Annotated in this window: 103 protein-coding genes and 1 pseudogene (1 of these 104 only partly in view); 70 read left to right on the forward strand and 34 right to left on the reverse strand. The window is 74.0% G+C overall.

Going from position 1 to position 114,441, the window contains the following annotated elements; translation table 11 throughout:
• On the forward strand, positions 1 to 491 hold the 3' end of the coding sequence (gene mgtE, locus JN535_RS01695; RefSeq protein WP_205201360.1) for a magnesium transporter. The gene continues 847 nt to the left of window position 1, outside the view; the window shows 491 of its 1,338 coding nt (coding positions 848-1,338); the start codon falls outside the window, past its left edge; it ends in the stop codon at positions 489 to 491.
• Positions 492 to 506: 15 nt separating this feature from the next.
• Here the strand turns inward: mgtE and JN535_RS01700 are convergent, their stop codons facing one another.
• Complete coding sequence (locus JN535_RS01700) at positions 507 to 1,415, reverse strand: AraC family transcriptional regulator (protein WP_205201361.1); 909 nt, start codon at positions 1,413 to 1,415, stop codon at positions 507 to 509.
• Between the two features lie 317 nt (positions 1,416 to 1,732).
• Between JN535_RS01700 and JN535_RS01705 the strand changes: the two genes are divergently transcribed.
• The 6 genes and pseudogenes from JN535_RS01705 to JN535_RS01725 all read left to right on the forward strand — a co-directional run bounded on the left by JN535_RS01705 (position 1,733) and on the right by JN535_RS01725 (position 6,783).
• Entirely contained in the window at positions 1,733 to 2,911 is a 1,179-nt protein-coding gene (locus JN535_RS01705) for a cupin domain-containing protein (RefSeq protein WP_205201363.1), read from the forward strand.
• A gap of 5 nt (positions 2,912 to 2,916) precedes the next feature.
• On the forward strand, positions 2,917 to 3,111 hold the full coding sequence (locus tag JN535_RS01710) for a hypothetical protein (RefSeq protein WP_205201364.1): 195 nt from the start codon (positions 2,917 to 2,919) through the stop codon (positions 3,109 to 3,111).
• Between the two features lie 3 nt (positions 3,112 to 3,114).
• On the forward strand, positions 3,115 to 3,924 hold the full coding sequence (locus JN535_RS01715; protein ID WP_205201365.1) for a YoaK family protein: 810 nt from the start codon (positions 3,115 to 3,117) through the stop codon (positions 3,922 to 3,924).
• A gap of 119 nt (positions 3,925 to 4,043) precedes the next feature.
• Positions 4,044 to 4,166 (forward strand): annotated as a pseudogene (locus JN535_RS21395) (flavin reductase family protein); the annotation flags it as partial.
• Between the two features lie 213 nt (positions 4,167 to 4,379).
• Positions 4,380 to 6,320, forward strand: coding sequence for an FUSC family protein (locus JN535_RS01720; RefSeq protein ID WP_307868232.1), 1,941 nt, complete (start codon positions 4,380 to 4,382; stop codon positions 6,318 to 6,320).
• Between the two features lie 10 nt (positions 6,321 to 6,330).
• Entirely contained in the window at positions 6,331 to 6,783 is a 453-nt protein-coding gene (locus JN535_RS01725; RefSeq protein WP_205201367.1) for a hypothetical protein, read from the forward strand.
• A gap of 24 nt (positions 6,784 to 6,807) precedes the next feature.
• Here JN535_RS01725 and JN535_RS01730 read toward each other — a convergent pair whose 3' ends face one another.
• A complete protein-coding gene (locus JN535_RS01730; RefSeq protein WP_205201368.1) occupies positions 6,808 to 8,196 on the reverse strand; it encodes a hypothetical protein in 1,389 nt (462 codons plus the stop codon).
• 358 nt (positions 8,197 to 8,554) lie between these two features.
• Here JN535_RS01730 and lysX point away from each other — a divergent pair, with 358 nt between their 5' ends.
• Positions 8,555 to 11,878 (forward strand): bifunctional lysylphosphatidylglycerol synthetase/lysine--tRNA ligase LysX, encoded by a 3,324-nt coding sequence (gene lysX, locus JN535_RS01735; protein WP_205201369.1) that lies wholly within the window; start codon positions 8,555 to 8,557, stop codon positions 11,876 to 11,878.
• 63 nt (positions 11,879 to 11,941) lie between these two features.
• Here the strand turns inward: lysX and JN535_RS01740 are convergent, their stop codons facing one another.
• The gene (locus JN535_RS01740) at positions 11,942 to 12,316 is read right to left on the reverse strand and encodes a hypothetical protein (protein WP_205201371.1); all 375 of its coding nucleotides are present in this window, start codon (positions 12,314 to 12,316) and stop codon (positions 11,942 to 11,944) included.
• 110 nt (positions 12,317 to 12,426) lie between these two features.
• Positions 12,427 to 13,710, reverse strand: coding sequence for an amidohydrolase (locus JN535_RS01745; RefSeq protein ID WP_205201373.1), 1,284 nt, complete (start codon positions 13,708 to 13,710; stop codon positions 12,427 to 12,429).
• Between the two features lie 554 nt (positions 13,711 to 14,264).
• On the opposite strand from JN535_RS01745, the gene JN535_RS01750 reads away from it, so the two are divergent.
• The 12 genes from JN535_RS01750 to JN535_RS01805 all read left to right on the forward strand — a co-directional run bounded on the left by JN535_RS01750 (position 14,265) and on the right by JN535_RS01805 (position 23,833).
• Positions 14,265 to 14,468 carry a cold-shock protein gene (locus JN535_RS01750; protein WP_205201375.1) on the forward strand — a complete coding sequence of 68 codons (204 nt, stop codon included), beginning with the start codon at positions 14,265 to 14,267 and terminating at the stop codon, positions 14,466 to 14,468.
• Positions 14,469 to 14,607: 139 nt separating this feature from the next.
• Positions 14,608 to 15,210, forward strand: coding sequence for a hypothetical protein (locus tag JN535_RS01755; RefSeq protein ID WP_205201377.1), 603 nt, complete (start codon positions 14,608 to 14,610; stop codon positions 15,208 to 15,210).
• Positions 15,211 to 15,251: 41 nt separating this feature from the next.
• The gene (locus JN535_RS01760; RefSeq protein WP_205201379.1) at positions 15,252 to 15,947 is read left to right on the forward strand and encodes a Pr6Pr family membrane protein; all 696 of its coding nucleotides are present in this window, start codon (positions 15,252 to 15,254) and stop codon (positions 15,945 to 15,947) included.
• Positions 15,948 to 15,957: 10 nt separating this feature from the next.
• Positions 15,958 to 16,650 carry a hypothetical protein gene (locus JN535_RS01765; RefSeq protein ID WP_205201381.1) on the forward strand — a complete coding sequence of 231 codons (693 nt, stop codon included), beginning with the start codon at positions 15,958 to 15,960 and terminating at the stop codon, positions 16,648 to 16,650.
• Between the two features lie 89 nt (positions 16,651 to 16,739).
• Entirely contained in the window at positions 16,740 to 17,426 is a 687-nt protein-coding gene (locus JN535_RS01770; RefSeq protein WP_205201383.1) for a copper resistance CopC family protein, read from the forward strand.
• 88 nt (positions 17,427 to 17,514) lie between these two features.
• On the forward strand, positions 17,515 to 18,051 hold the full coding sequence (locus tag JN535_RS01775) for a hypothetical protein (RefSeq protein WP_205201385.1): 537 nt from the start codon (positions 17,515 to 17,517) through the stop codon (positions 18,049 to 18,051).
• 166 nt (positions 18,052 to 18,217) lie between these two features.
• Positions 18,218 to 18,946, forward strand: a complete 729-nt coding sequence (locus JN535_RS01780) for a YcnI family copper-binding membrane protein (protein WP_205201387.1) — start codon at positions 18,218 to 18,220, stop codon at positions 18,944 to 18,946.
• Positions 18,947 to 18,949: 3 nt separating this feature from the next.
• A complete protein-coding gene (locus tag JN535_RS01785; protein WP_205201388.1) occupies positions 18,950 to 20,665 on the forward strand; it encodes a copper resistance CopC/CopD family protein in 1,716 nt (571 codons plus the stop codon).
• On the forward strand, positions 20,662 to 21,285 hold the full coding sequence (locus JN535_RS01790; protein ID WP_205201389.1) for a DUF1775 domain-containing protein: 624 nt from the start codon (positions 20,662 to 20,664) through the stop codon (positions 21,283 to 21,285). Before JN535_RS01785 ends, JN535_RS01790 begins: the two co-directional genes overlap by 4 nt.
• Positions 21,286 to 21,629: 344 nt before the next feature.
• On the forward strand, positions 21,630 to 22,022 hold the full coding sequence (locus tag JN535_RS01795; protein WP_205201390.1) for a hypothetical protein: 393 nt from the start codon (positions 21,630 to 21,632) through the stop codon (positions 22,020 to 22,022).
• Positions 22,023 to 22,079: 57 nt separating this feature from the next.
• Complete coding sequence (locus JN535_RS01800) at positions 22,080 to 22,688, forward strand: SigE family RNA polymerase sigma factor (RefSeq protein WP_307868077.1); 609 nt, start codon at positions 22,080 to 22,082, stop codon at positions 22,686 to 22,688.
• Complete coding sequence (locus JN535_RS01805) at positions 22,685 to 23,833, forward strand: hypothetical protein (RefSeq protein WP_205201392.1); 1,149 nt, start codon at positions 22,685 to 22,687, stop codon at positions 23,831 to 23,833. Before JN535_RS01800 ends, JN535_RS01805 begins: the two co-directional genes overlap by 4 nt.
• Positions 23,834 to 23,843: 10 nt before the next feature.
• Here JN535_RS01805 and JN535_RS01810 read toward each other — a convergent pair whose 3' ends face one another.
• On the reverse strand, positions 23,844 to 25,097 hold the full coding sequence (locus JN535_RS01810) for a CobW family GTP-binding protein (protein ID WP_205201394.1): 1,254 nt from the start codon (positions 25,095 to 25,097) through the stop codon (positions 23,844 to 23,846).
• Positions 25,098 to 25,272: 175 nt separating this feature from the next.
• Here JN535_RS01810 and rpmB point away from each other — a divergent pair, with 175 nt between their 5' ends.
• The 6 genes from rpmB to JN535_RS01840 all read left to right on the forward strand — a co-directional run bounded on the left by rpmB (position 25,273) and on the right by JN535_RS01840 (position 27,350).
• Positions 25,273 to 25,509, forward strand: a complete 237-nt coding sequence (gene rpmB, locus JN535_RS01815; protein WP_021483267.1) for a 50S ribosomal protein L28 — start codon at positions 25,273 to 25,275, stop codon at positions 25,507 to 25,509.
• Complete coding sequence (rpmG, locus tag JN535_RS01820) at positions 25,509 to 25,676, forward strand: 50S ribosomal protein L33 (protein ID WP_205201396.1); 168 nt, start codon at positions 25,509 to 25,511, stop codon at positions 25,674 to 25,676. Before rpmB ends, rpmG begins: the two co-directional genes overlap by 1 nt.
• Positions 25,676 to 25,981, forward strand: coding sequence for a 30S ribosomal protein S14 (gene rpsN / locus JN535_RS01825; RefSeq protein ID WP_205201398.1), 306 nt, complete (start codon positions 25,676 to 25,678; stop codon positions 25,979 to 25,981). Before rpmG ends, rpsN begins: the two co-directional genes overlap by 1 nt.
• A gap of 47 nt (positions 25,982 to 26,028) precedes the next feature.
• Entirely contained in the window at positions 26,029 to 26,325 is a 297-nt protein-coding gene (locus JN535_RS01830) for a type B 50S ribosomal protein L31 (RefSeq protein ID WP_205201400.1), read from the forward strand.
• Complete coding sequence (gene ykgO, locus JN535_RS01835; protein ID WP_047231790.1) at positions 26,322 to 26,444, forward strand: type B 50S ribosomal protein L36; 123 nt, start codon at positions 26,322 to 26,324, stop codon at positions 26,442 to 26,444. Before JN535_RS01830 ends, ykgO begins: the two co-directional genes overlap by 4 nt.
• Before the next feature lie 438 nt (positions 26,445 to 26,882).
• Positions 26,883 to 27,350, forward strand: coding sequence for a hypothetical protein (locus JN535_RS01840; RefSeq protein ID WP_205201402.1), 468 nt, complete (start codon positions 26,883 to 26,885; stop codon positions 27,348 to 27,350).
• A gap of 213 nt (positions 27,351 to 27,563) precedes the next feature.
• Here the strand turns inward: JN535_RS01840 and JN535_RS01845 are convergent, their stop codons facing one another.
• The 4 genes from JN535_RS01845 to JN535_RS01860 are packed head-to-tail and all read right to left on the reverse strand — an operon-like array spanning position 27,564 to position 31,647.
• Positions 27,564 to 27,968, reverse strand: a complete 405-nt coding sequence (locus tag JN535_RS01845; protein ID WP_205201403.1) for a RidA family protein — start codon at positions 27,966 to 27,968, stop codon at positions 27,564 to 27,566.
• A 56-nt stretch (positions 27,969 to 28,024) separates the two neighbouring features.
• Positions 28,025 to 29,311, reverse strand: a complete 1,287-nt coding sequence (locus JN535_RS01850) for an alanine racemase (protein ID WP_205201405.1) — start codon at positions 29,309 to 29,311, stop codon at positions 28,025 to 28,027.
• Positions 29,308 to 30,627 carry an MFS transporter gene (locus JN535_RS01855; RefSeq protein ID WP_205201407.1) on the reverse strand — a complete coding sequence of 440 codons (1,320 nt, stop codon included), beginning with the start codon at positions 30,625 to 30,627 and terminating at the stop codon, positions 29,308 to 29,310. The genes JN535_RS01850 and JN535_RS01855 overlap by 4 nt, the downstream gene beginning before the upstream one ends.
• A 27-nt stretch (positions 30,628 to 30,654) precedes the next feature.
• Positions 30,655 to 31,647, reverse strand: coding sequence for a M20/M25/M40 family metallo-hydrolase (locus JN535_RS01860; protein ID WP_205201409.1), 993 nt, complete (start codon positions 31,645 to 31,647; stop codon positions 30,655 to 30,657).
• 265 nt (positions 31,648 to 31,912) lie between these two features.
• Between JN535_RS01860 and JN535_RS01865 the strand changes: the two genes are divergently transcribed.
• Positions 31,913 to 32,629: a helix-turn-helix transcriptional regulator gene (locus JN535_RS01865; protein WP_205201411.1), complete on the forward strand. Its 717-nt coding sequence runs from the start codon at positions 31,913 to 31,915 to the stop codon at positions 32,627 to 32,629.
• Between the two features lie 565 nt (positions 32,630 to 33,194).
• The gene (locus JN535_RS01870; RefSeq protein ID WP_205201413.1) at positions 33,195 to 33,722 is read left to right on the forward strand and encodes a ClbS/DfsB family four-helix bundle protein; all 528 of its coding nucleotides are present in this window, start codon (positions 33,195 to 33,197) and stop codon (positions 33,720 to 33,722) included.
• Between the two features lie 164 nt (positions 33,723 to 33,886).
• Here JN535_RS01870 and JN535_RS01875 read toward each other — a convergent pair whose 3' ends face one another.
• Both JN535_RS01875 and JN535_RS01880 read right to left on the reverse strand, forming a co-directional pair.
• The gene (locus tag JN535_RS01875; protein WP_205201415.1) at positions 33,887 to 34,438 is read right to left on the reverse strand and encodes a hypothetical protein; all 552 of its coding nucleotides are present in this window, start codon (positions 34,436 to 34,438) and stop codon (positions 33,887 to 33,889) included.
• A 681-nt stretch (positions 34,439 to 35,119) separates the two neighbouring features.
• Positions 35,120 to 35,506, reverse strand: coding sequence for a hypothetical protein (locus JN535_RS01880; protein ID WP_205201417.1), 387 nt, complete (start codon positions 35,504 to 35,506; stop codon positions 35,120 to 35,122).
• 214 nt (positions 35,507 to 35,720) lie between these two features.
• Between JN535_RS01880 and JN535_RS01885 the strand changes: the two genes are divergently transcribed.
• The 4 genes from JN535_RS01885 to JN535_RS01900 all read left to right on the forward strand — a co-directional run bounded on the left by JN535_RS01885 (position 35,721) and on the right by JN535_RS01900 (position 38,244).
• Positions 35,721 to 35,876 carry a hypothetical protein gene (locus JN535_RS01885; protein ID WP_205201419.1) on the forward strand — a complete coding sequence of 52 codons (156 nt, stop codon included), beginning with the start codon at positions 35,721 to 35,723 and terminating at the stop codon, positions 35,874 to 35,876.
• A 335-nt stretch (positions 35,877 to 36,211) separates the two neighbouring features.
• Complete coding sequence (locus tag JN535_RS21400) at positions 36,212 to 36,412, forward strand: RNA polymerase sigma factor (protein WP_205201421.1); 201 nt, start codon at positions 36,212 to 36,214, stop codon at positions 36,410 to 36,412.
• A gap of 377 nt (positions 36,413 to 36,789) precedes the next feature.
• Positions 36,790 to 37,269, forward strand: coding sequence for a hypothetical protein (locus tag JN535_RS01895; protein WP_205201423.1), 480 nt, complete (start codon positions 36,790 to 36,792; stop codon positions 37,267 to 37,269).
• A 498-nt stretch (positions 37,270 to 37,767) separates the two neighbouring features.
• On the forward strand, positions 37,768 to 38,244 hold the full coding sequence (locus tag JN535_RS01900; RefSeq protein WP_205201425.1) for a GNAT family N-acetyltransferase: 477 nt from the start codon (positions 37,768 to 37,770) through the stop codon (positions 38,242 to 38,244).
• 644 nt (positions 38,245 to 38,888) lie between these two features.
• Here the strand turns inward: JN535_RS01900 and JN535_RS01905 are convergent.
• A complete protein-coding gene (locus JN535_RS01905; protein WP_205202947.1) occupies positions 38,889 to 39,431 on the reverse strand; it encodes a TetR/AcrR family transcriptional regulator in 543 nt (180 codons plus the stop codon).
• Between the two features lie 85 nt (positions 39,432 to 39,516).
• Here JN535_RS01905 and JN535_RS01910 point away from each other — a divergent pair, with 85 nt between their 5' ends.
• Complete coding sequence (locus JN535_RS01910) at positions 39,517 to 40,485, forward strand: SDR family NAD(P)-dependent oxidoreductase (RefSeq protein ID WP_205201427.1); 969 nt, start codon at positions 39,517 to 39,519, stop codon at positions 40,483 to 40,485.
• 136 nt (positions 40,486 to 40,621) lie between these two features.
• Here the strand turns inward: JN535_RS01910 and JN535_RS01915 are convergent, their stop codons facing one another.
• From JN535_RS01915 to JN535_RS01925, 3 genes are all read right to left on the reverse strand, one after another.
• Entirely contained in the window at positions 40,622 to 43,054 is a 2,433-nt protein-coding gene (locus JN535_RS01915) for an MMPL family transporter (RefSeq protein ID WP_205201429.1), read from the reverse strand.
• Between the two features lie 222 nt (positions 43,055 to 43,276).
• Positions 43,277 to 43,939, reverse strand: a complete 663-nt coding sequence (locus JN535_RS01920) for a response regulator transcription factor (RefSeq protein ID WP_307868079.1) — start codon at positions 43,937 to 43,939, stop codon at positions 43,277 to 43,279.
• Positions 43,933 to 45,174: a sensor histidine kinase gene (locus JN535_RS01925; RefSeq protein WP_205201431.1), complete on the reverse strand. Its 1,242-nt coding sequence runs from the start codon at positions 45,172 to 45,174 to the stop codon at positions 43,933 to 43,935. Before JN535_RS01925 ends, JN535_RS01920 begins: the two co-directional genes overlap by 7 nt.
• Before the next feature lie 628 nt (positions 45,175 to 45,802).
• Between JN535_RS01925 and aztD the strand changes: the two genes are divergently transcribed.
• From aztD to JN535_RS01940, 3 genes are all read left to right on the forward strand, one after another.
• Positions 45,803 to 47,173 (forward strand): zinc metallochaperone AztD, encoded by a 1,371-nt coding sequence (gene aztD, locus JN535_RS01930; RefSeq protein WP_205201433.1) that lies wholly within the window; start codon positions 45,803 to 45,805, stop codon positions 47,171 to 47,173.
• A 135-nt stretch (positions 47,174 to 47,308) separates the two neighbouring features.
• A complete protein-coding gene (locus JN535_RS01935; protein WP_275892148.1) occupies positions 47,309 to 47,689 on the forward strand; it encodes a Fur family transcriptional regulator in 381 nt (126 codons plus the stop codon).
• A 178-nt stretch (positions 47,690 to 47,867) separates the two neighbouring features.
• Entirely contained in the window at positions 47,868 to 48,149 is a 282-nt protein-coding gene (locus JN535_RS01940; RefSeq protein ID WP_087470693.1) for an HU family DNA-binding protein, read from the forward strand.
• Between the two features lie 98 nt (positions 48,150 to 48,247).
• Here the strand turns inward: JN535_RS01940 and JN535_RS01945 are convergent, their stop codons facing one another.
• Positions 48,248 to 48,619, reverse strand: a complete 372-nt coding sequence (locus JN535_RS01945) for a hypothetical protein (RefSeq protein ID WP_205201437.1) — start codon at positions 48,617 to 48,619, stop codon at positions 48,248 to 48,250.
• Positions 48,620 to 48,787: 168 nt separating this feature from the next.
• On the opposite strand from JN535_RS01945, the gene rpmF reads away from it, so the two are divergent.
• The 12 genes from rpmF (at position 48,788) to JN535_RS02005 (ending at position 68,625) form a co-directional block, all read left to right on the forward strand.
• Complete coding sequence (rpmF, locus tag JN535_RS01950) at positions 48,788 to 48,958, forward strand: 50S ribosomal protein L32 (RefSeq protein ID WP_205201439.1); 171 nt, start codon at positions 48,788 to 48,790, stop codon at positions 48,956 to 48,958.
• A gap of 61 nt (positions 48,959 to 49,019) precedes the next feature.
• Entirely contained in the window at positions 49,020 to 50,243 is a 1,224-nt protein-coding gene (locus JN535_RS01955; RefSeq protein ID WP_205201441.1) for a YibE/F family protein, read from the forward strand.
• 55 nt (positions 50,244 to 50,298) lie between these two features.
• Positions 50,299 to 51,198, forward strand: coding sequence for a ketopantoate reductase family protein (locus JN535_RS01960; protein WP_205201443.1), 900 nt, complete (start codon positions 50,299 to 50,301; stop codon positions 51,196 to 51,198).
• Positions 51,199 to 51,287: 89 nt separating this feature from the next.
• Complete coding sequence (locus JN535_RS01965; RefSeq protein WP_205201445.1) at positions 51,288 to 55,463, forward strand: SCO7613 C-terminal domain-containing membrane protein; 4,176 nt, start codon at positions 51,288 to 51,290, stop codon at positions 55,461 to 55,463.
• 179 nt (positions 55,464 to 55,642) lie between these two features.
• Complete coding sequence (locus tag JN535_RS01970) at positions 55,643 to 56,356, forward strand: LytR/AlgR family response regulator transcription factor (RefSeq protein ID WP_205201447.1); 714 nt, start codon at positions 55,643 to 55,645, stop codon at positions 56,354 to 56,356.
• Positions 56,353 to 57,735, forward strand: coding sequence for an ATP-binding protein (locus JN535_RS01975; RefSeq protein ID WP_205201449.1), 1,383 nt, complete (start codon positions 56,353 to 56,355; stop codon positions 57,733 to 57,735). Before JN535_RS01970 ends, JN535_RS01975 begins: the two co-directional genes overlap by 4 nt.
• Positions 57,736 to 58,003: 268 nt before the next feature.
• The gene (locus JN535_RS01980; RefSeq protein WP_205201451.1) at positions 58,004 to 60,403 is read left to right on the forward strand and encodes a glycoside hydrolase family 3 N-terminal domain-containing protein; all 2,400 of its coding nucleotides are present in this window, start codon (positions 58,004 to 58,006) and stop codon (positions 60,401 to 60,403) included.
• A gap of 127 nt (positions 60,404 to 60,530) precedes the next feature.
• Positions 60,531 to 60,947 carry a hypothetical protein gene (locus tag JN535_RS01985; RefSeq protein WP_205201453.1) on the forward strand — a complete coding sequence of 139 codons (417 nt, stop codon included), beginning with the start codon at positions 60,531 to 60,533 and terminating at the stop codon, positions 60,945 to 60,947.
• A 182-nt stretch (positions 60,948 to 61,129) separates the two neighbouring features.
• On the forward strand, positions 61,130 to 64,126 hold the full coding sequence (locus JN535_RS01990) for a glycoside hydrolase family 3 C-terminal domain-containing protein (RefSeq protein ID WP_307868081.1): 2,997 nt from the start codon (positions 61,130 to 61,132) through the stop codon (positions 64,124 to 64,126).
• Positions 64,127 to 64,376: 250 nt separating this feature from the next.
• On the forward strand, positions 64,377 to 66,926 hold the full coding sequence (locus tag JN535_RS01995) for a glycoside hydrolase family 3 C-terminal domain-containing protein (RefSeq protein WP_307868083.1): 2,550 nt from the start codon (positions 64,377 to 64,379) through the stop codon (positions 66,924 to 66,926).
• A gap of 20 nt (positions 66,927 to 66,946) precedes the next feature.
• A complete protein-coding gene (locus tag JN535_RS02000; RefSeq protein ID WP_205201457.1) occupies positions 66,947 to 67,585 on the forward strand; it encodes a hypothetical protein in 639 nt (212 codons plus the stop codon).
• A complete protein-coding gene (locus JN535_RS02005; RefSeq protein WP_205201474.1) occupies positions 67,582 to 68,625 on the forward strand; it encodes a glycosyltransferase family 2 protein in 1,044 nt (347 codons plus the stop codon). The genes JN535_RS02000 and JN535_RS02005 overlap by 4 nt, the downstream gene beginning before the upstream one ends.
• 54 nt (positions 68,626 to 68,679) lie before the next feature.
• On the opposite strand, the gene JN535_RS02010 is transcribed toward JN535_RS02005, so the two are convergent.
• The gene (locus JN535_RS02010; RefSeq protein WP_205201476.1) at positions 68,680 to 69,156 is read right to left on the reverse strand and encodes an Lrp/AsnC family transcriptional regulator; all 477 of its coding nucleotides are present in this window, start codon (positions 69,154 to 69,156) and stop codon (positions 68,680 to 68,682) included.
• A 142-nt stretch (positions 69,157 to 69,298) separates the two neighbouring features.
• Here JN535_RS02010 and pdhA point away from each other — a divergent pair, with 142 nt between their 5' ends.
• From pdhA to JN535_RS02060, 10 genes are all read left to right on the forward strand, one after another.
• Complete coding sequence (pdhA, locus tag JN535_RS02015) at positions 69,299 to 70,729, forward strand: pyruvate dehydrogenase (acetyl-transferring) E1 component subunit alpha (RefSeq protein ID WP_205201478.1); 1,431 nt, start codon at positions 69,299 to 69,301, stop codon at positions 70,727 to 70,729.
• Positions 70,726 to 71,802, forward strand: coding sequence for an alpha-ketoacid dehydrogenase subunit beta (locus tag JN535_RS02020; RefSeq protein WP_205201480.1), 1,077 nt, complete (start codon positions 70,726 to 70,728; stop codon positions 71,800 to 71,802). The genes pdhA and JN535_RS02020 overlap by 4 nt, the downstream gene beginning before the upstream one ends.
• On the forward strand, positions 71,799 to 73,460 hold the full coding sequence (locus JN535_RS02025; protein ID WP_374100395.1) for a dihydrolipoamide acetyltransferase family protein: 1,662 nt from the start codon (positions 71,799 to 71,801) through the stop codon (positions 73,458 to 73,460). Before JN535_RS02020 ends, JN535_RS02025 begins: the two co-directional genes overlap by 4 nt.
• The gene (locus JN535_RS02030) at positions 73,457 to 75,097 is read left to right on the forward strand and encodes a carboxyl transferase domain-containing protein (protein WP_205201488.1); all 1,641 of its coding nucleotides are present in this window, start codon (positions 73,457 to 73,459) and stop codon (positions 75,095 to 75,097) included. The genes JN535_RS02025 and JN535_RS02030 overlap by 4 nt, the downstream gene beginning before the upstream one ends.
• Positions 75,098 to 75,101: 4 nt before the next feature.
• Positions 75,102 to 77,366 (forward strand): ATP-binding protein, encoded by a 2,265-nt coding sequence (locus tag JN535_RS02035; RefSeq protein WP_205201490.1) that lies wholly within the window; start codon positions 75,102 to 75,104, stop codon positions 77,364 to 77,366.
• A complete protein-coding gene (locus JN535_RS02040; protein WP_205201492.1) occupies positions 77,363 to 78,538 on the forward strand; it encodes an acyl-CoA dehydrogenase family protein in 1,176 nt (391 codons plus the stop codon). The genes JN535_RS02035 and JN535_RS02040 overlap by 4 nt, the downstream gene beginning before the upstream one ends.
• Positions 78,539 to 78,548: 10 nt before the next feature.
• Positions 78,549 to 79,172, forward strand: a complete 624-nt coding sequence (locus tag JN535_RS02045) for a MaoC family dehydratase (protein WP_205201494.1) — start codon at positions 78,549 to 78,551, stop codon at positions 79,170 to 79,172.
• Positions 79,166 to 80,023, forward strand: a complete 858-nt coding sequence (locus JN535_RS02050; protein WP_307868086.1) for an HpcH/HpaI aldolase/citrate lyase family protein — start codon at positions 79,166 to 79,168, stop codon at positions 80,021 to 80,023. The genes JN535_RS02045 and JN535_RS02050 overlap by 7 nt, the downstream gene beginning before the upstream one ends.
• Positions 80,024 to 80,096: 73 nt before the next feature.
• Positions 80,097 to 82,310 carry a tetratricopeptide repeat protein gene (locus JN535_RS21405; protein ID WP_205201496.1) on the forward strand — a complete coding sequence of 738 codons (2,214 nt, stop codon included), beginning with the start codon at positions 80,097 to 80,099 and terminating at the stop codon, positions 82,308 to 82,310.
• Positions 82,311 to 82,371: 61 nt separating this feature from the next.
• Positions 82,372 to 82,959, forward strand: a complete 588-nt coding sequence (locus JN535_RS02060; protein WP_205201498.1) for a hypothetical protein — start codon at positions 82,372 to 82,374, stop codon at positions 82,957 to 82,959.
• 11 nt (positions 82,960 to 82,970) lie between these two features.
• On the opposite strand, the gene JN535_RS02065 is transcribed toward JN535_RS02060, so the two are convergent.
• Complete coding sequence (locus JN535_RS02065; protein WP_205201500.1) at positions 82,971 to 83,456, reverse strand: MarR family winged helix-turn-helix transcriptional regulator; 486 nt, start codon at positions 83,454 to 83,456, stop codon at positions 82,971 to 82,973.
• 94 nt (positions 83,457 to 83,550) lie between these two features.
• Between JN535_RS02065 and JN535_RS02070 the strand changes: the two genes are divergently transcribed.
• Entirely contained in the window at positions 83,551 to 83,985 is a 435-nt protein-coding gene (locus tag JN535_RS02070; RefSeq protein WP_205201502.1) for a nuclear transport factor 2 family protein, read from the forward strand.
• 52 nt (positions 83,986 to 84,037) lie between these two features.
• On the opposite strand, the gene pntB is transcribed toward JN535_RS02070, so the two are convergent.
• The 3 genes from pntB to JN535_RS02085 all read right to left on the reverse strand — a co-directional run bounded on the left by pntB (position 84,038) and on the right by JN535_RS02085 (position 89,968).
• A complete protein-coding gene (pntB, locus tag JN535_RS02075; RefSeq protein WP_205201508.1) occupies positions 84,038 to 85,450 on the reverse strand; it encodes a Re/Si-specific NAD(P)(+) transhydrogenase subunit beta in 1,413 nt (470 codons plus the stop codon).
• Positions 85,447 to 87,042 carry a Re/Si-specific NAD(P)(+) transhydrogenase subunit alpha gene (locus tag JN535_RS02080; RefSeq protein ID WP_205201511.1) on the reverse strand — a complete coding sequence of 532 codons (1,596 nt, stop codon included), beginning with the start codon at positions 87,040 to 87,042 and terminating at the stop codon, positions 85,447 to 85,449. Before JN535_RS02080 ends, pntB begins: the two co-directional genes overlap by 4 nt.
• A 118-nt stretch (positions 87,043 to 87,160) precedes the next feature.
• Positions 87,161 to 89,968, reverse strand: a complete 2,808-nt coding sequence (locus JN535_RS02085) for a flippase-like domain-containing protein (protein WP_205201513.1) — start codon at positions 89,966 to 89,968, stop codon at positions 87,161 to 87,163.
• 169 nt (positions 89,969 to 90,137) lie between these two features.
• Here JN535_RS02085 and JN535_RS02090 point away from each other — a divergent pair, with 169 nt between their 5' ends.
• Together JN535_RS02090 and JN535_RS02095 are read left to right on the forward strand one after the other, a co-directional pair.
• A complete protein-coding gene (locus JN535_RS02090; protein ID WP_205201515.1) occupies positions 90,138 to 91,019 on the forward strand; it encodes an HdeD family acid-resistance protein in 882 nt (293 codons plus the stop codon).
• 36 nt (positions 91,020 to 91,055) lie between these two features.
• Positions 91,056 to 91,904, forward strand: a complete 849-nt coding sequence (locus tag JN535_RS02095; protein WP_205201517.1) for a hypothetical protein — start codon at positions 91,056 to 91,058, stop codon at positions 91,902 to 91,904.
• Between the two features lie 36 nt (positions 91,905 to 91,940).
• On the opposite strand, the gene JN535_RS02100 is transcribed toward JN535_RS02095, so the two are convergent.
• From JN535_RS02100 to JN535_RS02110, 3 genes are all read right to left on the reverse strand, one after another.
• Complete coding sequence (locus tag JN535_RS02100) at positions 91,941 to 92,738, reverse strand: CPBP family intramembrane glutamic endopeptidase (protein ID WP_205202957.1); 798 nt, start codon at positions 92,736 to 92,738, stop codon at positions 91,941 to 91,943.
• A gap of 187 nt (positions 92,739 to 92,925) precedes the next feature.
• Entirely contained in the window at positions 92,926 to 93,201 is a 276-nt protein-coding gene (locus JN535_RS02105) for a hypothetical protein (RefSeq protein ID WP_240200422.1), read from the reverse strand.
• Positions 93,198 to 94,148 (reverse strand): SPFH domain-containing protein, encoded by a 951-nt coding sequence (locus JN535_RS02110; RefSeq protein ID WP_307868090.1) that lies wholly within the window; start codon positions 94,146 to 94,148, stop codon positions 93,198 to 93,200. The genes JN535_RS02105 and JN535_RS02110 overlap by 4 nt, the downstream gene beginning before the upstream one ends.
• Before the next feature lie 178 nt (positions 94,149 to 94,326).
• Here JN535_RS02110 and JN535_RS02115 point away from each other — a divergent pair, with 178 nt between their 5' ends.
• From JN535_RS02115 to JN535_RS02130, 4 genes are read left to right on the forward strand one after another with little or no spacing between them, the layout of a single operon-like run.
• The gene (locus JN535_RS02115) at positions 94,327 to 95,100 is read left to right on the forward strand and encodes a hypothetical protein (protein WP_205201521.1); all 774 of its coding nucleotides are present in this window, start codon (positions 94,327 to 94,329) and stop codon (positions 95,098 to 95,100) included.
• A complete protein-coding gene (locus tag JN535_RS02120) occupies positions 95,093 to 95,398 on the forward strand; it encodes a transcriptional regulator (protein ID WP_205201522.1) in 306 nt (101 codons plus the stop codon). The genes JN535_RS02115 and JN535_RS02120 overlap by 8 nt, the downstream gene beginning before the upstream one ends.
• Positions 95,395 to 96,378 (forward strand): ABC transporter ATP-binding protein, encoded by a 984-nt coding sequence (locus JN535_RS02125; protein WP_205201523.1) that lies wholly within the window; start codon positions 95,395 to 95,397, stop codon positions 96,376 to 96,378. Before JN535_RS02120 ends, JN535_RS02125 begins: the two co-directional genes overlap by 4 nt.
• Positions 96,375 to 97,172: an ABC transporter permease gene (locus tag JN535_RS02130; protein WP_205201524.1), complete on the forward strand. Its 798-nt coding sequence runs from the start codon at positions 96,375 to 96,377 to the stop codon at positions 97,170 to 97,172. Before JN535_RS02125 ends, JN535_RS02130 begins: the two co-directional genes overlap by 4 nt.
• 105 nt (positions 97,173 to 97,277) lie before the next feature.
• Here the strand turns inward: JN535_RS02130 and JN535_RS02135 are convergent, their stop codons facing one another.
• Entirely contained in the window at positions 97,278 to 98,147 is an 870-nt protein-coding gene (locus JN535_RS02135) for an SDR family oxidoreductase (protein WP_205201525.1), read from the reverse strand.
• A 95-nt stretch (positions 98,148 to 98,242) separates the two neighbouring features.
• Here JN535_RS02135 and JN535_RS02140 point away from each other — a divergent pair, with 95 nt between their 5' ends.
• Positions 98,243 to 99,148, forward strand: coding sequence for a sigma-70 family RNA polymerase sigma factor (locus JN535_RS02140; protein WP_307868094.1), 906 nt, complete (start codon positions 98,243 to 98,245; stop codon positions 99,146 to 99,148).
• Positions 99,149 to 99,164: 16 nt separating this feature from the next.
• Here the strand turns inward: JN535_RS02140 and JN535_RS02145 are convergent, their stop codons facing one another.
• The 3 genes from JN535_RS02145 to JN535_RS02155 all read right to left on the reverse strand — a co-directional run bounded on the left by JN535_RS02145 (position 99,165) and on the right by JN535_RS02155 (position 102,788).
• The gene (locus JN535_RS02145; RefSeq protein ID WP_205201526.1) at positions 99,165 to 101,774 is read right to left on the reverse strand and encodes a heavy metal translocating P-type ATPase; all 2,610 of its coding nucleotides are present in this window, start codon (positions 101,772 to 101,774) and stop codon (positions 99,165 to 99,167) included.
• A gap of 264 nt (positions 101,775 to 102,038) precedes the next feature.
• Positions 102,039 to 102,425, reverse strand: a complete 387-nt coding sequence (locus JN535_RS02150; protein WP_205201534.1) for a heavy-metal-associated domain-containing protein — start codon at positions 102,423 to 102,425, stop codon at positions 102,039 to 102,041.
• 24 nt (positions 102,426 to 102,449) lie between these two features.
• Positions 102,450 to 102,788, reverse strand: coding sequence for a metal-sensitive transcriptional regulator (locus JN535_RS02155; protein WP_205201537.1), 339 nt, complete (start codon positions 102,786 to 102,788; stop codon positions 102,450 to 102,452).
• A gap of 252 nt (positions 102,789 to 103,040) precedes the next feature.
• Between JN535_RS02155 and JN535_RS02160 the strand changes: the two genes are divergently transcribed.
• From JN535_RS02160 to JN535_RS02170, 3 genes are all read left to right on the forward strand, one after another.
• Positions 103,041 to 103,523 (forward strand): hypothetical protein, encoded by a 483-nt coding sequence (locus tag JN535_RS02160; RefSeq protein ID WP_205201539.1) that lies wholly within the window; start codon positions 103,041 to 103,043, stop codon positions 103,521 to 103,523.
• A 131-nt stretch (positions 103,524 to 103,654) separates the two neighbouring features.
• Positions 103,655 to 104,755 (forward strand): DUF2330 domain-containing protein, encoded by a 1,101-nt coding sequence (locus JN535_RS02165; protein ID WP_205201541.1) that lies wholly within the window; start codon positions 103,655 to 103,657, stop codon positions 104,753 to 104,755.
• Between the two features lie 139 nt (positions 104,756 to 104,894).
• Positions 104,895 to 105,488 (forward strand): HdeD family acid-resistance protein, encoded by a 594-nt coding sequence (locus JN535_RS02170; RefSeq protein ID WP_205201543.1) that lies wholly within the window; start codon positions 104,895 to 104,897, stop codon positions 105,486 to 105,488.
• Between the two features lie 41 nt (positions 105,489 to 105,529).
• On the opposite strand, the gene hemL is transcribed toward JN535_RS02170, so the two are convergent.
• From hemL to hemE, 6 genes are all read right to left on the reverse strand, one after another.
• Positions 105,530 to 106,945 (reverse strand): glutamate-1-semialdehyde 2,1-aminomutase, encoded by a 1,416-nt coding sequence (gene hemL / locus JN535_RS02175; protein WP_205201545.1) that lies wholly within the window; start codon positions 106,943 to 106,945, stop codon positions 105,530 to 105,532.
• Positions 106,942 to 107,976, reverse strand: a complete 1,035-nt coding sequence (hemB, locus tag JN535_RS02180) for a porphobilinogen synthase (protein ID WP_205201547.1) — start codon at positions 107,974 to 107,976, stop codon at positions 106,942 to 106,944. The genes hemL and hemB overlap by 4 nt, the downstream gene beginning before the upstream one ends.
• Positions 107,973 to 108,989, reverse strand: a complete 1,017-nt coding sequence (locus JN535_RS02185) for a uroporphyrinogen-III synthase (RefSeq protein WP_205201549.1) — start codon at positions 108,987 to 108,989, stop codon at positions 107,973 to 107,975. Before JN535_RS02185 ends, hemB begins: the two co-directional genes overlap by 4 nt.
• Positions 108,986 to 110,086: a hydroxymethylbilane synthase gene (hemC, locus tag JN535_RS02190; RefSeq protein WP_205201550.1), complete on the reverse strand. Its 1,101-nt coding sequence runs from the start codon at positions 110,084 to 110,086 to the stop codon at positions 108,986 to 108,988. Before hemC ends, JN535_RS02185 begins: the two co-directional genes overlap by 4 nt.
• A gap of 174 nt (positions 110,087 to 110,260) precedes the next feature.
• Entirely contained in the window at positions 110,261 to 111,742 is a 1,482-nt protein-coding gene (locus tag JN535_RS02195; RefSeq protein WP_205201554.1) for a protoporphyrinogen/coproporphyrinogen oxidase, read from the reverse strand.
• Complete coding sequence (hemE, locus tag JN535_RS02200) at positions 111,739 to 112,899, reverse strand: uroporphyrinogen decarboxylase (protein ID WP_205201556.1); 1,161 nt, start codon at positions 112,897 to 112,899, stop codon at positions 111,739 to 111,741. Before hemE ends, JN535_RS02195 begins: the two co-directional genes overlap by 4 nt.
• Before the next feature lie 50 nt (positions 112,900 to 112,949).
• Here hemE and JN535_RS02205 point away from each other — a divergent pair, with 50 nt between their 5' ends.
• Entirely contained in the window at positions 112,950 to 114,362 is a 1,413-nt protein-coding gene (locus JN535_RS02205; RefSeq protein WP_205201558.1) for a glutamyl-tRNA reductase, read from the forward strand.
• The last annotated feature ends 79 nt before the right edge of the window (positions 114,363 to 114,441 follow it).

Below are 114,441 nucleotides of genomic sequence, written 5' to 3' on the forward strand. Positions count from 1 at the left end.
TCTGGCTGTTCGTCCTCATCCTCGCCGCGACCCTCACCGTCGGGGTCCAGTCGTACTTCGAGGCGGAGCTCGACGCCGTCGTCGCGCTCGCTCTCTTCATCCCCCTGCTCATCGGCACCGGGGGGAACGCCGGGTCGCAGGCCGCCACGACGGTCGTGCGCGCGATGGCGGTGGGCGACGTGCGGCCCCGAGACCTCGCGCGCGTCGTCGGGCGCGAGGCGTCGACGGGGGTCCTGCTCGGTCTCGCGCTGGCCGTCGTGGGGATCGGCCCGGCGATGCTCGTCGCCGGGCCCCAGATCGGCGTCGTCCTCGCATTGACGGTGGTGTGCGTCTGCACGCTCGCCACGACCGTCGGGTCGGGTGTGCCGCTGCTGGCCCGGACGGTCGGGATCGACCCGGCGATCGTGTCCGCACCCTTCATCTCGACGTTCGTCGACACGACGGGACTGGTCGTCTACTTCACGATCGCCAAGGCCGTGCTCGGCATCTGAGGCCGGGGCGACACGTCACCGGACCCGGACCGCGCCGGCCCGGAGCCTGTACTCCGACGGCGTGCTCCCGTGCCACCGGACGAAGTGCTCGCGCAGGCGGGAGGCGCTCGTGAAGCCGGAGCGCGCGGCGACCTGGGCGACCGACAGGTCAGGCCGGTCCGCGAGCAGCGCGCGCGCGGTCTCCACCCGGCGTCGCGCGAGCATCGCGGCGACGCCCCCCGTGCCGGGGACGTGGCGGTACAGCTGTCGTCGGCTCGTGTGCAGCTCGCGCGCGATCTGCACCACGTCCAGCCCGGGGTCGCTGTGCCTCGCCTCGATCAGCGCCTCGATCCTCGCGGCCAGGGTCGACTCCCGCGCGTGCGGCGCCACGGCGTGCGGATGGTCGTGCACGACCCCGCGCATGAGGCTGACGAGGAGCTCGTCGACGCTGTCGACCGCGTCCCCGACGAGCAGCGGGGCGTCGCGCAGGAGATTGACCAGCAAGGCGCGTGACGCGCGGACCAGCGGTGTCTCGGCGAGCCGGGTGAGGGGGGCGAGGACGGTGCTCGTGACGCGCGCCCGGGGGACGGCGAGCCCGACGATGCGTGCGTCGTCGGGTGCCGGCACGGTGGCCCCCGTGCTGAGGAGCAGGGAGTGCACGCCGTCGTGCGCCGGCTCCGCCCGACGTGCGCCGACGTGGACGAGGAAGGTCGCCGGCTCCCGGCCGAGGAACGCCGGTGCGGAGTCGACGATCGCTCCGAGCCTCCCGGCGAGGAGGACGCACTCGCCCAGCACAGCCATGCGCGGCTGGCCGCGGCCGCTCGCTCGCGTCGTGCCCGCGTCGCGCAGCGCCGCCCCCGGCGCACGCTTGCGCCGGAGCGTGTGCGTGGTGGCACCGGCGTTCCGTGCCGGCGGAGGCGCGTGCGAAGGGGCGGTACGACCCATGGCATTGCTCCTGGTGTCGTGGGGCGGCACATCTCCCGACCGGGATAATTCATTGGCTGGCAGGCTAGGTCGACGTGTCCTGCAGCGCGCGGCGGGGCTCTCGGAAATGCTCGGTTTCACCCTCCGCATAACATTCTCTTTCACCCGGTCCGCACCCGTTGCCGCCGTCGCGTGATGATCTCAACCGTGCCGAGCCGGGGCGCGAAGTTGTGCCCTCGTCCGGTGCGGTCGGTCCCGCTCGGCATACGTTCCTCGCAAGAACGCCGGTCGCCTCGGCGCCGACAAGCCGTGCTGTGCATCATTGACGGGAGACGGAAATGACCGAGCAGAATGCCACGCCGCAGCCCTTGCGCGACTCCGACAACAAAGGGTGGCTCGACCTCGGGCCCCGCGACATCTGGCGTGACCGGGAGAATCCGGACATCATCGTCGCCCCGGTCACGGACCACGGGACGATGGCCAACATGAAGTACTCCTTCTCCGACGCGCACCAGCGCCTGGAGGAGGGCGGCTGGGCGCGCGAGGTCACCAACCGGGAGATCCCGTCCTCGCTCGACGTCGCGGGCGTGAACATGGCGCTCGAGCCGGGTGCGTACCGCGAGCTCCACTGGCACAAGGAGGCCGAGTGGGGCCTCGTGCTCGTGGGCAGCTGCCGCGTCACGGCGATCGACGAGTACGGGCGCTCGTTCATCGACGACGTGAAGGCCGGCGACCTCTGGAACTTCGAGGCCGGCCTGCCCCACTCGATCCAGGGGCTCGAGGACGGCGTCGAGTTCCTCCTGGTCTTCAGCGACCCGGACTTCTCCGAGAACTTCACGTTCCTCCTCTCCGACTGGTTCGCGCACACGCCGCAGGACGTCGTCGCGGCGAACCTGAGGAAGTCCGTGGGTGAGATCAGCGTCTTCCCCCAGAGCGAGAAGTACATCTTCCGCGCCGAGGTCCCCGGGCCGATCGCCGAGGTCGAGCGCTCCGTCCCTGCGGGCCGCGTCCCGTCGCCCTTCACGCTGCACATGGAGGACGTCGAGCCGGTCGAGTGCGAGGCCGGCCGGGTGCGCATCGTCGACGTCAACGTCTTCCCGGCCGCCAAGACGATCTCGGCCGCGTTCGTCGAGGTGGAGCCTGGCGGCATGCGGGAGCTGCACTGGCACCCGAAGGCCGCGGAGTGGCAGTACTACATCCAGGGCAAGGCCCGCATGACGATCTTCAACTCGAACGGGCTCTCGCGGACGTTCGACTTCCAGGCCGGCGACGTGGGCATCGTGCCGCTCGTGGCCGGTCACTACGTGCAGAACATCGGCGACGAGCCGCTGATCTTCGTCGAGGTCTTCAAGAATCCCGAGTACTCCGACATCTCGGCGAACAAGTGGCTCGCGTCCAACCCGGCACAGATCGTCGCGGACCACCTGAACGTCACGACGCAGTTCGTCGAGTCGCTGCCCCTGGACGACAAGCCGGCCCCGGTCATCTGGTACGACCGGTCCAAGCGACAGGCCTGACGACGATGTCCCGCATCGCCGACGTCGTGCTCGGCGGCGAGGACGTCGCCTCCGGGGTGCTTCGCGAGCATCTCGGTCGGTCCCTCGCCGTCACGGAGGCGCTCGCGCCGCTGCGCGCGTCCACCGCAGGTCCCCGGACCACGGAGTCCCACCCGCCGACCGTCGACGACGTGCTCGGCGGACCCGTCGTCAAGGAGTGAGCGATGTCCACCAGAGCACCTGCCGGCGCGCAGGCCGTCCAGGAAGACCGGACGACCGGCTTTCCCCTCATGGAGCTGCCGTTCGTCGGCTTCCTGCTCGCGATCATGGCCGGGGCGATGAACGCCTGGACGCTGGCCAACGCGTCCACGTTCTCGACCGTGCAGTCCGGCAACGTGGTGTCCCTGGGCTACTGGCTGGTCCAGGGCAACTGGGACAAGCTGTGGTTCCCGGCCCTGTCGGTCCTCGCGTTCGGGCTCGGGTCGGCGCTGTGCGGGATCCTCATGACGAGCTTCCTGCGCAGCGGTCGCACCTTCACCGTGGCCGTCCTCGTCGCCCAGATGCTGCTGCTCGTCCTCTTCGGCGTGCTGGCCCTGACGCTCGTCGGGGAGGGGTCCGGCAACGAGGCGGCGCTCGACCTGACCGCGGACCACTCGCTGACCGCCCACTGGATCGCGATCGGCATCAGCTTCGTCGCCGGGGCCCAGGGCAACGCGTTCCACAAGAACCACGGCATGCTCTACGGCAACATCGCCGTGACCTCCGTCGTCCAGATGGCCTTCAACTTCCTCATGCAGTCGGCGTTCACGAAGCAGGGTCCCAACGGTGAGACCAACATCAAGTGGGCGGGGATCTTCTTCCTCACGATCCTCGGTTTCTCCGGCGGCGCGGCGATCGGCTTCTGGGCGGACCAGGCGCTCGTCAACGGAGCGTCGATCTTCATCCCCCCGATCATCGCGCTCGGCCTCGTCCTCGTCGCCGCGGGCAGGAAGCTCGAGAACGTGGACCCGACCCCGGGCGGGACGTTCGTCTGACCGGGGGACCGGACCACGAGGACGGGCGGGCGCGGGAGCACCGCGTCCGTCGCGTCCGACCGACGACAGGAGAGACCATGACCGCGGCGCCCGAAGAGCGGATGAAGGACGCCCTGCGGATGCATGCCGCGGGCGTCGCGCTCGTGACGGCGCAGACGCCCGCAGGCCCGGTCGGCCTGACGGTCTCGAGCCTCGGTTCGGTCGCGGTCGAGCCCCGCGTCCTCATGTTCTCGTTCACGCACCACGCGGGGGCGGCCGGTGCGGTGCTGGGCGCGTCCACGTTCGTCGTGAACCTCCTCTGCGACCGGACCCGGCCGCCCCCTCGTGTACTGCGATCGCGTGTTCCACACCTTGACAGATCTCGACGCCCTGCCCTCACCCTGAGCGGGCGACGGGCGACGGGCGACGGGCGACGGGCGACGGGCGACGGGCGACGGGCGACGGAGGGTGAGCAGGTGGACGAGGCACGAGGGGCCGGTGGCGGCCCGCACGAGTGGAAGCCGTCCACGTGGCTGCGTGCGCTCGCGAGCGCCGCGCCCGCGGCATGGCCGGTGGGGAGGTCCGTCCGGGCGGCCCTCGGCGTCGGGGGGCCGGTCCTCGTCGGCGCCCTTCTCGGGGACGCCGTGACCGGGATGTGGGTCAGCATGGGGACGCTCCTGCTGGCCGCGGGCGAGAGGTCGACGGCGTACCCCGTGCGCTTCCGGCAGATCGCGGTGACCACGCCGCTCGCCGCCGCGGCGTACCTCCTCGGCGCGCTCTCCACGGCACCGCCCTGGCTCGTCGTCCTGGTCATGGCGGCCCTGGCGTTCGCCTCGGGGGTCGTGAGCGGGTACTCGAGCGCGCTCTCCGTCGCCACGATGCAGGCGCTCCTCATCGCGGCGATCGCCGTCGGCGTCAGCGCGGCCGCGCCGTACTGGCGCCCGGCGCTGCTGTTCGTCGCCGGTGCCGGGATCGCCGCGGCGCTCCTCGCCGTCGAGGTGCTCGTCAACCGCAGCCGCCCCCAGCGGGACGCGCTCGCGGCGATGCTGCGGGCGCTGGCCGCCCTCGCGCACGCGCAGGCCGACGGCGACACCGACCTCGCCGCGCCCCGAGCGCGCGCGCTCACGGCGATCGACGCGTACGAGCGTCTCGGCATCACGCGGCGCGGCCACGCCCAGGGCCCGGCGCGCGACTACGACCGCGCGGCGGCGGTGGCGCGCGCCGCCGACCAGCTCCTCGCGCGCCTGCTCGCCCACGACGCCGTACCGGAGCGTTCGGCCGCGACGGCGACGCGGCTCGGGGAGTGCGCGGACGCCGTCCTCCGCCGCCGACGCCCGGCACCCTCGACCGCCCCGGAGGGGACGCTCGTGCGCCTGCGGCTGCTCGAGTCCGCGCTGTGGGACGACCCGAAGACCACGGCCGGGGGGCAGGCGGCGCACCGGGAGCGACTCGTCGCCCCGGGGCCCGCGCTGCTCGCGTCGGCAGGGCGGCTCGCGCTGTGCACCGCGCTCGCGTACGTCGCGTACTTCGTCCTGCCCGTCCCGCACGCCTACTGGATCCCCCTCACGGTGGCGCTCGTCATGAAGCCCGACCTCGGCTCGGTGTTCGGCCGGGCCGTCCTGCGCTCGGTCGGCACGGTCGGCGGGGCGGTGGTCGCCGTCCTGCTCGGGCTCGTCCTGCACGGATCCGTCCTGCTGAGCGTCGTGCTCGCGGTCCTCGCCGCCTGCCTGCCCTGGGCCATGGCACGCTCCTACGCGTTCCAGGCGCTCGTCCTCACCCCGCTGATCATGCTGCTCCTCGACGCCGTCGTCCCCCACGAGGACGTCTGGGACCTCACCCTCGCTCGCGTCGAGACGACAGTCCTCGGCGGCCTGCTCGTGGTCGTCGCGGGCTACCTCGTCTGGCCGTCCGCGCGGCACGTCCGCGTGTCGGCGACGTTCGGCTCGGCCCTCGCGGCGCTCGCCGCCTACGCACGCGCCGTCGCGGACGACGGCACGCCCGAGGCCGTGACACCCGCACGCCGCGCTGCCTACCGGGAGCTCGCCGACACGCGCGTGTCGCTCCAGCGGACGTTGTCCGAGCCTCCGCCCGCGGGAGCGGAGGCCTGGGCCTGGATACCGGTCGTGAGCGCCGCCGAGCGCGTCGCCGACCGCGTGACGGACGTCTCGGCCTCCCTCGCCACCACCCAGGACGCCGCGGCGCTCGACGACCTCGCGGACGACCTCGCCGCGCTCGCCAGGACGGGAGACCGGGCCGACATGGGCCGGCGTACCCCGGTCGCTCCCGTGCACGGCGGCGACTCCCCGGACCCCACCGTGCGCGCGCTCGCCGACGACGTCGCGAGCCTGGGCTCGATGCTCACGCGTGAGCGCTCGCCGCGGCCGGCTCGCCGCGAGCGTTCAGCGGTTCCCCGGTAGCCTCGCCAGCGTGACGAACACGACTCCGACCATGAGGTCCGCACCGGAGGTCGGGGCGGCCACCTGGTCCGCCCCGAACCCGTTCGGCGAGCCGACCGCCTACGTCCTCGTGCACCCGATCGGACGCCCCGACGACGGGACGCTCGGGGCGGCGATCACGAGGTTCGGGCTCAAGCGCCTCGACGCCGACGGTGACATCCTCCCGATCGGCACGGACACCCTGTACGCCTCCCTGCGGGCGATGAGTGTCGAGCTGTGCACCGCGGAGGGGGTCTGGCTGAGCCACCCCGTCACCGACGAGTGGACCGGCAACGCCGTCGGGCGCAGGTACGTCGTCCTGGCGATCGGCACGACGCCGCTGGCCGAGGACGCCGACGCGCACGCGATCTCCGCCTACCTCGCGGACCACGCCTCCGTGCACACCGCGCTCGTCAAGATCCGGGTGCGGTTCGACCAGAGCTGACGCGCGCGCCGGTGGCGCCACGCGTCACCGCACGGGCCTCGCCAGGGCGGTCGCGCCGACCGCCAGCGACCTGGCGAACGTGGCCAGGAGATCGTCGGGTGCCGGGACGGGCACCACCGGCGAGGGTGCCGGATCGGGCAGCACCGGCCGCGCCGAGGCCCGACCCAGGAGCGACCCCAGGTCGCGTGCGGTGACCGCGAAGTCGGTGCCGTTGCCGGCGTCGTACGCGCGCGTCGCGCGGACGGCCCCGGTGGCGTCGAGCACGTCGAGCTCGACCTGGAGGATGCGCAGGTCGCCGCCCTCGTAGACCTCGGTGGACGTGTGGCTCCAGTGCCGCAGCACCGCGGTGGGTGGCGCGAGGTCCGCGACGGCGCCGACGCCCGCGGTCGGCTCGGTCGAGCTCGCGTCGGGGCCGAGCACGACCTCGAGCACCGCCCGCCCGACGTCCGGCGCCTCCGCCGCGCCGAGCACGACGCGGCACCGGACGTTCTGGCGCGTCCTGTTCGTGACCTCCACCGCCGTGTCGGTCAGGCGTGCGTGCAGCACGTCCGACGCGCGGAGGGGCGCGAGCCCGTCCGGGGGCGTCCGTGCCGGGGGAGGGGCCTTCGGCGCGGACCCGGAGGCGTCGGCGCCGGTGCTGCGCGACCCGTCCTCGGGCAACATCGTCGCCAGGTCGAAGGCGATCTCGACCATCGTCGCGACCTGCCTGGCGAGCGCGGCACCGTGCCGGGCGTGGACGCGGTCGAGCACCAGCACGACGTCCGCGTCCGGGTGGTCGGCCACGACGCGTGCCGCGTCGACCGACCCCGGCGGGAGCGTGGCCACGATCGCCGCGGGGCGCCGCCCGGTGCGCAGCGCGCGCTCCGGGCGGGGGTCGGCGCGCTCGTGCCACGCCGCCGTGGCACTGCGGGCGGCCGCCCGGCCCGCGGCGTCGGTGCGTATCGCGGAGCCCGCGACCCCACGGGCGTTGAGGTGCTCGACGTCCAGGCCGGAGGCGCACGCCAGGCCGGCGCCCACGAAGAGCTCGTACGCGGAGACCGTCTCCGACGCGGAGAGGATCGCGACCGGCCCGGGACGTGGCCCGGAGACCGCGGGGAGCACGAGCAGGGTGAGCGGCCGGGCGGGGTCGCCCGCCGCCGCCGCGACCGTCACCTCGGCGAGCGCGCGCACACCGTCGCGACGCCAGTCGTCAGGTGACGCGTCTCGGTCGACGACCACGGCGAGAGCGCTCTGCTCGTCGCACCGGCGCAGCGCGGCGCCCAGGTCGGGCAGCGCGGGGGTCGGAGCAGGCTCGTCGACGCCGGGCGTCGTGCCGCCCGGCGGCCCGTCGGGAAGGTCGAGGCCCAGCGCGGTCAACCGGGCACGCGTCGACGAGGAGAAGCGGGTCGCGATGACCGTTGTCGGAATCCCCATGAACCGACAGCCTAGCCCGCGGGCGCGTTTTTGCCGGTCGGCGGGAGCCGCGCACAAGAATGTGCGCGACGGCGTCGTGCTTGCACATTCGACGCGCGATTTCTCGTGGAGTGCTGCAGGCGCATCGACGCATTGATGCGGAATTCGTCGGGCGCGTCCTCGCCGGTACGCGTGGTGAATTGACGGCTGCTGTTCGACCCGCCAGGACAGGTGCGAGCACCTTCGGCAAGATGGTGCGCAGCGGTGCGCTTCTGAGCGACGAGCGCCCGGCGCTCGCGTGGTCGGTAGCCCGACCTCGTGCAGCGAGTGGCCTGAACGGTCCGCGACCGGGCGCGCGGCGCCCCGCGAGAGGAGTGAGATGACTGCGACGACGACGGCGCCCGCTCACGAGGCGGCCCCTGCCCGCGAGCTCTCGGAGGGCGTGCCCGCGCCGACCTGGACGGAACAGGTCGCCCGGTGGGGTGGGCGCGTCCTGCAGCTCTACGCCGCCTGGCTCGTGCTCGCGCTGGTCCTCCGGCCGGTCGCGGGGCCCGCCGAGCGGCCGGTGGCTGAGGTTCTCTCGGTCACGAACGTCCCGTCGTACCCGTCCCTCTTCTCGGCCGTCGTCGTCGGCCTCGTCGCGAGCGGCTTCCTCCGCCGTCGGCGCGTCGCCCTGTGGTTCGTCGTCCTGGTCTGGCAGCTCCCCTCGGCACTGGTCATGCTCGTCGCGATCGTCCTCGACCGCATCGACCCGACCGCGGGCGTGCTCGACGACGTGCACTGGACGGCCTACGTGGGAGGCGTGGTCGGGCTCGTGCTGACGGTCGTGCTGGTCGCCGCCCGCCGCGCGTTCCCCGCGCGCATCGCACGCGGGGCGTGGTGGGCGGCAGGGCTGGTCCTCGTGGTAGGGCTCGCGCTCGCCGCCGGGACCGTGTGGTCGCTGCTCCAGGTGGTCCCCTCGACCCTCGACACGCAGGCGGAGCGTGCCGGGTGGGCGCTCAGCGTGTCGGTCGGCCTCTCGCCCCACGAGGAGCCGTTCTCGATCGACGGCGGGGCCCCTGGTTGGCTCGCGCTCGTCGGTGGCCTCGTCGCCGGCGCGGCCCTCCTGCTCGCCGTCGTCGTGTTCCTGCGGACGGGTCCGCGCGACGCCCCACGCTCGCCCGACGAGGAGCTCGCGGTGCGGCGCCTGCTCCTGGAGCACCCGAGCGACGACTCGCTCGAGTACTTCGCGACGCGCGACGACCGCGACGCGATCTTCTCCGTCGACGGCCGGGCAGCGGTCTCCTACCGCGTGGTGAGCGGAGTGCTGCTGGCGGCGGGCGACCCGTTGGGCGACCCCGCGTCGTGGCCCGACGCGATCGGGCGCACGCTCGCGTACGCGCGCCGCCACGGGTGGGCACCGGGCGTCGTCTCCGCGAGCGAGAAGGGCGCGCGGGCCTACCGGGACGCCGGGCTCGCCGTCCTGACCATGGGTGACGAGGCGATCGTCGAGACGCGCGAGTTCGACCTCGCGGCGCCGTCGATGCGGTCGGTACGACACGCCGTCGCGCGGCCCCGGCGGGAGGGGTACACGGTGCGGCTGCGTCGCCAGCGTGAGATACCCGCGGACGAGCTCGCGGCACTCGCGCGCGCGGCCGACGCCTGGCGGCACGGCGACGACGAGCGTGGCTTCTCGATGGCGCTCGAACGGCTCGGCAGCCCGCGCGACCCGCGCGTGCTGGTCGTCACCGCGCACGACCGCGACGGCGAGCCGCGCGGTCTGCTCACGTTCGTCCCCTGGGGCCGCAAGGGTGTCTCGCTCGACTACATGCGCCGGTCCCCGGACGCCCTGCCGGGGGTCACCGAGCTCATGGTCTCGACGCTCGCGAGCGAGGGCGCCGGGATGGCGATCGACCGCGTCTCCCTCAACTTCGCGATGTTCCGCGGCCTCATCGAGCAGGGCGAGTCGGTCGCAGCGAGCCCGTGGCAGCGGTTCCTCCGGCGCCTCGTCCTCGCGGCGTCGCGGTGGTGGCAGCTCGACCAGCTCTACCGCTCCAACCAGAAGTACGAGCCCCGGTGGCGCACGCGCTACCTCTGCTACGCCGCGCCCGCGCAGCTCACCGCGGTGACGGTCGCGGCCGGCCAGGCCGAGGGCTTCGTCCCGGTCTGGCGCTCCTCGCGCGAGACGCTGGCCGGCGCCGGCGCCGCCGCGGCTCTCGGGCAGGCGGTGCGCGAGCAGGAGGACGAGCTCCTCGCGCTCGACGTCCCGACGCAGCGGCTCACCGACCAGGAGCGCGCACGCCGGGCGAAGCTCGACGTGCTGGCGAGGGCGGGCATGCCGGCGTACCCGGTCGCCGTGCCGCGCACGCACCGGCTCGCGGACGTGGACGAGCTGCTCCTCGGGCGTACCGTGTCGGTCTCCGGTCGGGTGGTGCGCCTGCGCGACCTCGGGGGCGTCGCGTTCGCCGTCCTGCGCGAGGAGAACCACGAGCGCCAGGTCATGCTCACCGCGGAGGGCGCGGCCGACCTCGCTCTCTGGCGGCGCACGGTCGACCTCGCGGACCACGTGAGCGTCACGGGGACGGTGACGCGCAGCCGGACCGGCGAGCTGTCGGTGCACGCCGACTCGTGGGTCATGGCGTCGAAGTCGCTCAAGGCGCCGCCCGACAAGTTCCGCGGGCTCGCCGACCCCGAGGCGCGCATGCGACTGCGCCACGTGGACCTCGCGCTCGACACGGCGTCGTCCGTGACGCTCCGCGGCCGGTCCGCCGCCGTGCACTCCCTGCGCTCGTCGCTCGTCGAGCGCGGTTTCATCGAGGTCGAGACGCCGATCCTGCAGCGGGTCCACGGCGGCGCGAACGCCCGCCCCTTCCGGACCCACATCAACGCGTACGACATGGACCTGTACCTGCGCATCGCTCCCGAGCTCTTCCTCAAGCAGCTCGCGATCGGTGGCATCGAGCGCGTCTTCGAGCTCGGCCGCAACTTCCGCAACGAGGGCGCGGACGCGACGCACAACCCCGAGTTCACGTCGCTCGAGGCGTACCAGGCGTTCGGCGACTACACGACCATGCGCCACCTCACGCGCGAGCTCGTGGTCGCGGCCGCGGTCGCGGTGCACGGGGACGCCGTGTCGCGCAGGCCCGACGGGAGCGAGGTCCGGCTGGACGGCGAGTGGCCGGTGGTCACCGTGCACGACGCCGTCTCGCGCGCCGTGGGGGCGGAGGTCACCCCGGACACCCCCGAGGCGGAGCTGCACGCGCTGTGCGCGCGCTTCGGCATCGAGGTCGCCGAGGACGAGACCCACGGCGCGGTGGTCAACGAGATGTACGACCGTCTCGTCGAGGGCCAGACCGTCGAGCCGACGTTCTACACCGACTTCCCGGTCGAGACGTCGCCGCTCACGCGCGGGCACCGCCACGACCCGCGCCTCGCGGAGCGCTGGGACCTCGTCGCGTTCGGTGCCGAGCTCGGCACCGCGTACTCCGAGCTCATCGACCCGATCGACCAGCGTGAGCGGTTCACCCAGCAGTCGCTCCTCGCCGCGGCGGGCGACCCGGAGGCCATGGAGATCGACGAGGACTTCCTCTCGGCGCTCGAGTTCGCGATGCCGCCCACCGGTGGTCTCGGGCTCGGCGTCGACCGCATCTACATGACGATCATCGGGGCGTCGATCCGCGAGACGCTCGCCTTCCCGTTCGTGAAGCCCCAGCGCCGGTCCTGAGCGCGACCGCAGCCCTTCCCGGCCGCGCCGCCCCCGGCGGCCGAGGGGCGGCGCGGGGACGCGTCACACGTCGGAGAGGAAGTCGCCACCGATCCCGGCCTGGGTCTCCAGGAGGTCGCCGGTGTCGCCGAGGACCACCCAGTTCGGCCCGGCGAGCGCCGCCTGCTCCTCCTCGGAGGGCTCGATCGGCAGGAGCGTGAGGAACTCGTCCTCGGCGACGCCGTCCGCGAAGACGGCCAGGAGCGTCGTGTCGTCGCACGCACCGAGCTCGACGTCGGGCGTCCCGGAGTCCTCGGGCGTGAACGACAGGCACGTCAGCCCGGCAGTGGTCGCCGCCCGGTGCAGCGCGTCGAGCGAGTCGTACTCGACGTCCTTCTCGCCGGGGCCGGGGCCGGAGCACGCGGCGGCGAGGGCGACGACCGGGACGAGCCCGATCACGGGTGCGAGGCTAGCGCGCGCGCTGGCGCGAGGGCGGTGCTCGGGTCGGGTGCGCATGACACGATGGTCCGCTGTCGTCCGAGATCGCGCCACGCGAGCGGAACGCGAGATCAGGCGTGGAAGCGCTCGCCGCGCTCGACGACGCGGCCGGCCCCGCGGCCCTCGTTCGCCGTCGCGTCCCACGTGTAGACCTCGGTGCCCGTGACCAGCACGTGCTCGGCGCGGGACGTCACGTCGAGCGGGTCGCCCGACCACACGACGACGTCGCCGTCGAGGCCCGGCGCGAGTGCGCCGACGCGGTCGTCGAGGCCGAGGAACGACGCCGGGTTGACGGTGAGCGCGCGCAGCGCGGTGTCGCGGTCGAGACCTTCCTTCACCGCGAGCGACGCCTGGTGCACCAGGAAGTTGATCGGCACGACGGGGTGGTCGGTCGTGATCGCGACGCGCACGCCCGCGCGCGCCAGCGCCCCGAGGTTCGCGATGTCGCGGTTGCGCAGCTCGATCTTGGAGCGGGACGTGAACAGCGGGCCGAAGATGACCGGCACGTCGCGCTCGGCGAGCACGTCCGCGACGGCCGCGCCGTCGGTCCCATGGTTGATCACGAGCTGGTAGCCGAACTCGTCCGCGAGGCGCAGTGCGGTCGCGATGTCGTCCGCGCGGTGCGTGTGCTGGTCCCAGTAGAGCTCGCCCGCGAGCACGCGCGCGAGGGTCTCCTTGGCGAGGTCGCGGTCGAACGGCTCGCCCTTCGCCTCGGCCGCGTCGCGCTTCGCCGCGTAGTTCTGCGCGTCGACGAACGCCGCGCGGATGACCTTCGCGACCCCGAGCCGCGTGGACGGCGTCTTCTTCTGGTCCCCGTACACGCGCTTGGGGTTCTCACCGAGCGCCGACTTCACGGAGACCGCCTCGCGGATCACCTGCTCGTCGACCGTGCGGCCGCCCCACGTCTTGATCGCGACCGTCTGGCCGCCGATCGGGTTGCCCGAGCCCGGCTTCACGACGGCGCTCGTCACGCCGCCCACGAGCGCGTCGCGGAAGCCCTCGTCCTCGACGTTGATCGCGTCGATCGCGCGCAGCGCCGCGCCGTTCGGGTCGGTCATCTCGTTGGTGTCGTTGCCGGCCCAGCCCTCGGCCTCCTCCATGACGCCCATGTGCGCGTGGGCCTCGACGAAGCCGGGCAGCACCCAGCGGCCCCGTGCGTCGAGCGTGGGGACGCCGTCGGGGACGACGACGTCGGCCCCGACGGCGGTGATGATCCCGTCCTCGACGAGGACGGTCCCGTTCTCGATCGGGTCCGAGGCGACGGGCACGACGTAGCCGTTCACGACGGCGACGCTGCTGCGCGCGGTACGCGGGACGGGGCGGGAGGCGTGGGCGGGGGTGGGTGAGGTCGTCATGCCCCCATCATCGCCCCGGGCAAGCAGGTGCGGCCTCGCCGGGCGCCGACGGCGACCTCGTGTAGCCTGGAGGCCGCGCTCCGTCACGGGTCCCAGCGTCCCGCGACGATCTTCGGTCCTCAGCATCGGAGCGAGGCCGTGCGCGCCAGGCAGCAACGCTGCCGTCGAGATCTCCGCCCACAGAGCGCGGCGCGAGAGCAGAGAACATCCTTTCTTCCCTATCTGAACGCCCTGGGACCGCAGCGTCCGTCGCGGGCACGCCCGGACCAGACCTCGTGCTGCGCCGCGCCGACGACGACCTGTGGGTCGCGACGTCGGACGGAGAGTACGCCGGTCTGGTCACCCGACTCCCCGACGGCTTCCACGTCCACGACCGCTTCACGCGGCCGGTGGGCGTCGTCGCCGACCTCCACCACGCGAAGCGGCACCTCGTCGCCCCGCGTGAACGCCCGGCGGGCCCTCGCGGGACCCGCCTCCACGATCGTCGGCGCCCCGCGGGGCGCGACAACCGGACCCGCGCCCGTGGGCCGGTCGCACCAACGAAGGAAGTCATCATGGCTACAGGCACCGTGAAGTGGTTCAACGCGGAGAAGGGGTTCGGCTTCATCGCCCCCTCCGACGGCACCGCCGACGTGTTCGCCCACTACAGCGAGATCAACTCGAGCGGCTACCGCTCGCTCGAGGAGGACCAGAGCGTCTCGTTCGACGTCACCCAGGGCCCCAAGGGCCCGCAGGCGACGAACATCCAGTCGCTCTGACCTCCCGCCCGCCCGGCGTGCCGCGCCGGGCGGGGCGACGACGTCCCGGAGGGCCGTGCGACCGCACGGCCCGCCGGCGTCCCCGGGGGACGCTCACCGGGCGGGCCCTACAGTGGTGCTCCTCGGAGAGGGGGCGACGATGACCGGCAGAGCCACGACCGTGACCCGACGCGCGACGCGCGGGCTGGGACGCGAGCTCGCGGGCATGCTCCTGGTCGCGGCCATCGCGATCGGGGTCGCGCTCGCCGTCGTCGGGGGGTGGAAGTGGGTCACGACGACGCACGACGTCTCCCTGGCGCACGAGCTGAGCCGGGACGGTGTCGCCGTCGAGGCGACGGACGCGGTCCTCGTCGTGGAGGGCAAGGCCGGTTCCGACGGCGTCCAGGTCTCCGCCGTGACGGCGCGCGTCCCCGGGCTGGCGGACCCCGTCGAGCTCCGCGGGACGGACGGCGTCGCGAGCGCGCAGGGCGTCGACCCCGCGGCCGTCGACCCACCGGTCCACCTCCCCGCGCCGTCGGGCAGCCCGTACGCCGGGGTCTTCGCCGCCGTCCAGGACGCCGACGCGCCGGGGACCGTCATGGCGCGCTCCGACCTCGACCGCGTCGTGGCCGACGGCGCGGAGGACGCCGCGCGCAGTCTGCGGACCGCGCTCGTCGGCCTCGCGTGGGCGACGCTCTGGAGCCTGGTCGTGTGGGCGGTCGTGGCGCGGCGGCGGCGCACGCTGCGACGCTCGGACCACTAGGCTCCTGAGCGCACCACCGCACCGCGCGCGAAGGAGCTCGCATGCACGTCGTCGTCGGGCTGTTCCGGCTGTTCCTCGTCGTCCTCGCCCTCGTCGGGACGCGCGCCATCTGGCGCGACGGCGACGTCGAGGGCCTCGTCTACTTCACGAACCAGACGGGCTTCCTCATCGCCGTCGTGTTCGCGTGGGCCGGCGTCGCGTCCCTCCTGCGTCGGCGGCAGCCCCCGGGCTGGCTCAAGGGCGGCGTCACGCTCTTCGCCGCCATCACCGGGCTCGTCGCCAACCTCGTGCTCGCGCCCGAGGACCCCGACGCCCCTGCCGTGTTCCTCGGGCTGACCGACGGTCAGATCGAGCACGAGCTGCTGCCGCTCGCGGTGTTCGTCGACTTCCTCCTGCTCGACGCCCACCGGCGCCTGCGCGGCCTCGACGCCGCGCGATGGCTCCTGTACCCGCTGGCGTACTTCGCGTTCACGACGGTCCGTGGGTTCGTGAGCCCCGGCAGCGAGTACCCGTACGGGTTCGTCGACCTCGACGCGCTGGGGTGGACCGGGCTGCTCGTCAACGTCGTGCTCTACGGGGCCGGCTTCCTCGTGCTCGGCCTCGTCATCGTCGGGATCGACCGGCTGCTGCCCACCGGCCCCCTCGTCGGCCGGTACACGGACCGTTCGCCGGCCGCCGCGTCGTCGGAGGCGGCGGGGGCGGCGGGCAGCCCGGACGACGCGCCCGCGTCGCGCTAGGGTGGCCGTCGTGCACTCCCCGGTCGTCGGTCCGCTGCGCGTCGCCCGCGCCGCGCTCGTGGCGACCCTCGTGCTCTCGCTGACGGCGCTCGCGCACCGCGTCGCCGGGGGCGCGCTCCCCGACCCGCTGGTCCTCGCGGCGCTCGCCGCGTTCACGCTCGCCGGCACGACGGCGGCCGCGCGGCTGCGGTTCACGCCCGCCCGGCTCGTCGTCCTCCTCGGGGGCGCCCAGGTCGCGCTGCACCAGGCGCTCGTCGTGCTCGCGCCCGGCGGGTCGTGCGTGCCGTCCGGGGCCACGTCCGGCCACGGCGGGCACGTCGCGTCGGCCGGCGACGTCGTCTGCTCGGCGCCTGGCGCGTCGGCCGTGGTCGACGGCGGTGCGAGCCTCGTGCACCCGCAGCACCTCGCGGCGTCGGGCGCCGCGGCCCTGTGGATGGTCGTCGCGCACGCGGTCGCGACGGTCGTGCTGGCACTCGTCCTCGCCCGCGGCGAGCGCGCGCTCGAGCGCTTCCTCGCGTGGGTGACGCCGCGCGACCGCCTCCCCGGGCTCGTCCCCGTCCCGCCCGCCGCCCGCACGCGCGTGCCACAGGCGCGGTCGGTGCGCGTCGCGTCCCTGTGGCGTGCGCGCCGTGCCCCCACGCGTGGACCGCCTGCGGCGGCCGGCCCGTCGGGAGCACTGCTGCGCCCCCTCGCCGCGTCCTGACGCGGCCCCCGACGAGGCCGACCCGGTGCCGACCGGGCCCCGGGGCACCACCGTGCGGCGACCGCCGCGCCTCGGACGGAAGAACCCTCATGACCCTCTCCCTGCGCCGACCCCTGTCGGCCCTGCTCGCCCTCCTCGCCACCGCTGCGCTGACCCTGGGCCTGACCGCCGCCGTCACGACGCTCACGGCCGGCCCGGCGTCCGCGCACGACCGGCTCCTCAGCTCCGACCCGGCCGACGGCGCCCAGCTCGCGACACCTCCGACCGCGATCACGCTGACGTTCAACACCGAGCCGCTCCCCGTCGAGCCGCAGGTCGTCGTCTCCGACTCGGCCGGCGCGGTCGTCGCGCAGGGCACGCCGACGATCGACGGCAGCACCGCGACGCTCGCGCTCGACCCGGCGGTCGCTCTCGGCGGTGACACGTACACCGTCGCGTGGCGCGTCGTCTCGTCCGACGGCCACCCCATCGAGGGCACGTTCGCGTTCACCGTCGCGGCCCAGCCCGAGGCGCCGGTGTCCGAGGAGCCCACGACGCAGGACGCGACCCCGGAGGAGACCGCGACCGAGGACGCCACGACGGACGCGGCGGACGAGACGCCCTCGGCGTCCGCGACGCCCGCGACCACGGGCGAGGACGACGGCGGGTCGTCCCTCCTGCCCGTGCTCGTGGGGCTCGGCGCGCTCGTGGTCGCCGCGGCGGTCGTCGTCGTGCTCGTCGTGCGCCGTCGCGGCGCGGCGACCGACGAGGGCAGCCCGCACGACCCCGAGGACTGACCGTGCCGGCGCTCGCCGTCGTCCCCGGCCCGGGGAGGACGGCCGCCGACCCTCCCGCGGCCCCGGGCTCACCCGCTAGGGTGCGTCCGTGACGTCGCCCGGAGCAGGGGTGCTCCGCGGCGTGCGAGTGCTGCTGCTCGCCGCCGCGGTCGTCGGGCTGTCCGTCGTCGCGCACGGTCTCGCCGGCGGCACCGACCCCGGTGCCGTCCCGCTGGGCGTCCTCGCCGTCCTCACCGCCGTCGCGGTGCGGCCCCTCACCCGGCGCCAGGTCGGGCTGCCGCGGCTGCTCGGCCTGCTCGGCGCGGGCCAGCTCGTGCTGCACGTCGTCTTCGACCGCTGTGCCGCACTGTCCCCGGCGGGCGCGTCCGCGCACGCGCACGCAGCATCGCCCCTGACGATGCTCGGCGCGCACGCCGTCGCGACGCTCGCCGTCGCGCTCGTCCTGCGCTACGGCGACGCCGTCCTCTGGCGCCTGTGGACGTGGCTCGCCGGGCACCGGGTCCCCGGCCGCCCGCGCGGTGTCGTCGTCGCCGTGGTCCCGCCCGCCGTCGGCGCGCTGCCGACGGTCCGCGACCTGCTCGTGCGCGGTGCCGCGCCCGGACGCGGTCCGCCCGCCGTCGCCTGACCTCTCCCGGACGCCTCACCGGACACCTCCGTGGCGTCCCGCTCCCGCGCGCCCGCGACCTGCGCACCTCCCCGCCCGGCCGGCTGAGCCCGGTCGTCCCGGGGCGTGCCGTCGTGCGCTCGCGCGCCGGGGGCCACCGTCCTTCCTCTCCCCGAAAGGCACCACCATGCGAAAGACCCTGCGCGCCGTCGGCGCCGCCGCCCTGACCACCGGGATCGTCGTCGTCGGCGCGGGCGCCGCGGCCGCCCACGTCACCGTCATCCCCGACACGACCGACGCCGGTGCGTACGCGCTGCTCACGTTCGGCGTCCCGCACGGTTGCGGCGACTCGCCGACCACGAAGGTCTCCATCCAGGTCCCCGAGCAGGTCGTCACCGTGACGCCCACCGTCAACCCAGGCTGGGACGTCGAGAAGGTCATGGCGGACCTCGCCGAGCCGGTCGACGACGGGCACGGCGGCCAGTACACCGAACGCGTCGCCGAGGTCGTCTACACGGCGAAGACCCCGCTGCCCGACGGCTACCGCGACGCCCTCGTGCTCTCCCTCAAGCTGCCCGACGCCGCGGGCGAGACGCTCGTCTTCCCGACCGTCCAGGAGTGCGCCGAGGGCGAGAGCGCCTGGGTGCAGGTCCCGGCCGACGGCGAGGACGGGCACGACCTCGAGCTGCCCGCACCGCTGTTCGAGCTGACGGCCGCCGGGGGCGACGGGCACGACGACGCCGAGCCCGTCGCGGACGACGCCGACGCGGCGGCGTCGGACGGCTCGGCAGCCGACGGCGCGGCGGCCGGGTCCGACGGCGCGCCCGCCGCGCTCACCTGGGCGGCGCTCGTGCTGGCGGCGGCGGGCCTGGTGCTCGGGGCGCTCGGGTTCGTGCGTTCACGTCCGCGGGCCTGACCCGTGGGCCGCCCCACGGTGCTGCGCCGGGTGGTGGCCGTCGTCGTCGGTGCCGCGGCCGCGGTCCTGCTCGCGATCCTCGCGAGCGGCCCGGCCGCGGCCCACGCCGTCCTCGTGGGCACCGACCCGCGGGACGGCACCGTCCTCGACGCACCGCCCGACGCGCTGACCATCACCTTCAACGAGCCCGTCCAGGTCGTGACCGGCGGGACGACGGTCCTCGCCGCCGACGGCTCGCCCGTCGACGTGGACGTCGTCGCGGTCGACGACGCCCTCGTCGTCACCCCGGCCGCGACGCTCGACGACGGCACGTACGTCGTGAGCTGGCGTGTCGTGTCCCTCGACACCCACCCCGTGGCGGGCGCCTTCACGTTCTCCGTGGGCGCGCCGAGCGCGACCGCGGTCGAAGCCCGGGTGGCCGAGCCGACGGCGGCGCTCGTCGCCGTGCGCGCGCTCGACCAGGCCGCGGTCTACGCGGGGACGTTCCTCGTCGCGGGCCTCGCCGGGTTCGAGCTCCTCGTGCTGCACGTCTCGCCCGGGGCCGCGCCGGTCCTGCGGCGGCGCCTCCAGCGCGTCCGCCGCGGGGCGCTCGTGACCGCGGCCGTGGGCATCCTGCTCGCGGTCCCGCTCACCCCGGCCTGGCAGGCGGGCGGTGGGCTGGGGGCGCTCGTCGACCCGGCGACCTGGGCGGCCGGCCTCGCGACCGACTCCACGCTCGCCGGCGCCCTCGGCCTCGTGGGGCTCCTCGTCGCGACCCTGCTCGGCCCGCGCGCGGCGCGCGAGTCCCGGGCCGCGTGGCCCGCCGGCGTCGTGCTCGGCGCGGCGGCGCTCGCGCTCGGGTCGCTCGTGCTCGTCGGGCACACGCGCACGTTCGGCCCCCCGTGGCTCGTCGTCACGGCGGACGCGCTGCACGTCGTGGCGGGGGCGGTGTGGCTCGGCGGCGTCGTCGGCCTCGCGCTCGTGCTCGCGCCGTCCGCGCACGTCGACGCGCGCCGTGCGGCGGTCACCGTCGCGCGATTCTCGGCGCTCGGCGCCTGGGTCGTCCTCGCGCTCGCGGTCACCGGGACCGTCCTGGGGTGGCGCATCCTCGGGACGATCGACGCGCTCGTCTCGACGGCCTACGGCCAGACCTTGCTCGTCAAGGTCGGCGTCGCGCTGTGCCTCGTCGGCATCGCGGCCTGGAACCGCTACCGGCTCGTCCCGGCGGTCGTGAGCGACGGCGGTGCAGGCGGCCGTGGTGCCGGGGCGGCCGGGACGACCGCACGCCGTCGGCTCGGGCGGACGGTCGCCGCGGAGGCGGTCCTGCTCGCGCTCGTGCTCGCCGTGACGGGCGTGCTCGTCTCGCGCAGCCCCGTCGCGGCGACGGACCCGTCCGCCGAGGAGGGCTCGGCCCCGGCGGTCGAGGTGGTCGAGGAGCTCGGCGACGGGACGCTCCGCGCGCGGGTCTTGCCCGGCCGGGTCGGCGTCAACGCGCTCGAGATCGAGCTGCTCGACGCCGACGGGCAGCCCCTGGAGCCCGTCGCCGTGCCCGAGCTGTCCACGACGCTCGCCGACCCCGCGCTCGGGCCCTTCACCCGTCCTCTCACGCAGACAGGGACGGGCACGTACGAGGCGACGCTGGACCTGCCGATCGCCGGCGACTGGACCCTGAACGTGAGCGTCCGCACGTCCAAGTACGAGAACCCGATCGTCGAGATCCCCGTGGAGGTGTCCTCATGACCGGTCGTCGACGCACTCGCCCCGGAGGGCGCGGTTCGCGCGTCGCGGTCGCGCTGGCGGCCGCCGGCGCGCTCGCCGTGCTCACGGCCGGCCCCGCGGCCGCGCACGTCCTCATCGAGACCGTCGAGCCGCACGGCGACGGCACGTCGACGCTCACGTTCACGTTCGACCACGGGTGCGACGGCGAGCCCACCGACGCGCTGCGGGTGACTCTGCCCGAGGGCGTCGAGGCGCTCGGGGCGGGCCAGCCCGACGGCTGGACCTCCGACGTCGGCGCCGACGCGGTCGCGTGGACCGGCGAGCCCGTGCCCGACGGCGAGCGTGCGGCCTTCACGCTCGACGTGCGGGTCACGGGCGAGGTGGGGCAGGCGTTCGTCTTCCCGGCGGTGCAGGAGTGCCCGTCGGGGGCGTCGTACGCGTGGACGGACACCGACCCGTCCGGCGCGCGTCCCGCGCCGACGTTCGTCGCGACGGCGGCGTCGCTCGCGCCGGCGCCCGTCGTCACGGCGGCGGCGCCCCCGACGCCGACGGCGCCCCTCGTCGCGGCTGTCACGGTGGGGGCTGCGGTGGTCGGGATCGTGGGCGGGTGGTCGGCGCGGCGCCGTCTGCGAACGGCCTGAGCAACCCGCTGCGCGAGCGGCGGCCGGGCGTTGCACGTACTGTGATCCAGATCACTGTTCGTGAACGTCCCGAACATGCGCCCGCCCCCTCTTGCACTGGTGGGGGACGTCGCCGCGACGGGTCACGCGGCGACACCTGGACCGGTGGCGGTCCGCGACGAGAGCTTCGCTGGGGGGAGCTCTCGCGGCGGATCGCCACCGGTTCCTCCACGTCGGGGCATGGGTCGGCGGCGTGGTCAGTCCCCTGCCCCTGCTCGGCATGCGAGTCCAGCCGCGCCACGTAGACCGTCCCCTCGGCAAGGCTCTCGCCCAGCTCCCGTGGGGAGTCTGCAAGACTTCCGGCCGTGGAGAGCCCGACGGATCGGAGACCGCCCGAGCGCCGCGACGAGCGCCAGGCCACGGGACACGGCACGGACGCCTGGCGGGTGTTCCTCGCGCTGTTCGTGGCCGTCGTGCTCTATGGCGTGTTCGGCGCCCTGACGCTGGGCTCGATCGCCTTCGGCATGGGTTACTTCGCGCCCGCCTCGTGCGGGATGCTCACGACCGTCGAGTGCCCCCAGGTGAGCAAGGGGCTCCTCATGATCGCGGGAGGAGTCCTCGGGCTCATCGGCCCGGCGGTCCTCGCGGTCTACATCGCCGGGACGACCAAGCCCCGGCGAACGGCCGTGATCTCCGCATGCCTGGGCCTCGCCACGTGGGCCGCCCTCGTCGGGACCGCGATCGGCCTCGCGCGCTAGCGCGGTCGCCATGTCCGGTTCCGCCCGTGCGGGTGGAACCAGAAGGCCCGCCTCCGCGTGGTGGAGGGTGTGAGGGTGAGTCGTCATGTCGGCATCGAGGCCGACGTCGAGGGGGAAGACCAGGCTGGGGGCCCGGTCGTCGAACTCGTCGTCTCCGGGCGGTCTCGCGACGAGGAGTTCGTGGCGTTCGTGGCGGAGCACGGCGCGACCTTGCGCCGCGTCGCGACGTTGCTCGCCGGGGACGTCCATCGCGCGGAGGAGCTGTTGCAGGCGACGCTGGAGCGGACGTACCGCGCCTGGAGTCGTGCGCGCGACGGCGATCCGCTGGCCTACGCGCGGCGCATATTGGCGAACCTCCGCATCGACACCTGGCGCCGCACCCGCCGCGAGCTGTTGCTGACCGCCGACCAGATGCCCGACCTGGGCGAGCGCGACCGCAGCAGCCAGGTCGTCCTGCGCGACGAGCTCATCCGCGCGCTGCGTGAGCTGCCGGCGAAGCAGCGTCGCGTGGTCGTGCTGCGGCACCTGCTCGACCTTTCCGAGGTCGAGGTCGCCGCAGAGCTGGGGATTCCTCGGGGCACGGTGAAGTCCGCCGGAGCACGCGGGCTCGCCGCACTGCGCCAGACGCTGACCGACCCTGCCGACCGGACGGAGACGGCGCCGTGACCGACGACTTCTCAGCACACCTGCGGGCACTCGTCGAGGAGGCGCTACCCGCGACGCCGATCGATCCGGCCGCAGCCCTCGACGTCGCACGTCGTCGCAGCCGACGTTCCCGGAGCCGACGCGCGGTGTCGGCCGTGGCGGTCGCCGCCGTCGTCGCGACCGGTGCGGTGGCCATGCCGGATCTCGCCGACGACCTGCCGTTCGTCACGGCGACTGAGCCGAGGTCCGTCGAGCTCGCGCCTGGGATCCGGGTCGCAACCTCGATGGTCGGACTCGAGCGCGAGGGCGAGGGCGAGGTCTATGACACCGGGATCACCGCGTGGGGAACCTCGGACCGCTTCCTGTTCACCACGACCGAGGACCACCTCGTCAGCGGGGTGTACGTGGGCGGGGACGAGGAGCTCGCGCTGCTGCGAGAGGAGGGGGTGGTGGCGCGTATCGAGGGGCCTCTGTCCCTCTCGCTCAAGGACCCGGGCGTCGACTCTGCGTCAGCCGACGGCCGTGGCGTGGAAGCGGTGACGGTCGCCGCGAGGTCGTCGTACGTCACGGTCTCCTCTCCCGACGGCGCCTGGCGGCTGGTCCTCGGCGTCGAGACCGTGGACGCCGCTGGGGACGACCGCGTGACGACGCACCTCGTCGCGCGCGACGTGTTCACCGGACCGGACGGGGGGACGGTGTCGAACGTGGTCCTGCCACCCTCGACGTCCACACCGGTCTCCGGCCGGGAGGACGTCGCGTACTTCGCCGTCGTCGCGCACGACACCGGAGGGAGCGCGCCGCAGTTCGCGGGCACGGTGAGCCAGCGCGTCGAGGGCAGCAGCGGAAACGTCGACTCGTGGGGCTTGAACGGGTGCCTGTCCGAGGAGTGCCTTCAGGGTCTGGTCTGGAGTCCGTCGACGGGCTCCGCGACCGAGGAGCTCCTACCCGATGCGACGACCGCAGAGGTCCGCGAGCGGCTCGACGCCATCGCGGGAGGCGATCCCGACGCGCGGCAGCGCGAGTGTCTGGCGATCCGTGCGCGAGCGGACGAGGAGCACCGCGTCACGCGCACGGATCGCGACCGCGACACGCAGTGCCGGCTCGACGTCGGAGAAGCCACCTGGCGGCACGCTCACGCCCAGGCTCCCGCCGCCCAGACGCCGTGAGCGCGGCGGTTCATACAGCGTCGCTGCGTGCGCCGAGCCAGGGGGCGAGGACGTCGGTGCGGCCGAGCCAGCGCAGGCCGCCGTCGGCGAGCTCGTCCGGCGTCGCGAGCACGTCGCGGAACGCGTCGAGGAGGCGCCCGCGCTCATCGCCGCCGTCACCCTCACCGTCCGCGTCCGTCGCCCCGACGATGACGACGCGCGTGTGCGGCTCGACGGGACGACCCTCGGCGGTCGTCGCGTCGTCCCACGTGCCGAGCGTGCCGATGCAGAGCTGACCGCCCGCGCCGTCCCACGCGCACAGCGAGTCCGGACGGTTGGCGACGTGGAACACCCCGCGGGACCGGACCCGCCCGGTGCCGAGGTCCTCGATGCGGCGCAGCAGGCGCTCGGGGTCGAACGGGCGCGCGGACCACAGCTCGACGGTCCAGCTCCGGTCGCCGACCGGCTTCTCGTGCCGGGGGAGCGGGCCCCGCACGCCGAGCGGGTGGGCGCGGCGCTCGCCGGCGGCAGGGTCGTGGGTGTGTCGCGCGAGGTCACCGGCCGCGAGCGCGTGAAGTCCGTCGATGCGCCGGGTGCCGACACCGCGGAGCCGGTCGACGAGGCCGGACCCGGTGGCCGCGGCCTCGAGGTCGCCGGTCGTCACGACGAGGTCGGCGTGCTCGAGCTGGGCGGCGAGCACCTCGCCGACCGCGCGCTGGTCGTCCTCGGTGAGCCCGACGCCGCGCTCGGCGACGAGGTCGTCGTCGAGAAGGTCGTGCTCGAGCGTGTCGACGTCGGCGACGGCGAGCACGGTCGCGAGGCGCAGCCGCTCGAGCTCGTTCCCGGGTGTGGCCTGCGCGGCGAGCGCCCGGACGACGGGCAGCGACTCGGCGGCGACGGGCAGCGCGAGCACGACGTGATCCCACCGGCCGTCGGCGGCGAGCCGCCGCAGCGTGGGGACGGCATCCTCCCGCACCGCGCACGAGAGGCATGCGTGCTCGAGCGGCACGACCTCGTCCTCGATCACGCCGGTCGCGTCGACGACGACCCGGCGCAGCGCGCCCTCGACCGCCCGGATGTCGTGCCGCAGCGCGACGACGCGGGGCCCGCCGACGACGAGCCCGAACACCGCGCTGTCGCGCAGCACGGGGTCGATCGTCGCGAGGACGCTCAGGGCGACGCGGGTGTCCGCGGCACCGTCGGCCGCGGTCTGGGCGGGGTCGCCGTCGGCGTCCGTCGTGGGGTCGGGGGACGGGTCCGGCGAGGGGCGGGACGAGAAGGGCATGAAGCGCTCCGATCCGTGGTCTGGGGCGTGCCCGACAGGCCCAGCGGCCGGCTCGGGAACAACCCGCTCCTGAGAACTGTTCTCGACAGCGGGTCAGCATAGCGTCTTGACGGGAATGATTCTCACTCTCTAGTGTCATCTCCCGTCGCCTCACCCGACCCCGAGAGGAACTGCCATGTCCGCCGTCTGCCAGGTGCTCGGCACCGCTCCCGGGTTCGGCCACGCGATCTCGCACTCCCACGTGCGGACCAAGCGTCGCTTCGACCCGAACATCCAGAAGAAGCGCTACTGGGTGCCGTCGCTGGGTCGCCACGTGACCCTGCGCGTCAGCGCCCGGGGCATCAAGACCATCGACCGCCAGGGGATCGACGCCGTCGTGGCGCGGATCCTCGCCCGAGGGGAGAAGCTCTGATGGCTACCCGCACCGACCTCCGTCCCGTGATCAAGCTCCGGTCCACCGCCGGCACCGGGTTCACCTACGTGACCCGCAAGAACCGCCGCAACGACCCTGACCGCATGATCCTGCGCAAGTTCGACCCCGTCGTCCGCCGCCACGTCGACTTCCGCGAGGAGCGCTGATGGCCAAGCGTTCGAAGATCGCGCGCAACGACCGGCGTGTCGAGGTCGTCGCCCGCTACGCCGAGCGCCGCGCGGAGCTCAAGTGCGTCGTCTCGTCGCCGTCCTCCTCACCCGAGGAGAAGGCGACCGCGGTGCTCGAGCTCCAGGGCCAGCCCCGCGACGCGAGCGCCACGCGCGTGCGCAACCGCGACGTCGTCGACGGCCGCCCGCGCGGCTACCTGAGGAAGTTCGGGCTCTCCCGCGTCCGCCTGCGCCAGCAGGCGCACCGCGGCGAGCTGCCCGGAGTCACGAAGTCGAGCTGGTGAGCGTGGCCGCCCCGCGCGGCAGCTCCCGGCTCAGCAAGGAGACCACCATGAAGAAGGACATTCACCCCGTCTACGGGCCCGTCGTCTACCGCGACAAGTCCGCCGACTTCGCGTTCCTCACCCGCTCGACCCTCGCGGGCGACCACCCGCAGGGCCCGGGCGTCCCGCGCGAGACCGTGACGTGGACGGACGGCAACGTCTACCCCGTCGTCGACGTCGAGATCTCGAGCGCGAGCCACCCGTTCTACACGGGCACGCAGCGCGTCGTGGACACCGCGGGCCGGGTCGAGAAGTTCCGCCAGCGCTACGGCGCCCGCGGCGGGCAGGGCGGTGGTGCGCGATGAAGGTCCGCGCCTCGCTCCGCTCGCTCAAGGACAAGCCCGGAGCGAAGGTCGTGCGCCGCCACGGCAAGACCTTCGTCATCAACAAGGCCAACCCGCGCTGGAAGGCCCGTCAGGGCTGAGCGCCACCGGCGGCAGCGTGCCGCCGCCAGCAGGACCGACACAGGGAGGGCCCGTCCATGGGCCCTCCCTTCGTCGTACTTGATGAGAATGATATTCATTCTGTAGAGTCCGGACCGCGGCGCCCGACCGGGCGGTCGCGTGTCACGCGCCGTCGTCCGGACGGCCTGGAGAGGTAATCCCGTGCCCGTCGTGTCCCGGAGCCGCGTCCCGACCGCCGTCCTCGGCGTCCTCGCCCTCCTTGCCTCCCTCGTCCTTCCCGCAGTGTCGGCTGTCCCGGCCGGGGCTACTGAGCGGGCCTTGCGGGGCACCCGCGCGAACCGTGGCGCGCCGGGTTTGCCGGGTGTAGCTGTGCCGGGCGCATGGGGACGCTGGCATGACACATGTCATACGAAGTCGCTGATGCGATGTACCCGGAGCGCCTCTCGACCGTGGCGAGGATGCTCTCGATGGACATTGTCGAGAACCTCTGGACCGTCGTCGACGGCTTGCCGACCATCGTTCAGTTCCTCGCCCCCTTCGCGCTCGGGCTCGTCCCGTTTCTCGAGGGAGACGTCGGGGCGACCATCGGGGTGCTGGTCGGCATCCCGTGGCCGTTGGCCTTCGTCGCGGGGGCGACAGGGACAGCGGTGGCCACCGTCCTCGCGGTCTCGCTCGGCGGTGCGGTGGACGACCGGCGCGCGAAGACGGATCGAGGGCGAAAGACGATGCGCCGAGTCGAGCGGTGGGGCACCCCGGTCGCGATGCTCATCAGCGGATTCCTGTTCTCTGTCGTCACGGCGGCGCTCGTCATGACCGCCGCCGGCCTCGATCGCCGCGTAGTTGCGATCTGCGGGACCGTCACCGGTGTGTTCAACGCGCTGTTCGCGGCGCTGCTGACCGCTGGCATCATCACGCTCGTCATCTGAGAGGGCAGTGTTGCCATAGACCATGGCATGTTCGTCGGGAGAGAACTGCCCCATGCCCGTGACCGCCCCGCTGTCATGACGCCCCCGGCATGGGTGACACGGTTGAGCTCGGTGCAGGAAGGCACGCGGCGCGGACGGCTCACGCCGACCCCGTGCTGTCAGCGGGGCCGGCGTGAGCCCAGCGGAAACCGTCCGCGTCGTGCTGCGGGATCGTCAGCCGAGGACGGCGAGAGCGTCGATCTCGACGAGCATGACCTCGTGGGGCAGCTCGACGAACACGGTTGTGCGTGCGGGCAGCGCACCGCTGGGCACGTGCTCTTCGACGAACCGCGCGTAGACCTCGTTCATCGCCGGGAAGTCGTCTCGGCTGCGCAGGTACACGCGGAGCATCACGACGTCGTCCATGGAGCCGCCGCCCGCCTCGACCACTGCTCGGACGTTCTCGAGCGTGCGCAACGTCTGGGCGCGTACGTCACCCGCGCCGACGTACTCCCTGGTGGCCGGGTCGACGGCTCCCTGCCCGGAGACCTGCAGGACGTTGCCCTTCCGCACTCCCTGGGAGAACGCGTGCGCCGCCGCAGGAGCCGCGTCGGTGCTGATGGCGGACTTCTCGATCATCGATCCTCGATTCGTGGGTGGTGGTGTGCCGGTCGATGCTGGGCGTCGCCGGTGACCTAGAAGAACAGGTGGACCAGGTCGACCACCTGTGGATCGGCCGCGTCCGCGTCGTCGACCACGGGCACGAGCCGCCACTTGTCGAAGGCGGTGCACGGGTGCGACAGCCCTAGCCGCACGACGGACCCGACGGGCAGCTCGACGGCGCCGTCCACGAAGGCGTGCTGGTCGTTGAGAGTTCGCACCCGGCTGTCCGACACGTCGATCTCGGGGTGCCCGGCGACGCGCTCGGGCACCGGCATGTCGATGTCGAAGGGGACGTCGCGCCGGCCGGCGTCCGTGATGTGCAGCCCGGGTTCGGGACGCGAGAGCACCCGCGTCCACACGTGCATCGCCGCCCGGAAGGTCTCGGGAGAGCCGGGCTGAGCGAAAGGCGAGACGCGGGCGTAGTGGCCGGCGTCGTGGGACAGGTAGGCGCCGGAGCGCAGGACGACGCTCGTGCGGGTGCCCGTGAGCCCGACGGCACCGACGAGGGGGGCGAACGCCTCGGCGACGAGCTCGAAGAAGCCGCTGCCGCCCGCGGTGACGATCGCCCGTCCGTCGTAGAGGCCGCGCTCGTCGAGGGTGCGGTGCAGCGCCACGATCTCGTCAAGATACCGCTGCACCGTGGCGAGGCCGTCCGCGCTGCGGTCGCTCGAGGCGGCGCCTTCGTAGCCCGCCACGCCGGCAAGACGCAGCCCTGGTGCCGCAGCGATCGCCGTCGCGACACGCGTCGCCGCCTCGACCGTCCGTGTCCCCGAGCGCCCGCCGCGCACGCCCAGCTCGACCAGCACGTCGAGGGGGCGGTCGGCGTGGCCCTCGTCGAAGACCCGGGTCATGAGCTCGACCTGCGCGACGTCGTCCGCCCAGCACGAGAACCTCAGCGCCGGGTCGCGGCGCAGCTCGGCCGAGAGCCAGCGCAGTCCGACCGGGTCGGTGAGCTCGTTGGCGAGCAGGATGCGGTCGAACCCGTACCGGCGAGCGACCTGGGCCTGCCACGCGGTCGCGACGGAGATGCCCGACGCTCCTCGCTCGACCTGCATCTGCCAGAGCTGCGGCGACATCGTGGTCTTGCCGTGCGGGGCCAGCTCGAGGCCACGAGCGGCGCACCAGGCGCTCATCTCGTCGAGGTTGTGCTCCAGCGCGCCGCGGTCGAGGGTGAAGATCGGCGTCTGGAACCGGGACAAGCGCGGTCGGGCGGCCAGGAGCTCGCCTGCCGTCAGCCCCCACGCGTCGGGCGGCACGGACTTGTGCTCGGGGCCGAGCACCGTGTCGGCCAGCGCGGTCACGGCGGGCCGGGCAGTCATGCGGCCGCTCCGCTCGGGACGGCGGCCGTGGCGGTGCGCAGGCGGCCGAAGGCCGCGAGCAGGGCCGCGCCGAGCACGGCGACGGCGCCGCCGAGCGCGAAGGTGCCGGTCCACCCGAGCGAGGAGTCGACGAGGTAGCCGGTGAGGACCGGTGCGATGATCGACGCGGTCGTGGCGAACATCTGGACGGCGCCGGAGACCGATCCGTACGCCTGGCCGGGCACGGCCTCACCGATGACCAGCCAGTACTGCGCTCCGGTGAAGTAGAGCAGGAGGATCACGACGGCCATGAGCCCGATCGCGCCCGCCGTCGAGGTGACCGTGCCGACGAAGGCGAACAGGATCGCGGTGGCTGCCAGGCACACGACGATGGTCCAGCGGCGGGCCGGGTAGGAGCGCCCCGTCCGGGCCGCGATGCGGTCGGTGACGACACCGCCGACGATCATGCCGACGCAGCCGCCGATCCACGGCAGCGAGCCGCCGATGGAGAGCGTGGTGAGGTCGATGCCGCGTTCCTGGACGAGGTAGGTGGGGAACCAGTTGAGGAACGTCCACAGGATCCAGGCGTAGCCGAAGTAGGCGACAGCGGTCGACCACACGGCGGGCAGTCGCAGGTAGGTCCACCAGGGGGCGGTCGTCGCGGCGTCCGCTCCGCCCGCCGGTCCCTCGCCGTCGCGGATGTGTGCCACCTCGGCCGCCGAGGCACGAGGGTCGTCCTCAGGCGTGTCGCGCACGGCGACCAGCCAGCCGACCGTGGCCAGGATGCCGAGGGCGCCGAAGATGATGAACGGCAGGCGCCAGTTGTCGTTGGTCGCAGCCATGATCGCCACGACGAGAGGCGTGCCCACGGCGCCACCGAGCGGGGTGGCGGCGTTCGCCACGCCGACCGCCATGCCTCGCTCCTTGGCGGGGAACCAGTTGTGCATGAGCTTCGCGGTCACCGTCGCCTGAGGGCCTTCTCCGGCACCGAACAGCAGACGGATGACGAGGAAGCTCAGGAAGCTGAAACCCACGGCGGTCAGCGCGACGAACGTGGACCAGGCCGCGATGGCCCACGCCATCGTCTTGCGCGGGCCGATCCTGTCGGCGAGCCAGCCGCCGATGAAGCCGAACGGCGAGTACGTGAAGGCGAAGGCGGCGGCGAGCCAGCCGAACGTCGCCGTGCTGAAACCGAACTCCGCCATGATGAACGGCGCGGCGACACCGAAGGCCGCGCGGTCCGCGTAGTTCAGGGCGAGGACGGTGAAGTTGCTGGCGAGGACGCGGAACCGAGCGCGCGTCCGGCGGCCTGTGGCAGTGAGGGTGGATGTCGTCATGTCGATTCCTTGGCCGGGTCCGCCGCGTCAGCGGATGAAGTCGGTGATGACCGCGCAGGCGGTCTGGAGCTCGGCGAGGGGCACGTGCTCGTCGGCCGTGTGGGCCTGGGCGATGCTGCCGGCACCGAAGACGGCGCACGGGATGCCGTCGAGCGCGAGCTTGGAGGCGTCGCTGCCGTGACCGACGCCGACCGGCTCCGTGGGTAGGCCATGACGGCCCAGCACGCCCGCCAGCGCGTCCAGCTCGCTGCTGGTCGCCGCGCCGAGCGCGTAGTCGACGATGTGCGGCTCGGCGACCTCGACGACGCCGGGCCACCGGGCCTCCAGGTCCTGCGCGATCTCGCGCCAGACCTCGTGCGGGTCCTCGCCGGGGACCGTGCGGCGGTCGATCGTGATGGTGCATGACTCCGGGAGCACGTTCGGGGCCGTGCCACCCTCGATGAGGGTCACGGCCAGGGACGGAGGACCGACCAGGGGCTGCTCTCGCGCGGCGAGAGCGTCCTGGTACGACGCGGACTGCAGGTACGCCACGACCTCGCCGGCCAGGGCGATCGAGTTGCGCCGGCCCCACGGTGCCGAACTGTGACCGGCATCCCCGTGCGCGGTGATGCGGCACCGCATGCAGCCCTTGTGCGCGACCACGAGCCGCAACGACGTGGGTTCGCCGACGATCGCGACGACCGGAGGCCGCGGGAGCCGTGCGCGCAGCGCCTGGACGCCGACGTAGAGGTGCTCCTCGTCGACCACACCGGCCAGGACGACGGTGCGCGACGGGCGGCCTCGGGCGGCGACACGCTCCATCGCGGCCATGAAGACCGCCAGCTGGCCCTTGGCGTCGCAGGTCCCCCGACCGTAGGCGCGACCGTCGGTCACGGTCATCTCGAACGGGTCGACCGCCATGCCGTCCACCTCGACCGTGTCGAGATGGCTCTCCAGGAGCACGATCTCCTCGGAGTCGCCGGGCAGCGTCACGGTGACGTTGCAGCGCCCGTCACGCACGGGCGTCAGCTCGGCGACCATCCCGCGCTCCTGCGCCCAGCGGGCCACGTGTTCGGCGAGAGGTGTCTCGGCGGCCTCCGGCCGCTCTCGGGGATTCACCGACGGGACGGCTATCAGCTGCCTCAGGATCTCAGCGGGGTCGGTCATGACTCTCCAGGTTGTCGTCGTCCGAGTGCCCTGCGACATCGACGAGCGTCACGCGCATCGTTGCGGGCTTGTCGGCGTGAGGCACTACAAAGAAATTATGTGCTGTTAACGTAAATTCTGCACTGGTAGCCTGTCAAGCATGAGTCCTCACCGAGCCGGGGCGATGAGCGACGCCGCCACGTCACCGGCGCCGCTTCCCGAGGGGTTCGGGGTGGACGAGCTCGTCGCGGTGCTGCGCCCCGTGATGCGCGCGATGGCCGCCGCGGTGGGCCCGCACTGCGAGGTCGTGCTGCACGACCTGCGCAGCCGACAGATGGACCGGACCATCCTCGCGATCGAGAACGGTGCGGTCACCGGACGCTCGGTGGGCGGCCCGTCCACGAACCTGGGCCTGACCATGCTGCAGTCCGAGCCCGCGGACCACGACGAGTACGGCTACTCCGGCCGTACCGCCGACGGCAGGGACCTGCGGTGCTCCTCGACGTACTTCCGCGACCGTGACGGGACGGTCGTCGCGGCACTGTGCGTCAACATCGACCTCACGCCGTTCCAGGCGATCCAAGGAGCGCTCGACACCGTCATGCCCCCGCGCGAGAGCGTGCCCGCGCACGAGGCGAAGGAGGTCATCGGCGCCGACATCGAGTCCGTCCTCGATGAGATGATCGAGCGCGCGGTGGCGCACGTCGGCGCGCCGGTGCCTCTGCTGGGCAAGCAGCAGCGCATCGAGGTGTTCCGCTATCTCGACGAGCGCGGGGCCTTCCACGTCAAGCGCTCGATCCCGCGCACGGCGAAGCGCCTGGGCATCTCCGTGGTGACGGCCTATGGCTACCTGGACGAGATCCGCAACGGTCGCTGAGCTGCGGTACTGCCGCCGGCGACGGCGCGCCGGACGGCGTCACGGGGGCGCGAGCTCAGGCACTTCCCCAGCTGATGGCGAGCGCTGTCGATCCGCTCTAGGTGGCGCGTGCCAACCCTGCGTCGCGCCGAGCTGCGCACTGGTGTGCGTGTGCGCGCGTGGACGGTGGGTGTCGCCGCCCTCCACGACGGCCCGCGGACGCTCAGGGTGGCAGCACCCTGTGATCTTCGGGCCGCTTCCTGCTGGCGAGTCCGACGACCACGCCCACCTCGCGCACACCCACGAGGCCTCAGCCCTCGACCAGCCCTGACCTGCAGCTCGCCTACCGTGCGGTACTGGTTGCGCCGCAACGTCCCGCGCGGGTGGTCTCGCGCGGTTGTTCGTCGAGACTGGTGGGAAACGGGATGCGGTCGATCAGCACGAGCTGGCACGACGGTCCCGGCACGTCGACGCCTGCCACGGACGTCTTCGTCCGCGGCGAAGATGTTCACGCTCTCCCCGCGTACGGCCAGGAAGTGCAGACTGTGGGCGCTGGGGTTCCCCGCCGTCCACGAGTGGAGCATCGATGCCTGTGCCGCGGAGCAAGCCGGAGTTGTTGAGCGCGATCGGGAGCGAGTACGACGCGCTGGTGCGTGACCTGGAGCGGGTGCCGCCCGACCGCGTGCGGGAGACGTCCATGCCCGCGCATCGAGCAGGGGCCGTGATGAGCCCGGCAGATCTCGTGGCCTACCTGGTGGGGTGGAACGAGCTCGTCGTGTCCTGGCACGCGCAGCGCGCCAGGGGAGAGGAGCCCGAGCTTCCGTCTCCGGGCTACCGGTGGAACCAGCTGGGGTCGTTGGCCGAGAGGTTCTACGCGGACTGCGCCGACGTGCCGTGGCCTGCGCTGCTCGCCAGGCTCGACGTCGCGCGAGCCGAGATCGTCGCCCTCGTGTCCGATGCGAGCGACGAGGAGCTGTACGGGGCGCCGTGGTACGGCAAGCACACCGCTGGCCGGATGATCCAGCTCAACACCTCCTCCGCGTACGCCAACGCCCGACGCCGTCTGCGCGCATGGTTGCGCACGTTCCCCGACGGCCCGACCAGCCCGACGTGACACTCGAGCGGTGCGCGCCTCGAGAAGACATCGCACCCTGCACGCCCACGGGCGCGTGAACCGGACGACGGGAGTGGTGCCACGACGGCGACCACTTCGCCGGGGCCGTGCGCTGCGGCCGGGAGCGACGAGCTCGTCGACCCCCCGCGCGCCGCGCGTCTGCGTCAGTGCGCGTACGTCGATTCCGCCCGTCGTGCGATCGCGGCGGCCATGGCCAGGCGTTGGACGTCCGCCTCGACGTCCAGGGCGAGCGGATCGCATGCCAGGACCCATCCTTCACCGGTCGCGAACATGATCCGGCGGTGCCTTCCCGCGGTGCCAGGGGCGGCGGGCAGTGGTGCTTCGAGCACGGCGTGCAGTGCGTGCATCAGATGCTGGCCGCCACCGGGCTGGCACCAGATGTGCGAGCGGGTGCGATGGACGTCGCGGTAGTGCTCGAAGCCCGAGACGTGCGGGGTCAGGTATGCCCGTAGCTTGAGGTCTCTGAACCCGCTGACGAGATCTCCGCCAGGGAAGTACGCATAGGCGCGCGGCAGTGGCACGGCGACCCGCACTCCACTCACGCTCCGGAAGAACTGCGACACCTGGGTGCCACCGACGAACGGCGCGCGATCGTGCACGAACGCCTCTCGCGTGCCGAAGCGGCCCCGCATCTCGTGAGTGACCTCGACCGTCTCTGGACGCGGAGGGCTCCCGGTCATCACGTCGGGTGGCACTGAGGACTTCTCGGCGAAGGACCATCCGTGTGCCTCGGCCCACGCGCGCCGTCCGCGTTTCAGCCGTGCCCTCAGCATGCCTGGCCCCGCCCGAGGCCCTCGCCGGCTGCTGCGCACGGTGCTCGTCCTGCCGTCACCCGCGTGAATCTACCCGGGAAGCGGGTCGTCAGTGCCCTTCCTCATCGTCGCGGCCCTCACCGGCTTCGCCCTCGTGATGCAGGTCAGCTTCCTCCGTCGTGATCTGGTGGTCACGGCGACCGGGATCCAGGTCGGGCGCAACGCCCCGCTCTCACAAGTCCGATCGCGGGCCCCACCCGTCCCACCCGACGCTCGTGACTCCCGGCATGGTCCGACAGCCTCGTCGACGATATCGCTGCACCGCCTCGGACGGGGATGCCACACCCGTGCGAGGGTGACCGGCATCATCGGGCGCCCTGGTCGCCGCCGCCTTGCCTCCTCGACGTCGCACTCTTCTCGCACGTTCCAACCGGCCGGGCCCACGCCAAGCGCACTCTGCTCCTCGCCACCGCCAGCTCAGTTGCCGATCTTGCCTAGCCCGTCAGAGTTGTCGCTCCCTCCGCCCCTGAAGGTGGTGCCTCGTGGGTCCGGGGTCACCTCAAGGATGGGCGTACGCGCGTCCCAGGCGACGCAGAGCGCCTCTGACACCCGACCCAGGAGGTTCTAGCGAACGACATTGTCCTGATGGAACCTCAGGATCCGCTTCTGCGTTGCCGGGTCGAGACGGCGTCGAGGGCTGGTCGACCCGCCCACGTGCATGGCGATCCAGGACCGCAAGACCGTGGGCTGGACGTCGACGACCCGTGCGAACTCGTCGACGGTCGGCCACGTCGGTTGGGCGGTACGCACTGCCGGGCCTGTTGCTGCCAGGTGTAGGTCCTCGCCCCACGCCATGGCTTCTGCGGGCGTGCTGAATCCCCCGATCCGGCCTCGGACGGGGTGGGGCTTGTCCAAGCACCATTCGCTGCCGCGCGCCACGATGCGATAGATGCCCTCGTGCGCGCGTGCTTCGTACTCGCCGTTCGGTGCTTGCGCCCAGGTCAGTCCCATGGTTCCAGTGTTCTAGGGAACCGCTCTCGCGGCCACGGCGAGCGTCGACTTCACCCGCTCGCCGCGATCGTCTCTCGGCTGCACGCGGGCCACGGTACGGGCTGAGCGGTGAGCGCCCCGCAGGCCCGGTCGCCGCGTCACACGACCGATCCTCGTCGGCGCGCACGACTGGAGCGACGTCATCGCCGAGGTCGCGCCGTCCGACGACACCACCGTGACGTCCGACGGGGCAGGCGGCACGACGCTGGAGGGCGGCTTCACGAGCATCAAGGACGCCGTCGAGGAGGTCCTTGCGCAGGTAAGGCTGAACGCCTCGGGCTCCGCGATCCTCGTCGAGACCGCGCAGTGCGGTGTGGGTGATCTGCCGTGACACGCCGTGCCTCCGCGTCAGGTGGCGATCGGGACCATGTCGCGGAGGAGGCCTTGCGTGCCAACGCGGCGGACCTGCTCGCGTATCTCGTGCGGCGCATGGACGCCCAAGACGCGCCCGATGTCCTGAGCACCGTTTTTCGCTACCGCGTGGCGACGCCGCGTGGACCTGCCGACGGACCCGCAGGGGGCACGGATGTGGCTCTTCGGAGTGGCCCGGCACTCTGCGGCCAATCACCGCAGATCCCAAGCCCGGGCGGACGCCTTGATCGAGCGGCTGTGCGACGTCTTGCGGACAAGCCCTCCCCCGCGCCTGTGGACGAGGAGGTAGACGCTGTGCGCGCCGCCGTCGTGCAGCTCCCGGCACGCCAGCGCGAACTCGTACGCCTCGTGCACTGGGACGGCTTCACGCTCGCGCAGGCTGCCGAGGTCGCAGGGATCCGCGCCTCGACCGCGCGCACCCACTACGCCAGAGCCCGAGTCGCGCTCGAAACACAGCTCCGGCAGACGCATCGGCATCCGCACGCCGTGGCGTGAGAAGCGGGGATCACCACCCCATGATGTGCTCCTTCTCGCACCAGCCAGCGTGGGAGACGAGCACGCGTGTCTTGCGCAAGCCGTCCCGCAAACCGTGTTTCCCCTGGTAGATAGGATGAGCGCGGCCACCTACCGGGCCGTGGCTGGCGCGTGGGTGTGGGATGTTCGCAGCCCGTTCGCTCCGCGCAACGCAGCTTGCGGGCCCGTTCGGTTTCCGTCGGCGGTGCTCGCCCTGGTGCTGGCGCCTTGGACGCCCCAGTGGTGCTGGGGATTGTGTCGGCAATGACCGACCCCGGAGGCTGGCTGGGTGGCGCGGCGACCATCGCCGCCGTTGCGGAGGCGTTCCGCTACGCGACGTCGTGAGAATCGGAGGAACGGTGATCGTTGTCAACCACAGGAATCGCAACCGGAAGCGGACTTCGTCGGTTGCCGCTCTTGTCGCGGGGGCTCTTCTGACCATCACGGGCTGCGGCCCTGGACCGCTGGGTCCCGACTCGTGGCGCGAGCACATCCCCGAGGAAGACCTGCGCGAGGTGGAGCAGCTCGCTGATGCCACTTTGATCGTCTCGAGGTCGCAGGGCGTGCCGGCCGACCTGCAGCTGGAAGCGGCCACCACCTACCTACTGCTCGTGAACCGTGACGGGTACGACGAGGTGGATGCGTCGGAGTGCGTCATCGAAGCCGACCCCGCCATCGAGGTCCAGGACGTAGCGCAGTCAGCGTTCAACTACCCGTACGACTCGACCACGTTCTTCACTTTCGGCGAGTTCACGACAGACGAGGCGATCCTGACGGTGATCGACTGCGACGCCTCGGGGACGACGATCGTCGCCGTTCCTGAGCATGAGACGGTGTAACCGAGGGTTCAGCCCTCCTGCTCATTACGGTTCCACGCAGGGGCCGGTGACCACCGGTGTCGCCCGTACTCCGGGAGCGGCGCTGCTCATCCTCGAGGATCGCTCAGTCGAGGTCGCGTTCCGCCGCGGCGAGCCACACCCAGTCCCTGCAGATCTGGCGTCTCATCCAGGCCCGGGTCCGGGTCTACGTCGTCCGGGGCGCACCGCAGCACGACGACCCGCAGACCGTGGTCGAGCAACACCGCCACCTGCTCGCCGCATGACAGTCCGGTGACCCGAGACCGAGCGGAACGGCGATCGAGGCCCACATCTCCGAATGCCTGAACCCCTGACCAGCCCCGGCTCACGCTCGCGCCGCGTGGACCGTGCCATGCCGGGTAGGCCTCAGGGCGAGGATCCGGTGAAGATGGCGGGCGCGGTCCCGGGGGGTAGCCGAAGGCCGTCCTCATGACGAGGCGGGCGATGCCGCGCACGTGCACACGCGCAAGGAGGTGGAGGGTGGACGCAATCAGAGTCCGTCGGTTCGCGATCGAGGACTGGGACTGGCTCTCACGCTGGTATGAGGATCCGGTGCTGAACGAGCAGCTGGGCCCGCTCGACCAGGAGTGGCTCGAGCACGTGCTCGTGGAGACAGACGGGGTCGAACTCGTCGTGACGATCGAGCGAGAGCCGGTGGCCGTCGTCGGCTGCGCATGGGCGACCGAAGAGCGCGATGCGGCACACGTCGTCACGGCGCTGGCCGTCGACCCGGATCGGCGCCGCCAGGGGCTCGGGAGGACGGCGCTCGATGCCGCGCTCCGCTGGGACGGTCACCCTCCGACACTCGAATGGCGTGCTTTCGTCGACGTCGAGAACCCGGCGGCGGTCGAGTTCTTCCACGCATCCGGGTGGATCCAGAAGAGGGTCGGCGACAGCGCGAGACAAGACGATATGCACGAGTTCATCCGTCAAGCGCATGCGGGCAAAAGGTACTAGGCAGGCCACCGTGCGGCTCGAGGCAGCCGCGCACCGCTGGTCCGGCGTCGACTGAGCGGGAGGTGCCTGCGAGGTTGACGTCGAGCGCACCACCCGTGGCGCCCCCCGTGGGCCCTCACCTGTCCACACCCGCCAGCCCGCTCGTCGACGCGATCGTCGGCGACGCTCGATCCGCCCGCCCGCCCGCCCGCCCGCGGGCGCGGCGCACTCTGCCTTGTCGGCCAGAGCGGCCCGCGTCACCTGCCCTCAGCGACCAGAGTGCCGACGAGCGCCCGAGCGGCTCGCCGGGACCACGGTGGCGGTCACTGCGCCGGTCGGACGGTAAGGCGTCGAGCGGCTTGACGTCCGGCAGCGCGCCGAGTGCAGGCGGCGCGAGAGGCCGGCGAGACATGAGAGGCCAGAGCGTGGTCGCTCGCCGGACGGCGAGGAACCGGCGGGTGAGCAGGAGAGCCAGGAGGGCGGAGCACCCCGTGCCACAAGAGCGATGTCTGCGGCCGCGCAGCGGCCGCCGCTACGGCCTGACAGGAGCCTCATTCGAAGCGATCGTTGGTGACGACCATCCCGTGCGAGGTTCTGAGCAGGTAGCTCGGCGAGCCTGAGCCTCGAACCGCGCATGGGCCGCCACGACCCGACGGGAGAACGGTTCATCGATCTGGCCGTAGACCCGCCCGGAAGACGGCGGTGATGGTGCCGCGGTCTTCCGGGGCGCCGAGCCGGACGGTGTGCTCGAACCCGCACGCGAGGTGCATGAGCTGGTCGAGGGTGAGTTCTGTTCGGACGGCCCCGGCCCGCTGGGCGCGGTCCAGCAGCGTGGCGGCGCTTCGCGTCAGCTCGGCCCTGGCGTCGCGAACCACGGAGGACGACCCGTCCGCAGCCAGGAGCACCTGCTGCAGCCCTTCGTCGGCGAGCAGCAGGTCGAGCATGGCGGCCAGGAAACCATGGAACGCCGCTCCGGCGTCGTCGAGGGCCAGGGCGGCGCGCGCAGCGTCGAGCGCCCGTTCAACGGTGGCAGCGGTGAGCTCCTCGACGAGGGCGTCGACGGTGGGGAAGTGCCGGTAGACGGTCCCGACCCCGACGCCGGCGGCGCGAGCGACGTCATTGAGTCGCAGGGCCGCGCGGTCTTGGGCGGCGGCCGCGGCGAGGATGCGCTCGCGGCTGCGAGCGGCATCGGCGCGCAGTGGTGTCATGGCCACCACCGTAGCCGAAGTGGATAGGTCATCCGGTATGGTGACGGCTAATCGGATGGACAATCCACTTTGAGACGAGGGCCTGATGACCGAGATCACCACGACGCGCAGCGCGACCGACGACTCCGCCTGGGACCCGGCGCGGCTGCCCCGCCAGGACGGACGCACCGTCGTCGTCACCGGCGCGACGTCAGGCATCGGGTACTTCGCGGCGGAGCAGCTGGCGGCAGCGGGCGCCGACGTCGTGCTCGCCTCCCGCTCCGCCGCCCGGCTCGCGGCGGCGCGCGAGGCGATCCTCGCCCGCACCCCGGACGCGCACGTGCGGACCGTCGTGCTGGAGCTCGGCTCCCTGCACGCGGTGGACGACGCGGCGGCGGAGCTCGCGGCACTGCCGCGACTCGACGCGGTGTTCCTCAACGGCGGTGCGATGTCGATGAGTGCCCGCGACCGGACCTCGGACGGCCTCCCGCTGCTGCTCGGCACCCACGTGGTCGGGCACTTCCGGTTGCTCGCCGGGATCCTGCCCGCGCTCACGGCCACCGCCGTCGCCCACGAGAACGAGAGCCGCGTCGTGCACGCCTCCACCGGGTTCGTCGCACGGTTCCGGCCCCGGTTCGACGACGCCACCCGGGTCCCGCGGCTCGGCATCGTCGCGTACGCGAAGGCCAAGGCCGTCACGGAGGTCATCGCGTTCGAGCTCGATCGGCGACTGCGCACCGCCAGCCACCCGGTGGCCTCGATCGTCACGCACCCCGGCGTCGGCGTGGACGCCAAGACACCCCACCGCCCGGGCATCCGCGACGACACCACGCCGTACCAGCGCAACCCCTACACCCCGTGGGCGCAGGGCAAGGACGCCGCGGCGGGGCCGGGGGTGCGTGCGCTGACCGATCCGGGGGTCCGTGGTGGGGAGTACGTCGCACCTCGAGAGGGGATGCGGGGCGTGCCGGTGCGGGTACCCACGCCGGCACGTACTGCTGCTCCGGGCGCAGAGGTGGCGCGGCGCGTCTGGACACAGGTCGAGGCCCTCGCGGGCGTGAACCTCCCTGTGTGAGGTCACCACACAGCAGGCGCAACGACCCGCACGAGCGATCCACTGATGGCGGGTGCTGCGGACTCCAGCGGCGCAGTAGAGCGGATCATCCGCGCACCGGGGTCCGCGGTCCTCGAACCTGCGCGCCGCCAGCCTTTCAGGCCACCGGGACGGACGCGGCGCTCGGGGTGAACGTCGTGCGCTCCCGTTCGAGCTTCGCGCCTTCGACGTCGACGTCAGGAAGGATGCGATGCAGCCAGCTCGGGAGCCACCATGCGTGCTTCCCGAGGACGTGCATCACTGCGGGGATCAGCAGCATCCGCACGATGAACGCGTCGACCAGCACGCCGAACGCCAGACCGAACCCGATGGTCTGGATCATGACCGAGTGGGTGAAGACGAAGCCGCCGAACACCGAGATCATGATGATCGCGGCGGCAGTGACCACGGTTCTCCCGTGGTGCATGCCGTGCTGGACGGCGAGGCGAGCCGGCACACCGTGGGCGTAGGCCTCGCGCATCCCCGACACCAGGAAGAGCTGGTAGTCCATGGCCAGGCCGAACAGGATCCCGACGAGCAGGATCGGCATGAAGCTCAGGACCGGGCCGGGGTTGTGGATGCCGAGCACGTCGCTGAACCATCCCCATTGGAAGATCGCCGTCACGCCCCCGAACGCCGCTAGCACGGACAGGAGGAACCCGATCGTCGCCGTGACCGGGACGAGGATCGAGCGGAAGACGATGACGAGGATCAGGAGGGACAGGCCGATCACGACCGCCAGGTAGAGCGGGAGCACGTCGGCCAGCTTCTGGCTGATGTCGATGTTGGCACTGGCCGTCCCCGCCACACCGAAGGCCACGTCCGAGAGGGAGCCCGACCCGTCCCGCAGGTCGTTCACGAGGGCTTCGGTCTCGAGAGCGTTGGCCCCACCGGTGGGGATGACCTGGAATGCCAGCATCTGCGTGTCTTCCGAGACCCCTGCTGGGGCGACGCCGCTGACGTCGTCGAACTCGGCGATCGCCTGACCCACGCGGACCTGCGTGCCGACGAGATCTGTCTCGTCTACCGGAGCACCGAGGTCGGCCACCACGAGCAGCGGGCTGGTGGCTCCTGCGCCGAACTGCTCCTGCACGAGCTCGTACGCCCGGTAGGCGTCCGAGTCGACGGGTTCCGAGCCGCCGTCCGGCAATCCGAGACGCATGTCCAGCGCGGGGATCGCCATGACCAGCATCGCACCCAGTCCCGCGGTCAGCGTGATGACCGCTCGGCGAGTGCTCATCGGGGTCGACGGCAGCGCCTTTCGCTTCATCGCCCGGAGGCCTCGCCGTTCCTTAGCCGGTGTGATCCTGTTCCCGAGCAGGCCGAGGAGGGCTGGTGTGAGGGTCACGGCCACTGCCATCGCGATCAGGACACAGACCGCGGCGACCGTGCCCATGAGGCCGAGGAAGGCCACCCCGGTGACGTTCAGGGCGAGCAGGGCGATGACGACCGTGAGGCCGGCGAACACCACGGCGTTGCCGGACGTTCCGTTCGCGCGAGCGATCGACTCCTGGAGTGCCGTCCCGTCACGCAGCTGGTTGCGGTGCCGGTTCAGGATGAACAGCGAGTAGTCGATCCCGACGGCGAGACCGAGCATCAGGCCCAGAACGGGGATCACCGTGTTCATCTCGATGACACCCGACAAGGCGAGCGAACCCGCGAGTCCCGTGCCGATGCCCACGAGGGCGTTGACCAACGGCAGACCGGCGCCGACGAACGTGCCGAGCATGACGAACAACGTGACGGCGGCGACGAGGAGGCCCACGGCCTCGCCCGGGCCGAAGAGGGACATCTGCGGCGGTTCTGCCGCGCTGCCGGCGCGCTCGACCAGCACGCCGTCGATGGCATGGTCCTCGATCACGGTGGCGAGCGCGTCCAGGACCCGGTCGTCGACCGGGTCTTCGTCGAACTGGATCGTCCCGATCGCCGCCTCGCGGCTGTCCGACACCGGTGTGATGTCGTCGGCCAGGTCGAGCAGGGCGATCCCCTGAGCGAGGGTGGTCTCTTGCGCGTCGAGCTCGGCGCGAGCTTCGTCGAGCGCTGCCTGCTGCGCGGCGACGTCGGCAGCGACGGCTGGGTCCTGACCCGCTCCCTCGGCCTGCGTACGCGCGGTGTCGAGCTGTGCCTGGCTCGCGTCCAGCTGGTCGCGCGCGTTCGCCAGCTCGACCTCGCCGTCCGCGAGCCGTTGACGCTGCTGCTGCGCGGTGCTCGCGGCGTCGAACGGGTCGACGACGGCCGTGACGCCGTCGATGGTGTCCACGTCGTCCATGAGGTCGGCGATCGCGGCCTCGTCCTCCTGGTCGAGGGCGGATCCGTCGCTCGAGGCGAACACGAGCTGACCGGAGGCGCCACCGGCGCCCGCGAACCGCTCCTGGAGCTCGTCGGTCACCTGGGCGGTCGGGGTGCCGGAGATCTCGAAGGACCCCACGAGAGTGCCACCGAACGCCAGGTAGGCGCCGACCGCGAGCACCAGCGCGGCGACCCAGGAGCCGATGACGAGGCGAGCGCGTCTGGCCGCCATCAGCCCGAGTCGGTACAAGAACGTTGCCATGCGAAGAACCTCTTGGGTTGGGAAAGGCGGATCGGCCCGACGTCGAGCGCGTGCGGCTCGGTGCTCAGGTGAGCGTGGCTCGGGCCTGTGGTCGGATGGCGCGGCCCTCCGCCGCGCCACCCGCAGGACGAGTCTGTCGGCGCACCGGTGCAGGACGCGTCGTCCCGTGGTACGCACGTGCTACCGCAACCGCAGTAGACCGAAGCCGCACGTCGATCGCTGCTACGCCATCCCCGCCCTGTGGGCGAGCACGACCACCTGGGCCCGGTCCCTTGCACCGAGCTTCGTCATCGCGCGGTTCAGATGCGTCTTGACGGTGAAGGGCGAGATGAACAGCTGCGCGGCGATCTGCCCGTTGTCTGCGCCCTGGGCGGCGGCCGCGACCACGTCGCGCTCCCTCGAGGTCAGCGTGGAAACCCGTCGCGCGAGGTCTTCGTCCTGCGTGTCACGGGCCTTTCGACGAGAGACGTCCTCGACCACGACGCTCAGCGCGTGCGCGGACAGTGCCGCTCGTCCACGGGCGACGTCGAGAACGGCTTCGATCAGCTCGTCGGGCCCCGCGCTCTTGCCCAGGAAGCCCGAGGCGCCGGCACGAAGCGCGGCGACGGTCTCGGCGTCGCCGTCGAAGGTGGTCAGCACCAGAACGCGGGTGTCCCTCAGTCGCGGGTCGCTCCGCAACCGGCGGGTGGCCTCGACGCCGTGGACACCCGGCATCCGCAAGTCCATCAGCACGATGTCCGGGCGCAGGTCGACGGCCTGGCGGATCGCATCGGCACCGTCGGCGGCCTCGCCGACGACCACGATCGCTTCCGAGCTGTCCAGGATGGCGCGCAGGCCCGTGCGCATCATGACCTGGTCATCCACCAGCAGGACGCGCGTCACCACGTCGCATCCAGGGAGGTGTCGCCGGCCTGCCGCACCGGGTGACGCGTCTGGGGCAGCCACGCGTGCACGAAGAACACGCCCGCGTCGCCACCGACCTCGAGCCGTCCACCTGCCTGCTCGACGCGCTCGCGCATGCCGACCAGGCCATAGCCCCCGACCGAGCGACCCTGCACGACCGCCACCCGGTTCACCACGTCGACGACGACCGCGTCGCCGTCGTCCCGGATGGTCACCGTCACGTCTCCGTCTCCGTGGCGGTGAGCGTTCGTCAGCGCCTCCTGCACGACACGGTAGAGCGCCGCGCCCACCGCGGGGTCCAACCCGGCAAGTTCGACGTCCACGTCCGCGCGAACCGCGTCACCTCGCGTTCTGGCCTCGGCGAGCAGCGCCGGGACGCCGGACGCCGAGACACGTCCCGTCACGTCGTCATCTTCCGCCCTCTGGGTCGACCGGAGCACAGCGACGATGTCGCGCAGCTCCAGCAGTACCGTTCGGCTGGCACTACGCGCCTGGCGCAACGAGTCCTCGGCTCGTGCTGGGTCGGTGCGAAGATGCCGCTCCGCGGCGCCGGCGTGCATGTTGATCGCGGCGATCGAGTGCGCGACCGCGTCGTGCAGGTCTCGCGCGATGCGCAGACGTTCGTCCGTGACGTGACGGGCCGTCTCGCTCACCCGGGCAGCCCGGATGGCGACCGCCTCGTGCTCGAGAGCAAGGACGTAGTCACGGTTCGCACGCACCGCGGAGCCGAGACCGAGCGCCAGAGCCGTCCAGGTGGTGACCGTCAGGAACGACACGACGAGCGTGGACCCGCCGCCGGACTCAGCGATCGTCAGTGCCAGCACGACGAGGACGCCTGCTGCCAGCCCCAGGACCGAGCGAGCTCGGACATGCATCGCCGCGCTGAAGAGTGCGGCGCACGTGAGGACGGCGTACACCGTCGGGTCGGCGCCGAAGCTCGCTGCGAGGACCGACAGGGCGCACACGACACCGGTGGCAACGTGGAGGTGACGGCGTCGCAACGCCAGCACCACCGCGACCGCCGCCAGGATCACGGCCTCAGCCACGTCCCCGTCCTGAATCACGAGCCACCCGCGGACGACCACCGCAATCACCAGGGCGACGTCCAGAAGACCGTCCCAGCGGTCCTCGCCGCCTGGCCACCGTCGCGCGACGTACTGGTGCCAACGGCGGCTGCCCTGGCGTCCTGGTGGGGAGGCAAGATCGACGGGCTCCATCAGCCCCCTTTCGTCGTGGTCGAGCCGAGCACCGCGAGGTCGTGGAGGAGCCGGCTCCGCCTAGCATCCACGTCCTCGCCGAGGTAGTCACCCTCGCCGTCGGCTCCGAGGTTCGGATCAGCTCATCGGCGTAGCCATCTACTGCAGTCGCGGTATCCACGACTCTCGCGTCACGAGTCGGGCCCCGGTGTCGTGGAGGATCGTCGTCCGCGGTCGCCCGACCCCGGTGGCGCGTGAGCCCTGGTGCGGCGATCCCGGGTCAGAGCGGTGGCGCCGTCGTCGTCGCGCGCGGCACCGATCGACGCACTGCGCTCTGCGGGCAGCTGCCGCGTACCGTCTCGTGGGCCCTGGGCTCGCGCGTCTTCCGCTGGTGCACGCGGTGCGGCGATGCCGAGTGGGTGTGGCGCGAGGCCGTCGCGGGTGGGCTGCGCGTTGCGTCCCCAGCGCGGCTTCGTCGATCTCGGGGTCCGCTCCTGACTGAGCGGCGTCTGCGCCGCGTATGAAAACGACGTCGATAATGAGAATGATTCCAAGTTCTGATAGCGTGCGAGGACAAGCCGTCCACCGGCTTCGTCCCCGCACGGAAAGGAGTGGTCGTCGCCTGTCAGCGTGCGACGACCGACCACGCATGACCCCCTCTGCACGCACCCGGACCCGGAGCCTCGCGGCTCTCGGTCTCGTCCTGCCGCTCACGTTCCTCGCCGCCTGCTCGACGGGAGGCACGCAGACGGACCCCGGCGCCGACCAGTCCACGACCGAGGAGGTGGCCAGCAAGCCCAGCGAGGCTGCGACCGTCACGCCGCGCATCGCTGTCACGTACGACGGCGGCATCCAGGTCCTCGACGCGACGACCCTGGAGGTCGTCGACGACATCGAGCTCGACGGGTTCAACCGCCTGAACGGCGCCGGTGACGGGCGTCATCTGCTCGTCTCGACCACCGGCGGCTTCCAGGTGCTGGACGCAGGCACCTGGGCCGAGCCGCACGGCGACCACTCGCACTACTACACCGCCGACCCCGAGCTCACCGACACGGTGTTCGCGGCCGACAAGCCGGGCCACGTCGTCGTCCACGACGGCCGCACCGCGCTCTTCGACGACGGCACGGGCCAGGTGACCGTCTTCGACTCCGGCGAGGTCGCGGACGAGGCTCGCGAGACGCGCGAGCACACGACCCCCGAGGCGCACCACGGCGTCGCGATCGAGCTGCACGACGGCACGCTCGTCGTCTCCGAGGGTACCGAGGACGCCCGCACGGGAATCCGCGTGCTCGACGCCGACGACCAGGAGATCGCGGCCTCCGACGAGTGCCCCGGCGTGCACGGCGAGGCCGTCGCGGCCGACGACGCGGTGCTCATCGGCTGTGAGGACGGCGTCCTGGTCTACAAGGACGGCGCGATCACCAAGGTCGCGAGCCCCGACGCCTACGGCCGCATCGGCAACCAGGCCGGTACCGAGGCCTCCAGCGTCGTGCTCGGTGACTACAAGTCGGACCCCGACGCCGAGCTCGAGCGCCCGACGCGCGTCTCCCTCACCGACACCGCGACCGGCGAGCTGACGCTCGTCGACCTCCCGTCGAGCTACACCTTCCGATCGCTCGCGCGCGGCGACGGCGGTGAGGCCCTGGTGCTCGGCACGGACGGTCAGATCCACGTCATCGACCCGGAGACCAAGCAGCTCGTCCGCTCGATCCCGGTGCTCGACGCGTGGGAGGAGCCCGAGGAGTGGCAGGCGCCGCGCCCCGCGATCTTCGTGCTCGACGGTTCCGCCTACGTGACGGATCCGGCGAACAAGGCGATCCACGCGGTCGACATCGAGACCGGCGAGGTGTGGAACAGCGTCGACCTCGACGTCGAGCCGAACGAGATCAACGGCGTCTCCGGCGCGGCCGAGGCGGGCGCCTCCGAGCACGAGCACGAGCACGGCGAGGAGGACGGCGAGCACGTGGAGGAGGGTCACGACCACGAGCACGCCGACGAGGAGACGTCCTCGCAGGGCTGACGCGACCGACCGGCTCGCACGGTGCCGACGCGCCGCGGTTCGCCCTCCCAGGGGCGAACCGCGGCATCGGCGCGTCTCGGGATCCCGTGAGATCCTCGGATGTCGGTCGAGCGGGAGGCGGGAGCCGTGCAGAGGATGACGCGCCAGCGGGCAGCGCTGCTCGAGGCGATCGAGGGGCAGGGGGGCTTCCGCAGCGCGCAGGCGATCCACCACGACCTGCGGGCCCGGGGTGACGCCGTAGGGCTCGCGACGGTGTACCGCGGCCTCCAGGCGCTCACGGACGCGGGGGTGGTCGACAGCCTGCGCACCGCCGAGGGCGAGAGCCTCTACCGGCGCTGCGCCCGTGCCGAGCACCACCACCACCTCGTGTGCCGCTCGTGCGGCCGCGCGGAGGAGATCGACGGGCCGAGCGTCGAGTCGTGGGCGCGCAGCGTCGGCGGGGCGCACGGGTTCGTGGACATCGAGCACGTCGTGGAGCTCTTCGGCACGTGCGCGGAGTGCCGCGCGCGGGGCTGACGCGCCTCGGCGTCGGGGTGGGCGAGGGCGACGCGCCGACGTCCTAGGCTTGAGAAGTCGCGCGAAACTCCGCGTGTTCCCTAGTGTTGTCCCCGGTGCGCGGCCTCGCGGCTGGCACACTGAGACCGTGACGACGGGTGGTGACCACCGCGCGTCGTGAACCGAAGAAGGGATTCGCATGTCGCTCAACAAGTCCGAGCTCGTCTCGGCCATCGCCAGCAAGGCCGACCTGTCGAAGGCGGACGCCGAGAAGGCCCTCAACGCCTTCCAGGAGGTGCTCATCGAGTCGCTCGGCAAGGGCGAGGCCGTCAAGGTCACGGGCCTCCTGTCCGTCGAGCGCGTCGAGCGTGCCGCCCGCACGGGCCGCAACCCCCGTACGGGCGAGGAGATCTCGATCCCGGCCGGTTTCGGCGTGAAGATCAGCGCCGGCAGCCTGCTCAAGAAGGCCGTCGCCAAGTGACGTCTCGCTGACCGGCCGCTGCCGGCGCGGTCAGCAGCACGAAGGCCCGGAACCCCGCGAGGGGCTCCGGGCCTTCGTCGTGCGTGTGCGGGGTCGTCTCAGGCGTGCACGACGTTCGCGAGGATGCCGTGGTTCGTCAGGCGCGTGCCGATCGCCTGGTCGACCTCGGCGAACGCCTTGTTCGAGCGGGCCACGCCGATCGCGCCGGCCATGGCGCCGTGGCCGGTCGGGCGGTCGATGCGGGCCACGAGCTGGTCGCCGTGGACCATGAAGTCGACCGCGAAGACGAGGTGCTGCGCCTTGCCCGCGAACGCGCCGAGCCAGAACGTCTTCTGCTTGCTCCCGCGCTCGGCGGCCCACTGGCCCGTGGGGCGGGTGGTGACGGTGAATCCCTGCTCCTGGAGCGCGGCGTGCAGGTGCTGCTTGGCGACCTCGGGGTCGCCGGACAGGAAGTAGTCGACCGTGGCCATGGTGGCTCCTCGTTGCGTGCGGTGGTGGCGGGGGCGGCTGCGTCGCCGCCTGGCGTGCGGGCGGCCCCCGGGATGCTACCGCCGTCCGTCGGCTCACCCTCGACCTGTCTTGAGAACCGTTCTCACAAAACGCTAGGCTGGGCGTCCCACCCACCGGAAGGACCTCTCATGGCCGTGCCCAAGCGCAAGCTCTCCCGCTCCCGCACCCGTACCCGCCGCTCGCAGTGGAAGGCGCAGGTGCCCGAGCTCGTGACCGTCGTCGTCGACGGGCGCGAGGTCACCCTCCCGCGTCGGCTCGTCGCAGGCGTCCGCCGCGGCTACGTGACGCTGCCGGAGTGACCCTGGCGCCCGACGGCGCGTGCCGCCCCGCGCCGTCGGCCCGCCGTGGCAGCATCCTCGGGTGAGCGATCCGACCCCCGAGCCGCACGGCCACGCGCACGGGCCCGCTGCCCCTGCGACGCGGCGCGTGCGCCTCACGCTCGCGGCGCTCCTCGTCCCGGCCCTGCTCGCGACGCTCGCCGGACTGGTCGCGCTGTGGCCGGCGTCCGCCGACGTGCCGGACCGCATCCCCGTCGCGGCCGAGGGCAGCACCGTCCTGCGCGCCACCGTCACCGGGCCGATCGACCCGGGCACGGGCGAGGTGCCCGCCCGCCTCGACGACGGGTCGCGCGCGGGCGGCGAGGACGTGGGCGGCGACGCGATCACCGTCAGCGCGCCGCCCGAGTACGTCGCCTACGGGTTCGACGCGGGCGACCGGCTCCGCGTCCTCTACATCGCCGAGGCCGTGGGGGCGGGCGCGAGCCCGTACGTGTTCATGGACTTCGAGCGCGGGCTGCCCATCGGGATCCTCGCGATCGCGTACGCCGTCGTCGTGCTGGCCGTCGCGCGGTGGCGGGGCCTGGCCGCGCTCGCCGGGCTCGCGGGTGCGTTCGTCGTCATCACGTGGTTCACGCTGCCCGCGCTGCTCACGGGGCAGAACGCGCTGGGCGTCGCGCTCGTGACGTCGTCGCTCGTCATGTTCGTGGTGCTGTACGTCGCGCACGGCTTCACCGCGCGCACGTCGACGGCGCTGCTCGGCACGCTCGTCGGGCTCGCGATCACGGCGGTGCTCGGGTGGTGGGGGTCGGGCGCGTCGAACATCACGGGGCTCACCTCGGAGGAGTCCCTGTGGATCCCGCAGTACGCGCCCTCGCTCGACATCCAGGGCGTCGTGCTGTGCGGCATCGTGCTGGCGGGCATGGGCGTGCTCAACGACGTGACCATCACCCAGGCCTCGGCGGTGTGGGAGCTGAGGGCGGCCGCGCCGCTCGCGACCCGGCGGGAGCTGTTCGCGCGCGCGATGCGCATCGGGCGCGACCACATCGCCTCGACCGTCTACACGATCGCGTTCGCCTACGTCGGCGCTGCCCTGCCGCTGCTCATGGCGGTCTACCTGTCCGACCAGGGCCTCGCGACGAGCCTCACGTCCGGCGAGATCGCCGAGGAGGTCGTGCGCACGCTCGTCGGCTCGATCGGCCTCGTCCTCGCCATCCCGATCACGACGGGCATCGCCGCGCTCACCGTGCCGGGCGCCGGCGCCGCGCGCTCCGTCCCCGTGGGTAGGGTCGAGGTCCCCGCGACGTGACGGCGGGGCGCTCCCGGCCGTCGGACGGGACGACGCGGACGGCGGGAGGACGACGGTGACGGGGACGACGAGCGGCCGAGGTGTGGCGGTGCTGGGGCCGGGCGGGGTCGGCGGGCTGGTCGGTGCGCTGCTCACGCGCTCCGGGGCCGACGTGACCTTCCTCGCGGGCGACGCCACGGCGGCGGTGCTGACCGGGCACGGGGTGCACGTGCGCAGCCGGCAGGTGGGCGACGTCCACGTGCCGGCACGCGCGGTCGCACGCCTCGACGAGCCGGTCGACGTCGTCGTGGTCGCGGTCAAGCAGACCGCGCTCGACGACGCGCTCGACCGGGTCCCGCCCGAGGTGCTCGGCGACGGCGTCGTCGTCCCGTTCCTCAACGGCCTCGACCACCTCGCCGTGCTGCGCGCGCGGTTCGGGACGGAGCGCGTCCTCCCCGCGACGATCCGCGTCGAGTCGACGCGCGTCGCGCCCGGCGAGATCGAGCACACGAGCACGTTCACCGAGGTCGACGTCGCCCCGGGCGGCGTGGCGCCGGAGCGTGTCGACGCCGTGCGCGCCCTGTTCGACGCGGCGGGCGTCCCCACGACCGTCCACGCGGACGAGACCGCGCTGATGTGGGCCAAGCTCGGCTTCCTCGCGCCGTTCGCCCTGCTCACGACGGCGCACCGCGCCCCGATCGGCGAGGTGCGGACGGCGCACCGCGCCGAGCTCGAGGCGCTCGTGCGCGAGGTCGCGTCGGTCGCCGCGGCGAGCGGCGCGCCGTCGGACCCCGAGCGTACGGTCGCGTTCTACGACCGCTTCGGGCCCGAGGCCAAGTCGTCGATGCTGCGCGACGCCGAGGCCGGGCGGCCGCTCGAGGTGGACGCCATCGGCGGCGCGATCGTCCGTGCCGCCGAGCGCGCGGGCGTGGACGCGCCGCTCACGCGCGCGCTCGTCGCCCGCCTCGGCAGCTGACGGCCGGACGCCGCGCGCCGGGAGCCTTCACCGGACCGCCACGCGACCCCCTGTGGACGCGTCCCCAGGAGCCTCACAGGTTCGCCAGGATGTCCGTCATGAGAGAGCCGTGGGTCGACGTCGCGCTGGCGCGGCTGCCCGAGACGCGTTCCTGCCCCGCGTGCGCCGCGACCCTGCGGTCGTCACGGTGCGACCGGTGCCTGCTCGACCTCACCGGTCCGCTCGCGTTCGAGGTCGCCGCGGCGTCGACCGAGGCGGCCGACGCGCTCTCGCGCCGTCAGGCCGCGCTCGACGCCCTGCGCGCGAGCCAGCCCGCGGCCGCCGCCTGGGCGGCCCGCGCGGCGGTCGCGGCGCCGCCCGGAGCGCGCCCGGTCCCCGCCGGCCCGCCGCGCGCGATGCGCCCACTCGACGCGACCGGCCGCGGTCAGGCGGGCCCGCGCCCCCTGGCCGCCGCACCGGAGCCCCGTCCCGTGAGCGGCTCCGTGCCGGGACCGGTGCCCGGCCCGCGCCGTACCGCGCCGTACCGTCCCCCGGCGCCCGGAGCCGTCGGGCCGGTCCCGTCCGCGCCCGTGGGGTCGCACGCCGGCGTCGTACCGGCTGCGGCGCCGCCCCGCTCGGTGGGCCTCCAGCCGGTCCTCGCGGGCGCCGGGGCCGGGCTGCTCGCCGTCGCGACGGTCGTGTTCGTCTTCTTCACCTTCGCCGACGACCTCGCCCTGCGCGCCCTCGTGACCGGGGTCGTCACGGTGCTCACGGTCGGGGCCGCGGTGCTCCTGCGGTCGCGGGGGCTGCGCTCGTCCGCCGAGGCGGTCGCGGGGCTCGCCGTCGTGCTCGCGGTCGTGGACGTCGAGCTCGCGCTCAGCGCGTGGGGGCTCGACGTGGCGGGCGCGGCGGCGGCGCGCGCGTCGCTGCTCGCCGCGGTCGTCGCGGGCCTCGGTGCGGTGGGGGACCGGGCGCGGGTGCGGGCCTGGGTGACGAGCGCCGTCGTGCTCGGGCCGCTCGTGCCGCTCGTCGCGGCGCCTGCCGCGCAGGCACCGTGGGGGTGGGCGCTCGCGCTCCTCGCGACGGCGTGCCTCACCGCGTTCGCCGCGCCCGTCGCGGCGCGCTCCGGCGCGCGGGTCGGCAGCGCCCTCCGCGGCGAGCGGGCGTTCCTCGGGGTCGTGCGCACCGTCGCCGTGCCCCTCGCCGTCGTCGTCGGGCTCACCGTCACCGCCCTCCCCGGGCTGCCGACCGGCTCCGGGTCCGCGCTCGTCGCGCTCGGCGCCGCGAGCGTGGCCACGCTGCTGCGCGTCGCGACCCGCGAACGGCGCTGGTACGCGGTCGGCGGCGCGACGGCCGTCCTCGCCGGCGCGCTGCTCGGCACCGGAGGCGACGTCGCGTGGCTCGGCCTGGTCCCCGCGATCGCCGCCGCCACGTGGCTCCTCGTCCTGGTGCTCACCTCGCCGCCCGTGGTGTCCGGGGTGCTCGGCTCCCCGGTCCCGGCCGTCGGACGCTCGGACGTCCTCCTCGGCGGCGCGGTCGTCGCCCTCGTCGGGGCCGGGCCCGCGCTCGCCGTCGCGGGGGTGCGCGCGGCCGAGGTCCTCGTGACCGGGACCGCCGGGACCGGCGCGACGCTCGCCGACGCGCCGCTCGGCGTCGGCGTCCTCTCCGCCGGGCTGTGGGGCGAGGGCGTCCGCGGCGGCACCGCCGGCGCGGCGCTGCTCGACGGGACGGTCGCCGGCCTGGTGTCCGCCCTGGTCGTCCTCCTCGTCGCCGCCCGGCTCCCGCTGCGCACGCCGGTCCCCGTGCCCTTCCCACGCCTGGCCGGGGCGCGACGGCTCGGTGCCGCCCCGGTCGTGCGGACGGGGCGCGCGCTCGGGCCGTGGGTGCTCCTCGTGCTCGTCGTCGCGCTCGTGCTGGACCCCCGGCTCGCGGGCGTCACCTCGCTCGCGCTGCTCGCGCTCCTCGCCGCCGTGCTCCTCGTCGTGACCGCCCGCCCGGCCGCGACCGGTGCGCCCGGGGGCGTCGCCGCGCCCGGCGCGCTCGTCCGGGCGGTCCGGCGCGGGTCCGTTCGTGCCGTGCGACCGGTCGCCCGGCGGTTCCCCGGCCCGCGTGCGGCGGTCCGGCACGGCGTCGTCCCCGTCGGGCGGGCCGAGGTGCGCTTCTGGCGCGCAGCCGCCGTCGCGGGGACCGTCGCCGCGATCGTGCTCCTCGTCGCCGGGTCGTGGGTCACGCGCCCGACCGCGACCGCCGGAGCGGTCGTCGCCGGGGCGCTCCTGCTCGCGGCGCGCGCGGCAGCTCCGCGGGGCCTGCACGCGCCCCTCGTCGGCACCGCCTACGGGTACGCGCTCCTCGTGCTCGGCGTGACCCTCGCCTGGAGCGGCGCCGGGACGGTCGCCGTCCTGTGCGCGGTCTCCGGGGTCGCCTCGCTCGCCGCGCTCGCGGTGACGCTCGTCCCGCGCGTCGACAGGGACACGTGGTGGGCCGTGCTCGGCGTGACGGCGGTCCCGTTCGGTCTCGGCGTCCTCACGGTCGTCGACGAGCGCAGCTGGTGGTCCGTCGCCGCGTGCGTCGCGATGCTCGCGCTGGAGGTCGTGCTCGTCGGCTCGCGGCGCCCCGGGTCGGTCACCGCGCTGCGCGTGGTCGCCGCGGCCCTCGTCCTGCCGACGGCGTCCGTCGCCGTCGTCAGCACGGGCGCCCTCGTCCTGCCGGGGAGCGGCTCGCCCGTCGTGCTGCCGGTCGTCGCGCTGCTCGTGGCGGCGGCGCTCGCGGCGGCACGCCCGCTCACCGCGCGGATCCGCCTGGTGGCGGGACGCGTCGCGGTCGAGGCGAGCGCCGCGCTCACGGGCGCGATCGCCGTCGGGCTCGCGTTCGGGCGCCCCGCCGCCGGGCCGACCGTCGCGGTCGCGGTGCTGCTCCTGCTCGCGGTGGGCGCAGGGCTCGCCGCGCGCGACCGCGACCGGCGCGCGGAGTGGTGGCTCGCGGCCGCGCTCGGGACCGCCGCGCTGTGGACGGCGCTCGCCGCCGCCGACGTCGGTCTCGTGGAGGCGTACACCGCGCCGCCGGCGCTCGCGGCCGTCGTCACGGGGGCGCTGCTCGCGCGGCGGTCCCGGCGCTGGTGGGAGCTCGCGGGCGCGGGCCTCGTGCTGCTCGTCGTGCCGTCCGTGCTGGTCCTGGGCGCGGCGCGCGGGGCCGGCGACCTGCGGGCACCGCTCCTCGTCGCGGCCGGGGCGGTGGTCGTCCTCGCAGCGGTCCTGCTGGGTCGCGGGGCCGGAGAGGGCGCGTGGCGCCGCGCCGCGGCCCTGCGGCTCGCGGGCACCGGGGTGCTCGCCGCGACCGCTGGGACCGTCGAGTCGCTCCACGTGGCGCACGCGCCGGGAGGAGGCGCGGTGTTCGTGCTCGGGTTCGCCTGGGCGCTCGCCGGGGGCGCCGTCGCGCTCGGGGCGGGCCTCGCGGGAGCCGGCACGGCTCCCCGTGACCGCGGCCGGGGAGCCGCGCTCGCGCGGCGCTGGGCCGTGGCGCCGGCCGCGGCGCTGGTCGTGGTGGGGACCGTCGCGAACGTGCGGCCCGTGTGGGGCGTCATCGCGACGGTCTGGCTCGTCGAGGTCGGGCTCCTGGTGCTGCTCGTGGTCGGGGTGCGGCGCGCCGTCCGGGGACGCCTCGACCTCCCGCCCGCGTGGTTCACGTGGTCGCTCGCGCTCGTCGCCGCGATCGGCGCGTGGTCGCCGCGCGAGCTGCGCGTCGAGGTCTTCTCGCTCCCGCTCGGTGCGGGACTGCTCGTCGCGGGGTACCTCGCGCTCGCGGCCGGCACGACCGCGGCGCCGGGCACCGCGGGCGGTGACCCCGGCGCCGTGGACGCCGCCGAGACGGCCGGCGCGGGCGGCGTGCCGGTGCGCGCGACGGCGACCCGAGCCGGGTGGCCCGTCGGGTTCACCGGGTCATGGCGGACGCTGGCCCCGGGCATCCTCGCGCTGCTCGGCCCGTCGGTCCTCGCGACGTACACCGACGCGCGCACCTGGCGTGCCGTCCTGGTCATCGCGCTCGCGCTCGCCGCGGTGCTCGTGGGGACGCGCACGCACCTCGCGGCACCGTTCCTGCTGGGCGTCGGGGTGCTGCCGGTCGAGATCCTCGTCGTGTTCGTGTCCCAGCTCGGCACGCGCATCTCCGCCGGCCCGTGGATGCTCACGCTCGCCGCGGCGGGCGGGCTGCTGCTCATCATCGCGACGTACTACGAGCGCCGGATCGCCGCGTACGACGGCGCCGCGGCCTACGTGCGCGACCTCCGCTGACCGCAAATCCCTACCACGTGGCCCGTTTCCACGCGCGGTGGCCCATAATGGCCGGGGCCCGTCGTCGTGACGACGGACCCGACGGCAACGTAGGCGCAGGGCGGGATCGCGGCGGCAACACGGCAGTGTGCGGTCGGCGCGGGTCCCGCCCGGGGGCGTAGTCCCTGGAGAACGGCATCGTGATCAGGATCGGCATCGTGGAGGACGACCCCGCGAGCAGCGCGCTGCTCGTGGAGTACCTGCGACGGTACGAGCGCGAGCACGACGAGCAGTTCGCGGTCGCCATGTTCAGCGACGGCGAGCAGGTCGTCGCGGGGTACCGGCCCGACTTCGACATCCTGCTCCTCGACGTGGAGATGCCGAACCTCGACGGGTTCAGCGCCGCGCGGCGCATCCGTCAGGTCGACGCCGACGTCGTGCTGATCTTCATCACCAACATGACGCAGCACGCGATCAAGGGCTACGAGGTCGACGCGCTGAGCTACATGCTCAAGCCGCTGCGGTACTTCGCGTTCTCCCAGGAGCTCAAGCGGTCGGTCGCGCGCCTGCGGCGCCGGTCCGCCGACTACCTGCTGCTCGCGGTCGACGGCGGGCTCGCGCGCGTGGCGACCGACGACATCGTCTTCCTCGAGAGCGCCAAGCACCGCACGACCGTGCACACCGTGGACGGGCGGCACTCCGTCGTCGGGCCGCTCAAGGCGCTCGAGGCGCAGCTCGAGGGCAAGGACTTCTTCCGCTGCAACAGCGGGTACGTCGTCAACCTGCGGCACGTGCTCGCGGTGCGGGGGAACAGCGCCCTCCTGGTCGGCGGCCACGACCTGCTCATCAGTCGCGCCCGCAAGAAGGCGTTCCTCGCGGCGCTGACCGACTACCTCGGGGCGCGGCGCGCATGACCCACGCCGCCTCGATCCTGGAGACCCTGCCCGACATCCCGCGCGCGCTCACCGGCCTCGCCGAGTGGCTCGCGTGCCTGGTCTACGTGCTCCTGCGGCGGCCGCGCCTGCCCCGCCCGCGGCTCGTCGCGCTCGCGGTCGCGGCGCTCGGCGTGCAGGTGGGCGTGCAGGTGCTCGCCGACCTGCTCCCGCGGCAGCTCTGGACCGTGGGCATGGCGGCCGCGGTCGCGTGCATGTACGGCTTCATCGTCGCGGCGACCCGGGTCTCGGCGCGGGACGCGGGCTACTTCGCGGCCCGCGCGCTCGTGCTGGCGGAGCTCGTGGCGGCGCTGCACTGGCAGGTGCACTGCTTCTTCTTCCTGCCCGAGGGCCGGCCGGGGACGGTGTGGCAGGTCGCGTTCTTCGTGCTGGTCTACGCGGTCGGGTACGGGGTGGCGTACGTCGTCGAGTCGCGACACTTCCGCCCCGACCAGGAGCTCGACGTCACGGTCGGCGAGCTCGCGTCGGCGGTCGCGATCGCGCTCGTCACGTTCTTCATGAGCAACATCAGCTTCCTCAACGCGAACACCCCGTTCAGCGGGCGCCTCGGCCTGGAGATCTTCTACATCCGTACGCTCGTCGACCTGTGCGGGTTCGTCGCCCTCTACGCGCAGCAGGGTCAGCGGCTCCAGCACCAGGCGCGGTCCGAGGTCCGCGCGATCGACGAGATGCTCCGCCGCCAGCACGAGCAGTACCTGCAGTCCAAGCGGAACATGAAGATCGTCCACCGCAAGTACCACGACCTCAAGCACCAGATCGGCGTGATCCGCGCCGAGGTCGACCCGGCGCGGCGCGCGTCGTACCTGGACGACCTGGAGGCCAGCATCTCCGGCCACGCGCGGCAGGCGGACACCGGGAACGGCGTGCTCGACGTCATCCTCACGACCAAGAGCCAGGAGTGCGCCGAGCGCGACATCGACCTCACGTGCGTGGTGGACGGCGCGCTGCTCGACTTCATGTCCGCGATGGACGTGGCCGCGGTGTTCGGCAACGCGCTGGACAACGCGATCGACGGCGTCATGGCCGTGCCGGACCCGGAGCAGCGGATCATCAAGGTCGCCGTCTACGCGCGCGACCGGTTCGTCATGCTCACGGTCGAGAACTACTTCTCCGGCGAGCTCCACACCGAGGGCGGCGACATCGTCACGCGACGTGCCGACCGGACCCGGCACGGGTACGGGCTCAAGTCGATCCGGTACACCGCGGAGAAGTACGGCGGCTCGATGACGGTGAACACCGAGGACCGCTGGTTCCTCCTGCGCGTGCTCCTGCCCATGCCGGAGGACCGCCCGCCCACGGGATCGTCCCGACGGTCGACCTCGACCGCGACCCCCGCGTAGACGCCCGACCCGTCCGGACGGGACCTCCGACCTCCGCGTCGTGACCCGCTCGTGACCTCGGTGACCGTTCGTGGACGCAAAGCGACGGTTCGTGCACCGGGCCGCCCCGACCGCCCACCGCGTCCATAGCGTGGCGGCGCGGCTCAGGGACCACGACGTCCCGGGCCTCGACGGGTTCGCAGAGCTCGCTCAGCCACGCACGTGACCCGGGTGGGTCGGCGGGGACGGCGCCGTGGCCGACGAGCGCGGAGACGACAAGGGAAGGTCGATGAAGACAACGACAACGGCGGGAAAGCTCGACGGCAGGGCGGCGCGCGCCCGGGGAGCGGCGGCGCTCGCGGGCCTCGCCCTCGTGGCAGCCGCGGGGTGCACGGCAGGCACCCCGGACGAGGAGAGCGCGACCGACGCCTTCACCACGCGGGAGGTCACCGACGGGACCACGACCTTCGTGGTCGTCGACAACCCGGGGGACGGCCCCACGCTCTCCTACGGCGCGGACAGCGCCGTCGAGCTGCTCACCGAGGAGATCGACGGCCAGGAGTACGCGTTCAAGGACATGAACGCGAACGGGAAGCTCGACACCTGGGAGGACTGGCGCGAGAGCGCGCAGGACCGCGCCGCGGCGCTGTCCGAGGAGCTGACGATCGAGCAGATCGCCGGTCTCATGCTCTTCAGCTCGCACGAGCGGTCGCAGGCCGACGGCCTCACGGACGCGCAGAAGGAGTACCTGACGGACTCCCACCTGCGCAACGTCCTGCACGCGGGCCCGAGCGACGTCGAGGCGACCGTCACGTGGGCGAACGAGATGCAGGCGTACGCCGAGTCGCTCGCGACCGCCGACGAGCCCTACGTCCCGGTGAACTTCGCCTCCGACCCCCGCTCGACCGCGGGATCGGGCGGCTACAACGCCGAGGGCGCGGACATCTCGCGGTGGCCGTCGAACCTCGGCCTCGCCGCGACCTTCGACGTCGAGCACATGGACAACTTCGCCGAGATGTCCTCCGCGGAGTACCGCGCGCTGGGCATCACGACGGCCCTCAGCCCGCAGATCGACCTCGCGACCGAGCCCCGCTGGCTGCGCGTCGGCGGCACGTTCGGCGAGGACGTCGACCAGAGCACCGAGCTCGCCGCCGCGTACGTGGACGGGTACCAGAGCACGACCGGCCAGGAGGGCTGGGGCCCCGAGTCGGTCAACGCGATGATCAAGCACTGGGCGGGCGACGGCCCCGGCGAGGGCGGCCGCGAGGCCCACACCGACGCCGGCAAGTACGGCGTCTACCCCGGCGGCAACTTCGACGCGCACACCGAGGCGTTCCTCGGGTCGCTCGACTCCGCGGCCGTCATGTCCGCGTACTCGATCGCGCTCGACGGCGCGGGCGAGCCGCTGTTCGGCGAGCGCGTCGGCACGGCGTACGACGACACGCGCATGAACCTGCTCCGCGAGGAGAACGGGTACGAGGGCGTCGTCGTGACCGACTGGGGCGTGACGACCGGGGTGAACGACGAGGGCGCGGTCATCGCGACCGGCTGGGGCGCCGAGGACCTCACCAAGGAGCAGCGCCACTACGAGATCCTCAAGACCGGGCACGACATGTTCGGCGGCAACAACGACGTCGCGCCGGTCCTCGCCGCGCACGAGCTGTGGCAGGCCGACTTCGAGGCGGGCACGAACGACGTCGACGCCGACACGCGCTTCCGCCAGTCCGGCGCGCGCATCCTCACGATGTTCTTCAACCCGGGCCTGTACGAGAACGCGTACCTGGACCTCGACGAGTCCACGAAGATCCTCGCGAGCGACGACAAGGTCGACGCGGGCTACGCGGCGCAGCTCGACTCCGTGGTCATGCTGAAGAACGACGGCGAGACGATCACCGCCGCGGACGCGGAGGCGTGGAAGGACAAGACCGTCTACGTCCCGCGCAGCTACAACACCGGCTTCGCGAGCTCGTTCGGGCCGGGCGAGTACACCGAGGGCGCTGGGATCGACCTCGAGGTGGCCGAGCAGTACTTCGGCACGGTCGTCACGGACGAGGCCGTCATGGACGCGGACGACAAGGTCACGAGCTACACCGCTCCCGACCTGTCGGACGTCGACCTCGTGCTCGTGGGCATGGACAGCCCGGACAACGGCGGCACGTTCTCGAACATCGGGCACGACGTCGAGAACGACACCTGGTACCCGCTGTCGCTGCAGTACCGCCCGTACACGGCGGACGGCCCGAACGTGCGCCAGACCTCGATCTCCGGCGACCTGCTCCCGGACGGCACGCGCCAGAACCGCTCGTACTTCGGCAACACGTCGAAGATCGCGAACGAGTCGGACCTCGACGCGTTCGAGCGCGCCGTGGCGGCCGTCGAGGCGTCCGGCAAGGACATCCCGGTCGTCACCGTCCTCAAGGCGACCAACCCGATCGTGCCGGCCGAGTTCGAGGCCGCGTCCGACGCGATCGTCGTCGGGTTCGGCACGAGCGACCAGGCGCTCCTCGAGGTCGTGCTCGGCCTCCACGAGCCCCAGGGTCGCCTGCCCGTCCAGTTCCCCCAGGACATGGACACGGTCGAGGCGCAGCAGGAGGACGTCGCGAAGGACATGACGCCCTACACCGACGCCGCGGGCAACGCCTACGACTACGGCTTCGGCCTGAGCTACAGCGGGCCGATCACGGACTGACGGACCGCCACGGGCGGGCGGTCGCACGAGCGACCGCCCGCCACGGGGCCCGACGACGCCGCCCGGCGCGTCGGACCCGACCGGCCGCGGGGTGGGCCCGCGGCGCGAACGAACCAAGGAGCTGGAAGTGAAGCGGAACAAGGCGTTGACCACCGGGATCGGGCTGCTCGTCGCCGTCACGGGGGCCTTCGGGCTGACGGCGTGCGGGAGCGGGGACGACTCCGCGGGCGGGTCGTCGTCGTCCGAGAGCCAGTCGACCGACGTCGACGTGGCGACCGACCTCGAGAACGCGCGCACGGCGGTCGCCGACGCGCTCGCGGAGGACGACAGCTGGGCGCAGATCATGCTCGCCAGCGACGTCAAGGAGCCGACCGTCAAGTACGGCCTCCTCGTCGTGCCGTTCGTCCCCTCGGACGCCGCCTCGCGCGTCCAGGGCACGGTCGACATCAAGGACGGGAAGTACACGATCGAAGCGGACTCCGCCGCGACCGGCGAGACGTGGCAGATCGACCAGGACGGCACCATCACCCCGGCCGCGGAGTAACCGCACCGCGACCTCGTCCGCCCGCCCGGTCGGTGCGGGCGGACGGGGCACCACGCAGGGCACGGGTCGGGCACGGCGACGACCGACCGTGCCGCAGAAACGACCGATCGTGCAGCCGCGGCGGGCGGCGCCGTACCCCGCTCCTAGCCTGAGGAACGGGCCCGCACTCGAGGAGGAATGCAGTGAACGCCAGGGCGAAGAACGCCGACGGTGGCAGGACGCCGATGTCGAACAAGAAGTTCCTGTGGATCTGGGTACCCGTGCTCGCGACGGTGACCGTGCTCGTCGTCGTCGCGAACGTCGCGCTCAACGTCGCAGGCGGCTGGGTCGCGTCCCAGCTGGGGTCCGGCACCTACACGTTCACCAACTCCGAGGAGTCCTCGGGCTGGGACACCGAGTACTACACGGCCGAGCACGACAGCCAGGAGTCCGTCGACGCGGCTGCCGAGGCGCTCGTCGAGGAGATCGCGGCCGGCGGCATCGTCCTCGCGAAGAACGAGGCCGGCGCTCTGCCCCTCGCCTCCGAGGCGCGCGTGACCATGCTGGGCCGTGCCTCCGCCGACCCGGTGTTCGGCGGCTCGGGCTCGGGCTCGGTCGACACGAACTCCGCGGTGACGGTCCGCGGCGGCCTCGAGAACGCGGGACTCACGGTCAACGACGAGGTCTACGCCGCGATCGAGGCGTTCGCCGCCGAGAACCCGCGCGGCCACATCGAGATGGACAACCCCGACGCGTCGAGCTACACCATCGGTGAGCTGCCCGTCGGCGACTACGAGGCGCGGTCCGCGACCTTCGCCGAGTTCGGCGACGCCGCGATCGTCACGATCGGCCGCCCCGGCGGCGAGGGCGGCGACCTCACGCGCGACATGACGGGCTGGGACGACAACGCCGAGCCCGGCCAGCACCAGCTCGAGCTCAACAAGGACGAGAAGGACCTGATCGCGCTCGCGAAGGCGAGCTTCGACACGGTCGTCGTGGTCGTCAACGCGTCCACGACCCTGGAGCTCGGCGAGCTGCAGGCCGACCCCGAGGTCGACGCCATCCTCCTCGCCGGCTCGCCGGGCGCCACCGGTTTCAACGCCCTGGGGTCGGTCCTGACGGGCGAGGTCAACCCGTCGGGCCGCACGGTCGACGTCTGGGCCGCCGACTTCACCGCCGACCCGACCTTCCCCAACTTCGGGAGCTTCTTCTACTCGAACATCGAGGCCTCCTACCCGGTCTCGGCCGTCGAGAAGGCGACGTCCAACGCGACGGTCACGAGCAACGCGCCGTTCGTGAACTACACCGAGGGCATCTACGTCGGGTACCGCTACTACGAGACCGCGGCGGCCGAGGGCTTCCTCGACTACGACGACGCGGTGGTCTACCCGTTCGGCTACGGCCTGAGCTACACGGACTTCGCGTGGGCCGTCACGGGCACGGAGGCGGGCGACGTCGACGGGACCGTCGCGGTCACGGTCGAGGTCACCAACACCGGCGCCGTCGCGGGCCGCGACGTGGTCGAGCTGTACTACACCGCTCCCTACACGCCCGGCGGGATCGAGAAGTCCGAGGTCGTCCTGGGCGACTTCGCCAAGACCGGCGTGATCGAGCCGGGCTCGAGCGAGACGGTGACGCTCGAGCTCGCCGTCGAGGACATGGCGTCCTACGACCACCTGGGCGAGAAGGCGTACGTCCTGGAGGCGGGCGACTACACGCTCAGCCTGCGCACCGACTCGCACACCGTCGCGGCGGGCACCGAGCCGATCACGTACCCGGTCGCGTCCGACGTCGTGTACTCGGGCGAGAACCACCGGGCGACGGACCTCGCCGAGGTGACCAACCGGTTCGACGACGTCTCGGCGCGCTTCAGCGCCGACGGCGCCGGCGGCACGGTCGTCCCGATGTCCCGCGCCGACTTCGCGGGCACGTTCCCGCAGGCCCCGACGCCCGAGCAGTCCGTCGCGGACGAGGCCACCCAGGAGGGCTTCGCCGCCTGGGACCACGAGGCCGCGGCCGCCGCGTTCGACGGCGAGATGCCGACGACCGGCGAGCGCTCCGACCTGACGCTCGTGGACCTGCGCGGGCTGCCCAAGGACGACCCGAGGTGGGACGAGCTGCTCGACTCCCTGACGGTCGGCGACATGACGGACATGCTGCTGAACGGCGCCTACCAGACCGCCGCGATCGCCTCGATCGCGAAGCCGCAGACGGTCGAGCCGGACGGCCCCGCAGGCTTCTCGTCCTTCATCAACTCCTCGATCAACGGCGTCGCCTACCCGTCCGAGGTCCTCATCGCGCAGACGTGGGACGTCGACCTCGGCACCGCGATGGGCACGATGATCGGCGAGGAGGCGCTCCAGAAGGGCCTCAACGGCTGGTACGCGCCGGCCGTGAACCTGCACCGCTCGCCGTTCGGGGGCCGCAACTTCGAGTACTACTCGGAGGACCCGCTCCTGTCGGGCCGGATGGCCGCGGCCGTGTCGAACGGCGCCGCGCGCAAGGGCGTCTACACGATGCTCAAGCACTTCGCGCTCAACGAGCAGGAGACGAACCGCGTCGACAACGGCCCCGCGACCTGGGCGACCGAGCAGACGATCCGCGAGATCTACCTCAAGCCGTTCGAGCTCGCGATCAAGGACGTCTCCCTGGACGTCCGGTACATCGCGGACGACGAGGGCACGATCGCCGAGACGACGGTCGGGGCGCTCGGCATCATGAGCTCGTTCAACCGCATCGGCGCGACGTGGACGGGCGGCTCGAAGCCGCTCATGACGGACGTCCTGCGTGGGGAGTGGGGCTTCGAGGGCTTTGCGATCACGGACTTCAACCTGTACCCGTACATGAACCCCAACGAGGGCATCGACGGGGGCACGGACCTGACGCTGACCTTCCAGCCGTCGAAGTCGTTCGGTGACACGACGTCCGCCAAGGCGGTCACGGACATCCGGAACGCGACCCACAACATCCTGTTCACGGTGGCCAACTCGAACGCCATGAACGGGCTCGCCCCCGGCGCGACCGTCACCTACACGCCGCCCACCTGGGTCTACGTCCAGATCGGCGTGTCGGTCCTCCTGGGGCTGCTCGTCCTCGTCGGTGCCTTCCTCGTGGTCCGGCGCGTCCGCCGGCACCGGGCAGCGGCGGCCGAGGAGGCCCCCGCACCCGCCTCCGAGCCGGCGGTCCCCGCCGCCCGGTAGCCGGGGACACCGGGTCCCGGTGCGGGCGACCGCCCGGGACCCGGCGCCCGGCGCCGTCGGGCCGGTGGCGCCCACCACCGCCGGCCCGACGCCGGGGCACCGGACCGCCGTCCGGCGCCCCGGAGATCCGACCCGCACGTCCCGAGCACCCGCCGTCGTCGCCGCGCCGCCGCCGACGACAGGCCCCGGCATGCCCGCAACCGTCTGGGCACCCATCCGCACGACCCCACGACCATGCAAGGAGAGCACCGTGCAGCTCCACGGCGAGACCACCGCCGCGGCCGGCGAGACGGCCGCAGCCCCGGGCACGACGACCGGTGTCGTCCCGACCGCGAGCCTGACGCTCCTGGAGAAGGCGGCGCTCCTGACGGGGAAGTCGGTGTGGGAGACGTACGACGTCCCGCGGCTGGGTCTGCGCTCCCTGTGGCTCGCCGACGGTCCGCACGGCGTGCGCAAGCAGCTCGGCGCCGCCGACCACCTCGGCATCGCGGCCTCGCAGGAGGCCACGTGCTTCCCGACGGCCGCCGCCGTGGCGAACACGTGGGACGTCGAGCTGGCGGAGCGCGTGGGCGCCGCGCTCGGCGCCGAGGCCGCGGCGCAGGACGTGGACGTGCTCCTCGGCCCGGGGCTCAACATCAAGCGCTCGCCGCTCGGCGGGCGCAACTTCGAGTACTTCTCCGAGGACCCGCTGCTCGCGGGCCGGATGGCCGCCGGGTACGTGCGCGGGATCCAGTCCCGCGGCGTCGCGGCGTGCCCCAAGCACTTCGCGGTGAACTCCCAGGAGCTGCGCCGCATGGTCTCGGACTCCGTGGTCGACGAGCGCACGCTCCGGGAGGTCTATCTCACGGCGTTCGGGATCGTCGTCGCGGAGGCGCGGCCCCGGACCGTCATGTCGTCGTACAACCTCGTGAACGGCGTGTACGCCCACGAGGACCCGTTCCTCCTCACGCAGGTCCTGCGCCGGGAGTGGGGCTTCGACGGCGCGGTCGTCTCCGACTGGGGCGGGTCGAACGACGTCGTCGCCGCCGCCGCGGCGGGCGGCACGCTCGAGATGCCGGCCGCCGGCCTGGGCTCGGCGCGCCAGCTCGTGGACGCGGTGCGCTCGGGCCGACTCGACGAGGCCGACCTCGACGCGCGCGCGGCCGAGATGCTGCGCCTCGTCGCCGCGGCCCGCGAGCCGGGTACCGCTCCGGCCGTGGACGTCGACGCGCACCACGCGCTGGCCCGCGAGGTGGCGGCGCGCTCGGCGGTGCTGCTCAAGAACGAGGACGCGATCCTGCCGCTCGCCGCGGGGACGCGGGTCGCGGTCGTCGGCGACTTCGCGCGCACCCCGCGCTACCAGGGCTCCGGCTCGTCCGCGGTGAACCCGACGCGCCTCGACAGCGTGCTCGACGTGATCGGGGACTCGGGCCTCGAGCTGGCGGCGTTCGCCCCCGGCTTCCACCGCGACGGCACGCCCGACGCGGCGCTGCGCGAGGAGGCGGTCGAGGCCGCGCGCGGCGCCGACGTCGTGCTCCTGTTCCTCGGTCTCGACGAGATCGCGGAGTCGGAAGGGCTGGACCGCTCGACCCTCGCGCTGCACCCGGCGCAGGTCGAGGTGCTCCAGGCCGTGGCCGCCGCCAACCCGGCGACCGTCGTGGTGCTCGCGGGCGGCGGCGCGATCTCCACCCCGTGGCTCGGCTCGGCCCGCGCGCTCGTGCACGGCTACCTCTCCGGGCAGGCCGGTGCCGGTGGGATCCTCGACGTGCTCACGGGCGTCGTCAACCCCTCTGCGCGGCTCGCCGAGACCTTGCCCGTGCGCCTCGCGGACACCCCGACCGCCGGGTCGTTCCCCGCGACCGGGCGCACCGCGGTCTACCGCGAAGGCCTGTACGTCGGGTACCGGTACTACACGAGCGCCGACGTCCCCGTGGCCTTCCCGTTCGGCTTCGGCCTGTCGTACACGACGTTCGCGCACTCCGGCCTCGTGGTCGCCGCGGACACGACGACGGACACGACGACGGACACGGCGACGGACACGACGACGGGCTCGGCGACGGTCCCCGCGACGGTCACGGTGACCGTGACCGTGACGAACACCGGGACGGTCGCCGGGGCCGACGTGGTGCAGGTGTACGTGAGCCGCGAGACCCCCGGCGTCCACCGCCCGGTCCGCACGCTCGCCGGGTTCGTGCGCGTCGAGCTCGAGCCGGGCGAGTCGCGCACGGTGACGGTGCCCCTGGACGACGGGGCGTTCCGGCACTGGGACGTGGCGACCGGCGCGTGGCAGGTCGAGCAGGGCGCCTGGTCGGTGCTGGTCGGGTCCCACGTGGACGACCTCCCGCTCGGTGCGACGGTCGAGCTCACCGGTACGGTGCCGCCCCGCAGCGAGGACGACCTGCCCGAGCCGTACCGCACCGGGCGCGTGCACGACGTGTCGGACGCCCAGTTCGCGGCGCTCCTGGGCCGTCCCGTCCCGACGTCGGCGTGGTCCGGTCGCCTCGGCGTCAACGACCCGCTGTCGCGCCTCGCCGACGCGCGCTCGCCGCTGGCCCGCCTCGCGTTCCGGATCCTGTCCTGGCGACGCGACGCGGCGGACCGCAAGGGCGCGCCGGACCTCAACGTCCTGTTCCTGCTCAACATGCCGTTCCGGGCCATCGGGAAGATGACCGGCGGCATGGTCGACGCCGCGATGGTCGACGGCATCGTCCGCATCGTCAACGGCCACCTCTTCCGCGGCACCGGCGCCGTCCTGCGCGGGTTCGTCCGCAACCGCCGTGCCGACCGTCGTACCGCCCGCACCCTCCGCGGCGACGCGTGACCTGCTCGAAGGGAAGACCCATGTTCACCCGCCTCCGCGACGCCTGGCGCCGGTTCTCCGAGAAGCGACCCGGGACCGCGCAGTTCGTCGTGTTCTTCGTGCTCAGCAACGGCATCACCGTGCTCCAGCTCGCGCTCATGCCCCTGATCAAGTGGGCCTTCGGCATGACCGCCCTGGTGGACGTGGCCTTCCAGGTGTGGCCGATCGGGACGAACCCGGACGGGTCGACGTACTACGTCTTCGACTACGCCGCCGGCCCGCTCCCGGGCGGCGGCGGTGGGCTGGCATACTTCCTGGCCGTGCAGATCACCTTGCTGGTGGCGCAGGTGATCAACTTCTTCGCTCAGCGCAACATCACGTTCAAGTCCAACTCGTCGGTCGCGAAGGCGGCGCTCTGGTACACCATCGCGTACGTCGTCATCTCGATCGCCGCCGCCGCCGCGCAGGGTCTGTACAAGACGCCGATCTACGAGCTGTTCATCGACACGTGGGGTCTGGGCGCCGCGGGCGAGACCCTCGCGGACTTCACGACGATGATCATCAACGCGGCGATCTCGTTCTGGGTGTTCTTCCCGATCTTCAAGGTCATCTTCAAGCAGGTGCCCGAGGCGCCCGCCACGCCGGAGGCGCAGCACGCCGGAGAGGTGCGTGCGTCGTGACCCCGCTCCTGACCGTCGTGGTCCCGGCGTACAACGCCGAGCCGTACCTGGCGCGCGCCCTCGACTCGCTCGTCGGGTTCGGGCCCGAGGTGGAGGTCCTCGTCGTCGACGACGGCTCGACCGACGGCACGGCCGCGCTCGCGCAGGGCTACGCCGACCGGCACCCGGGCGAGGTGCACGTGCTCCGCAAGTCGAACGGGGGGCACGGCTCGGCCATCAACACCGGCCTCGACCACGCGCGCGGGGAGTACCTCAAGGTCGTGGACGCCGACGACTGGGTGGACCGCGCCGCGCTCGCGCAGGTGCTCGCGACGTTGCGCGGCTTCGTGCGCCGGTTCGTGGGCCCCGGGAGCCCGGGATCGGCACCGGTCGACCTGCTGGTCAGCAACTTCGTGTACGAGAAGGTCGGCAAGCGGGTCAAGACGGCCGTCCGGTACCGCGGCGCCCTGCCGCGCGGCCGGGTGCTCACCTGGTCGCAGACCCGGCGCTTCGCCAAGCGCCAGTACATGATGATGCACGCCCTGACGTACCGGACCCAGGTGCTGCGCGACGCCGGCCTGCGGCTGCCCGAGCACACGTTCTACGTCGACAACCTGTACGCCCTCGTGCCGCTCGCGCACGTCCGCACGCTGTACTACCTCGACGTCGACCTCTACCGGTACTTCATCGGCCGGGAGGACCAGTCCGTGCACGAGGCGGTCATGCTCAAGCGCCTCGACCAGCAGCTGCGGGTCAACTGGCTCATGCTCGAGCACGTCTCCCGGACGCCCGTGACCGACCGCCGCCTGCGCCGGTACCTGCTGCACTACGTGGAGATCATCTGCGCGGTGTCGTCGATCCTCCTCGTGCGCGCCGGGACGCCAGCGTGCCTCGTGGAGAAGGAGCGGCTGTGGTCGCGCCTGCGCGCCCAGGACCCCGAGCTCTACCACCAGGTGCGCTGGTCGGGCCTCGGGCAGATCGCCAACCTTCCGGGTCCGGCGGGCCGGCGCGTGACGGTCCTGGCCTACCGGGTCGCGCAGCGCGCCATCGGCTTCAGCTGACCGTGCGGCCCGGCGCCGGGCGTCGACGTCGTCGCGGGGGCGCCGACGCCCGCCTCACAGGGCGGTGCGGCGCTGCTGCTCGATGAGGGGCCGCAGGCGGTAGGGGATGAGCTCGCCCATCGAGAGCGAGGTCTCCGTGCGCTCGACGCCGTCGATCGCGAGGATCGCGGCGTCGATGCGGAACAGGTGGTCGGTGTCACGGCACGCGACGGTGACGCGCAGGTCGGCCGTGCCGCTCCGGCCGTGCGCCTGCACCACCTCCGGGATGCGGGCGATGTCCTCGACGATCCGGGCGAGCTCCTTCTGCCGGAGCTGGACCTCGACGAACGCCGTGAGCGGGTGCCCGAGCACGTGCGGGTCGATGCGCCGGTCGAGGTCGAGGAACGCGCCCTCGGCCTCGAGCCGCGCGAGCCGCGCCGCCACGGTGTTGCGCGACAGCCGGAGGCGGTCGGCGAGCGCGACGATCGTCGCCCGCGGGTCGTCGGCGAGCGCGAGCAGGAGGTCGAGGTCGACAGCGTCGGCGCTGTGCATGGTGCTCACCCTAGTCGAGTGATCGCGGTCACACTGCACAGCGCGTCGGGCATCGGTGGAGCCATGTGCGCGGGAGGGGTTACGTTCGCCCTACCTCGGTCCTCGACGGTGAGGACCGGCTCCCCGAGGTGAGGTGGCGACGATGCCCAGCGAACCTGCGGTGCGGACCGGACCGACGGCGGCGACCCCGCCGAAGGCGTACGACGGTCACCGGGCGGCAACCCCGCGCGACGCACGAGCAGACCGGAAGAACGCGACGCACGACGCGCGCGGGAACGCGCGCACCGACGTGCCTCCCGACGCGCGCACGGACGTGCCCCGGCGGGACCCGGGGGACGGCGCGTCGACGCCGACCCTGCGCGTGCTGACCGAGGACGGCACGCGCCTCCCCGATCCCGAGCTCGACCGCTGGCTCGCGGACCTCGACCCCGCGGCGCCCGACGACGACGCGCGCGAGACCGCCCGGACGACGCTCCTGCGGCTCTTCGAGGACATGGTCGTGGCGCGGCGCATCGACGCCGAGGCGACGGCCCTCCAGCGGCAGGGCGAGCTCGCGCTGTGGCCCCCGCTGCTCGGCCAGGAGGCCGCCCAGGTGGGATCGGCGCGTGCGCTGCGCGACGACGACTTCGTCTTCTCCTCCTACCGCGAGCACGCGGTCGCGCGCGTGCGCGGCGCCGAGCTCGTCGACCTCGTGCGCGTGTGGCGCGGCGTCGCGGTCTCCGGGTGGGACCCGTACGCGATCGGGATGGCGTCGCCGCAGGTCATCATCGGCGCGCAGACGCTCCACGCGACGGGCTGGGCGATGGGCGTGCAGAACGACGTCGACGCCGGCCGGGTCGACGCGTCCGCCGGGCTCCCCGTGGGGGTCGCGTACTTCGGCGACGGCGCGATGAGCCAGGGCGACGTCAACGAGGCGTTCGTCTTCGCGTCGACGTACCGCTCGCCGGTCGTCTTCTTCTGCCAGAACAACCAGTGGGCCATCTCGGAGCCGGTCGCGCTCCAGTCGCGCGTCCCGCTCGCCGAGCGCGCCCGCGGGTTCGGCATGCCGGGCGTGCGCGTGGACGGCAACGACGTCCTCGCGGTGCTCGCCGTGACGCGTGCCGCGCTCGACCGTGCCCGGCACGACGGCGGCCCGACGCTCGTCGAGGCCGTCACCTACCGCATGGGCCCGCACACGACCGCCGACGACCCGAAGCGCTACCGCGACGCCGCGGAGGTCGAGGAGTGGACCGGGCGCGACCCGATCGCGCGCTTCGAGGCGTACCTGCGCTCCGCCGGTGTGCTCGACGACGCCGAGGCGGCGCGCGTGCAGGGCGTCGCTGACGCCGCGGCCGCCGAGCTGCGCGCCGGGTGCGTCGCGCTCGCCGACCCGCCGCCGCTGTCCCTCTTCGACCACGTCTACGCCGAGCCGCACCACGCGCTCGAGCGCGAGCGCGCCGAGTACGCGCACTACCTCGCGGGGTTCGGCGGCGACGACGGCCCCGCCGGCGACGATGGCGCGGGTGGGCCGCGCACCGCGGGCGACCGGGCGACGCCGGACACCGGGACGACCGCGACGGGGGTGGCGCGATGAGCACCCTCACCGTGGCGAAGGCGCTCGGCGCCGGGCTGCGTCGCGCGATGACGGACGACGACCGCGTGGTCGTCATGGGCGAGGACGTCGGCCGGCTCGGCGGCGTCTACCGCGTGACGGACGGGCTCCAGGCGGAGTTCGGGCCGCGCCGCGTGCTCGACACCCCGCTCGCGGAGTCCGGGATCATCGGGACGGCCGTCGGGCTCGCGTACCGGGGCTATCGGCCGGTGTGCGAGATCCAGTTCGACGGGTTCGTGTTCGTCGCGTTCGACCAGATCCTGTCCCAGCTCGCCAAGATGCACGCGCGCACGGGCGGGACGGTGCGCCTGCCGATCACGATCCGCATCCCCGTGGGCGGCGGCATCGGCGCGGCCGAGCACCACTCGGAGTCGCCCGAGGCGCTGTTCGCGCACACGGCCGGGCTGCGCGTGGTGTCGGTCGCGAACCCGCAGGACGCGTACACCGTGCTGCGCCAGGCCGTCGCGTGCGACGACCCGGTGATCTTCTTCGAGCCCAAGCGCCGGTACCACCTCAAGGGCGAGGTCGACCTCGACCCCGTCGACCCGCCGCCCATGGGCCGGGCCCGCGTCGTGCGCGAGGGCCACGACGTCACGCTCGTCACGTGGGGCGGCCTCGTCGGGACCGCGCTCGACGCCGCCGTCGCCGCGTCCGACGACGGCGTGTCCGTCGAGGTCATCGACCTGCGCTCGCTCTCGCCGATCGACCACGACACCGTCGCGGCGTCGGTCCGCAAGACGGGGCGCGTCGTCGTGACGCACGAGGCGCCGCGGCAGGCCGGGCTCGGCGCGGAGATCGCCGCGACCGTGACCGACCGCTGCTTCGAGTACCTCGAGGCCGCGCCCGTCCGCGTCACGGGCCACGGCATGCCGTACCCGCCCGCGAAGCTCGAGGGCCACTACCTGCCGGACCTCGACCGCATCCTCGACGGCGTCGACCGCGTCCTGGGGCGGGTCGAGCCGTTCGTGCCGCGCGCGGTGCCCGACGCCGGCGTGCCGGACGGTGCCACCGGGTCGCCGGGCGCGGTCCGCACCCCGGAGGCGGTGGCCCGATGATGACGATGCGCGAGTTCCGCCTCCCCGACCTCGGGGAGGGCCTCACCGAGTCCGACATCGTGAGCTGGCACGTCCACGCGGGCGACCGCGTCGAGCTCAACCAGGTCATCGCCGAGGTCGAGACGGCCAAGGCGCTCGTCGACCTCCCGTCCCCGTACGCCGGCGTCGTCGCGTCGCTGCACGCCGAGGAGGGCCAGACGGTCACCGTCGGCGCCCCCCTGGTGACGTTCGAGATCGACGACGACACCCTCACCCCCCAAGACGCCGAACCCGGGGATACGGCCGGGCTCGGCCCCGTCGATGACGACAAGCCCGGGTTCGACGCCACCCCGACCCGGGACGTGGCCGCCGGTCCGCCGGGGGCTGACGACGGGCCGGAGCCCAACCTCGTCGGGTACGGCGCGCGGCCGGAGAGCACGGGCCGCCCGGCGCGACGCCGTCGGACCCGACCCGCCGACACCGTGGGGACGGTCGGGACGGCCGTCGAACCCGGGGTTGTGGCCACCCGGGGCGCCGAACCCGGCGACATCCCCGGGTTCGGCGCGCGGGGGGACGACGGCGGGACGCGCGGCCGGGCGGTGGAGCGGCCGCGGTCGACGCCGCCGGTGCGGGCGCTCGCGAAGAAGCTCGGCGTGCGCATCGACCGCGTGGAGGGCACCGGACGTGGCGGTCTCATCACGCGCGAGGACGTGCTCGCGGCGGTGAGCTGTCATCGGGAGGTCGTGCGCCCCGCGCGCGTCGCCGCCACCCGTGCTGCGGCAGGCGCGGCACCCACCCCCGGCACGACGGCCCATGGCCCTGCCGGCACCGGGCTCGCCCACGCGCCGGAGCCCGGCACGACGCCGTCCGATCCGGCCGGCGGCCCCCGTACCGTGCCCGCCGCGACCGCCGCGGGGTTCCCGGCCGGCCTCGAGCCGGACGTGGTCCCCGTGCGGGGCGTGCGCAAGCACACCGCGGCGGCGATGGTGTCGAGCGCGTTCACGGCGCCCCACGCGACCGTGTTCCTCACGGTCGACGTGACGCGGAGCGTCGAGCTCCTGGAACGGCTGCGCACCCACCGCCTCGCGCGCGGCGCGCGGGTCACCGTGCTGGCGCTCGCGGCCCGGGCGCTGTGCCTCGTGCTGCCGCGCCACCCCGCGCTCAACAGCGCGTGGCGCGACCTCCCCGACGGCTCCGCGGAGATCGTGCGCCACCGGCGGGTGCACCTGGGGATCGCGGTCGCGACCGACCGGGGGCTCGTCGTGCCGCACGTGCCCGACGCGCAGGACCTCGACCTGCCCGACCTCGCCGCCGCGCTCACCGACCTCACGACCACCGCGCGCGACGGCCGCACGACGCCCGAGCGCCTCACCGGCGGGACGATCTCGATCACCAACGTCGGGGTGTTCGGCGTCGACGCGGGCACCCCGATCCTCGTGCCGGGCGAGGCGGCGATCCTCGGCCTGGGCGCGGTGCGACGCCGGCCCTGGGAGCACGACGGCGAGGTCGCGCTGCGCGACGTCGTCACCCTCAGCCTGTCGTTCGACCACCGCGTGGTCGACGGCGAGCAGGGCGCGCGCTTCCTCGCCGACCTGGGCGCACTGCTCGAGGACCCGGCGCTCGCGCTCCTCGCGGGTGGTGCGGTGCCCGACCGACGGCAGGGAGAGGTGACCGGATGACCGTCCTGACGAGCGCCGTCGATCCCGGGTCGGAGACGGCGCGGGCGAACGACGCCGCGCAGCGCGCCCTTGCTGACGAGCTGCGCGAGCGCACGGCCGACGTCGCGCGCGGAGGCCCGGCGTCGGCGCGCGACCGGCACGTCGCGCGCGGCAAGCTGCTGCCGCGCGACCGCGTCGACCGGCTGCTCGACGAGGGCAGCCCGTTCCTCGAGATCGCGCCGCTCGCCGGGTACGGCGTGGACGACGGCGCGTGGCCGGCGGCGGGCGTCGTCGCCGGGATCGGGATGGTGAGCGGGCGTCAGGTCATGGTCGTGTGCAACGACGCGACCGTGAAGGGCGGCACGTACCACCCGCTCACGGTGAAGAAGCACCTGCGGGCGCAGGAGATCGCGCTCGAGAACCGGTTGCCGTGCGTGTACCTCGTCGACTCGGGCGGCGCGTTCCTGCCCCGGCAGGCCGAGGTGTTCCCGGACCGCGACCACTTCGGCCGGATCTTCTACCACCAGGCGCGCCTCTCGGCGGCGGGGATCCCGCAGATCTCCGCGGTGCTCGGGTCGTGCACGGCGGGCGGCGCGTACGTGCCCGCGATGAGCGACGAGACGGTCATCGTGCGCGGGCAGGGCACGATCTTCCTCGGCGGGCCGCCCCTCGTGAAGGCGGCGATCGGCGAGGTCGTGACCGCCGAGGAGCTCGGCGGCGGCGAGCTGCACGCGCGCCGCAGCGGGGTCGTCGACCACCTGGCCGACGACGACGAGGACGCGATCGACACCGTGCGCCGCATCGTCGCGACGCTCGCGCCCGACCCGGAGCCGGCGTGGGACGTCGCGCGGAGCGAGCCACCCCGCGTGGCGGGCACCGCTGTACAGGATCCGGGGGAGGATCTGTACGCCGCCGTCCCGGCCGACGTCCAGGCCCCCTACGACCCGCGCGAGGTCATCGCCCGGCTCGTCGACGGGAGCCGGTTCGACGAGTTCAAGCGCGAGTACGGCGACACGCTCGTCACCGGCTTCGCGCGGATCCACGGGCACCCGGTGGGGATCCTCGCGAACCAGGGCGTGCTGTTCTCGGCGTCCGCGCTCAAGGGGGCGCACTTCGTCGAGCTGTGCGACCAGCGCGGCATCCCGCTGCTGTTCCTGCAGAACATCTCCGGCTTCATGGTCGGCACGGACGCCGAGGCGGGCGGGATCGCGAAGGACGGCGCCAAGATGGTCACGGCGGTCGCGACGACGCGCGTCCCGAAGCTCACGGTGATCGTCGGCGGGTCGTTCGGGGCGGGGAACTACTCGATGTGCGGGCGCGCGTACTCGCCGCGCTTCCTGTGGTCGTGGCCCGCGAGCCGCATCTCCGTGATGGGCGGCCCGCAGGCCGCGTCCGTGCTGTCGACCGTCAAGCGCGACCAGCTCGCGGCGCGCGGCGAGACGTGGGACCCCGACGAGGAGGCCGCGTTCTCCGCCGGCATCCGCGCCGACTACGACGAGCACGGCAGCCCCTACTACGCGACCGCGCGGCTGTGGGACGACGGCGTGATCGACCCCGCCGACACGCGCCGCGTGCTCGGCCTCGCCCTCGGCGTGTGCGCGCGCACGCCCCTCGCCGAGACCTGGACCGGTGACCGGTTCGGCCTCTTCCGGATGTGAGCCGATGACCCCCGACACCCTCCACGACGCGGACACCCACCCGACCGGCGCCCCCGGGTTCCGCACGGTCCTCGTCGCGAACCGCGGCGAGATCGCGTGCCGCGTGATCGGCACGCTGCGCCGCCTCGGCGTGCGGTCCGTCGCCGTCTTCTCCGACGCCGACGCCGGCGCGCGCCACGTCCACGAGGCCGACGTCGCGGTGCGGCTCGGTCCCGCGCCCGCCGCGCAGAGCTACCTGGACGTCGACGCCGTCGTGGCGGCGGCCGTCGCGACCGGCGCCGAGGCGATCCACCCGGGCTACGGCTTCCTCTCGGAGAACCCTGCGCTCGCCCGCGCGTGCGAGCGCGCCGGGATCGCGTTCGGCGGGCCGGGCGTGGGCGCGCTCGAGGCGATGGCCGACAAGCTCGCCGCCAAGCGCATCGTCGGCGCGCGGGGCGTACCGGTCGTGCCGGGGGCGGGCGAGCCCGGCATGTCCGACGACGACCTCCTCGCCGCCGCGAGCGGCGTCGGGTTCCCGCTGCTCGTCAAGCCGTCCGCCGGGGGCGGCGGCAAGGGGATGGTCGTCGTGCGGGCGGCCGGCGACCTGCCCGGGGCGCTCGCGTCGGCGCGCCGCGTCGCCGCGTCGTCGTTCGGGGACGACACGCTCCTGCTCGAACGGCTCGTCGAGGCGCCGCGCCACGTCGAGGTGCAGGTGCTCGCCGACACGCACGGCACCGTGGTCCACCTCGGCGAGCGTGAGTGCTCGCTCCAGCGCCGCCACCAGAAGGTCGTCGAGGAGGCGCCGTCGCCGCTCCTCACCCCGGCGCAGCGCGCCCGCATGGGCGAGGCCGCGTGCGAGGTCGCGCGGTCCGTCGGGTACGTCGGCGCCGGGACGGTCGAGTTCCTCGTGCCCGCCGCGACCCCCGACGAGTTCTTCTTCATCGAGATGAACACGCGGCTCCAGGTCGAGCACCCCGTGACCGAGATGGTCACGGGCCTCGACCTCGTCGAGCTCCAGCTCCGCGTCGCGGCGGGTGAGCCGCTGGGGGTCGCGCAGGACGACGTCGTGCTCCGCGGCCACGCCGTCGAGGCGCGCCTCTACGCCGAGTCGCCCGAGCGCGGGTTCCTCCCGGCCACCGGGTCGGTCCTGGTGTACGACGACGGCGGCGTGCCCTCCGGGCCCGGCGCCTCGCCCCTGCGCCTCGACTCCGGGATCTGCGCCCGCGCCGTCGTGAGTGGGCACTACGACCCGATGCTCGCGAAGGCCGTCGCGTGGGGCGAGACGCGCGACGAGGCCGTGGAGCGCCTCGACGGCCTGCTCGCGCGGACGGTCGTGCTGGGCGTCGAGACGAACACGGCGTTCCTGCGGTCCCTGCTCGCGGACGACGACGTCCGTGCGGGCCGGCTCGACACCGGCCTGATCGACCGGCTCGTGGGGTCGGTGGTCGGGCCCGGCGAGGGGCCGGGCGGTCCGGACGCCGTCGACCTCGTCGCCGCAGCCCTGTTCCTCGCCGAGCATGCGGTTGTTGCCCGTCCTGGGGACGGGACGGGGCACAACCGCATGCTCGGCGGGGGGATCGGGGGGCGGGACGGCGATCCCTGGCGGGCGGGGGACGGGTGGCGGCTCAACGGGGACGCGGCGCCGCGGCGGGTTCTGCTCGTCGATGCCGCCGGGGGCCCGCACGAGGTGCGGGTGTCCGGGGTGGTGGGGGACGCCGTCGTGCACGTGCCGGCACCCGACGACGGCGCGTGGTCCGGATCGACGACGCACGTGGTGCGGGCGTCGCTCGCCCGGGACCCCGGGGCCGACGGCGCGTGGTGGCTGACGGTGGACGGCGTCCGGGAGCGTGTGCGGCTCGCGATCGACGCGCCGCCCGCCGCCGACGGCGTGCCCGCGACGGTGTGGGTGTGGCGCGACGGGCGGACCGTCGCCCTGGCCGCGCCGGACCGCGAGCAGCGCGCCGCGCGGGCGCGGGCCGACCGCCGTCGGGCCCGGGGAGACGCACCCGACGCGACCGACCCCGAGGTGCGCGCCGCGATGCCCGGCACGGTGGTGACGGCCGTCGCGGACGGCGAGGCCGTCACCGCCGGGGCCGTCCTCGTCACGGTCGAGGCCATGAAGATGGAGCACCCGCTGCTCGCCCCGCACGACGGCGTCGCCGACGTGCGCGTACGCCCCGGCGACCTCGTGCGCCGGGACCAGGTGGTCGCCGTCGTCCACCCCCACGACTCCGGCGCGGCACAACCCGCCGCCCCGGTCCCGCAACCCGACACCCAGGGAGCATCATGATCGAGGCCGACGTCCTGCTCGACGACGAGCAGCGGAAGCTCAGCCAGGTGGTGCGCGACTTCGCGGACAGCGTCGTCGCGCCCGCCGCCTACCGCTACGACACGGAACGCCGCCTGCCGATGGAGATCATCGCGCAGATGGGGGAGCTGGGGCTGTTCGGGCTGCCCTTCCCACGCGACGTCGGCGGGCAGGGCCAGGACTACGTGTCGCTGTGCCTCGCCGTCGAGGCGCTCGCGCGCGTCGACCAGTCCATCGCGGTGACGCTCGAGGCGGGCGTGGGGCTGGGGATCGTGCCGATCTACCGGCACGGCTCGCGCGAGCAGCAGGAGCGCTGGCTGCCGGACCTGCTCGCCGGCAAGGCGCTGGCGGCCTTCGGGCTCACGGAGGCCGGGGCCGGGTCGGACGCGGGCGGCACGCGCACGACCGCGCGGCTCGACGGCGACGAGTGGGTGATCGACGGGTCCAAGCAGTTCATCACCAACTCGGGGACCCCCATCACGAGCCTCGTGACCATCACCGCCGTGACGGGCGAGACGGTCGGCCAGGACGGCGAGGTGCGCAAGGAGCTGTCGAGCATCATCGTCCCGGCGGGGACGCCCGGGCTCGAGGTCGGGCCGTCGTACGACAAGGTCGGCTGGCACACCTCGGACACGCACCCCCTCACGCTGACCGACGTCCGCGTGCCCGCCGGGAACCTCCTCGGCGAGCGCGGCCGCGGCTACGCGAACTTCCTCCGCGCGCTCGACGAGGGCCGCATCGCGTTCGCCGCCCTCGCGACCGGCGCCGCGCAGGGCTGCCTCGAGGAGGCGCTGCGGTACGCGCGTGAGCGCGTCGTGTTCGGGCGGTCGATCGGGGAGAACCAGCACGTGGCGTTCACGCTCGCCCGCATGCAGGCGCGCGTCCACACCGCGCGCCTCGCGTGGCTCGACGCCGCGCAGAAGCTCGTGCGCGGCAAGCCGTTCAAGGCGGAGGCGTCGGTCGCGAAGCTCGTCGGCGGCGAGGCCGCGATGGCGAACGCGCGCGACGCGTCGCAGATCTTCGGCGGCTACGGGTTCCTCAACGAGAACTCCGTCGCACGGCACTACCGCGACGCCAAGGTGCTCGAGGTCGGCGAGGGCACGACCGAGGTGCAGCTCATGGTCATCGCGAGGAGCCTGGGACTGGACGGCTAGGAGGAGCAGCATGCGCGAGGTGGTCCAGCGAGGCCTGTACTACGACGAGCTCGAGACCGGCGTGGTGTACCGCCACCGCCCCGGCCGCACGCTCACGGAGGCGGACGACGTCGTCTTCTCCACGCTCACGATGAACCACCAGGCGCTGCACCTCGACGCCGCGTGGGCCGCGACGCAGCCGTTCGGGCAGCGGCTCGTCAACTCGATGATGACGCTGTCGACGCTCGTCGGGCTGTCCGTGGGGCAGGTCACGCAGGGCACGATCGTCGCGAACCTCGGGTTCCGCGAGGTCGAGTTCCCCAAGCCGCTGTTCCACGGCGACACGCTCTACGCCGAGACGGAGGTCGTCGAGAAGCGGCTGTCGGCGTCGCGGCCGGGGCAGGGCGTCGTGACGCTCGAGCACCGCGGCCTCAACCAGGACGGCGTCCTCGTCGCGCGCGCCGTCCGCACCGCGCTCTTCTGGACGCGCGCAGCCCACGAGGCGGCGCCCCCGCGCGTCGGCGCCCATGCGCCCGACGCGCCCGCCGAACCCGGGTCTGTGGTCACCGAGGCCGCCGAGCCCGGCGACATCCCCGGGTTCGGCGCAGGGCGTGACGACAGGCCGGGGCTCGGCGACGAGGAGAGCGCGTGGTGAGCCACGACGGCGGGTTCCGGCTCGGGCCGGCGCTGCTGTTCTGCCCCGGCGACCGGCCGGACCGGTTCGCCAAGGCCGCCGACCGCGCGGACGCCGTCATCCTCGACCTCGAGGACGCGGTCGCCGCAGCCTCGAAGGACGCTGCCCGGCGCGCCGTCGTCGAGGCGTCCGCGACGCTCGACCCGGCGCGGACGGTCGTGCGGGTCAACGCCGTCGGGACGCCCGAGCACGCGCTCGACGTGGCGGCGCTCGCGGACACCCGCCTGCGGACGGTCATGGTCGCCAAGGCGGGCCCGGAGCTGCTCGGCTCGCTCCCCGCGCTCGCGACGACCCTGCCGGGCGTGCGCGTCCTCGCGCTCTGCGAGACGGCGGCCGGCGTGCTCGCGGCGCCGGAGCTCGCGCGGCGGCCCGAGGTCGTCGCGCTGATGTGGGGCGCGGAGGACCTCGTCGCGTCGCTCGGCGGCACGTCGAGCCGGCGCCCGGACGGGCCGTACCGGGACGTCGCGCGCCACGCGCGGTCCGCGGTGCTGCTCGCCGCCGGGGCGGCGGCCAAGGCGGCGGTGGACGCGGTGCACGTGGACGTCGGCGACCTCGACGGGCTGCGGGCCGAGGCCGAGGACGCCGCCGCGTCCGGGTTCGCCGCGACCGCGTGCATCCACCCGAGCCACGTCCCCGTGATCCGCGCGGCCTACGCGCCAACGCCGGAACAGGTGACCGCCGCGCGCGCCCTGCTCGACGCGGCGGCCGCGAACCCGGGTGGACCGGACGCCGTCTTCACGCACGACGGCCGGATGGTCGACGGCCCCGTCCTGCGGCACGCGGAGGCGGTGCTGCGCCGGGCGGGGACCTGACCCGCCGGGCATGGGGACCGGTCCCCATGCCCGGGCGGTGCGGTGCGTCGGACGCGCCGCATACCCTCTCCCCGTGACCGACGCGAACGCTCAGGACCCGCAGCACCAGCACTGGACCGAGGGCTTCCCGCACCTCGCCGACCGGGCCGCGACCCTGCTCGGCGTCGACGTCGCGACGGTCGCGCGCCACAACAAGGTCGTCCCGGGCGGGTTCCACGTGTGGAGCCCGGGCCGCGGCGGCGCGCAGGCGATCGTCGGGTTCGACGGGTCGGCGCTCGTGCGCGAGTCGTGCTTCACGCAGGCACAGCTGGTCCAGGCGTTCAACGCCGGCCACCGCAACGACGCGAACGCCGCGACCCTCCCGGTGAACCACGCCGCGTCCGCGGTGGCCTCGATGGTCGGGATCCTGCGCGGCGGCCAGGCGCAGCCCGCGACGCCCACCGGCCCGAGCGAGGCCGAGCTCGCGGAGCTCGTCGGCAGCGGCTTCGAGCAGACGACGCCGGACGAGATCGCCGAGCGTCTGCGCGCCCGCGGCAAGGGCGCGTTCGTCGTCGTCGGCGTCGACCGCGCGCACGGCCCGGGCCACTGGTACGTCGCGTACTTCGACGGGGAGGACGTGCTCGCGCTCGACCCGATCGCCAACGGGCGCACCGCGTGGCCGCCGCCCGCCGCGGACGCGGTGCGCTGGTGGGCGGACGGCACGCCGACGACGGCGCCCGCGCGGGTCGTGGTCGACGTCCGGTCGGTCACGGGTCGGCGCGTGTGGACGGAGACGACGCCGCTCCTCGCCCCGACCGCGCAGTCGTTCCTCGACTGGGTGGCGACCCTCCCCGCGGAGAAGGTCGTGAAGGGCTACCGGGTCTGGCACGGGTTCTGGTGGGTCGTGCTCTCGGAGTCGGGCGACGACCTGCGTGTCGCGGTCACGGACCTCACGAAGGACGGCATCTCGACGCTCACGTGGGACGTGGACCCGATGCTCGACACCTACCGGCAGCAGCGCGAGATGGTCGCGTTCTGCAAGGTGGGCGCGAGGAGCACGCGCTTCACGGAGACCGTGCTCGTCGACAACGACGTGTACGACGCGCCGGAGGCGTACGTCGAGCGGACCGGGCCGGTCGGTGACGGCGCGTCGGGGTGGGTCGTCACGTCGGTCGCCGCACAGCCCCGCGGAGGGCTCGTGCCCGTGCCGGCGCACGAGCTGTACCGCCGGGCACCCCACCTCGTGCGGTACCTGTCGCTCCCCGAGGGATTCCGCGCGGTGTGGGCGAAGAACCGGACGAACCAGATCTGGAACCCGGACGGCGAGCTGATCTGGGACGCCGACGCGCGCGCCGCGGCCCAGGCCGCGCAGCCTGTGGAGCAGGGCTCGACGGCAGCTCCGTCGGTCCCGGCGGACGGCGCTGCGGTGGACGACGCCCCGGTGGACGACGCGCCGGCGAGCGCGCCCGCGGCGTCCGGCACCGCCCGCCCGCGCGGCAGCGTCGCCTACGAGGCCGCGCGCGACGCGCTGGAGGACCGCGCGGTGAGCCGCGAGCGGGTCCTGGCCGCCGCCCACGGTCTGCGCGACGCGTTCGTCCGCAACGAGCACGTGATCGGCCTGCTGCCGGGCGACGCGGAGCAGGTCCTCGTCGACACGTACCGCCGGGCGGACGCGGGTGGCGCCGATGCCGTGTCGCGTGAGGCCGGCACGGCCTGGGTCCGCGAGGCGTACTTCCGCGGACTGCCGATCGCCGCGGAGGCGGCCGACCGGGTCGACCGCCTCGCGGAGGACGACCCCGACGGCGGGGCCCACGTGCTGCGGGGGTGGATGCGCTACAACGGCTACGGGTTCCCGCAGGACCCGGCCGCCGCGGTCGCCGACCACGAGGAGGCGGCGCGGCGGGGGAACGCCGACGCGCTCTTCGAGCTGTCCGTCCTCACCGCGACGGGGCAGGGCACGCCGGCGGACGAGGCGCGCTCGCGCGCGCTGCTCGAGCAGGCGGCCGACGCCGGCCACCCGCGCGCGCTCTACAACCTCGCCGCGGAGCACGCGACGGGCCGAGGACGCCCGAGGGACTCCGCGCGGGCTCTGGAGCTCTATCTCGCGGCGGGGGACAAGGGCAACGGGCGCGCGGCGTTCACGGCCGGCGTCATGATGCTCACGGGGGACGGTACCCTGCCCGACCCTGCCCGCGCGGGCAGCGCGTTCGTGCTCGCCGAGGAGCTCGGCTTCGACGTGCGCGACGCCGCCGCCCAGTTCCCCCCGCGGCTCGCCGAGCAGGTCCTCGGGGCGCTCGCGGCGGGCTGACCGGACAAAAGACCCGCCGGGTCGTTCCACTTGCGGGCCCGCGCATCGTATGGTCACTCGCGTGAACGTCTACGTCGTCCTGTCCCGCAGTCGTACGGTCCTCTCCCGGACCATCGCGCTGGCGACGCGCGACGAGTTCACGCACTCCTCCCTGGCGCTCGACCCGGGGCTCGACCTCATGTTCAGCTTCGGGCGCCGCCGGGCCGGGAACCCGTTCGTCGGGTGCTTCCGGCGCGAGCGGTTCGACGACGGCCTGTACCGCGGCATGGACGTCGTACCCGGGGTCGTGCTCGAGGTCCCCGTGACGCCCGAGCAGCACGAGGCGATCCGCGTGCGGATCACCGAGTTCCTGCTGGACTCGCACGCGTTCTCCTACAACGTGCGGGGGCTCGTCGGGGCGCGGTTCGGCCGCGGTCACGAGGCGGAGGACCGGTTCTTCTGCTCGGAGTTCGTCTACCACGTGCTGCACGGGGCCGGGGTGTGCGACCTCGGTGTCGAGCGCTGGCAGGTGCGCCCGCAGACGCTGCTCGACCTGCCGGGCCGCGTCGTCTTCCGGGGCGACCTCAAGGACTACGTCGCGGCGCACGGGACGCTCGCGACGATGCCGTCCCTGACGTTCAGCCACGCACGCGAGCGCGTGCTCGGCTGAGCACCGGTACCTCAGGGGCGGTCGGGCCGTGCCGCGAGGTGCGCGTTGACGCGCTCGAGAAGGTCGAAGAGCTGCGCGCGCTCGTCGGGGGACAGCGGCGCCATGACTCGCGCGTTGACGTCCGCGAGGATCGCGTCCAGCTCGTCGAGGCGAGCCTCGCCGGCGGGCGTGATCGAGACGACGTTGCGGCGCTTGTCCGCGGGGTCGGGTGAGCGGCGGACCCAGCCTCCGACGGTGAGCGCGTTGAGGACCGCGACGAGGTCGCTGCGGTAGACGCGCGTGCGGTCCGACAGGGTCGACTGGCTGGCGGGCCCGAGCTCCGCGAGCGCGGCCAGCACGACGAAGTGGTCCTTGTGGGCGCCGACGGCTCCGAGGGCGTCGCTCGCGATCCGGCGGGTCTGAGCAGCGATCATCCCGACGAGGCGCGAGAGCTGTCCCCTGAGCCGCTCCGGAGTGTCGTCGCCGCGATCGAAACGCAGGTCCTCGTCGGTGTTCACGGTGTCGATCCTACCCCTTGCGTTAGTCGCTCTAACGATCTAGATTCATGAGTGGAGCGAACGTTAGTCGCTCTCATCAAATCGAGGAGGACCCATGACCACGACCGAGACGCTCGTCCGCGAGCTCGCCGACCGCGCGGAGCTCGCCGACCTCGTCGCCCGCCACAGCCTGTGGATCGACGAGGCGCGCTACGACGAGACCGACCGTCTCTTCACCGAGGACGTTGCCGTGACGTCGTTGCGCGGAGAGGCGCACGGGGTGGCCGACCTGGTCGCCCTCGTGCGCGCCGGGCACGACCGCTACGCGCGCACCCTGCACCACAAGGCGAACCTCGTCGTCGAGCTCGACGGCGACACCGCGACCGTGCGCGCCCACGACGTCGCCGTCTTCGTCCTCGACGACGACACCGAGTCGATCGCCGCCGCGGTCCACCGCTACGGCGCACGCCGCACCGACGTGGGCTGGCGGATCGACCGCCTCGAGATCACGCCCGTCGCGCTGACCGGGGCGCTCGAGCGCGCGCTGTAGACGGCCGGGCGACGGGCCAGGGCGCGAGCCGTGGGTCGAGGACGTCGGGCGGTCAGCCGGCGCGCAGCGCCGCGACGATGTCCTCGACCCGCTGCTTCGCGTCCCCGAAGAGCATGCCGGTGTTCTCGCGGAAGAACAGCGGGTTCTGCACCCCGGCGTAGCCGGCCGCCATGGACCGCTTGAAGACCACGACCTGACGCGCCTCCCACACGTGCAGCACGGGCATGCCCGCGATGGGGGAGCCGGGGTCATCGAGCGCCGCCGGGTTGACGGTGTCGTTCGCGCCGATGACGAGCACGACGTCCGTGCTCGCCAGGTCGTCGTTGATCTCGTCCATCTCCAGCACGATGTCGTACGGGACGCGCGCCTCGGCGAGCAGGACGTTCATGTGCCCGGGCAGACGACCCGCGACCGGGTGCACCCCGAACCGGACCTGGGCGCCGCCGTCGCGCAGGAGCTCGACGAGCTCCGCGACGGGGTACTGCGCCTTGGCGACCGCCATGCCGTAGCCGGGCGTGATGACGACGCTCCGGGCGTCGCGCAGGAGGGTCGCGACCTCCTCGGCGCTCACCTCGTGGTGCTCCCCCGGAGGACCCTCGCCGCCTCCGGCGGGCGCCGCGCCCTCCTCGGCGCCGAACCCGCCGAGGATGACGGACACGAACGACCGGTTCATGGCCTGGCACATGATGTAGCTGAGGATCGCGCCGGAGGACCCGACGAGCGCGCCGGTGACGATGAGCAGGTCGTTGCCGAGCATGAAGCCCGCCGCGGCGGCGGCCCAGCCGGAGTACGAGTTGAGCATCGACACGACGACGGGCATGTCGCCGCCGCCGATCGACGCGACGAGGTGCCAGCCCAGCGCGAGCGACACGACCGTGAGCAGGAGCAGGGGCCAGATCGACGGCGCGACGACGAACCACGCCACGAGCCCGAGGCTCATCACGAGCGCCGCGAGGTTGAGCAGGTTGCGGCCCGGGAGCTGGAGCGGCGCCGAGCGCGTGCGCCCGGACAGCTTGAGGAACGCGACCACCGACCCTGTGAAGGTCACGGCGCCCACGAGGACGCCGAGGGAGACCTCGACGAGGTGCGCGACGTCGTCGGCCCCGGCGGTGCGGGCGGTCAGGTAGGAGTTGAAGCCGACGAGCACGGCCGCGGCCCCGACGAAGCTGTGCAGGATCGCGATGAGCTCGGGCATCTGCGTCATCTCGACGCGGCGCGCGCGCCACGTCCCGACCGCCGCGCCCACGAGGAGGACGAGCGCGACGAGCAGCGCCGTGACGAGCACGGGCCGGGCGCTCGTGCCGAGCGCGAGGACGACCGTCGCGGCGAGGGCGAGGACCATGCCGACCATGCCGAGCAGGTTGCCGCGGCGCGCCGACTCCTGCTTCGACAGCCCCGCGAGGCTGAGCACGAACAGGACGGCGGCGAGGACGTAGGTCGCCTGGGCGACGGACGTCGCGGTCATCGGGCCACCCCCTGCGGGCGCGCCGGGGCGTCCTTGCGGAACATGCGGAGCATGCGGTTGGCCACGAGGAACCCACCGAAGATGTTGATGCTCGCGACCGTCGCGGCGAGCACCGCGAGCGTCGTGACGACCCAGTCGTCCGAGCCGATCTGCAGGAGCGCGCCGACGAGGATGATGCCGGAGATCGCGTTGGTCTGGGCCATGAGCGGCGTGTGCAGCGAGTGGGTGACGTTCGAGATCACGTAGTAGCCGACGATCACCGCGAGCGTGAACACCGTGACGTGCCCGACGAGCGACGGCGGTGCGAACGACAGCGCGAGCGTCACGAGCACCGCGGCGAGCGCGGCGCCCACGGTCCGACGACGACGGCGCAGGCTCGCGGTCGAGGCCGCCTCCGCGGCGGCCCGCTCGCGCGCCGCCGCCTCCAGCGCAGGGTCGGGTGGTGGTGCGGTCGACCCCGGGGCCGCGCTCACCGCGACGGGCGGCGGCGGCCACAGCACCTCGCCGTCGCGCGCGACGGTCATGCCGCGCTGGACGGGGTCGTCGAGGTCGAGCGCGAGCGCGCCGTCCTTGCCGGGGGTGAGCAGCTCGAGCAGGTGCACGACGTTCGTCCCGAGGAGCTGCGACGTGTGCTGCGGCAGGCGCCCGGCGAGGTCGGTCCAGCCGACGACCACGACGCCGTTCTCCGTCACGACCCGCTCGCCCGGCACCGTGAGCGCGCAGTTCCCGCCTCCCGAGGCCGCGAGGTCGACGACGACGCTCCCCGGACGCATCCCCGCCACGGCCTCGGTCGTGAGGGTCCGCGGCGCGCGCCCGCGCACGAGCGCGGTCGTGACGACGACGTCGGCCTCGGCGGCCTCGCGCGCGTACACCGCGAGGGCCGCGGCCTCCTGCTCGGGCGTGAGCGGCTTGGCGTAGCCGTCGGCGGACATGCCCTGCTGCGCGGCGGGCTCGCGCACGGCCGTACCGCCCATGGACTCGATCTGCTCGGCCGCCTCGGTGCGCACGTCGAACGCGCGCACCTGCGCGCCCAGGCTCGCCGCCGCACCGACCGCGGCGAGGCCCGCGACCCCGCCGCCGATGACGAAGACCTTCGCGGGCGGCGTCTTGCCCGCGGCCGTGACCTGCCCGGCGAACATGCCGCCGTACTCGGCCGCCGCCTCGACGACCGCGCGGTACCCCGCGACGTTGGACAGCGTGCTCAGCACGTCGAGGGCCTGCGCGCGCGAGATGCGGGGCACGGCGTCGAGCGCGAGCGCGGTCACGCCGCGCGCGGCGAGGCGCTGCACGAGGTCGGGGTCGTTCGCCGGGCCGAGCATCGCGACGAGCGTGGCGCCGGGGCGCAGGAGGGATACCTGGGCGTCCGTCGGCGCGTTCACCGCCGTGACGACGTCGGCGCCCCACGCCGTCGCGGCGTCCACGACCACGGCGCCCGCCGCCTCGTACGCGGCGTCGGAGAACGTGGCCCCGGCTCCGGCGTCGTGCTCGACGACCACGTCGTACCCGAGCGCCCGCAGGCGCTCGACCGTGCGCGGGGTCGCGGCGACGAGCCGCTCACCGTCCTTCACCTCGCGGGGGACACCGATCCTCACGTGCGGGCTCCTCACCTCGACGAGCATCGTGGGCGCCCGCGCTTCGTCGACGGCGGGTGCGCCGCGAGCCTATCGGGGGCCGCCCCCGCCGTCCCGGGTCCAACGTCCCCGGGTCCGGCTACAGGTCGCCCTTCCTCTGCAGGTAGCGCATCGCGGCCCAGCCGATCGGGATGCGGGCCCAGTAGGTCGCCACGCGGAAGAGGACCGTCGCGGACGTCGCGAGCGCGGCGGGGACGCCCGCGGTGGTCAGACCGAAGATCAGGGCGGCCTCGATCGCCCCGAGGCCGCCCGGGGTCGGGACGGCCGCACCCGCCGCGTTCCCGACGAGGTAGATGACCGCGACCTCGACGAGCGACAGCTCCTGCCCGAACGCGGCGAGGGCGGCGTCGAACGCGAGCACGTAGCCGAGCGTCATGACGACGTTCCCCGCGATGCCCAGCGCGAGCCGCCCGGGCTGCCCCAGCATCTCCGACAGCCGGGGCCACACCTGCTGGATCGTCGGGCGGATCTTGGCGAGCACCCACGCTCGCACGGCCGGCACGAGCAGCGTCGCGAGCACGGCGAGAGCGACGCCGCCGATCGCGAGCAGCACGGTCGTCGAGGGAAGCTGGACGAGCCCGCCGTCGCCGGTCGCCACGGACAGCACGACGAGGAGCAGGATCGTCACGACGAACTGCGACACCTGGACGAGCGCGACGGTCGCGACGGCCACCGGGGTGGAGATCCCGCGGCGCGTCAGGAGCCGGAGGTTCAGCGCCGCGGGCCCGATCCCGGCGGGCGCGGCGAGCGCGACGAACGACCCCGCCGCCTGGGTGAGCGTGACGCGCCAGAGCGGCAGCCGCTTGGACGCGAAGGCGGCGAGCGTGAGCGCGGCGCCGAACCACGTGAGGATCCCGAGCGAGAAGGAGACGACCGCCCACCACGGGTTCGCCTCGGAGACGGCCTCGGTGATCTGGTCGAAGTTGATCGTCGTGACGACGACCGTCACCGCGACGATCGTCAGCGTCAGCGTGAGGATCGTGCGCGCGCCGAACCGGGTGATCCGCTGCGGCTCGATGCTGGCCTCGGGCAGCCGCTCCACGAGAGCGGCGCGCAGCTCCTTGAGGAGCTCCTTGTTCTGCCGGATCTCCTCGCGCGTGCTCGGCGGCAGCGCGACGGGCTGGAGCAGCGGGCCGATGGCCGCGATGTCGTCGTCCGGCAGGACGCTCACCGCGGACTCGACGGCGCGTCGCGCGCCGACGCGCAGGGCGAGCAGGGCGACCATCTGGGCGAGGTCCATGCGGCGCGCGAGCTCGGACGACGCGATGTCGCCCTGCTCCCACCCGGTGAGCCAGACCTGCGGGGCGCCCGTCGCAGGCTCGCGCGAGACGAGCATGACGTCGGAGGTCAGGGCGCGGTGCGCGATGCCTGCCGCGTGCGCGAGCCGGAGCTGGCGCCACGCCTCGTTGAGCACCGAGCCGGTGAGGTCCTCCACGGGCAGGTCGCGCAGCGAGACGGCGCCGGTCGCGTGCTCCTGGACCAGGACCATGGAGTCGGCGGACTCGGCGACGCCGAGCAGCCGCGGGGTGCGGACGCCCGCCGCCCGCGCGGCGTACGACAGCAGCGCGGTGCGCTCGGCCGCCGCACGCAGCGAGATCGCGGCGCGTCCCTCGCTGCCGCGCAGGCGCAGCGACCGCCAGAACCGGGCGAGGAAGCCGACGACCTGCCGGTCGCCGTCGAGCACGACGATGTCGCGCCGTACGCCGTCCTCCGCGAGCATCGCGTAGACGCGGTTGTCGCCCGCACGCGTCAGCGCGATGGCGGCCGAGTCGGACGGCGCGTCCTGGGCCTCCGTCACGGTGGCCTGCCCGTGCGCTCCGTTCGACGCCCCGCCTTCGTCGGGATGCGGGGGCGACCCGAGGTGCTGCGCGGCGAGCGCGGCGTCCGCGGTGAGGACGGTCCCGGCGTCGTCGGCACCGGGTGCGCGCAGGACGCCGACGTGCACCTCGGCGGTGATGCGGCCCTCGGCGTCGACCTCGGTGATGGGGTCGTCCGCGGCCTCGGCGAGCTCCTCGTCGTCGGTGACGTCACGGACGCGCACGAGCGCCGCGGGGGAGAAGCCGGCGCGTCGGACGCCGGCCACGAGGTCGGGCCCGTACGCGCGCTCGCTGCGCACGCCCGAGACGTACCGCACGGCGAGCCCGGCGATGCGCCCGAGGAGCAGCGTGATGATGATGCCCGGCAGCGACACCTGGCCCGTGATGAGCACGACGCCGATCGCGATGAACAGCAGGTTCCACGACCACTTGACGGTGCGTCGCCGGGTCCGGGTCCCTGCGGCCGTGAGCAGCCCGCCGATCGCGGCGACGTAGCCGGGGATCGTCAGCTGCCACTCGCCCCGCGAGTACACGGAGAGCCCACGGATGAGGTCGTCCGAGCCCCACGCGCGCAGTGCCAGCACCGCGAGCACGCCGAGGAGCAGACCGAGCGCGGCGGCGACGATCGACTCGACGACCTGGCGGCCCAGCCGGCGGACGCCGAGCTCGGTGAGGACGGCGATGGGCACGAACAGCGTGATGAGGCCCTCGAGCACCGCGACGGGGACGAAGAGGATGCGCGCGAGCAGGTCGGAGAAGTTCCGGACGTCCTCGGCCACACCGGCCGTCGTGCCGTGCGCGTACACCGACATGAGCAGGACGACCACGACGCCCACCGCGCACAGCACGAGGTTGACCAGGTCGATGGGGTGCCGGACGCGCTGCTCGGCCGTGTCGACGACGCGGACCGTCCCCCCGTCGTCGTCCCCGCGGCGGGCGAGGAGCGCCTCGAGCGCGCCGGTCTGAGGGCGAGGATCCACCTGCGCGGACCGGGCGAGAGAACCGACCTCGACGACCGCGCCGACGTGGGGAGCGTTGCGCTCGGTCGGCTCGGGGACGGGGGAGGCCATGCCAGCGAGTCTAGGTCGGGGCACCTGCGCAGGCGCGGTATTTGGCCGATTCCTCCGGGTGATTCGCCCCGTTCATCCGCATGCAGGACGGCTCCCGGCCCCCGCTCGGCGGGCGGGTGTGAGCAAGGCCTCCCTAGCATGGGACGAGCGACGGACCAGGGAGGTCGGCATGGCACGTGGCACGACGACGGAGGGCGACGCCGCGGACGGCCCCGACGGCCCGGCCGGCCCCGCGACGCTCGACGCGAACGGGCCGGAGCGCAACCCCTTCCGCAAGGTGTGGTGGCTCCCCGTGGTCCGGGGGACGCTCCTCGTCGTCCTCGGTCTCCTCCTCATGATCGAGCCGCTGGAGCAGCTCGGGACGCTGCGGGTCGTGCTCGGCGCGTTCCTCGTGGCCGACGGCGTGCTGGTCGCCGTGCAGGGGTTCGTGCACCGTAGGCAGGTGGGCTCGGCGTGGTGGCTCGCGCAGGCGGCCGTCAACGTCGTGTTCGGCGTCGTCGTGGCGCTGTGGCCGGACCTCACCGCGACCGCGCTCTACTACGTGCTCGCCGTGTGGGTGCTCGTGCTCGGCATCACGACGATCGCCGGGGCGTCGGCGCTCGTCCGGAACCGCGACCTCGGCTGGGCGTGGATGCTCGCCGTCGGGATCGTCTCGGTGCTGTTCGGGGTCCTGCTCGTCACGCGGCCGCTCGACGCCTTCGACGTGCTGCGGCTCGTCACCGTCGTGTTCGCGCTCTACGCGTTCGTGACCGGGGCGATCCACGTCGTGTCGGGGTTCGCCGTCCGCGCGGTGGCGCGCGAGCTCGCCGACCTCCGCGCGCAGGCCGTCGCGGCGGGGGTCGTCGTGACGGGCGGGTCCGTGCTCGGCGCGCCCGCCGCCCGCCCGGGCGTCGCGCCGCCGTCGGCCACGGGTGGCACGGCGTCGCGCACCGCGGGCGCCCCTGCGCCGACGCCCGCAGAACCGCAGCCGGAGCAGGGGCCGGAGCGGGGAGCGGAGCCCGAGCCCGGGCGACGGCGGGACGAGCCCCCGGGGACCGGACGGCTCCCTTAGCATGTGACGGCCGTCCGTCGAGCACGAGGAGCACCGGTGGTCACTGCGTACGACATCCTGTTCGGCCTCACCCCGCAGGACGCGGTGGACGGGGCACCGGTCGGGACGGCGGATCTGCTGGCGCCGCCCGTCGCTCCTTGGAGCGAGGCGGCCTGGGGCTGGATCGGCGCCGCCGGGCCGGGGATCGAGCCGCGGACGTGGCCGCGGAGCCCGAGCACCGGGCTGCCGATGCGGCACGCCGTCACGCTGCGGCTGCCGGCCGAGTACCAGCGCCGGGGTCCGGAGCTCCCGGGCGTGGCGTACTTCCTCGGTGAGGGTCAGTTCGCGACCGAGCTCGACGCGAGCGACCCGGAGGACCCGTTCGTGGTCGACGTGCGCACGGCGCGCGAGCACCCGGAGGCGCTCGTGCTCAGCGACATCATCGGTCAGAGCTTCGCCCTGGTGTGGCTGACCGAGCACGAGCTCGCGGCCGGCCCGACCGCACCCCCGCCCGACACCCGCCGTCCGGGTGAGCACGTCGCGACGGACGAGGGGGAGAACGCGTGGGACCCGCCGCGGGGCACGCGTCGCGGCGAGGACCTGTCGGTCACCCGGTGGGCCTACCTCGTCGCGAGGGTCGACGACCCGAACGCGGGCGCCGCCCCCGGCCGGGAGGAGACCGGCTGGGTCTCGCCGTGGGACGAGAGCTGGACGGGGTTCCCGGAGGGGGAGAGCCCCTGGGTGGACGACCATCTCGGCGGGACGTCGGAGGCGATGGTCGACTCGCTCTCCGGTGACTTCACGCCGCACTACCTCGAGCTGGCCACACCCACGTGGGGTGTCGACTACGGCAACCGCGAGACCCACCTGATCGACCTCCGGACGGGCGCGTTCGGGATCGCCTGACGGCGTGCGCGACTCGAGGGCGTCGCGAGGCAGCCGTCACGCGAGGCCGAGCGACTGCTTCCACTCCAGGGGGAGGAGTGCGTACCCGACGAACGCGACGACGTCGAGCAGGGTGTGCGCGACCACGAGCGGCATGACCCGGTGCCGTCCCCACCGGGACGTGTAGAACCACGAGAAGACGACGCCCATGACGACGTTCCCGACGAACGGTCCGAACCCCTGGTACAGGTGGTAAGAGCCGCGCAGCAACGAGCTCCACACGACGAACTTCACGCGCCCCCAGCCGAGGTCACGCGTGCGCTCGAACAGGTAGCCGACGGCGATGACCTCCTCGAGCAGCCCGTTCTGCAGCGCGGCGAGGACCAGCACGGGCACGGTCCACCACGCCGCGTTGAGCGCCGACGCCTGCACCTCGACCGTGATGCCGAGCAGCCGGCCGAGCGCGTAGAAGCCCAGCCCGGGGATGCCGATCGCGGCGGCGAGCGCGAACCCCCAGCCGACGTCGCGCACGGGCCGGGCGCCGTCGAGCCCGATGGCCCGCACGGCCGAGCGGCCGCTCGCGCTGAGCAGGTACAGCGCGAGCGCGACGGGGAGCACCGCGAAGAAGATGCCGACGAGCTGGTAGGTGAGGTCCAGGTAGGGACGTGCGGACTGGCTGACGTTGAGGCTGGCCGACTGGTCGCGCAGGGGCGTGCCGGCGGTGAGCCGGGCGACGATGTTGATGATCGCGTAGACCGCCGACTTCCCGAGGCTCAGGCCGAGGACGATCCAGATCTCCGCGCCGATGCGGCGTCGCGTCGCACGGTCGGGACGCGCGGGGGAGGCGTCGGCCACCGGTGGGGCCGCCGTCGGGCCGGGCCCGGGCAGCGGCTCGGGCGCGGTCGCGGGGGTGGAGGCGGTCAGGTCGGGCACCGTCCGGTTATAGCACCGGTCCCCGGGAGCGGGCTCGACGCCGCCTGGACGCCTGGTGTCCCCGAGCACGGGCCCGCCCCTCGTGCTCGGCGGGGTGGGGTGCCCCGGGTCAGGTGCCGCGGGGACGGCCCGGGCGGCGGGGCGGGCGGACGTCGCGGGGGAGGCGGCCGGCGTCGTCGAGCGCGCGGCGCAGCAGCATCTCGATCTGCGCGTTGACGCTGCGCAGGTCGTCTCCGGCCCAGCGGGCGAGGGCGTCGTGGACGGCGGGGTCGAGGCGCAGGAGCACGGACTTGCGCTGCGGGCGCTGCTCCCTGCCCGGGGGCACGCCGGGGCCCGACGACGGCTGCTCGCCGTCGCCGGGCGCGTCGGGGGTGCGGGGGGTCACTGGTAGAGCGACCCCGTGTTGACGACGGGCGTCACGCGGCTGTCGCCGCAGAGCACGACGAGGAGGTTGGAGACCATCGTCGCGCGGCGCTCGTCGTCGAGCGTGACGATGTCCTCGGCCTCCAGGCGCGAGAGCGCGTCCTCGACCATGGACACCGCACCCTCGACGATGCGCGACCGGGCGGCGATGATCGCCCCGGCCTGCTGGCGCTGGAGCATCGCCTGGGCGATCTCGGGCGCGTAGGCGAGGTTGGAGATGCGCGCCTCGATGACCTCGACGCCCGCCACGACGACGCGCGCCGCGACCTCGGCCGCGATCTCCGCCGACACGACCTCGGTGGCCCCGCGCAGGGACTGCTCGCCCGCCTCCGCGTCGTCGTAGGGGTGCGACATCGCGACGTGGCGCAGCGCGGACTCCGCCTGGACGCGGACGAAGTCGGTGTAGTCCTCGACGGCGAAGCTCGCCTTGGCGGTGTCCGCGACCTGCCACACGACGATCGCGGCGATGTTGATCGGGTTGCCGTCGGCGTCGTTGACCTTGAGCTCGCTCGTCTCGAAGTTGCGCACGCGGACCGACACGCGCTTGCGGCTGGAGAACGGCACCGTCGCGACGAGCCCCGTGCGACGGATGGTCCCGAGGTACCGACCGAAGAACTGGACGACGAGCGTCTGCCCGGGGTTGATGACCTTGACCATCGTGAGCAGGAAGAGGCCGAGCAGGATCGCGACGACGCCGAGCACGGCGCCGACCGGGGTGGAGGTCGCGAACAGGGCGATCGAGCCGCCGAGGAACGCGAGGACGAGCAGGATCACCAGGCCGCCGCCGCCTGCGCCGAGCGACCACGCGGGCTGCTCGGTGACGTCGACACGCGTGCCGTCGTGGCCGACGGGACGACCGGTCGGCTCGCCGCCGACGGACTCCTGCGGGGGTGCTGCGCTCTCGGTCACGGGGTCCGTCCTCTCCTGCGGCCGGTGGCCGCCCATGTCGTGTATAGCAAAGTGATATCACATTACGGTGGTCGCCGACCACCGTGCGCCCCAGGGTGTTGCGCCCACGCCGAGGGTGTGGGAGCGTACAAACAGGTTTGCGGCACAAAGTAGTTTCCAGATCACCCGAGAGGACGCCATGACGACGAACCCCGGCGACGTCCCCCGCGACGGGACCGCCGAGCCGGACGAGCCGGCGCTCGACGTCGCCGAGACGCTCCGCCTCATCCGCGAGCAGCAGGACCGCGCGCGCCGCGCGACCGAGCCGGACCCGCGGCTGCTGTTCCTCGCGTGGGGCGTCGCGTGGCTCGTCGGGTACCTGTGCCTGTGGACGAGTGCCGTGCGCGTCGCCGACGGCATCGCGACCGCGCGCGTCACGACCGGCGCGGGCCAGGTCGTGGGCGCCCAGCCCGAGCCCTGGGCGTTCTGGGTCTTCTTCAGCCTCATCGCGGCCGCCGTCGCGTTCACGATCGTCCACAGCGTCACGCGCACCGCGGGGACGCGAGGGGTCAGCGCCCGGACCGGGGCGATGTACGGATGGGCCTGGATGCTCGGGTTCGTCTGCTACGGGTTCGTGCTCGGCGGCCTGGCGCGCGCCGGCGCGTCGGAGGACGTCATGTCGCTGGCGAGCAACGCGTTCGCGTGCGTCGTCGTCGGCCTGCTCTACCTCGGCGGGGCGGCGGCGTTCGGCGACCGCGGGCTGTACGCGCTCGGCGTGTGGATCCTGCTCACGGCCGCCGTCGCGACGTTCGCAGGGCTCCCGTACACCAACCTCGTCATGGCGCTCGCCGGCGGCGGCGGGTTCCTGGTCATGGCCGGGATCGAGCACGTCCTGCGCCTCCGGCGGCGACGACGCCTCGTCGCGTGCGCCGCGCCCGCCCCGGGGGCGGCGGGGGGAGCGGCCGATGTCTGACGTCGGGCTCGACCCCGTCATCCACGCCCCGGCCCGGCTCCGCGTGGTCGCGACGCTCGCCGCCCTCCCGACCGGCGACGAGCTGTCGTTCCCCAAGCTGCAGAAGCTCCTGGAGATGACCGCAGGGAACCTGTCCACCCACCTGCGCAAGCTCGAGGACGCGGGGTACGTGACCGTCACCAAGACGCACGAGGGTCGCACGCCTGCGACCTACCTCGCCCTCACCGCGCGCGGCCGCGGCGCCTTCGAGGACTACACGACCGCCCTGAACAGCCTCCTGAAGGGAGCAGCAGGATGAGCACCGCCAATGCCCCGCGCACCGGGACCACCCGGGCCGCCCGGCCCGACCCCGCGCAGTCGCCCACCGATCCCGCTCGGCCGGTCGTCGCCGTCGACCACGTGACGCGCCGATTCGGCACGGTCGTCGCGCTCGACGACGTGTCCCTCACCGTCGGGGCGGGCGAGCTCGTCGGCCTGCTCGGCCCCAACGGCGCCGGCAAGTCGACCCTGCTCTCGCTGGTCAGCGGGCAGCGCAAGCCCGACGCCGGGACGGTCCGCCTGCTGGGCGGCGACCCGCGCGACGCGCGGAGCCGCGTGGGCCTGGGCCTCACCCCGCAGGAGACGGGCCTGCCCGCCACGCTCAAGGTCCGGGAGGTCGTCGACTTCGTGGCCGGCCACTACCCGGACGCCGTCCCGACCGCCGAGCTGCTCGACCAGTTCGGGCTCACCGAGCTCGCGGGTCGCCAGACGGGCGCGATGTCCGGCGGCCAGAAGCGTCGCCTCGCCGTGGCGCTGTCGCTCGTGGGCCGGCCGCGCGTCGTCCTGCTCGACGAGCCGACGACGGGCCTCGACGTGAGCGCGCGCCAGGCCCTGTGGGACGCGATCCGTGCGTACCACGCGGGCGGCGGCACCGTGCTCCTGACGAGCCACTACCTCGAGGAGGTGCAGGCGCTCGCGCAGCGCGTCGTCGTCATCGACCAGGGCGTGGTCAAGGCGGACGACTCGCTCGACGCGATCCTGCGGCGCGTGTCGCTGCGGCGCGTCGTCGTCGGTTCCGCCATCGACCTGCGCGACCGCCCCGGCGTCGTGCGGGCCGACCGCCTCGGCGACGGCCGCCAGGAGCTCTACACGCCCGACGCCGACGCGCTCGTCCGCGAGCTCGTCACCTCGGGCGTCGACTTCCACGACCTCGAGATCCGGGGCGCGAGCCTCGAGGAGGCGTTCGAGCAGATGGTCGCGCGCGGCGCGGCCCCGACGACGGAGGCGCGAGCACGATGACCACCACGACCCTCCCGGGCGGAGCGCCCGCCGCGGCCCTCCCCGGGCCGCTGCGCCTCACCTGGTTGCACCTCAAGTACCAGTTCCTCGAGACCGTGCGCGTGCCCGTCGCCGTGCTGGGCAACCTGCTGTTCCCCGCGCTCGCGATGTTCTTCTTCGTCGTGCCGCAGAAGGAGGTCGCCGGCAACCCCGTGGCTGCGACCATGGCCGTCGCGTCGCTCGGCCTGTTCGCGATCTGCTCGGCGAGCCTGTTCACGTACGGGCTCGGCGTCGCGGAGGACCGGCAGCTCCCGTTCGACCCGTTCGTGCGCTCGCTGCCCGCGGGCCCGGCGCCGCGCATGGCGGCGCGCGTGCTCAACGGCGGGATCTTCTCGCTGTTCGGCCTCGTGCCGCTCATCCTCATCGGCTGGTTGTTCACCGACGCGAGCGTGACCTGGGGCCAGCTCCTCGCGGGCGTCGGGACGGTGCTGCTCGTGTCCGTGCCGTTCGTGCTGCTGGGCATGGCGATCGGTTACTCGCTGTCCGCGAAGGCCGCGCTGCCGGTCGTGCAGGTGATCCTCTTCCCGCTCGCGTTCGCCGGCGGACTGTTCCTCCCGCCGTTCCTCTTCCCGGACTGGCTGGACGCGATCTCGATGGCCACCCCGACGCGCGCGGGTCGCGACCTGCTCGTCCAGGCGCTCACCGGCGAGCCCGCGTACGCGGGCGCGTGGTTCGTGCTCCTCGGCTGGACGGTGCTGTTCGCCGTCCTCGCCGTCGGCGCCTACCGTCGCGACGAGGGCCGCCGTTTCCGCTGACCCACCGGTGCCGAGCACGACGTCGCTGTCGCTACCCGCGGGACGACAGCAACGTCGTGCTCGACCGTGCGCAGGGTCGTGCTCGACGGCGAGGGCGCGGCCTCGTCAGCGCGCGCGTGCCGCGGCCCGGCGCGCGCCAGGCGCCGCGTCGCTCGCGGGCGGGAAGCGGTCCGCGAGGAACTGCTCCCAGGTCCCGCGGCTCACCGTCGCGGGCCCGACGGCGGGACCCTGCACGAGGTTCGCGCCGTCCCGGTACGCCGCGCCCGCCGCGCCGGGCACGGGGACCTGGACCACGAGGCGGCGCCGCCCGGTCGCGCGGAGGTAGTCGCGGACGAGGTCGGCCATCCGGTAGGTCCCGGGCCCGCCGAGGTCGTCGACGAGCCCCGCGGGCGAGCCGAGTGCGAGGTCGACGAGCCGGTCCGCGACGTCGTCGGCGGCGACGGGCTGGAACCGCACGCCGCGGAAGACGGGCACGACGGGCAGCTTGGCGAGCGGCTCGGTCAGCGCGAGCACGAAGTCGTGGAACTGGGTCGCGCGCAGCGTCGTCCACGGCAGCCCCGACGACGCGACCACACGCTCGGCCCCGAGCTTGGCGGCGAAGTAGCCGAACATCGCGTGGTCGACCCGGCTCACGACGGGCACGCGGTCCGCGCCGACCACGGAGATCAGCACGACGTGCGGCCGCCCACCCGTCCGCGCGACGGCGTCCACGAGCGTGCGCGTCTTCTCCTCGTCGCCGGTCGTGGAGCCCGCGCAGTGGACGATCGTCGCGACGCCCGCCACCGCGGCCTCGACGCCCTCACCGGTCGAGAGGTCGGCCGTGACGTGCTCGACGAGCGGGTCGCGCACGGCGCCCTCGGGCTCGGGGGCGTGGCGGCTCAGCACGCGCACGGGGAGTCCGGCGTCGCGCAGTCGCGCGACGACACGGCGTCCGAGCGTGCCGGTCCCGCCGGTCACCAGCAGGGGAGCGGTCATGATGGTCTCCTTCTCCTCGTCCACGTGCCGGGGCCTCCGGTCACGTCCGCGGGGTGCCGCGGGTCTACCGGAGTGACACCGCCGACGAGAGGAACGTGACCGTGGACGAGAACTGGCTGACCGACCGCTTCGAGGAGCAGCGTCCGCGGCTGCGCGGGGTGGCGTACCGGATGCTCGGCTCCGCGAGCGAGGCGGACGACGCCGTGCAGGAGGCGTGGCTGCGCCTGCACCGCAGCGGCGCCGACGACGTCGAGAACCTGCAGGCGTGGCTCACGACCGTCGTGGCCCGCGTGTGCCTCAACATGCTGCGATCACGCGACCGACGGCGCGAGGCGCCCCTCGACGACGCGCCCGACGCCGTGCCGCACGGCGGGGACCCGCTCCTCGCCCCGAGCGCCGGCGTCGACCCGGAGCAGGAGGCCGTGCTCGCCGACTCGGTCGGGCTGGCGCTGCTCGTCGTCCTCGACTCCCTGGCACCGGCCGAGCGCCTCGCCTTCGTGCTGCACGACATGTTCGACCTGCCGTTCGACGAGATCGCGCCCGTGGTCGGCCGCACGACGGAGGCGACGCGCCAGCTCGCGAGCCGCGCACGGCGCCGGGTCCGGGGCAGCGAGCCCCCGCGCGACGCGGACCTCGCTCGGCGTCGGCGCGTCGTGGAGGCGTACCTGGCCGCGACCCGCGCGGGAGACTTCGAGGGCCTCGTCGCGGTGCTCGCGCCCGAGGTCGTGCTGCGGGCGGACGCCGGCGCCCTGCCGTCCGGCCGGCCCGTCGAGATCCGGGGCTCGCGCGACGTCGCGCTGGGTGCGCTCGCCTCGGCCGAGCGCGCACGGCTCACCGAGGTCGCGCTCGTGGACGGCGAGCCGGGGCTCGTCATGCTCCACGAGGGCCGCCTGGCGGTCGTGCTGCGCCTCCGGGTCGTCGACGGGCTCGTCACCGAGATCGACGTCGTCGGCGACCCGGACCGGCTCGACCGGCTCGACCTCGCGCTGCTCGACGCCTGACCGGCGGCACGGCGGCTCAGCCGGCGCGGCGCAGGCGGAGCGAGTTGCCGACGACGAGCACCGAGCTCGCGGCCATCGCCGCGCCCGCGATCATCGGGTTGAGCAGGCCGGCCGCCGCGAGCGGGATCGCCGCGACGTTGTACGCGAACGCCCAGAACAGGTTCTGCTGGATCACGCGCAGCGTCCGGCGCGACAGCCGGATCGCCGTCGCGGCGCTGCGCAGGTCGCCGCGGACGAGCGTGAGGTCGCTCGCCTCGATCGCGACGTCCGTCCCGGTCCCCATCGCGAGCCCGAGGTCGGCCGTCGCGAGCGCGGCGGCGTCGTTCACGCCGTCCCCGACCATCGCGACGACGCGCCCCTCGCGCCGGAGCCGCGCGACGACGTCGACCTTCTGGTCGGGGAGCACGCGCGCGACCACGTCCGTCCCCGCGATCCCGACGGCGCGCGCCACCTCCCGGGCCGCGCCCTCGCCGTCGCCCGTGAGCAGGTAGGGCCGCAGACCGAGGTCCTTCAGCTCGGCGACCGCCTGGGCCGACGTCGGTCGCACCGGGTCGCGCAGCAGGAGCACCGCGCGCGCCCGGCCGTCCCACGCGACGACGACGGCGCTCGCCCCCGTCGCCTCGGCGGCGGCGAACGCGTCGTCGAGCCCGGGGTCGCTCGCGACACCCTCGCGCCCGAGCCACGACGGCTGCCCGACGAGCACGCGCCGGGCGCTGAGGCCTCCGCCCTCGCCGAGCGAGAGGCCGGAGTGCGCGGTGCGGACGACGGCCTCGACACCGCCGCCCGGGACGCTGCGGAAGTCGAACGCCTGGAGCGAGCCGACCGCGACGCCGTCGGCCCCCACCGGCGCGTCCTCGTCGGTCGACGCCGGGACGGCGGCCACGTCCGGGGCGGCCGCCGCGATCGCCCGGGCGATCGGGTGCTCGCTGAGCGCCTCGACGGCACCCGCGTAGCGCAGGGCGTCGCGCGCGTCGTCGACCTCTCGGCGAGAGCTGTCAGCACCTCGCGGCGGGGCGCCCCTCTCGGCCGACAGGTCGGCGAGCGGGACGGTGCCCGACGCCGTCACGACCGCCTCGAGCGCCATCGCGCCCTGGGTGACGGTCCCCGTCTTGTCGAGCACGACCGTGTCCACCCGCCGCGTCGACTCGAGGATCTCCGGGCCCTTGACGAGCACGCCGAGCTGCGCGCCGCGGCCCGTGCCGACGAGCAGGGCCGTCGGCGTCGCCAGACCCAGCGCGCAGGGGCACGCGATGATGAGCACCGCGACGGCGGCCGTGAACGCGAGCTGCGCGCCCGCCCCGGCGAGCAGCCAGCCGACGAGCGTCGCGACCGCGAGCGCCAGGACGACCGGCACGAACACCGCCGAGACCCGGTCCGCGAGCCGTTGCACCGGCGCCTTGCCCGTCTGCGCCTGCGTCACGAGCCGCCCGAGCTGCGCGAGCGTCGTCTCCTCGCCCACGCGCGTCGCGCGGACCAGCAGCGCGCCCGCCGCGTTGACCGTCGCGCCCGTCACGTCGTCGCCCGGGCCGACGTCCACCGGCACCGGCTCGCCCGTGAGCAGCGACGTGTCGACCGCGCTCGCCCCCTCCAGCACCACGCCGTCCGTCGCGACCTTCTCGCCCGGCCGCACGACGAACACGTCACCCACCGCGAGGTCCGCGACCGGGACGCGCTCGGTGACCCGTGCGCCGTCGGCCCCCGTGCGCGGAGAACCGTCCGGCCCGAGCACCACGCGCTCCGCGTCCTTCGCGCCCAGCTCGAGCAGCGACCGCAGCGCGTCGCCCGCGCGGCGCTTCGAGCGGTGCTCCGCGTACCGGCCGGCGAGCAGGAACGTCGTGACGACGGCCGCGACCTCGAAGTACAGCTCGGGCGTCCCACCCGAACCAGCACCGTGGTCGCGGGACGGGACGAGCGTCGGCTGCATCCGCATCCCGAGTTCGCCCGCGCCGCCGAGCAGCAGCGCCCACAACGACCACAGCGTCGCCGCGACCACGCCGAGAGAGACGAGCGTGTCCATCGTCGACGCCCCGTGCCGTGCGGCCCGGAACGCCGCCGCGTGGAACGGCCACGCGCCCCACGTGACGACCGGCAGCGCGAGCGCCGCGACGACCCACTGCCACCCCGTGAGCTGCAGCGCCGGGACCATCGAGACCGCGACCACCGGGACCGTCAGCACCGCCGCGACCCGGAGTCGTCGTGCCAGGACGACGTCCGACGCCGTCCCGGCGGGCGCCACGGCCGCCTCGCCCTGGCCCGCCGAGGTAGAGCCCTGGTCCGCCGAGGTAGAGCCCTGGCCCGCCGAGGTAGAGCTCTGGTGGCGGGCGCCGGCGGTCGGGGGCGTCGGGGTGCGGCGGGTGGTGACCCGGGCGGTGTAACCGGCCTTCTCGACCGCGGCGACGAGGTCGGCGTCGGTGACGTCGGACGCGAGGACGACGTGCGCGCTCTCGAGCGGGAGGTTGACGGTGGCGGTGACGCCGTCCACGCGGTTGAGCCGCTTCTCGACGCGCGCGACGCACGAGGCGCACGTCATGCCCTCGATCGCGAGGTCGACCTCGGCGAACGGTCGACCGTCGGCGTCGCCCGCCGGGAGGGCGGTCGTCGGGGTGGGCGTGGGCTGGGCGGTCATGCGGGTGACTCCTCGACGGGTGCTCGGGCGGAGGTCACCGACGGCGGTCCGGGTGGCGGACGTCGCGGCGTGCGGGCCCGTGCCGGTGGGGACGGGCGGCGCCGGGCGCGTCGCGGTGGCGACGGTCAGGCCCGTGGGGTGATGCCCGACGGCGGTGGCGACCTCGTCCGGCCGAGGCACGCTCCGGCGTCGGGCACCGGGGCAGCGGACGTGCCGGCGCCGCACGGGCCCGGAGCCGTGCGGCGCCGACAGGTCGCGACCGGGTCAGGCGCGGGGCGGGACCTGGAGGTCGTAGGTCTTCGTCGCCGGGGTGGCGTCGTCGCCCGTGGACGTGCCCGGCGCGGTGCCGCAGCCGCACGCGCACGAGTGCGCCTCCTGCTTCTCGGCGGCCTGCTCGGCGTACTGGGCGGCCAGGGCGTCCTGCTGGACCTCGAGCGAGGCGACCTCGTAGCCGGCCTCGTCCACGGCCTCGCGCAGCGCGGCCTCGTCGAGCGGGTCGTCGGAGAAGACCGTGACCTCGGACGCGCCGCCGACGCGCAGCTCGACGCTCACGTTCTCGACGCCGGCGACGGCCTCGAGGTCCTTGGTGACGTGCGCGACGCAGTTGCCGCAGGTCATGCCGGTGACGCCCAGGGTGGTGACGGTGCTCATGGTGCTCCTCGGGGATGGGGTGGGTCAGCTGCGGACGAGGCGGGCGATGGCGTCGGCGGCCTCCTTGACCTTGGCCGCACCCTCCTGCTCGGACTGGCGGGCCGCGTCGACGACGCAGTGGCCGAGGTGGTCCTCGACGAGGCCGATGCTCACGGCCTGCAGCGCCTTCGTGACGGCGGAGACCTGCGTGAGGATGTCGATGCAGTAGACGTCCTCGTCGATCATGCGCGCGATGCCGCGCACCTGGCCCTCGATGCGGCGCATGCGCTTGAGGTACGCCTCCTTGTCGGACGCGTAGCCGTGCGGACCGGTGTGGCCCGCGTGCTCGTGCTCGACGGCCGGGGCCTCGGTGATCTCGGTCATGCTCTCCTCCTCGTCCAGGGCGCGGCGCCGCGTCCGCGGCGGGTCGATCGCGTCTCGATACCCCATCAGGGTACGCGATAGATACCCCGGGTGGGTACGCGAGCCACGCCCGCCCGGGCGGCCGCAGGCAGGGCGTGACACCTGTCATGCGTCGGGCGTGACGCGACCACGCGCTCCGGTGACGGGACGCACTGCCGGTGCGGCGTCCGCGACGGGAGGCTGGAGGCACCACCCACGAGAGGCGCACACCCCATGTCCGACATCGTCACCGGGCTCCAGGAGCTCACCCAGGACCTCCCGCCCCTGCTGCGCTGGATCGGGGTCCTCGTCGCCGGCGCGATCCCCTACGTCGAGGCCGAGGGGGCCGCGGTCCTGGGGGTGGTCGCGGGGGTCAACCCCGTCGTCGCGATCCTCGCCGCCGTGGTCGGCAACGCGATCGCCCTGGCGGTCGTCGTCTGGCTCATCGGGGCCGCGCGCTCGGGCGTCACGCGCGGGCGCACCGCCGAGAGGTCACCCAAGCGGCAGCGGATGCGCCAGGTCTTCGACCGCTACGGCGTGCCGGGCGTCAGCCTCCTCGGGCCCCTGCTGCTGCCGAGCCACGTCACCGCGGCCGCGATGGTCGGGTTCGGCGCACCGCGCGCCCGGGTCTTCGCGTGGGGCGTCGTCGCGGTCACGGCGTGGGCCGTCGTGCTCGGCGTCCTGGTGTACCTCGGTGTGAGCGCGGCCGTCGCCTGACGGCAGGCCGAGCCGTCCCGACGGCGGTCCACGGCCTGGTCGGGGCAGCCCGGGTCACGGTGCTGTCACGGCCCCATCACGATTCGGAGCTCGGCGCGCGAGGCCCCGGGCCCACCCCTAACCTCCCAAGCATGGGCAGGGGAGCGGGGGCAGGACGGGCGGTCCGCGCGGCGGCGGTCGCGCTCGCACTGGCGGGCGGGGCGGTCGTCGCGGCACCACCCGCCGTCGCGTGCGCGTGCGGCGGGCTCGTCGACGGACCCGCGTACGACACGTCGGTCTCGCAGGAGACGGCCGTGCTCCAGTGGGACGGGACGACGGAGACGATGCTGGTGGAGCTCGACGCGCTGTCGAACGCGCCGGAGGTCGGGCTGCTGCTGCCGACCCCGGCGCCGGCCGAGGTCGCGCTCGCCGACCCGGAGGTGTTCCGCGAGCTCGACGACCTGACCCAGCCCCGCGCCGTCGTCTCCGACCACCGGTGGTGGCCCGAGCTGGGGTTCGGCGGGGCCGGTGCCGACGGGGCCGGCGCTGCGGGCGTCGCGGTGCTCGACGAGGTCCGGCTCGGCCCGCTCGACGTCACGACCCTCGGCGCGACCGACGCCGGTGCGCTCGGGGCGTGGCTCACGGAGCGGGAGTTCCAGCTCCCGGAGTCGGTCCGGTCCGCGCTGGCGCCGTACGTGAGCGAGGGCTGGTCGTTCGTCGCCGCCCGGCTGGCGCCGGAGGAGGCCGCCGCGTTCGACGGGACGCTGCAGCCCCTGCGCGTCACGTTCGCGAGCGCATCGCTCGTCTACCCCATGCGCATGTCCGCCGTCGCGGACGGCACCCAGAGCACACGGACGTACGTGCTGGCCGACCACCGCGTCGACCGCACCGACGCGACCGCCGCCGCGCAGGAGCCCACGGTCAGGTTCGCCGGTCGCGTCGACCCGGCGTCGGTGAGCTCGGACGAGCTCGCCGCGCTCCTCGCCGCCGGCAGCTTCGTCACGTCGCACGAGCAGGTCTTCACCGACCCCGGGACGGAGATCGTCTCCGACTTCTCCTTCGAGCCGGCCGCCGCCGACGTCGCGTACACGCCCACCTACGCGGTCGTGGCCGACAAGCGGATCGGCCCGTTCTTCGCCGGCCCCGTCCTCGCCTTCTCGGGCGTGCTCGCGCTGGCGGCGCTCGTCATCTGGTCGGGCCGACGCCGCCGCGCACCCGCGCCGGCGCTCGCGCCACGGCCCGCCCGCGCCTGACCCTCGCCGCGAGCGGTCGGATCGCGCGGTTCGCCGCGACACGCAGGACCTGCGGGTGTTCCATGGAGGCGAAGCGGGAGGCGACACGGGCCCCGAGCCGCCGGTGAGCCGACCCGTCACCGAGCACGGGGGAGTGACCATGACGACGCAGGACCCGATCCTCACCGCCTTCTCCACCACCGCGAGGCAGGTCTGGTACTGGCCGGTGCTCCGCGGGGTGCTCGCCATCCTCTTCGGCATCGTCGCGCTCGCGTGGCCGGACAAGACCGCGGCCGTGATCATCTGGGTGATCGGCATCTTCGCGGTCGTCGACGGCATCGTCGAGATCGTCGAGGGCGTCCGGCGCCGTGGCACGGGCAGCGGCACCGCGTTCCTCGTGACCATGGGCGTGCTCAGCCTCGCGGTCGGCATCGTGCTGCTCGTGTGGCCGGGCAAGACCGCGATCGTCCTCACGTGGATCGTCGGGTTCTGGGCCGTCGTCTACGGCCTGTTCCAGACCGTCGCGAGCCTCGACCTGCGCAAGGTCCCCGGCAGCGGGTGGGGCTGGGGCGTCTTCGCCGGGCTCCTGGGCCTCGTCTTCGGTCTGCTCGTGCTGTTCAACGTCGACGCCGGCCTCGTGTCGATCGTCTGGGTCCTCGCGATCTTCGCGATCCTCTGGGGCGTCATGCTCATCGCGTTCGGCGTCCAGATCCGCTCGCTCGGCCGGCGGGCGGGCAAGGCCGCGACGTACTGATCCCGCGGGCGCCCGCCGGGGTCGGGCGGGCGCCCGCGGGATCAGGCGGGGGCGGCCTCCGCGGCGGCGCGGGCGGCCGCGGGGAAGGCGTCGAGGATGCGGGCCACCGCGGCGTCGTCGTGGGCCGCGGAGACGAACCACGCCTCGAACACCGACGGCGGCAGGCTCACGCCCGCGTCGAGCATCGCGTGGAAGAACGCGCGGTACCGGAACGCCTCCTGCGCCTGGGCCTGCGCGTAGTCGCGCACGCCGGCGCTCGCGGCGAGGTCGCCGAAGAACACGGAGAAGAGCGACCCCGCGCGCTGCACGCGGTGCGGGACGCCCGCGGCGTCGAGCGCGGAGCCCACGGCCGACGACAGCACGCCCGCGACCTCGTCCACGCGCGCGTAGACCGCGTCGTCGGCGAGGCGCAGCGTCGCGAGGCCAGCCGCGACCGCGACCGGGTTCCCGGACAGCGTGCCCGCCTGGTAGACGGGACCGAGCGGCGCGAGCTGGTCCATGACGCTCGCCGGACCGCCCACCGCGGCGACCGGCATCCCGCCGCCCACGACCTTGCCGAACGTGAACAGGTCGGGCGTGTAGCCGTCCGCGCCCTGGCCGCGCAGGACCGCGTTCTCGAGGCCCCACCAGCCGCTCGGCCCGACGCGGAAGCCCGTGAGCACCTCGTCGAGGATCAGCAGCGCGCCGTGCGCGGCGGTGATGCGGCGCAGGCCCTCGTTGAAGCCCTCCGCGGGCGGGACGACGCCCATGTTGGCGGGCGACGCCTCGGTGATGACGGCCGCGATCTCGGAGCCGCGCTCCGCGAACGCCGCCTCGACCGCCGCGAGGTCGTTGTACGGGAGCACGAGCGTCTCGGCGGCCGACGCCTCGGTGACCCCCGCCGAGCCCGGCAGGGCGAGCGTCGCGACGCCGGAGCCCGCCTCCGCCAGCAGCGCGTCCACGTGCCCGTGGTAGCAGCCGGCGAACTTCACGACGACGTCCCGCCCGGTCACGCCGCGCGCGAGGCGGATCGCGGTCATCGTGGCCTCGGTGCCGGTGGACACGAGGCGCACGCGCTCGGCGGCGGGCACCCGACGGCGGATCTCCTCCGCGAGCTCGACCTCTCCGAGCGTCGGCGCGCCGAACGACAGCCCGCGGGCCGCGGCCTCCTGGACCGGGCGCACGACGTCCGGGTGCGCGTGACCGAGCAGCGCCGGGCCCCACGAGCACACGAGGTCCACGTACTCGCGCCCCGCGACGTCCGTGACGTACGGGCCGCGGGCCGAGGCCAGGAACCGCGGGTCGCCGCCGACGGACCCGTAGGCGCGGACCGGCGAGCTCACGCCGCCCGGCAGCACGCCCTGCGCGCGCACGAACGCGGCGTGGTTGTCCGCCCCGCCCGCGCCCGGCGCGCCGAACAGCGCCGCGTTCTCCGCCTGCACGGCCTCCGCCGTCCCGAAGCCTCCAGTGTCCGTCATGCCCGCGTCCTTCCGTCGTTCTCGTCCAGCCAGCCCGCGAGCTCCGTCGCCCAGTACGTGAGGATCACGTCGGCGCCGGCGCGCTTGATGCCCAGCACCGACTCCGTGACGGCGGCGCGCCGGTCGATCCAGCCGTTCGCGGCGGCGGCCTCGATCATCGCGTACTCGCCCGACACCTGGTACGCCGCGACCGGCACCGGCGACATCTCCGCGACCGCCGCGAGCACGTCCAGGTACGACCCGGCGGGCTTCACCATGACCATGTCCGCGCCCTCGGCGAGGTCCAGGTCCGCCTCGCGCAGGCCCTCGCGGGCGTTGCCCGCGTCCATCTGGTACGTGCGGCGGTCACCCTGGAGCGCCGAGTCCACGGCCTCGCGGAACGGCCCGTAGAACGCGCTCGCGTACTTCGCGGAGTACGCGAGGATGCCCACGTCGTCGAACCCGTCGGCGTCGAGCGCCTCGCGGATCACCGCGACCTGGCCGTCCATCATGCCCGACGGCGCGACGACGTCCGCGCCCGCGCGCGCCTGCGCGACGGCCATCGACGCGTAGCGGTCGAGCGTCGCGTCGTTGTCGACGACGACGGACCCGTCGCGCCCCGTGGTCAGCACGCCGCAGTGCCCGTGGTCGGTGAACTCGTCGAGGCACGTGTCCGCCATGACGACCGGCCCGCCGCCCGCGTGCTCGCGCGCCGCCTCGACCGCGACCCGGATGCCGCGCTGCAGGATCCCGTCCTCCGCGTCCGCCTGCGTGCCCGTCGCGTCGCGCTCGGCGGGGATGCCGAAGAGCATGACGCCGCCGACCCCGGCGCGCGCGGCCTCGCGCACGGCGTCCGCGAGCGTCGCCTCCGTGTGCTGCACGACGCCCGGCATCGACGAGATCGGGCGCGGCGCGTCGAGGCCCTCCTTGACGAACAGGGGGAGCACGAGGTCGGACGCGTGCACGCGCGTCTCGGTGACGAGCCGCCGCACGCGCGGGCTCGTGCGCAGGCGGCGCGGCCGGTGGTGCCCGACCGGGAGCTGGTGGGTCACGAGGGATCTCCTTCGGGGGTCGGGTCGGCGGTGCCGGTGGTGCCGGCAGCCGGGGGGTCGGCCGGGTCGTCGGGCTCGGTGGTCGTGCGGGTGGCGGAGCCGGTGGCGGCGAGCGCGTCGGTGAGCGCGGCGGCCAGCGCGGCGTCGGTCGGGCGCTCCGCGACGGCGTCGAGCCGCAGCCCGACGTCGCGCGCGGCCCGGGCGGTCGGGTCGCCGATCGCGACGCCCACGACGTCGTCGCGCGGGCCGAGCTGGCGTGCCACCTCGCGCACGACGCTCCCCGAGGTGAGCACGACGGCGTCCACCTCGCCCGCGCGCCAGGCCGCGACGACGTCCGGCGCGAGCGTGTGCGTGACGGTGCGGTAGACGGTGACGACGTGCGGGACGTACCCGAGGTCGTGCAGGCCGTCGTGCATCGTCGGTGCGGCGAGGTCCCCCTGCGGCAGCAGGACCACGCCTCTACCTCGCGAGGTAGAGCCCTGGCCTGCCGAGGTAGAGCCCTGGTCTGCTGAGGGGAGGGCAGCGAACGCGGCGACGAGGCCGCGGGCCGAGTTCTCGTCGGGCTCGAGCTCGACGGTGATGCCGACCGCCTCCAGGGCGCGGCGGGTCGCGGGCCCGACGGCGGCCCAGCGGGCCCGGCGCGCGGCGTCGGCGAGGCCGACGCCCTGGCGGACGGCGCTCGCGAGGAGCTCCTCGATCGCGTTGACGCTCGTGACGACGACCCAGGCGAAGTCGCCGTGGACCAGGCGGGCGAGGGCGCCGTCGACGGGCGCGGTGTCCTCGACCGGGGCGCGCTCGATCGCCGGGCTGACGAGGACGCGTGCGCCCGCGTCGCGGAGCGTCGCCGCAAGGTCCCCGGCGCGCTCGGGCGCGCGCGGGACCAGGACTGTCCGACCGGCGAGCGCGTCGGTCCGGCGGGCTGCGCCCGTGGCGTCGGCGGTGCCGCGCGCCGGGAGCGGCGGCACCACGGGCGCGGGCCCGCGCGACGGGTCGCGCAGCGGTCCGGGGCTCATTCCGCCGCGCCGCGGTAGCCGCCGTCGCGGAGCTGCTCGCGAGCAGCCTCCACGGCGCGGTCGGTCGCCGGGGCCTCCGCGGTGGCGGCGTCGACGACGGGCGTGCCCGCCCCGGTCTCGCGCAGTGGGGCGAGGCGCGCGGCGCCGTCGGCGAGGAGCGCGTCGGCGACGCGCGCGCCCAGCCCGCGCGCGACGTCGTCCCGGGCTCTCGCGGCGGCCGCGGGCGACCCGGTGCGCGGGGGGAGCGCGGCCCGCGCGGAGTGCGTGAGCTGCTCGGCGCCGTCGACGCGCGCGACGACGGCCGTCAGCGCCACGTCGCCGTCCTCCACGACGGCGTGCGCGCCCACGGGGGCCGCGCACCCGGCCTCGAGCCGGCCGAGGAGAGCGCGCTCGGCGAGCACGGCGAGGCGCGTGGGCTCGTGGTCGAGGTCGTGCAGGGCGCGGGCGAGGACCGGGTCGTCGAGCGACGACGTGCGCACCTCGACGGCGAGCGCGCCCTGCCCGGCGGCGGGCGCCATGATCGCGGTGTCGACCACCTCGGACACCGCGTCGAGCCGACCGAGCCGTGCGAGACCCGCGTAGGCGAGCACGACGGCGTCGAGGTCGGCGTCGGGGCCGAGCGCGCGGGCGAGGCGCGTGTCGACGTTGCCGCGGATGTCCACGACGTCGAGGTCCGGCCGTACGGAGCGGAGCTGCGCGGCCCGGCGCGGCGACCCGGTGCCCACGCGCGCCCCGCGCGGGAGCGTCGCGATGGTGAGGCCGCCGCGCGCGCACAGCACGTCGCGCGGGTTCTCGCGCTCCGGCGTGACGACCGTGAGCCCCGGTGCGGGCTCGGTCGGCAGGTCCTTGAGCGAGTGGACCGCGACGTCGCAACGGCCGTCGAGCAGCGCCTCGCGCAGCGCGGTGACGAACACGCCGGTGCCGCCCATCTGGGCGAGCGACCCGGTGAGGACGTCGCCGTCGGTGCGGATGCGCACGATCTCGACGTCCCGACCGGTCAGCTCCTCGAGGCGTCGGGCGACGTGGCCGGTCTGGGTGGTCGCGAGCGCGCTGCCGCGCGTGCCGACGCGGAGGGGAGGGGTACCTGCAGGGGTCACGGTCCCAGTCTCTCCCCACTTCGGCGGTGCACGGAAATGCGCACGTCACGGCGGGGGAAATGCCGGCAGGAGTGACGCGGTCCTGACATCCGGTCAGGAACGTCCGGACAATGCGTCAGGACAATTCCCGCGGATTTTCCGAACCCCTTTCTCGGGATTCTGGTCAGGGTGACCTCACCGCGCGACGGCGAGGCGCCGCGCACATTCCTGGGCGTGCCCGACGATCGCGGCGAGCCCGGTGCCGGCGATCCAGCCCCCCGTCACCCCGAGCCCGGGGACGGCGTCGACGCGCTCGACGAACGCCGCGACCTCGCGCCGGAACGCGGGGGTCGGCGGGGGCAGCGCGCCGTTCCAGCGCGTCACGAGGTGCCCCAGCACGCGGCCGTGCAGGTCCACGCCGAACAGCCGCGAGGCGTCCGCGACGACGCGGTCGAGGTCCGGTTCCGTCGTCGCACCGATGCGCCCGTAGCTGAGCCGCACCACGTGGTGGCCCGGGCCGACGGTGCCGCGCACGCGGGCGCGCAGCCACGGCCACTTGGCCGTCGAGTGCGTCAGCGCCTTCGCCTCGACGTCCGACGGCGGCGCGGCGCGGCCCGCGTCCCGGTGCGGCGGGGCGACCAGCAGGCCGGTCCCGCGCGGCGCGTCGTCGAGCTCGGGCGCACGCAGGAGGAGCGTGACGAGGCGGACGTCCGCGCCGGGCTCCGGGTCGGGCAGGAGGTCCGCCGCGGTGCCGACGAGCGGGCCGAGCGCGTCGACGAGCGCCGGGGTCGTCACGACGAGTCGCGGCGCGGCGAGCTCGAGCGGGCCCTCGGACGTCTGTGCGCGGACGACCCAGGAGCTGGAGGCCTCGCGGCCGTCGGAGGGCCCGTGGCCCCGGTCCTGGTGGGCGATCTCCGTGACCTCGTGGCGCAACCGCACGTCGGCGCCGGCCGCGAGCTCCTCGACGAGCCGGTGCATGCCGCCGTCGATCCCACGCACGGCCGACCCCGCGGGCGCGAGCGCGCGCAGCGACGCGACGGCGCGCGCGAGCGAGCCCTCGCGCTCGAACGCCTCGCGGAGCCCCGGCGCGACCGCCGCCACGTCGAGCCGGTCGAGCGGCGCCGAGTGCACCCCGGCTGCCACGGGCGCGACGAGGCGCTCCGTGACGCGCGTCCCCATGCGCGACCGCGCGAACGTCTCGAGGGTGCGCAGGTCCGTGAAACGGCGGGGCAGGACGCGGTCGAGGCTCGCGCGCAGCGCACCGCCGACCCCGACCGCGCGGCGCACGTCGGGGGACCACGGGTGGGCCGGGATGCCGAGCACGCCGGCGCGGGGCAGCGGGTAGGCGTGGCCGGCGGCATACCCCCAGGCGCCCGCCCCCGACGGCTCGACGACGTCGAGGCCGAGCGCGGCGACGAGATCGCCGACGGCGGTGCCGCGGGCCGCGAAGGACTCGGCGCCCAGGTCGACGCGCACGCCGTCGAGGCCGGGCAGGTCCCCGCCGCGGACGGGCCCGCCGGGGACGTCCGCGGCCTCGAGCACGGCGACGCGCAACCCCTGCTCGCGCAGGGTCCGGGCCGCGGTGAGCCCCGCGACGCCCGCGCCGACGACGACCGCGTCCACCTCCTCGGGGACGGTCCCGGGGGAGGTGCGGGACGTCGTCGGCTCGCTGCTCACCGTCGGGTCGCCTCCTCGTGCGCGTCGTCCCGTCCCGTCCAGTCTGCGCCGAGCGCGTGGACCAGGCCGACCACGCGCGTCAGGACGTCCGGGTCGGTGTCCGGCGGGACCCCGTGGCCGAGGTTCACGACGTGCCCGGGCGCGGTGCGCCCGCGCCGCACGACGTCGCGCACGTGCGCCTCGAGCACGTCCCACGGCGCGGCGAGCAGCGCGGGGTCGACGTTGCCCTGCACCGGGACGGGGGCGTGGCCGTCGGCGAGGAGCCGGGCGGCGTCGTCGAGCGGCGTGCGGTAGTCGACGCCCACGGCGACGTCCCGCACCCCGGCCGCGGTGACGGCGTCGCGCATCGCGGGGAGCAGGTGGCCCGTGCCCGTGCCGAAGTGGACGACGGGGACGCCGAGGTCGGCGACGTGCGTCAGCGCGCGCGTGCTGGCCGGGGCGGCGCCCGCCGCGTAGTCCGCGAGCGAGAGCGAACCGGCCCACGAGTCGAAGAGCTGCGCCGCGCTCGCGCCCGCCTCGACCTGCGTCCGCAGGAACGTGCCGGTGAGGTCGGCCGCCCAGTCGACGAGGCGCTGCCACGTCTCCGGGTCGCCGCGCAGCAGGGCGCGCGCCGCGAGGTGGTCGCGCGACGGCCGGCCCTCCACGAGATAGGCCGCGAGCGTGAACGGCGCGCCCGCGAACCCGATGAGCGGGGTCGTGCCGAGCGCGTCGACGGTCAGCGCGACGGCCTCGCGGATCGGGGCGAGCGACTCCTCGGTGAGCTCCGTCTCCACGAGGCGCGCGACGTCGTCGGGCGTCCGGTACGCCTGGCCCATCACCGGGCCGACGCCCGGCGCGATGTCCACCTCGACGCCCGCGAGCCGCAGCGGCACGACGATGTCCGAGAAGAAGATGCCCGCGTCCACGCCGTGCCGGCGGACCGGCTGGAGCGTGATCTCCGACGCGAGGTCCGGGCGCAGGCACGAGTCGAGCATGCTCACGCCCTGGCGGGCCGCGCGGTACTCCGGCAGCGACCGGCCCGCCTGGCGCATGAACCACACCGGTGTGATTTCCGGGCGATTTCCCGTCGTGCCCGCGCGCAGGGCCTGCACGAGCGGGGAGCGGTCCGTGCGGCCGTCGGTCAGGGGATGGCCCGGGGAAAGGGCGACAGGAATCACAGCTACCGATTCTGCCTCCCTCCCGCGGGAATGATTAAATCGGAGGCACTGTGGCTCTTCTCTCCCTCACGGCCAGCCACCACGAGCTCGACCTCGACGCCCTGGAGCGACTCTCCACCGGGGCCCACTCGATCGGCGGCTCGGCGGTCGCGGCGTGCGACGTGATCACCGGTGCCGTCGTCCTCGCGACGTGCAACCGGTTCGAGCTGTACCTCGACGTGGACGCCCCCCTCGACGGGACGGGCGTGCAGCACGCGACCGAGCACGTCGCGCGCATGGTCGCCGACGCGTCGGGCGTGGACCCGGCCGAGGCGCTCGCCTCGTTCCGCACGCGTGCCGGGACCGAGGTCGCCGAGCACCTGTTCGCCGTCGCGTCAGGCCTGGACTCCATGGTCGTGGGCGAGCGCGAGATCGCCGGCCAGGTCAAGCGCGCCCTGGAGGCCGCGCACGCCGACGGCGTGACCTCCTCGACCCTCGAGCTCCTGTTCCAGACGGCGTCGCGCACGTCCAAGAGGGTCAGCACGCAGACGACGCTCGGCGGCGCGGGCCGCTCCGTCGTCGCGCTGGGCCTCGACCTCGCCGCGGCCGAGCTGCCGCCGTGGCCCCAGGTGCGGACCGTCCTCATCGGCACCGGGTCGTACGCCGGCGCGAGCCTCGCGGCGCTGCGCGCGCTCGGGTGCGACGACGTGCGCGTCTACTCGCAGTCCGGGCGCGCCGAGGAGTTCGCCGCCGCGCGCGGGGTCGAGGCCGTGACCGACCTCGTCGCGGCGCTGGAGGACGCCGACCTCGTCGTGTCGTGCAGCGGCGCGCGGGGTCGCACGCTCGCCGGCGACCCCGGCGCGGCGTCCGCCCGGCGCGAGCAGGCCATCGAGCACGTGCTCGACGCCGCCGCGGTGGTCCGGGCCCGCGAGCGCGCCGCCGTCCGCGCGGGAGAGGAGCCGGAGGCGCGGCCCATGGTCGTGCTCGACCTCGCGCTGCACCGCGACGTCGACCCGCGCGTCGCGGACGTCGAGGGTGTGCTGCTGTACGACCTCGCCACCCTCGCCGCGCACTCGCCGTCGATCGCGTCGGAGCTCGTCGCGCAGGCTCGCGCGATCGTGGACGACGCGACGCGCGCGTTCGAGGAGACGCGGCTCGGCCGCGCCGCGGACACCGCGGTCGTCGCGCTGCTCGCCGACGCGGAGCGGCGCATCGCGCTCGAGGTGGCCGACGTCGTCGCGCTGCGCGAGGCGGACGGCGACCCGGTCGAGCCGGACGAGGCCGACGAGATCGCGCGTGACGTGCGACGTCGCATCCACGCCGACCTGCACCGCGCGATCGTCGCGGCTCGCGCGGAGGCCGTCGCGGCCGCCCAGGCGGAGGAGCGCGCCGTCGTCGCGGACGCGCAGGCGCTCGCCGACGAGGCGGCGGGCACGGGACGGCCGACGAGGCCGGGCTCCCTCCGCGCACCCGCGGCACGCTGAGGAGCCACCCGGCCTCGGCGCTGCGCCCTCCCCGACCGGCCGAGCAGTTCGCCGGGGCACGCAATTGACAGCGCAGTCA

Source organism: Cellulosimicrobium cellulans, assembly GCF_016921195.1.
Taxonomy (GTDB): Bacteria; Actinomycetota; Actinomycetes; order Actinomycetales; family Cellulomonadaceae; genus Cellulosimicrobium; species Cellulosimicrobium cellulans_F.

Bases quoted from the DNA above. Each gene is read 5' to 3' on its own strand.
- JN535_RS01965 (WP_205201445.1), top strand. From the start codon at position 51,288: ATGTCCGTCATGAGAGAGCCGTGGGTCGACGTCGCGCTGGCGCGGCTG.
- JN535_RS02025 (WP_374100395.1), top strand. From the start codon at position 71,799: ATGATGACGATGCGCGAGTTCCGCCTCCCCGACCTCGGGGAGGGCCTC.
- JN535_RS01745 (WP_205201373.1), bottom strand. From the start codon at position 13,710: ATGACGACCTCACCCACCCCCGCCCACGCCTCCCGCCCCGTCCCGCGT.
- JN535_RS01850 (WP_205201405.1), bottom strand. From the start codon at position 29,311: ATGACTGCCCGGCCCGCCGTGACCGCGCTGGCCGACACGGTGCTCGGC.
- ykgO (WP_047231790.1), top strand. From the start codon at position 26,322: ATGAAGGTCCGCGCCTCGCTCCGCTCGCTCAAGGACAAGCCCGGAGCG.
- rpsN (WP_205201398.1), top strand. From the start codon at position 25,676: ATGGCCAAGCGTTCGAAGATCGCGCGCAACGACCGGCGTGTCGAGGTC.
- JN535_RS01715 (WP_205201365.1), top strand. From the start codon at position 3,115: ATGTCCACCAGAGCACCTGCCGGCGCGCAGGCCGTCCAGGAAGACCGG.
- JN535_RS01810 (WP_205201394.1), bottom strand. From the start codon at position 25,097: ATGCCCTTCTCGTCCCGCCCCTCGCCGGACCCGTCCCCCGACCCCACG.
- JN535_RS01750 (WP_205201375.1), top strand. From the start codon at position 14,265: ATGGCTACAGGCACCGTGAAGTGGTTCAACGCGGAGAAGGGGTTCGGC.
- JN535_RS01945 (WP_205201437.1), bottom strand. From the start codon at position 48,619: ATGGCCACGGTCGACTACTTCCTGTCCGGCGACCCCGAGGTCGCCAAG.
- JN535_RS01705 (WP_205201363.1), top strand. From the start codon at position 1,733: ATGACCGAGCAGAATGCCACGCCGCAGCCCTTGCGCGACTCCGACAAC.
- hemL (WP_205201545.1), bottom strand. From the start codon at position 106,945: ATGACGGACACTGGAGGCTTCGGGACGGCGGAGGCCGTGCAGGCGGAG.
- JN535_RS01700 (WP_205201361.1), bottom strand. From the start codon at position 1,415: ATGGGTCGTACCGCCCCTTCGCACGCGCCTCCGCCGGCACGGAACGCC.
- JN535_RS02045 (WP_205201494.1), top strand. From the start codon at position 78,549: ATGCGCGAGGTGGTCCAGCGAGGCCTGTACTACGACGAGCTCGAGACC.
- JN535_RS02000 (WP_205201457.1), top strand. From the start codon at position 66,947: ATGTTCACCCGCCTCCGCGACGCCTGGCGCCGGTTCTCCGAGAAGCGA.
- JN535_RS01905 (WP_205202947.1), bottom strand. From the start codon at position 39,431: ATGACACCACTGCGCGCCGATGCCGCTCGCAGCCGCGAGCGCATCCTC.
- JN535_RS01780 (WP_205201387.1), top strand. From the start codon at position 18,218: ATGCGAAAGACCCTGCGCGCCGTCGGCGCCGCCGCCCTGACCACCGGG.
- JN535_RS01925 (WP_205201431.1), bottom strand. From the start codon at position 45,174: ATGGAGCCCGTCGATCTTGCCTCCCCACCAGGACGCCAGGGCAGCCGC.
- JN535_RS02145 (WP_205201526.1), bottom strand. From the start codon at position 101,774: ATGACCGCCCAGCCCACGCCCACCCCGACGACCGCCCTCCCGGCGGGC.
- JN535_RS01980 (WP_205201451.1), top strand. From the start codon at position 58,004: ATGAAGACAACGACAACGGCGGGAAAGCTCGACGGCAGGGCGGCGCGC.
- JN535_RS01870 (WP_205201413.1), top strand. From the start codon at position 33,195: ATGCCTGTGCCGCGGAGCAAGCCGGAGTTGTTGAGCGCGATCGGGAGC.
- JN535_RS02165 (WP_205201541.1), top strand. From the start codon at position 103,655: ATGGGCAGGGGAGCGGGGGCAGGACGGGCGGTCCGCGCGGCGGCGGTC.
- JN535_RS02030 (WP_205201488.1), top strand. From the start codon at position 73,457: ATGACCGTCCTGACGAGCGCCGTCGATCCCGGGTCGGAGACGGCGCGG.
- JN535_RS01790 (WP_205201389.1), top strand. From the start codon at position 20,662: ATGACCGGTCGTCGACGCACTCGCCCCGGAGGGCGCGGTTCGCGCGTC.
- JN535_RS01915 (WP_205201429.1), bottom strand. From the start codon at position 43,054: ATGGCAACGTTCTTGTACCGACTCGGGCTGATGGCGGCCAGACGCGCT.
- JN535_RS01760 (WP_205201379.1), top strand. From the start codon at position 15,252: ATGCACGTCGTCGTCGGGCTGTTCCGGCTGTTCCTCGTCGTCCTCGCC.
- JN535_RS01865 (WP_205201411.1), top strand. From the start codon at position 31,913: ATGAGTCCTCACCGAGCCGGGGCGATGAGCGACGCCGCCACGTCACCG.
- rpmG (WP_205201396.1), top strand. From the start codon at position 25,509: ATGGCTACCCGCACCGACCTCCGTCCCGTGATCAAGCTCCGGTCCACC.
- JN535_RS01770 (WP_205201383.1), top strand. From the start codon at position 16,740: ATGACCCTCTCCCTGCGCCGACCCCTGTCGGCCCTGCTCGCCCTCCTC.
- JN535_RS01840 (WP_205201402.1), top strand. From the start codon at position 26,883: ATGCTCTCGATGGACATTGTCGAGAACCTCTGGACCGTCGTCGACGGC.
- JN535_RS02160 (WP_205201539.1), top strand. From the start codon at position 103,041: ATGTCCGACATCGTCACCGGGCTCCAGGAGCTCACCCAGGACCTCCCG.
- JN535_RS02150 (WP_205201534.1), bottom strand. From the start codon at position 102,425: ATGAGCACCGTCACCACCCTGGGCGTCACCGGCATGACCTGCGGCAAC.
- JN535_RS02120 (WP_205201522.1), top strand. From the start codon at position 95,093: ATGTCTGACGTCGGGCTCGACCCCGTCATCCACGCCCCGGCCCGGCTC.
- JN535_RS02070 (WP_205201502.1), top strand. From the start codon at position 83,551: ATGACCACGACCGAGACGCTCGTCCGCGAGCTCGCCGACCGCGCGGAG.
- JN535_RS02185 (WP_205201549.1), bottom strand. From the start codon at position 108,989: ATGAGCCCCGGACCGCTGCGCGACCCGTCGCGCGGGCCCGCGCCCGTG.
- JN535_RS02125 (WP_205201523.1), top strand. From the start codon at position 95,395: ATGAGCACCGCCAATGCCCCGCGCACCGGGACCACCCGGGCCGCCCGG.
- JN535_RS01755 (WP_205201377.1), top strand. From the start codon at position 14,608: ATGACCGGCAGAGCCACGACCGTGACCCGACGCGCGACGCGCGGGCTG.
- JN535_RS01860 (WP_205201409.1), bottom strand. From the start codon at position 31,647: ATGGTCGCCGAGCTGACGCCCGTGCGTGACGGGCGCTGCAACGTCACC.
- JN535_RS01975 (WP_205201449.1), top strand. From the start codon at position 56,353: ATGACCCACGCCGCCTCGATCCTGGAGACCCTGCCCGACATCCCGCGC.
- JN535_RS01830 (WP_205201400.1), top strand. From the start codon at position 26,029: ATGAAGAAGGACATTCACCCCGTCTACGGGCCCGTCGTCTACCGCGAC.
- JN535_RS01910 (WP_205201427.1), top strand. From the start codon at position 39,517: ATGACCGAGATCACCACGACGCGCAGCGCGACCGACGACTCCGCCTGG.
- JN535_RS02130 (WP_205201524.1), top strand. From the start codon at position 96,375: ATGACCACCACGACCCTCCCGGGCGGAGCGCCCGCCGCGGCCCTCCCC.
- JN535_RS01855 (WP_205201407.1), bottom strand. From the start codon at position 30,627: ATGACGACATCCACCCTCACTGCCACAGGCCGCCGGACGCGCGCTCGG.
- JN535_RS01710 (WP_205201364.1), top strand. From the start codon at position 2,917: ATGTCCCGCATCGCCGACGTCGTGCTCGGCGGCGAGGACGTCGCCTCC.
- JN535_RS02085 (WP_205201513.1), bottom strand. From the start codon at position 89,968: ATGGCCTCCCCCGTCCCCGAGCCGACCGAGCGCAACGCTCCCCACGTC.
- JN535_RS01880 (WP_205201417.1), bottom strand. From the start codon at position 35,506: ATGGGACTGACCTGGGCGCAAGCACCGAACGGCGAGTACGAAGCACGC.
- JN535_RS02040 (WP_205201492.1), top strand. From the start codon at position 77,363: ATGATCGAGGCCGACGTCCTGCTCGACGACGAGCAGCGGAAGCTCAGC.
- JN535_RS02115 (WP_205201521.1), top strand. From the start codon at position 94,327: ATGACGACGAACCCCGGCGACGTCCCCCGCGACGGGACCGCCGAGCCG.
- JN535_RS01935 (WP_275892148.1), top strand. From the start codon at position 47,309: ATGACGCGCCAGCGGGCAGCGCTGCTCGAGGCGATCGAGGGGCAGGGG.
- pdhA (WP_205201478.1), top strand. From the start codon at position 69,299: ATGCCCAGCGAACCTGCGGTGCGGACCGGACCGACGGCGGCGACCCCG.
- JN535_RS02155 (WP_205201537.1), bottom strand. From the start codon at position 102,788: ATGACCGAGATCACCGAGGCCCCGGCCGTCGAGCACGAGCACGCGGGC.
- JN535_RS02020 (WP_205201480.1), top strand. From the start codon at position 70,726: ATGAGCACCCTCACCGTGGCGAAGGCGCTCGGCGCCGGGCTGCGTCGC.
- rpmB (WP_021483267.1), top strand. From the start codon at position 25,273: ATGTCCGCCGTCTGCCAGGTGCTCGGCACCGCTCCCGGGTTCGGCCAC.
- JN535_RS01730 (WP_205201368.1), bottom strand. From the start codon at position 8,196: ATGGGGATTCCGACAACGGTCATCGCGACCCGCTTCTCCTCGTCGACG.
- aztD (WP_205201433.1), top strand. From the start codon at position 45,803: ATGACCCCCTCTGCACGCACCCGGACCCGGAGCCTCGCGGCTCTCGGT.
- JN535_RS01940 (WP_087470693.1), top strand. From the start codon at position 47,868: ATGTCGCTCAACAAGTCCGAGCTCGTCTCGGCCATCGCCAGCAAGGCC.
- JN535_RS02090 (WP_205201515.1), top strand. From the start codon at position 90,138: ATGGCACGTGGCACGACGACGGAGGGCGACGCCGCGGACGGCCCCGAC.
- pntB (WP_205201508.1), bottom strand. From the start codon at position 85,450: ATGACCGCGACGTCCGTCGCCCAGGCGACCTACGTCCTCGCCGCCGTC.
- lysX (WP_205201369.1), top strand. From the start codon at position 8,555: ATGACTGCGACGACGACGGCGCCCGCTCACGAGGCGGCCCCTGCCCGC.
- rpmF (WP_205201439.1), top strand. From the start codon at position 48,788: ATGGCCGTGCCCAAGCGCAAGCTCTCCCGCTCCCGCACCCGTACCCGC.
- JN535_RS02135 (WP_205201525.1), bottom strand. From the start codon at position 98,147: ATGACCGCTCCCCTGCTGGTGACCGGCGGGACCGGCACGCTCGGACGC.
- JN535_RS02035 (WP_205201490.1), top strand. From the start codon at position 75,102: ATGACCCCCGACACCCTCCACGACGCGGACACCCACCCGACCGGCGCC.
- JN535_RS02170 (WP_205201543.1), top strand. From the start codon at position 104,895: ATGACGACGCAGGACCCGATCCTCACCGCCTTCTCCACCACCGCGAGG.
- JN535_RS01845 (WP_205201403.1), bottom strand. From the start codon at position 27,968: ATGATCGAGAAGTCCGCCATCAGCACCGACGCGGCTCCTGCGGCGGCG.
- JN535_RS02010 (WP_205201476.1), bottom strand. From the start codon at position 69,156: ATGCACAGCGCCGACGCTGTCGACCTCGACCTCCTGCTCGCGCTCGCC.